Here is a 114,478-nt window from a genome sequence, read left to right as displayed (position 1 = left end):
CATGCTGGAACACCAGCGTGAACGGCGAAACGCCGATGTCTGCCACGTCGTTCTTCAGCAGGCTCGGGTCGGTATACGGAATCAGCACGCCGATCAGGAAGATCGCCAGCACGTAGAACAGCAGGATGCGCCAGAACACCTGTTTCACAGCGCGCGGGATGTTTCGGCGCGGGTTTTCCGACTCGCCGGCAGCCACGCCGATCAGCTCGGTCCCCTGAAACGAGAAACCGGCAATCATCGCCACGCCGAGCATGGCCGGAAAACCGCCCACAAATGGCGCATCACCGGTGGTGAAGTTGCCGAAACTCTGCTGCGCTCCGCCCTTGAGGATGCCGAAAATCATCGCCAGCCCCACGCCGATGAACACCAGCACGGTGACCACCTTGATCAGCGCAAACCAGTACTCGGCTTCACCGAAGCCTTTCACCGAGATGTAGTTGAGCAGGAACATCAACCCGAGAAACAGCGCGCTCCAGTAGATCCCCGGCACATCCGGAAACCAGTAGTGCATCACGAGCTGCGCCGCGGCCAGCTCGACCGCGATCGTCACTGCCCAGTTGTACCAGTAGTTCCAGCCCAGCGCGAAGCCGAAGCCCTCGTCGACATACTTGGCCCCGTAAGTCGAGAACGAGCCGGCCACCGGCATGTACGCCGCCAGCTCGCCCAGACTGGTCATCAGGAAGTAAACCATCAGGCCGATCAGTGCATACGCGGCAATCGCACCACCCGGGCCGGCCTGCGACACCGTAGCGCCCGACGCGACGAACAGCCCGGTGCCGATCGAGCCGCCAATGGCGATCATCGTCAGGTGACGCGCCTTGAGGCTGCGCCGCAAAGTCGGCGCGCCGCCATCGGCGGCATGAGTTTGATGTTCTTGCATATGGGGTTCTATTAGAGATTGAACACGCCCGGCGGAGCCGCCGGACCATCATGACCATCTTCAAAGCAAACCCGGCAGGGTAACAAACCGACCCGAGCGGCGAAACGGCGGTTTTCCACAATGCAGGTGAAACAGTCATCGTCTGGACAATTTTATTTCATACGATATAAATTCAAAATTAACCACAAAAGAGGCCGAGCATGGAATTCGAAGCCCGTATCGAACACATCTGCGCCGCCAATGCCGACGCCCCCCGCGATGCCATCATCGCATCACGCCGGCTGTTTCGCGCGGCCCACCTGCTCGAACGCCGGATCAACGCCGCCCTCGCCCCGCACGGGCTCGAGATGCGGGAGTACATCGTGCTGACGCTGCTGGCCCACAATGCCGAGGCACCGATGCGCCCGACCGAACTGAGCGTCACCCTCGACGCCACCCGCACGCAGATTACGCGCCTGCTCGATGCACTGGAAAAACGCAGTTTGCTGGGACGCATGCCATCGGCCACCGACCGTCGCGGCTTCGAGCTGGAGATCACCGATCAGGGCAGAGCACTGCAGCAGCAAGCGGTGCCCTCAGTCTATGCCGCCTATGAAGCCTGCTGGGCGCTGGTTGCGCCCGAACTGCGGCCGGCACTGATTTCGGCACTCGGCAGCATAGACCAGGGGCTGTCGCAGGCATGACCACCGGGCTCCGCCTGCATGCGCGCTATCGCGCCAGCAAGAAGCGCTTGCTGATGGCGTTGCTCGGCCTGATCACCGGCGTCGAGTTCCTCGAGAACGTCATGTTCGTTTTCGCGGCCAGCCACATCATGGGCGGCATCGGTGCCGCGCCACGCGAGTTTGCCCAAGCACAGGCCGCGTATGCGGTCGGCAGCCTGCTGATGATCGTCAAGCAGCAATGGTCGGTCCGGCAGTTCGGCTACCGCCGCTATCTCTGCGTTGCCTTGACGCTGTTCATCATCGGCACCCTCGGCTGCTCGCAAAGCGGCAGCCTGGGCAGCCTGACGCTGTTCCGCTTCATCCAGGGCATCGGCGGCGGCGCCTTCTTCACCAGTTCACGCGTGCTGATTCCGCTGATGTTCAAGGGCCCCGAGCGCGCGCTGGCGGTGAAATACTTCATGTACGGCATTTTCAGCGCCTCGTGCATCGGCCCGCTGCTCGCGGCCACGCTTGTCGATAGCGGCAGCTGGCATCTGGTGTTCTACGGCGCATTGCCGCCAGCACTGCTGGCGCTGCTCGGCGCATGGTTCCTGCTGCCCGACGCCGAGTCCGGCGTGGAACGAGAGCCGCTGGCGATCGGCGGCCTGCTGCTGTTCGGCGCGGCCGTGCTGTGTCTGCAACTGATGCTCAGCGATACCCGCTACGACGTGTTTGCCCATCCCTTCCGGCTGATGCTGCTGGCTGGCGGCGGGCTGGCGTTGCTGATCGGCTTTCTGGTTCACCAGTGGCGCCACCCGCAACCCATCCTGCACCTGCGGGTACTGGCCAATCCGGTTTATCTGACCGGGCTGGGGCTTTACTTCCTTTACTACGCCATCAAGAACTTCAGCGGTTACCTGTTTCCGATCTATGCCGAACGCGGCCTTGGCCTGCCGTTGATTGCGGTCGGCTGGCTCGACAGCTTCGCCGGTGTCGCCACCTTCGTCGCCGTATATGCCTACATCCGCTTCAGTCGCAAACTGCCGAACAAGAAGCCGATGATGCTGGCCGGCACACTGATCATGGCCGGCGTCTGCTGGTGGTATTCGCTGATGCCGCCCGGTGTCGATACCCACTGGCTGATGTACGGACTCGCCTTCCAGGGGCTGTTCTCGGTCATGGTCGTTCTGCCCGTCGCAGGCCTCACCTACAGCGAGCTCGGCGACGCCTATTTCGGTCACGGCTATCAGGGCAAGAACCTGATGCGCCAACTGGCGACCTCGACGTCCAGCGCGCTGGCCGCCGTCCTGTTGCAGGACCGGCAGTTCGCAGTCCACGACAACCTTGCCGCGACGGTCCACGCCGGCAACCCGCAGATCGACAGCTGGCTCGCGCAGCTGGCCGAGGTCTTCCGCCACAACGGCTTCAGCGATGTACAGGCACTCGCCGGCGCCAAGGCCGAACTCGCCCGGCAGGTTGCCCAGCAAGCGCAGCTGCTCGCCTGTCAGGACATGTACCGCTACCTTGCCGCGTTTGCCGTTTTCACCGGCCTGATCATTGCCGTTCAGCGCAAGCTGCGCTGAACACCGATCGTCGGCCCTACCCGATGCATGGCCGGAGCAGCAAACCGGCCGGCCTATTCTGAAAAGATCATCAGGGAGGCACCGGCCGCACGCGGCCCGGGGAGGCCGTCATGCCGGGAACCTTCGTCAAATCCCTGTTGGCGGGGCTGATTGTCAGCCTCTGCGCGAATCTGGGCGCCGCCCCGCCGGCCTCAGCCCCTGCCTCGGCGCCAGCGCGCATTTACGGCGAGCTGCCTTATGCCAATCCGGTCTACACCGGCGATCTCGACGGCATGATCAAGCGCCGGGTCATCCGGGTGCTGGTGGTGTACTCCAAGACCCACTACTGGGTCGAGAACGGCCAGCAACGTGGCGCCAGCTACGAGGCGCTCAAGGCCTACGAAGACGAACTCAACAAGCGGCTGAAAACCGGCAACGTCAAGGTTTTCGTCCTCTTCGTGCCGACAAGGCGGGACCAGATCATTCCGGCGCTGCTCGCAGGACGTGGCGACATCGCTGCCGCCGGCCTGACCATCACCCCCGAGCGGCTCAAGCAGGTGGACTTCACCACCCCGACATTCACCAACATCAACGAAGTCGTCGTAACCGGTCCGAACTCGCCCAAACTGACCAAACTGGAAGATCTGGGCGGCCAGTCGCTGTACGTCCGCAAGTCATCGAGCTACTGGACGCACTTGCAGCAGCTCAACCAGCGCCTCGCCAGGGAAAAGCGCCCGCAGATCAAGCTGGAGGCTGCAGCCGAAGAGCTGCAGGACGAAGACCTGCTGGAAATGGTCAATAGCGGCCTGCTCAAGGCGGCCGTGGTTGACGATTACAAGGCAAAGCTCTGGGCCAAGGTGCTGACCAAACTGCAGGTCCGCACCGATCTGGTCGTGAACGCCAACGGCCAGCTCGCGATGATGATGCGCAAGAACAGTCCGCAACTGAAGGCCGATCTGGATGCCTTCATCAAGAGTCACGGCCAGGGCACGTCGTTCGGCAACACCGTGCTCAAGCGCTATCTGGGCGAGCAGAACTTCGTCAAGAACGCACTGCAGACCACCGACCTGCAACGCTTCGAATCGACCAAGGCCATATTCCAGCGCTACGGCAAGCAGTACCAGATGGATTATCTGCTGATGATGGCGCAGGGCTATCAGGAGTCGCGGCTGGACCAGCAGGCGCGCAGCCACGTGGGCGCCATCGGCGTGATGCAGCTGATGCCCGCGACCGGCAAGGAAATGAAGGTCGGCGACGTGCGCCAGGTCGAGCCGAACATCCACGCCGGCGTGAAGTACATCCGCTTCATGATCGACCAGTACTACGCCAAGGAACCGATGAATACGATGAACAAGGGCCTGTTTGCCTTTGCCTCGTACAACGCCGGCGCCGGCCGGATCAGCCAGCTTCGCAAGGAGGCAGCCAAACGCGGACTGGATCCGAACAAGTGGTTCAACAACGTCGAGGTCGTCGCAGCCGAAAAAATCGGCCCGGAAACGGTCACCTACGTCAGCAGCATCTTCAAGTACTACATCGCCTACACGCTGTTGATGAAGAGCGAACAGGAACGCGAGGCCGCGAAGCAGCGCATGAAGGCACCCAAGGGTTGAATTTTGCGCATCGCCCGCACCGGTATCGGCTGCTAGACTGGACCGCCCTCCATCCGACCCGATGCCATGCTGATCGCCGACTGGCTTCCCTCCTTCATCGACCGCGCCTTCATCCGCGACGCGACCGTCTCGCTGGTGTTCGTCACCGCACTGCTGCTGGTGCGCATGCTGGTCCACCGCGCGATCCTCAAGCGCCACGACCTGAGCCCGGAGTTGCGGCGCCGCTGGCTGGTGACCTTGCGCAATACGGTGCTGGTGCTGTTCGTGCTCGCGATGGCACTGATCTGGGCCAACGAGATCGAAACACTGGCCGTATCGCTGGTCGCCATCGCGGCCGCCATCGTGCTGGCCACCAAGGAAATGATCCTTTGCGGCATGGGCTCGATCTACCGGACAAGCAGCAATGCTTACACCGTCGGCGACCGGATCGAGATCAACGGTCTGCGCGGCCTTGTCATCGACACCAACCTGCTGTGCACGACGCTGCACGAATCGAGCCAGGTCCAGACGCACAAGGGCACCGTCGGCCGCTCGGTCACTTTCCCGAACAGCCTGCTGCTGTCGCAGCCATTGTTCAACGAAACGGCGCTGGGGCAGTACGTGATCCAGACGATCCACATCGCCATCGACCGCGAAGCCGACTGGCAACGCGCCGAAACCCTGTTGCTTGCAAGTGCCAATGCCATCGTCGCCGACTATGCCGACGACCTGAAGCACCACGCGCGCCAGCTGGAGCGCAGCTATGCGGTCGAAACACCGACCCTGGAGCCGCGCCTGCGCATGTCGCTCGAGGACCGCGAGGACATCTCGCTGCATCTGCAGTTGCCGGCTCCGCTGGGCAAACGCGCCGCCATCGAGCAGCGCATCCTGCGAGAACTGCTCACCGGCCTTTACAGGGCGCCGGAAAAAACCGACGTGAAATCATAACGTTGTTGCCCTGCGCCAAATTATCTGGCATAGTACGCAACAGATCGACGGCCCGCGCTTGACGCGGGCTCGTTTTTTGCATTGCCCCTGACCTTTCATCCGGTTCCTTCGCGTTCGCGGTTCATTCTGGTTAGCGGCATGTTTCAACGCCGTGACCAGGCCAATGGACTCGAATCGCCCGCCCGCTTTCCAGCGGGCCTGGGTTTCGTCGTCTTGTCTGCCCAAGAACGGCTTCACCCTGCAAGGAAGTCGCAATGAACACCCAAGAACAAAACATCTCCGCCCTCGACAGCATCGTTGAAGCGGTGATTGACGCGCCTATCGAAGCGCCCGCTACCGACGCCGCATCGTCCGATTCGTTTGAATCCCTCGGCCTGTCCATCGACCTCGTCCGTGATCTGGCCAACAACGGTCTGACCGCGCCGACCGCGATCCAGGCACAAGCCATCCCCCAAATCCTCGCCGGTCACGACCTGCTGGCCTCGGCACAGACCGGTACCGGCAAGACCGCAGCCTTCCTGCTGCCGGCCATCCACATGCTGGGCATGGCGCCGAAGCACCACAGCCGCGGCCCGCGCGTGCTGGTCCTGACCCCGACCCGCGAACTGGCCGAACAGGTTGCCAAGGTGGCAACGCAGTTCACCCGCCGCATTCCGCGCTGCAAGGTCGTCAGCATCGTTGGCGGCACACCGTATCCGGTCCAGCACAAGCAGCTGTCGCAGCCGGTTGAAGTCGTCGTTGCGACCCCGGGTCGCCTGATGGACCTGATGAACAGCGGCCGCATCGACTTCCGTCGCCTCGAACTGCTGGTGCTGGACGAAGCTGACCGCATGCTCGACATGGGCTTCATCGACGACATCGAAACCATCGTGTCGCAGCTGCCGGCCGAACGCCAGACCGCACTGTTCTCGGCTACGCTGTCGGACACCGTCCAGCGCTTTGCCGCACCGATGATGAAGGACCCGGTTCGTGTCGAACTCGCACCGACGGGCACGCCGACCGCCAACATCGCCCAGGCCATCCACTACGCCGACGGCTACGACCACAAGCTCAAGCTGACCGCCGCCATGATCAATGGCGCCGGCACCACCCAGAGCATCGTCTTCACCGCCACCAAGGTGGACGCTGACAGCGTCGCCGACTGGCTGCGCATGGAAAGCATCCGTGCCGACGCGCTGCATGGCGACCTGCCGCAACGCATGCGTCGCAAGGTGCTGGACAAGCTGCGCCGCGGTGAAATCGACGTCATCGTCGCCACCGACGTTGCCGCACGCGGCATCGACGTCGCCGGCATCGGCCTGGTACTGAACTTCGACCTGCCGAAGTTTGCCGAAGACTACGTTCACCGCATCGGCCGTACCGGCCGCGCCGGTCGCGAAGGTCGCGCCGTCTCGCTGGTCGGCAAGAACGACTTCCACCTGCTGACCAAGATCCGTCGCCGTTACGAAATCGAAGTCGAAACCATGGCCATGGAAGGCCTGGAAGCCAACTTCAACCCGGCCAACCGTGGCGCGCCGCGCGGCGACAGCCGTGGCCGTCCGCAAGGTGGCCGTGGTGGTTACGGCGGCAACCGCGATGGCGGCAGCTTCCGCCGCGAAGGCGGCTACGGCCAGCGCGACCGCAGCTTCAGCAGCGATCGTGGCGAGCGCAGCTTTGCCGACCGCGCCCCGCGTGAAGATCGTCCATCCTTCGGCGACGCACCGCGTCAGGAACGCAGCTTCGGTGGCGAACGCAGCTTCAGCAAGCCGCAAGGCGAGCGCAGCTACGGCGACCGCAACGACCGCGCTCCGCGTCGTGACTTCGGCGGCGCACCGCAAGAACGTCGCAGCTATGGCGACCGTCAGGACCGCGCTCCGCGTGGCGAGTTCGGTGGTGCTCCGCGCCAGGAACGCAGCTACGGCGATCGTCAGGATCGTGCACCGCGTGGCGAATTCGGTGGCGCTCCGCGCCAGGAACGCAGCTACGGTGATCGTCAGGACCGCGCACCGCGCGGCGAGTTCGGCGCACCGCAAGAGCGCCGCAGCTATGGCGACCGTCAAGACCGCGCTCCGCGTGGCGAATTCGGTGGCGCCCCGCGCCAGGAACGCAGCCACGGCGACCGCAGCGAGCGCCAGTTCAGCGATCGCGGCTTTGGCGGTGAAAAGCCGGTCGGCAAGCCGCGCGGTGAACGCCCGGCAGGCAAGTCGTTCGATCGCCCGCGTCGCCCGGAATAATCCGTTCGACAAAAAAAACGCCCGGTTCACCGGGCGTTTTTTCGTTCCTGCCCCGGGACCACCAGCGCGTTATGCCCCGGCAGTCGGGCAAATCATCCTGTGCCACGATCGGCGATGCCCACAGCCAATCCCTCAATGGTGCGCCCGAGCAGCGTCTCCCCGGCAATGGCTGCGCGGATGCACACGGTCCAGCCAGAGCAGGCGCACCGCACACCGAACCACTCAGCCCCCGAACAAGCGACCCTGCCAGGTCTGGCGCTCCGCCAGTCTGGCGGCGATGCGCGGCTGCAAGGCAGACAGCGGAATCGCGTCGTCCGGTGCCAGCCGCAGCCGTGCCGGCACTTCACTGCCGATGCGCTGGATGGCAATCGTGGGCGACAGTCGCTCGAGAAAATCGACAACCAGCTCGACGTAGTCGGCAATGCCGAGTAGCGGCAGCGATGCCGGATTGCGGCGCCAGTCGCGCGCCATCGCCGTCCCGCGAATGATCTGCAGCTGGTGCAGCTTGAGCGACGCCAGCGGCAGCCGTGACAGCGTGGTGGCGGCTTCGAGCTGTGATTCGCGCGTTTCACCCGGCAGGCCGAACAGCAGATGCCCGGTCACTGGCAAGCCACGCACTGCCACCCGCCGGATTGCGTCGACGCTTGCGGCAAAGTCGTGACCGCGCTTGACCCGCCGCAAGGCAGCGTCATTGCACGACTCGATGCCGATCTCGATTTCCACCGGTACGCGCTGGCCCAGCTCGCCGAAATAATCGAGCAGCGAATCGGGCAGGCAGTCCGGCCGGGTGCCGATCACCAGCCCGCCGACTTCCGGATGCGCCAGCGCAGCCTCGTATTGCGCCTTGAGTGATTCGAGTTCGCCGTAGGTGTTGGTGTACGCCTGGAAGTAGGCAAAGAAATGACGGGTATTCGGGTAACGGACCCGCAGCCGTGCAACCCCTTCGTCGAGCTGCTGCTGAACACCGCGCAAACGGTGCAGGTACGCCGGCGTGAATCCGGCGTTGTTGCAGAAGGTGCACCCCCGCCGTCCCAGCGTGCCATCGCGGTTCGGGCAGGTGAAGCCTGCGTTGAGCGACACCTTCTGTACACGACCGCCGTACTGCTCGGCCTGCAGATCGTGGTAGCGAAGATAGCGGTGGTTGCCGAAGCGGTGAGGGACGTCATGGTTCATCGGCCGACTTTAGGCCGAACGTGCCGCTACCGCCTTGATGCGTGGCAAGCCAGCCTCACGTGTACGGCCATTGCAGCCTGATAATTCAGTCCACCGGCAGCGGCGGCAACCCGTGCCGCGCCCGCGCCCGGTTGCAGGCATCGGAGAACACCCCAAGCTCGGCCATCGGCGCGAACTCCCGGCAGGGGTTGGGCCGCTCGCGATACAGACCGCAATGCACCGCCTTGCCGATCTCGCCGACCAGCGCCACGCAACGCGGGCTGGCATAGTCCGTACCGCGCAGACGGTACAGCTCGGTGGTCTCGGCGTCCGCCAGCGCATCCGGCACGCAACCGCCCTCGCTCTCCAGCTCGGAACAATGAAAGGTCACGCGGAAAGCGGCGCAGCAGGCACCGCAAGACAGGCAGGGATTCATCTGGAGGAACGGCAAAGCCGGTAGTTTAACGCGTTGCCGCCAGCGCCCCCAGCCGTTACCCTCGACCGGAACCCGCAACAGGCCTTACCGATGTCTACGCTGCAACTCCAAACGATCACCCCGGACACGCTCGATCAGGTACTCGACATCCAGGCCGTCTGCTACCCGGCGCATTATCACGAACCCCGTTCGGTCTTTGCCCGCAAGCTGGCGCTCTCTCCGGACTCGCACTGGCTTGCGTGGCGCGACAATGAAGCGCTCGGCTACTTCTTTACCCACCCCTGGCGTGGCCTGACACCGCCCCCGCTGGCCACCGAACTGGCCGGGCTGCCGCCTGATCCCGACTGCCACTTTCTGCACGATCTGGCCATTCATCCGCGCGCCCGAGGCAGCGGCGTCGCGCAGGCTCTGATCGAACACGCCCTCGCCTGGGGCCGGCAGCAGCAAATGACGAAGGCGCTGCTCGTGGCCGTGCAAGGCGCAGCGCCGTTCTGGGCCCGGCACGGCTTTCGTGAACTTGGCGCCGCGCCCGGCTATGGCGACAGCGCCATCCTGATGCATCGCCAATGACGCCGCGCCTGGCAGGCCGAATCCGGTAAAATGGCCTATTGGCAACAAGAAGGAGTCTGAAGGCATGTTGAAGCGTTACCGCCCCTCCCGGCGAGGGCGTTCCCCGGCCGACGCAGCCGATCTGCTGCGCCTCGCCGACGGTCTGGCCCACGCCACCAGCCGCCTTGAAGATGTCTTCTGGGAAAAGCAGCTGACCGAACGGCTCGAACAGCTGATCGCCAACGGCGAAGAAGACGCGCTGAACCAGGCACTCGACGCCGCCAGCGAAACCGATCAGGGCGAAACCTACAACGTCCTCGCCGACGCTGTGGAAGCAGCCTGCGAAAGCCTGCGTATCGAGCGCGACGGCGTCGGCTGGGATGTCCTGCTGTTCGCAGCGCCGGTTCTGGCCTGGTCGCGCTGGCAGATCGGCGCCGGCCATCTGGCCGACGCCCAGCTGCAGGATCTTCGCGTCCAGCTCGGCGCCCACGTGTTCTCGCGCATCGCCAAGATTGCGCTGACCGACTACCTGTTCAGCCCCGACCAGCTCCCCCGCGGCTACGTGCCAACGGCAGAGCTGGCACAGGCGCTCGGTGAAGCTGCCTTCAACCGCGAACCCTTGCGCCTCGACACCAGCCAGTTGCCGGATACCAAGCAGTTCCTCTCCGACACCCGCTACCTGCTCGGTGCCGTCGTCGTCCCGTCGGGCGCGGCCATTTTCCGGTGGCAGGAAGAGGATGGCGATCGCGAGGAAGCGCTGAAGCAATGGCAACAGCAGGGCGGCGCAGCATTGCAGCCAGTGCTGGCCGGCGCGGCCTATGACCTGCTGCTTCCGGGCGCCTACCATACCGCCTGGCGCAACGCCGACCATGCCTCGCGCGCGTATTCATTGCGCGCCACGCTCGCCTATCTCGTCCTGACGCTGAACCTCGAGCCCAAACACTTCCAGGCCAGCATCGCCCCCTTCAGCGGTCGGCAGCTCGAGGAATACCGGGTTGGCTTCAGCAAGCTGGGCGACGATCAGGTATTGCACGGCATCATCTGGCCGCTACTGGATGGCGAGGACGAAACTACCGATTGCGCCAGTGAGATCGAAGCCTTGCTCAAGGAAATCGGCATCGGCGACATCCGCATACACGAGCATGATTTCCCGCTTGATTACTGCGACGATTGCGGCACCCCGCTTTACCCGAATGCCGATGGCGAGCTATTGCATCCCGAAGTCCCCGAGGAGGCAGGCAATGACGATGGCGCGCCACGGCAACTGCACTAACCGGCTCCGCCGGGCGTTTGCCCTCATTGCCCTGCTGGCGATGGCCGGCTGTGCCGGCACGAGCAGCATGGAAACAACGGTCTCGGGGAATGTCGACGTCGGGGTTGGCATTCAGCGATAAAACGCCAAGCAGAAACCACAACGCCCCTGTCGCCGATCAGCGACAGGGGCGTTGTGCCATTCGAGAGTCCGCTTAAACGCTTGCCTTTGCCAGCACGGTACGTGGCGATGACAGATACGCCACCACCGTCCTCACCCGGTCGCGCCCCAGCAGCGCCGAGGCCACTCGCTCAATCAAAGAATGCTGATCCTGTGCCTCGCACGGCTCGGCCGCAGCCCCGACCCAGCACTCGCAGCCGCTCACCTGCCCGCTCGGCGCCACGGTCACGACATTCGCACCCAACTTGCACCAGCCCACGCTGTCCGCCACGCGAATATGGTCGACATCACGCAGGTTCGACGTCATTTCCCCGCCGCCGATGCGATAAAAATCGTGCTCGCCGTCCCACGCCTCAACCGAAGCCGTACTCTGATTGATCACACGGCCGTTGAACGGCCACGCCGTATACGCCGCACGAGCCTGAGCCGCACCGAACAGGCAGAACAAGGTAAAGAGCGAGGCGGCCAGTCTGGTTTTCATGGATATCGACACCGTAGGTTGTATGCAGTCCGGTGCATACAAAGCAAACAAGGTGCCAGAACATAAAAAACCATGTGTATCAATGAGATACAGAACAAACTCGCAGTCGGATCCAGCACCCTTGGGGTTAAGGTCTTCGACCTAGTCGCCATATGGCGACAAACCGGCCGCAACTGGGCGTCGAGCCACCCACAAGGCATCCAGCCATGTCGCCGATCAGCGACAAGAAAACGGGCGCCGCGTGCAACTCAGGTTACTGCCCATGCCGCTTTTCCACCTTGCACTCGTAACTGAGTACCGTCCTTCCGGTTTCGTCGACGCTATCGAGCTTGACCGAAAAGCCCCACAGCCGGGCAATGTGCTTGAGGACTTCGTGCACGCTATTGGCCAGCGGCCGCCGCTGAAACTGATAGTGTCGCAGGGTCAGCGAACGGTCTCCCCGGGTGTTGACGTCAAACACCTGGATGTCCGGCTCACGGCTGGCGAGGTTGTATTGCTCGGCCAGCGACTGGCGAATGTAACGGTAACCTTCGTCATCGTGAATGGCCGACACCTTCAGGCGCGGCTGGTAATCATCATCGAGAATGGCAAACAGCCGGAAATCGCGGATCAGTTTCGGGGACAGGTACTGGGCAATGAAACTCTCGTCCTTGAAGTTGCGCATCGCGAAATCGAGGGATTGGCGCCAATCGCTCCCGACCAGCTCGGGAAACCAACGGACATCCTCCTCGGTCGGATCAGTGCAAATCCGCTGAATGTCGCGATACATGGCAAAACCCAGCGCGTAAGGATTGATGCCATTGAAGTACGGACTATCGATACCGGGTTGCAACACCACATTGGTATGGCTGTGCAGGAACTCGAGCATGGCCGCCTCGGTGATCGAACCCTCGTCATACAGGCGGTTCATCAGCGTGTAGTGCCAGAACGTCGCCCAGCCTTCATTCATCACCTGGGTTTGCCGCTGCGGGTAAAAGTACTGGGCCACTTTGCGGATGATGCGGACGATTTCGCGCTGCCAAGGCTCCAGCAGTGGCGCAAACTTTTCGATGAAATAGAGTAGATTTTCCTGCGGCTCCGCCGGGAAGCGCCGCGGGGCATCAACCCGCTCGACCTCGGGGCGTTGCGGCATGGTCCGCCACAGGTCGTTGATCTGGCTTTGCTGATAGCGCTCACGCTCGGCCTGTCTGGCCTGCTCTTTTTCCAGCGACAGCTTTTGTGGCCGCTTGTAGCGATCAACGCCGTAATTCATCAAGGCATGGCATGAATCGAGCAGCTCCTCGACCCTGTCTTCCCCATGTTTTTCTTCGCACTCTGCGATGAATTTCTTGGCGAAAACCAGGTAATCGATGATTGCAGCAGCATCGGTCCAGGTGCGGAACAGGTAATTGCCCTTGAAGAAGGAATTGTGCCCAAAGCTCGCGTGCGCAATGACGAGTGCCTGCATCGTCATCGTATTCTCTTCCATCAGATAGGCAATGCAGGGATTCGAATTGATGACGATTTCATACGCCAACCCCATCGCACCACGCTCGTAGTTTTTCTGCGTGGACAGAAAATGCTTCCCGAAACTCCAATGGTTGTACATCACCGGCATCCCGACCGACGCATAGGCATCCATCATTTGCTCGGCAGAAATCACTTCGAGCTGATTCGGATACGTATCCAGGCCAAACTCGGCTGCGATCCGGGCAATTTCGTCGTAATACCGGTTGATCAGCTCGAAAGTCCATTCAGACCCGGTTGAAATGGGGGCTTTTCGCGTCTTGCGACGCGGCTTGGTCGCGGTATTCATTCAGCCTCCCGCATGCATTGGCGTTTTCTTGAACAAATCATGGAAGACCGGCCAGATTTCAGCCGCCGTCTTGATGCGACGCATGGCAAACTGCGCATGACGCTGCGCGACCATTTCATACTCGAACCACAGGTTTTGCGGCTCACCCTCGGTAATTTCAACGTAGGCGTAATACTGCACCAGAGGCAGCAACTCCTCCCCAAGAATCGTACGGCACTGGGGAGAGTCCGAGTCCCAGTTGTCGCCGTCCGAGGCTTGCGCGACATAAATATTCCAGTCTGCCGAGCTGTAGCGCTGTTCGATCGTTTTCTTGACCAGTTTCAATGCCGACGACACGACCGTCCCGCCGGTGTCCCTAGCGTGGAAAAACTCGTCCTCGTTCACCTCGAATGCCTGCGTATGGTGACGAATGAAGACAACTTCAATACGCTCGTAAACACGCAACAGGAACAAGTACAGCAGGATGAAGAACCGCTTGGCGACATCCTTTTTGTATTCGTCCATCGAGCCGCTGACGTCCATGACGCAAAACATCACCGCCTGCGTAGTCGGACTCGGCACACGGACGCGATTGGTATATCGCAAGTCGAACGGATCGATGAACGGAATGTTCATCAAGCGATTTTTCAGCAACCGTATCTGCGACTGCAACGAATGCACCTCCGGCGAATGTTCGTCCTCGCTTTCAAGCAGTTCGTCCAGGTGCTCCTGTGCCGCATTCAGCTCATCCAGCGGTGTCGCCGACAACGCGATTCGCCGCCCCAAGGCCGATCGCAAGCTGCGCAGCACATGGATGTTCGTCGGCGTGCCGTCGCTGGTGAATCCAGCACGGACCGGCTTCATCACGACTGTCTGTTGAAGCTGGGTCTTCACGAGGTTGGGCAGCTCGAGATCATCAAAGAAGAAGTTGAGAAACTCCTCCTTGGTCAGCTCGAAAACGAAATCATCCTCGCCCTCTCCGCCCTGTCCGGCGCCGCCACTCCCACCGGCGCCACCACCATCCGGGCGCTCGATTTCGTCACCCTTGATGTACTCATGATTGCCGGGAAACACGCGCTCCCATACGCCACCGTGTGCATGGCCCAAAGTAGGTTCGCCGGTATCCCGGACCGGAATCGACACCTTTTCACCGTGTTCGATATCGGTAATCGAGCGATCCTTGACTGCCCGAGCCACCGCCCCCTTGATTTGTGACTTGAAACGCCGCAAGAAACGGTCGCGGTTAACCGCCGATTTGTTCTTGCCGTTCAAACGCCGATCGATCAACTGAAACATGGCAATCCCCAGTGAGGCGCGAGGGTGAGGCGAAGGTGTCTGGCGGGTAGTCCTCCCGGCGGTACAACCCGGAAGGCTGCTCCCCGGCTGGCGGGGGATTGATAGCCCTACACCTCATGTCCGACCCTCACTGGTTCACGATGACTTCCTGACACGCAGATACCACTCGCACAACAAGCGTACCTGTTTGGGTGTATAGCCCTTGGTCACCATCCGGTTGACAAAATCCTCGTGCTTGCGATGCTCTTCGGCACTGGCTTTGGCATTGAACGAAATCACCGGCAACAACTCCTCGGTATTCGAGAACATTTTCTTTTCGATTACCGTGCGCAGCTTCTCGTAACTGGTCCAGGCCGGATTTTTCCCCGCATTGTTTGCCCTTGCCCGCAACACGAAGTTGACGATTTCATTGCGGAAATCCTTGGGATTGGATATTCCGGCCGGTTTTTCTATCTTCTCCAGCTCGTTATTGAGTGAGTTCCGGTCAAACGACTCACCGGTATCCGGGTCGCGATACTCCTGATCCTGAATCCAGTAATCCGCAAAGGTGACATATCGATCGAAGATGTTCTGCCCGTATTCCGAGTAGCTTTCAAGGTAGGCGGTTTGAATTTCCTTGCCGATGAACTCGACATACTTGGGGGCAAGAAACTCCTTGATATAGGAAATGTACTTTTGCTCGATTTCCTGCGAAAACTGCTCACGCTCGATTTGCTGCTCCAGCACATACAGCAGATGCACAGGATTGGCGGCCACTTCCTGGTGATCGAAATTGAATACCTTGGAGAGAATCTTGAAGGCAAACCGTGTCGACAATCCGTTCATGCCCTCGTCGACACCGGCAAAGTCGCGGTACTCCTGCATCGACTTGGCCTTAGGATCGATATCCTTGAGATTCTCGCCATCGTAAACCAGCATTTTGGAGAACGAACTCGAGTTTTCCGGCTCCTTCAAGCGCGACAGGACCGAGAACTGCGACATCATCTTCAACGTTCCCGGCGCGCATGGTGCATGCGCCAACGACGAGTTGCGCAGCAATTTGTCGTAAATTTGTGTTTCTTCGGACACCCGCAGGCAATACGGGACCTTGACGATGTAGATCCGGTCCAGGAACGCTTCGTTGTTGCGGTTATTCTTGAACTGCTTCCATTCGGACTCGTTCGAGTGCGCCAGAATGATGCCCTCGAATGGAATGGCACCAAAACCTTCGGTCCCCTTGAAATTGCCTTCCTGTGTTGCGGTCAGCAACGGATGCAGCACCTTGATCGGCGCCTTGAACATTTCAACGAACTCGAGCAAGCCCTGATTGGCCAGGCACAGGCCACCGGAATAGCTGTACGCATCCGGGTCGTCTTGCGCATATTTTTCGAGCTTGCGAATATCGACCTTGCCGACGAGCGAAGAAATGTCCTGATTGTTTTCGTCGCCAGGCTCGGTCTTGGCAATGGCAACCTGTTTCAGCACCGAGGGATAGCGCTTGACGACACGAAACTGGTTGATGTCGCCGTTGAACTCATGCAGTCGCTTGACGGCCCACGGGCTGGGAATCGCCTTGAAATAGCGGCGCGGAATGCCGTACTCCTCTTCCAGTATCTGTCCGTCCTCATCACTATTGAACAGCCCCAGAGGCGACTCATGCAAAGGGCTGCCCTTGATGGCGTAGAACGGCACCTTTTCCATCAGCTCCTTGAGCTTTTCAGCGATCGAGCTTTTGCCGCCACCGACCGGCCCCAGCAGATAAAGGATCTGCTTCTTCTCCTCCAGCCCTTGCGCGGCATGGCGGAAGTAGGCAACGACCTGTTCGATCACCTCCTCCATGCCATAAAACTCGCGGAATGCCGGGTAAAGGCGGATCACCTTGTTCTGGAAAATGCGCGACAAGCGGGAGTCGAGCCGCGTGTCGATCATTTCCGGCTCGCCGATCGCCATCAGCATCCGCTCGGACGCGGTAGCGTAAGCAGACTTGTCCTGTTTGCACAGCTCCAGGTAATCCCTAAGGCTGAGCTCTTCCTCGCGGGTGCGCTCGTAACGGGATGAAAAATTGTCGAATACGTCCATGACACACCTCCGCGGGTGAGTTTCGGAATGGCCCTGGGGGTGAGAACTGCCTGGCGGGTCGGGCCTGCTTCCGTTATAGACGTCGCCCTTCACTTCGCAGTGAAGCGCATGCTTGCCAGCTGCTGCGGAGACAAGAAAAACGACAATAAATTCCTGATAAATCAGCAATCTATAGAAAATAATTTTACTGATGCATGCAAGCGACGCTCAGCGCCACAACGACGTCAGCTGCCACACTGCCCAAGCGATGAAGGCAGTGCCAATCAGCCCTCGTACCTGGCGATGACGAAACAGTTGTTGCAGCCGTTGCGCCATCGATCCGATCAGCATGAGATTCGGCAGAGTCCCCAAGCCGAAGGCCAGCATTGCAAGCATTCCTTTCAAGGGCGAGGCACTGGCCAGTGCGGTAATGCTGGCGGTATAGACCAGCCCGCAGGGCAGCCACCCCCACAGCAAGCCGACCCACAGCGTTTGTGGCCAATGACGGATCGGCAACGCCCGGCGCAACAACGGCTGCACCTGGCGCCATACAGGCACGCCCAACCGCTCGATCCGGGTCAGCCAGTTGGCCCATCCCGCAAGGTAAACGCCAAGGGCGATCATCAGTAGCTGGGCGACAACGAAAAGGATGGCCTTCAGCGACTGCAGCTGCAACAGCGCGCTGAACGAGCCCAAGCCGCCAAGCAGTGCACCGATCAGCGCGTACCCCCCGATCCGGCCCACATTGAAGCCAAAGTGGTAAGGCCAGCGCGCGCCAGCAGGCAACTGCAGGCTGAACGCCGTCACGACGCCACTGCACATGCCCAGACAATGGCCACCGCCAAGCAGCCCGGCGAGAAACAGGGCCAGCAGGTTGTATTCGGGCATGCGCCCCCGGGGAAATCAGATCAGTTTGGAATAACGCGCCGATGTGGCAGCCACGCCAAGATAGCGGTCGAACACCATCGCGACCGAGCGCACCAGCAGCCGCCCCTTGGCCGTGACCGTGATCCGGTCGTCATCCACCTCGACCAGGCCATCGGCCTCCAGCTCACGGAGCCGGCGCAATTCTTCCGCGAAATAACTGGAAAAATCAACCAGGTAAGCGATTTCGAACGGCTGGAACACGAGTTCGAACTGGCACATCAGCGACTGGATCACCGCCCGGCGCATCAGATCATCCGGTTTCAGCACGATGCCGCGTGTCACCGGCAGCGTACCTGCATCCAGAGTGGCGTAGTACTCGTCCACGGTGCGATGGTTCTGGACGTAAGCCGCCCCCACCTTGCCGATCGCCGAAGCACCGAAAGCCATCAGATCGCAGTCGGCGTGCGTCGAGTAGCCCTGAAAATTGCGATGCAAGCGGCCGTGACGCTGGGCAATCGCCAGTTCATCCGTGGGCAAGGCAAAATGATCCATGCCGATATAGACATAGCCGGCGGCCAGCAGCTGATCGATGCTGGCCTGCAGGATGTCGAGCTTGGCTTCCGGCGAGGGCAAGGCCTGCTCGTCGATACGCCGCTGTGGCGGAAAGCGTTCGGGCAGATGCGCGTAGTTGTAGAGCGCGACCCGTTCCGGCCGGATATCGATCACGCGCGCCAGCGTATCGCGCACCCGTTCCGGCGTCTGCAGGGGCAGACCATAGATCAGGTCGAGATTGATCGAACGGAAACCGGCGGCACGTGCCGCATCGATCACCGCACGGGTCTCGGCCTCGCTTTGTACCCGGTTCACCGCCCGCTGCACGTCGGGATCGAAATCCTGCACGCCGACACTCATCCGGTTCAGACCCAGGCGAGCCAGCAATTCGACCGTTGCGACCGACACTTTGCGCGGATCGATCTCGATCGAGAACTCGCCGTCCGGAGCAAGCTCGAACCGTTGACGAATCGCCGCCATCAGCCGTTCGAACTGCGCGTCGGACAGGAACGTCGGCGTGCCGCCGCCAAAATGGAGCTGCTTGACGACGGCCTTGCCTTCCAGGGCCTCGCATTGCAGATCCATTTCCCGCTCGAGGTAGTCGAGATAGCGCTCGGCGCGGCTGCGATCCTTGGTAATGACCTTGTTACAGGCGCAGTAGTAACAAATGGTGTCACAGAACGGAATGTGGAAGTACAGCGAGAGCGGCTGGCAAACGGCACCGACTTGCCGCTGCGACAGCCGTCCTAGATAATCCTCCGGCGCCATCGCGCCGAAACGGTCTGCCGTCGGGTAGGACGTGTAACGCGGGCCCTTGCCGTCGTAGCGCTGGATCAGCGCGCGGTCGAACTCAATTTGCTGTTGATTCATCGTGATCGCCAAGTGGTATTTTGATTAGTTGTACTCAAGTACGAGCTTGCCGATAATCAACCTACGCAATCTTGATGGTGATCAAAGCCCGATTATCCGCACAACGGTAATTGGTCCGTTCCCATATTGCCCAATCCACGTAGAGCGCCGCCATGCAAACCGCCCTTCAACCGCGTGACATCACTTTCAAGCAGCTCCGCCAAGCCTGCTCCAACTGCAGCCTGCGCGAACTCTGCCTGCCCAATGAGCTGAGTCTGGACGAAATGAAGCAGGTCGACGAACTGATCGGCCAAGGCCGCCCGATCAAGCGTGGCGAAGCCCTGTACCGTGCCGGCGAACCGTTCCGCGCGCTGTACGCCGTGCGGGTCGGCTTTTTCAAGACCAGCGTCGTCTCCGAAGATGGCCGCGAACAGGTCACCGGCTTCCACATGAGCGGCGAGCTGATGGGCATGGATGCAATCAGTGCCGATCATTACACCTGCGATGCCGTCGCGCTCGAAGACAGCGAAGTCTGTGAACTGCCGTTCGAGGAAATGGAATCGCTGTCGCGCAAGATTCCCGTGCTGCAGCGCCATTTCTATCGCGTGATGAGCCGGGAAATCGTCCGAGACCACGGTGTGATGCTGCTGCTCGGCAATATGAAAGCCGAGGAACGCATCGCCGCCTTCCTGCTGAACCTGTCGCAGCGCTTCCAGGTTCGCGGTTACTCGTCGATGAGCTTCCACCTGCGCATGACGCGCGAGGAAATCGGCAGCTATCTCGGCCTCAAGCTTGAAACCGTCAGCCGTACACTCTCCAAGTTCCAGGATCAGGGCCTCATCAAGGTCCAGAATCGCCTGATCGAACTCCTGGACGTCGACGGGCTCAAGCAGCTGGTCAACAGCTGCCAAGGCTGAGCATGCCCCAAGCGGCGCCACCCATTCAGTTGCTGGCGCCGCCAACCTTGTTGGTACCGCTGCAAGCCCGCACCGCCCACCACAAAGAGATAGAACTCATCTGGCTCCCGCTCGGCCAGGACATTGCCGATACCCTCGATCCGGCACTCCCGGTTGTGCTGATCAACGGCACGCTCGATGAACTGCAGGGCTTGACTCATCCGACACTGCACGTCATTGATGTCGTTGCCTACGGAGACGTGATTCAGGCGCCATTGCATGGCTGGATCATTGGCGCGGGCGGCGACAAGGTCGCGCTTGCCCGTGTCGCCCCCCTACTGGACTCACTCGCCCCACCGGCCCAAAACGCTTGGCTGCACCTTGGAAATACAGGATCCGCAGCTTTCGTCGCATCACTTCTGCAACACTGGCAAGCGCAAACGCTGGCCATTCTTGGCTGGCTCGGCGGTACAACTCGCGCCCAGTGGGCGTACGACCCCGCAATCTGGCAGCAAATCACGCAAGCGACATTGCATCAGGCACGGCACGACGCACTCCGCTACCTGCAAATGACCGCAGATCAGCCCTTCGAACCACTGCGCACCTTGCCGGCCGCGCTACAGCAAAGCCTGTCGAACCAGCCCCAGACCGGCGCCATTGCCCCCGCTACACTGCTGGCCCAACTCCTGCTCAGCATTCCGGCAATTCCAAATACCGCGCTTTGAGCCGGCGGCCCGAAATGCAAACAGCCACCCCTTAGGGTGGCTGTTTGTTTGAACAAGCGACGCCCGTCAGGCATCGCAGGTATCGTGCTTAGACCGCAGCCTTGCGCGAAGCCGCCTTCACGGTTTGCTCGACGCCAGAGGTGGTCGCCTCGACAAACTCGCTGGCCAGCTTTTGCGTGGTCTTGGCCACTGCGTCGTAGGCGTTGCTGGCCGTTTCAACGGCGCTGCGCAGCGCGCTGACCGCAGCACCGGTACCAGCCGGTGCATTTTGAATCGCGCTATCCAGCGTACCGACCAGGTTCTTGTTGAACGACAGGACTTGCTCTTCGATCAGCGCGGTCAGTTCGTGATGCGTCGCGCTTGCAGCGTCGAACACGGTACGTGCAACACCGAGGGTCTTTTCAACCGACGGCTGTGCCAGTTGGCGCTGCAGGTTCACCAGACCCTGAACATCCTTGACCTCGGCCAGCGACTTGGCGGTTTCGACATTCTCGGCCAGCAGATCGCGGGCAATGCCGAGCTGCAGCTGGATGAGACGCTCAACACCGCCCAGCGCGATCTGGCTCAGGCGCAGCGACTTTTCGAGGTTGGCTTGATTGATTTCGGCAAACTGATTGAAGCTGGACATGCTGTGTTTCTCCTTTGTGCACTGCAACATTGTGGTGTCATTCTCATCAACACCCACCCCCGCGTCAAGCGCTATTTTGTGCATTGCACAATCACAACATGCCAACGCCTGCTGGACTGCGTGTCCACGGCACATTTCCCACCACGCAAACCGCCCGGCAAACGGCAAACCGTGGTCAGCGAGATGCTAGAATGTCGCGATGAATCAGCCTGCCTTTATCCATCTTCGCCTGCACTCCGAGTTCTCCGTCACCGACGGCATCGTCCGCATCGATGACGCGGTCAAACACGCAAAAAAGCTCGGCATGCCCGCGCTTGGCGTTTCCGACCTGATGAATTTGTTCGGCCTGGTCAAGCATTACAAGGCCTGCCGTAGCGCGGGGATCAAGCCCATCATCGGCCTGGATGCCTGGATCGAGAACGAGGCGGATCGCGACAAGCCCTTTCGCGTCCTGTTGCTGGCGAGCGATCGCGACGGTTACGGCAGGCTCTGCGAACTGCTGACGCGCGCGTACCGTGACAATCAGTACCGCGACCGCGCCGAACTGCGCAAGGACTGGATTGCCGACGGCGACAACAGTCATCTGCTGTGCTTGTCTGGTGGTCATTTGGGCGAGATCGGCCAGGCACTGCTTTCGGGCAACTATGACAGTGCCAAGGCTGTCACGCAGTGGTGGAGCACGCAATTTCCGGGCAACTTCTACCTGGAGCTGCAACGCAGCGGCCAGCCGGAATGCGAGCCTTGCGTACAAGGGCAGCTCGACCTTGCATCCGATTTCGAGCTGCCGGTCGTCGCCACGCATCCGATCCAGTTCATGGCGGCGGATGACTTCAAGGCACACGAAGCCCGCGTCTGCATTGCCGAAGGCTATATGGTCGCCGACAAGCGACGACCCAAGCTGTTTACCGATGACCAGTATTTCAAGACACCGGCCGAAATGGCCGAGCTGTTCGCCGACCTGCCCGAAGCACTGGCCAACTCGGTCGCGATCGCGCAGCGCTGCAACCTGACCGTTACGCTGGGCAAGAACTACCTGCCGGACTTCCCGACGCCGGACGGCATGACGCTGGACGACTATCTCGTCCACCTGGCCAAGGAAGGTCTTGAAGCCCGCCTCGCCCAGCTGTATCCGGACGAGGCCGCGCGCGACGCCGAACGGCCTCGCTACCTCGATCGGCTCAAGTTCGAGACCGACACCATCATCCAGATGGGCTTCCCCGGCTACTTCCTGATCGTGGCCGACTTCATCGTCTGGGCCAAGCACAATGGCTGCCCGGTGGGCCCGGGCCGGGGCTCCGGTGCCGGCTCGCTGGTCGCGTACTCGCTCGGCATCACCGATATCGATCCGACTGCATACGCACTGCTGTTCGAGCGCTTCCTGAACCCGGAACGGGTCTCGATGCCCGACTTCGACATCGACTTCTGCCAGGACAACCGCTGGCGCGTGATCGAGTACGTGCGCGAGAAGTACGGTGCCGAGGCGGTCAGCCAGATCGCCACCTTCGGCACCATGGCCGCCAAGGCGGTCGTGCGCGACGTCGGCCGCGTTCTCGACCTGCCGTACATGTTCTGCGACGGCCTGTCGAAGATGATCCCGGCCGCACCGGGCAAGCATTTCAGCCTCGACGACGCGGTCGAGATGGTGCCCGAACTGGCCGAGCGCGTCCGCAACGAGGACGAGGTCAAGGAACTGTGGGAGCTGGCGCTCAAGCTCGAAGGCATGACCCGCAACATCGGCATGCACGCCGGTGGCGTCTTGATCGCGCCGGGCCAGATCACCGATTTCTGCCCGGTCTATCAGGCCAGTGGCGCCGATGCGTCACCAGTGTCGATGCTCGACAAGGACGACGTCGAATCGATCGGTCTGGTGAAGTTCGACTTTCTGGGTCTGCGCAACCTGACGATTATCGAGCTGGCACTGCAGTACATCAAAGAGCAGACCGGCGAATACCTCGACCTGATGAGCCTCGGCTTCGAGGATCAGGCCGCGTACCAAGTGTTCCGCGACGCCAACACCACCGCCGTTTTTCAGGTCGAGTCGGACGGCATGAAGCGGCTGCTGGAAAAACTGCAACCCGACCGTTTCGAAGACATCATCGCCGTGCTGGCACTGTACCGGCCGGGTCCGCTCGGCTCGGGCATGGTCGACACCTTCATCAACCGGAAAAAAGGACTGGAAGTCCCCGACTACTTCCACCCCGATCTGGAGAAGTGTCTCGAACCGACCTACGGCGTGATCGTGTATCAGGAACAGGTGATGCAGATCTCGCAGATCATCGGCGGCTACACGCTCGGCGGCGCCGACATGCTGCGCCGGGCCATGGGCAAGAAGAAGCCCGAGGAAATGGCCAAGCACCGGGAGATGATCGCCGACGGCGCCAAGACCAAGGGCTACGACCCGGCGCTGGCCGAAATGCTGTTCGACCTGATGGCCAAGTTCGCCGAGTACGGCTTCAACAAGTCGCACACCGCGGCCTACGCGGTGGTGTCGTACCACACCGCCTGGCTGAAAGCACACCACACCGCCGCCTTCATGGCCGCGACGATGAGCTCGGAACTCGACAACACCGACCAGCTGAAGGTGTTTTACGACGACTGCATCGAAAAAAACCGGCTGGAGATACTGCCGCCGGACATCAACGAAAGCGTTTACCGTTTCGTTCCGGTCGGCAAGCGGCAGATCCGCTACGCGCTCGGCGCCATCAAGGGCGTCGGTCAGGGCGCGGTCGAACAGATCGTTTCCGAGCGCAAGGCCAACGGCCCGTTCAAGGATCTGTACGATTTCTGCCGCCGAACCGACAAGAAGGAAGTCAACAAGCGCGTGCTCGAGGCGCTGATTCGCGGCGGCGCGTTCGACGCGATCGACGATCATCGCGCGCGGTTGATGGCCAACGTCGAGCAGGCAATGAAGCTGGCCGAGGCCGAGGCCGCCAACGCCAACCAGAATTCACTGTTCGACATGTTCGAGCCGTCGGCGGTACCGACCGTCGAGCCGATCGAGGTGCCGCGCTGGGACGACAAGGTCAAGCTGGCCGAGGAAAAAACCGCGCTGGGTCATTACCTCTCGGGCCACCCGTTCGATGCCCATGCGAAGGACCTGAAGGGCCTGATCAAGACCCGGCTCGACCGGCTCGAACCCAAGCGTGAACTGCAGTACCTTGCCGGCATCGTCGGCGGCTTGCGGGTCAAGAACGGCGATCGCGGCCGGATGGCGTTCCTGCAGCTCGACGACGGCAACGCCAAGATCGAAGTTGCCTTGTATTCGGAGGTGTTCGAAGCGCACCGGACCAAACTCAAGGACGACACGCTGCTCGTCGTTGCCGGCAAGGTCAGCGAGGACCGCTTCAGTGGCGGCCTGCGCGTGATCGCCGATGCGGTCATGGACGTGCCGGAAGCGCGCAGTCATTTTGCGCGGTCGCTCAACCTGCAGATCAACGGCAATGCCGATGCGGCAAGACTGTCCTCGCTGCTGGCCGCCCATGGTGGCGGCGCCTGCCCGATCGAGATCGACTACCGGACGCAAGGTGCACGCTGTGCCTTGCGGCTGGGGCTCGACTGGCGGGTAACGCTGCACGACGCGCTGATCGCCGAGCTGCAAACGTGGCTGGGGAACGATGCGGTGAAAATCCGTTTCTAACGCCGACGGGCCGGACTGCAGAGTCTGGCCCGTGTCGTTTCATCGACAGCAAAAACAACACCACTAAGGAATACGCGTATCCCGCATCCGGCAAAACCCTAGCTTGTAAACAAATGTAGTCGCGCCCAGCATCACAACATCGCTCACTGCATCAAACAGACCGGAACGACAACGTATCCGGCACAACGGAGAACCACATGGACGAAGAACTCAAACGAAAGGCCCTCGACTATCACCGCTATCCGCGTCCCGGCAAGATCCAGGTCGCACCGACCAAGGGGTTGTCGAGCCAGCGCGAACTGGCACTCGCCTACTCGCCGGGCGTCGCCTACGCCTGCATGGCCATCGTTGAGGACGAAGCCGAAGCGCGCAACATGACCGCGCGCGGCAACCTGGTCGCGGTGATCACCAACGGCACCGCCGTGCTGGGTCTGGGCGACATCGGTCCGCTGGCCGGCAAACCGGTGATGGAAGGCAAGGGCGTGCTGTTCAAGAAGTTCGCCGGAATCGACGTCTTCGACATTGAAATCGACGAAAAAGACCCGGAAAAACTGGTCGAGATCATTGCCTCGCTCGAACCGACTTTCGGTGGCATCAACCTTGAGGACATCAAGGCACCTGAGTGCTTCTACGTCGAGCAGAAGTTGCGCGAACGGATGAACATCCCGGTCTTCCACGACGACCAGCACGGCACGGCCATCATCGTCGGCGCGGCCGTCAAGAACGGTCTCAAGCTGATCGGCAAGAAAATCGAAGAAGTGAAGCTGGTTGCCTCGGGCGCCGGTGCAGCCGCGATTGCCTGCCTCGACCTGCTGGTCTCCCTGGGCGTGAAGCGCGAAAACGTCATCGTTTGCGACTCCAAGGGCGTGATCCATACCGGCCGGACCAACCTCGACGAAACCAAGCAGCGCTACGCCCGCGAGACTGAAGCGCGCACGCTGCAGGATGCCATCGGCGGCGCCGACATCTTCCTCGGCCTGTCCGGCCCCGGCGTAATGTCGCAGGACATGGCCAAGAGCATGGCCGATCACCCGCTGATTCTGGCGCTGTCGAACCCCGACCCGGAAATCTCGCCGCCTGACGTCAAGGCCGTGCGCTCGGATGCCATCGTGTGCACCGGCCGTTCGGACTATCCGAACCAGGTCAACAACGTGCTGTGCTTTCCGTTCATGTTCCGTGGCGCGCTCGACGTCGGCGCGACGGCCATCACCGAAAGCATGAAGCACGCTGCCGTCAACGCCATCGCCGAACTGGCACTGGCCGAGCAGTCCGATGTTGTCGCCGACACCTACGCCAACGAGAACCTGACCTTCGGCGCCGAATACCTGATTCCGAAACCGTTCGATCCGCGCCTGATCATCAAGATTGCCCCGGCCGTTGCCCGCGCGGCGATGGAAGCCGGCGTCGCCACGCGACCGATCGAGGACTTCGGCGTCTACACCGAAGAACTGACCCAGTTCGTCTACAAGTCCAACCTGTTCATGCGGCCGGTGTTCGCCGCCGCGCGCAAGGCCAAGAAGCGCGTGGTGTTCTGCGAAGGCGAAGACCAGCGCGTGCTGCACGCGGTGCAGGAAGTCATCGACCTCGGCCTGTGCTTCCCGATCGTCATCGGTCGTCCAAGCGTCATCGAAAGCCGGATCGAGAAACTCGGCCTGCGCATCCGTCCGGGCGTCGATTTCGAGTTGTGCAACCAGGAAAACGACCCGCGCTACCGCGAATACTGGACGCTGTATCACTCGCTGATGCTGCGCAAGGGCGTATCCGAGGAGCTGGCGCAAGCCGAAGTTCGCAGCAAGACGACGCTGATCGGTGCGCTGATGGTCAAGCGTGGCGAAGCCGACGCGATGATCTGCGGCACGCACGGTCAGTACCATCGCCATCACTGGTATCTGGAGAACGTACTGGGCCTGCAGGACGGTGCGACCACGACCGCAGCGATGAATGCACTGCTACTGCCGACCGGCAACATCTTCATCACCGACACCTACGTGAATCAGGATCCGAGCGCCGGGCAACTGGCCGAAATCACCCGGCTTGCCGCCGATACCGTGCGCGCGTTCGGCATCCAGCCACAGGTGGCCCTGCTGTCGCACTCGAGCTTCGGCACGCTGAGCGATCCTTCGGCACTGAAGATGCGCAGCACCCTCGAGCTGCTGCGCGAACAGGCGCCCGATCTGGATGTCGACGGTGAAATGCACGGCGACGCCGCTCTGTCGGCCGAGATCCGTCAGCAGGTGTTCCCGCAATCGACGCTCAAGGGCGATGCCAACCTGTTGATCATGCCGAATCTCGATGCAGCGAACATTTCGTTCAACCTGCTGAAGATGACCGCCGGTGACGGCGTGACCATCGGCCCGATCCTGCTGGGCATTTCGGCACCGGCCCACATCCTCACGCCGACCGCATCGGTACGCCGCCTCGTGAATATGGCCGCACTTGCTGCGGTACAGGCCGCCGCAAAGGTCTAAAATCGGAAGCGGCCCCACGCCGTGGGGTCGCACCGCTTCCCGCTGTGCCCGCCGTTCCTTCCGGAGCCCGCCATGAGCGAATCCCCGCAAGACCCGTTCGGCTTCTTTACGCAATTCCTGAAGCCGGGTACGCCCAACCCCTTCATGCCGCCACTGACTGAAGAAGAAATCGACCGCAAGATCGTCGAGATGCGCACGATCGAGCAATGGTTGACGATGCAGGTCGGCATGCTGCAGATGACCGTGAAGACGCTGGAAATGCAGAAAGCCGGGCTGCAGGCGTTCAAGAAGGGCATCGACCCCAACCCTGACTCCCCCTGATGATCCAGATTTCGCATTTAGTACGTCGCGTTGCCGGCGTCACCGCCGCGCTCGTTCTCGCCGCCTGCGCCACCCCGCCCGCCCCTCATCAGCCGCCAACACAATCCGCGCCCCCTGTCACCCCCACTCCCGCAACGCAGGTGCCAAGCACAGAAATGGCACCGTACCAGGCCGTGGACTGGTCAGCGCTGCCAGCAACAAGTGATGCCGACTGGCTTGCCGGTTTCAACACCTGGCAACGCGGTTGCCCGCGGCTGCAGAAGCAGGCCCGCTGGGCCGCGCTGTGCGCTGACGCTGCGCAACTGCCGAAAACGGCAGGCAGCGCACGTGCCTTCCTCACCAGCCGCTTCACCCCACTGACGCTGCGTAACGCCGATGGCAGCGACCAGGGCCTGATCACCGGCTATTACGAACCGGTCTATGCAGGCAGCCTGAGCCGGACCAGCCGGAACACCATTCCGGTTTACGGACCGCCGAACGACATGATCACGGTCCAGCTCGACAGCATTTATCCGGAGCTGAAAGGCAAGCGCCTGCGCGGCCGCCTCGATGGCAAGGCGCTCAAGCCCTATGCCGACGCAGACGAAATCGCCCGACTGGCCCGCAACAACCGGCTCAATGCACCGGTACTTGCCTGGCTGCCCGACCCGATGGACCTGCAGTTCCTGCAGGTGCAGGGGTCGGGCCGGATCAAGCTTGCCGACGGTCGCGAGCTGCGGCTCGGCTACGCAGACCAGAACGGCTGGCCCTATCGTGCGATTGGCAAATGGCTGATCGAGCAAGACGAACTCAAGGCGGCCGATGTCAGCATGCAGAGCATTCGCGCCTGGGCACGCGCCAATCCGGCCAAGGTGGACCAGCTGGTTGCCAGCAATCCGAGCTATGTCTTCTTCCGCACGCTGCCGGACAGCAACGAAGGGCCGATCGGTTCGTTCGGCGTTCCGCTGACGGCCGGTTACAGCCTGGCCGTCGACACCAAGCACGTCCCCGCCGGTGCGCCGATGCTGATCGATACCACCCGGCCGGACGGTTCGCCGCTGACGCGGATCGCCGCAGCACAGGACACTGGCGGCGCCATTCGTGGCCAGGTACGCGCCGACTTCTTCTGGGGCAAGGGCGACGCGGCCGGTGAACTCGCAGGGAAAATGAAGCAGCCCGGCCGGCTCTGGCTGCTCTGGCCCAAGGGCGAGCCGCTTCCGGACGCCAACTGAGGCCAGCCGGACGCGATATGGGGTCAGCCGCCGCTGCGCGGTTGACCCCTGTCGCCGCATTGGGCAAGATACAAGACATCCCCTATGCACTTCTCCGATACCTGATCATGGCGTTCCACTCCAACGAAATCTGGCTCGAATGGCGATGGCGTCGCTAGTAAGCGCCCACCGTTACCTGGCCCTTTCCTGAATTTCGTCTGGAGTTGTCATGATCACGCGCGATGAATTCGCTGCTTTGGCTCGCCAAGGCTACAACCGTATTCCCGTCATCCTCGAGCTGTACGCCGACCTCGATACACCGCTCTCGGTCTATCTGAAGCTGGCCAATCGTCCGTACTCCTATTTTCTTGAATCTGTCGTCGGCGGAGAACGCTTCGGCCGCTACTCGTTCATCGGCCTGCCCGCGCGGACCCGTATCACGGTCACCGGCCAGCACACCGAAGTCATTCACGACGACCGCGTGATCGAAACCCACGACGGCAACCCGCTCGACTTCATCGCCGAATACCAGAAACAGTTCAACGCTGCGGCACCTACCGGCATGCCGCGCTTCATGGGCGGGCTGGTCGGCTACTTCGGCTACGACACGATCCGCTACGTCGAAAAGAAACTCGCCCACTGTACGAAACCCGACCCGCTCGGCTTGCCGGACATCCAGCTGCTGCTGTCGGAAGAACTGGCCGTCGTCGACAACCTGTCGGGCAAGCTTTTCCTCGTCGTCTACGCCAATACCGAAGACCCGGAAGCCTACGACCGCGCCGAAGCCAGGCTGGCCGAACTGCGGATCAAGCTGCGCGAACCGGCCAAATTGCCACTGTCTGGCCCGGCAAAATCCCTGACCACGGCGCAATCCGAGTTCGGCGAGGCCGCCTTCAAGGAAGCCGTACTAAAGGCCAAGGACTACATCGCCGACGGCGACGTGATGCAGGTCGTGCTGTCGCAACGGATGACGATGCCGTTCGATCAGGACCCGCTGGCGCTGTATCGCGCGCTGCGATCGATCAATCCGTCGCCGTACATGTTCTTCTACCATTTCGGCGACATGCACATCGTCGGCGCCTCGCCGGAGATTCTGGCGCGGCTCGAAGGCGACACGATCACGGTACGCCCGATCGCCGGCACCCGGCCGCGCGGCAAGACCCGTGAACTCGACGAGGCACTCGCAGAAGAACTGCTGGCCGACGAGAAGGAAATCGCCGAGCACGTGATGCTGATCGACCTCGGCCGCAACGACACCGGCCGCGTCGCCGAAACCGGCTCGGTCAAACTGGTCGACCGGATGACGATCGAGCGCTACTCGCACGTGATGCACATCGTCTCGAGCGTTGAAGGCAAGCTCAAGGCCGGCCTCAGCAATATCGACGTCCTCAAGGCGACCTTCCCCGCCGGTACCGTCTCCGGCGCACCGAAAGTCCGGGCGCTGGAAATCATCGACGAGTTCGAGCCGAGCAAGCGCGGCATCTATTCGGGCGCCGTCGGCTACCTCGGCTTCAACGGCGACATGGACGTTGCGATTGCGCTGCGCACCGCCGTGGTCAAGAACGAAACGCTCTACATGCAGGCCGGTGCCGGCATCGTCGCCGATTCGGTACCCGAGAGCGAATGGCAGGAAACGCTGAACAAGGCCCGCGCCGTACTGCGCGCCGCCGAACTCGTTCAAGCCGGCCTCGACGCCTGAAACCGACCCACGTCGTCGCCCGCTCCGCGTACAGATTCAAAGGAATGCCGCCATGCTCTTGATGATCGACAACTTCGACTCGTTTACCTACAACATCGTCCAGTACTTCGGCGAACTCGGTCAGGACGTTCACGTCTACCGCAACGACGAAATCTCGATCGAACAGATCGAAGCGCTGAAGCCCAAGTACCTCGTCATCTCGCCGGGGCCCTGTTCGCCCAAGGAAGCCGGCATCTCGGTCGAAGCCATCCGCCACTTTGCCGGCAAGCTACCGATCCTCGGCGTCTGTCTCGGCCATCAGGCGATCGGCGAAGCCTTCGGTGGCAACATCATCCACGCCAAGACGCTGATGCACGGCAAGGTCTCGCCGATCGAACACACCGGTGTCGGCGTGTTCAGCAAGCTGCCCTCGCCGTTCACCGTCACCCGCTATCACTCGCTGGCCATCGAACGCGAAACGCTGCCCGATTGCCTTGACGTCACCGCATGGACCGCCGACGGCGAAATCATGGGCGTGCGTCACAAGACGCTGGCGATCGAAGGCGTGCAGTTCCACCCCGAGTCGATCCTGACCGAGCACGGCCACCAGATGCTCGACAACTTCCTCAAGGAATGGGCGTGATCCGGCGTTTCGCCGTCACCCTGCTCCTGACCGCCGGCACTGCGCTGGCGCAACCGTCGCCACCAGCCATTAGCGAGTGCGACCAGCACAGCGCCGACCAGGCCGAGCTGACCCGGTGCCTGAACCGGCTTGAGACCGGCGCAACGCAGGACCGGCTGAACGCCGAAACCGCAGCACGTGCGGCGATGCGGCGGCTGGAGGACACGAGCCCCGCCAGTCATGCACTCGGCCTGTTCGAAACCGACGTTGCCGCCTATCTCGCTTATCGCGACGCCCGTTGCGACTGGGCAGGTGCACCGTTCCACAGCGGTTCGGTCGCCGACGTGGCCATGCAGACCTGCCGGATCGACATGGACCGGCACCGCGCCGACGAGCTGTCGCGCTTCTACGTGAACTGATTTCGGGAAAATCATCATGATCACCATCCAGGCCGCACTGAGTCGGCTGATCTACAGCAACGAATTGTTCTTCGACGAAATGGTCTACCTGATGCGGCAGATCATGACCGGCGAGCTGACCCCGGTGCAGACCTCCGCACTCCTGATGGGTCTGCGCACCAAGGTGGAAAGCGTGTCGGAAATCGCCGCTGCAGCGACCGTCATGCGCGAATTCGCCAGCCAAGTGGCCGTAAAGGATCGCCGCCATCTGGTCGACACCTGCGGCACCGGTGGCGACGGTGCGCACACCTTCAACATTTCGACGTGCTCGGCCTTCGTCGCCGCGGCAGCGGGCGTCAAGGTCGCCAAGCATGGCGGGCGCTCGGTGAGTTCGAGCAGCGGTTCTGCCGACGTTCTGGAAACCCTGGGCGTCAAACTGAACCTGACACCGGAACAGGTCGGCCAGTGCATTGACGAGGTCGGCCTCGGCTTCATGTTCGCACCGAACCATCACCCGGCAATGAAGTACGTTGCGCCGATCCGTCGCGAACTCGGCGTACGGACCATCTTCAACATTCTCGGCCCGCTGACCAACCCGGCCAGTGCCGACAACCAGTTGATGGGCGTATTCCATCCCGATCTCGTGGGCATCCAGGCACGCGTGCTCAAACAGCTCGGCTCGAAGCACGTGATGATCGTGCACGGCTGCGACGGTCTCGACGAAATCACGCTGTCCGGCAACACCTCGGTCGCCGAACTCAAGGATGGCGAGATCATCGAGTACCAGCTGGACCCGCGCAATTTCGGCTTCGAACTGTGCGACCTCCAGGCGCTGCATGCCGGCGACGCGCAGCAATCCGCCGACATCATCCGTCGCGTGCTGGCCAACGAAGCCGGCCCGGCACGTGACATCGTGCTCCTCAACGCCGGCGCGGCGATTTACACCGCCAACATTGCGGTCACGCTCGAGGACGGCATCAATGCCGCGCACGAAGTGCTCGCCAACGGCGCCGCGAGCGCCAAGCTCGACGCACTGGTCAGCGCGACCAGCCGCCTTGCCAACTAATCCGCAGAGCGAACCATGTCCGACATCCTGAAGAAAATCTGGGCCACCAAGCACGACGAAGTCGCTGCGGCCCGCAAGGCCATCCCGTTTGCCGAAATCCGGGCACAGGCCGAAGCCAACGCCGACCGCCGCGACTTTGTCGCCGCCCTGCGCGCCAAACACGCGGCCGACCAGCCCGGCATCATCGCCGAGATCAAGAAAGCCAGCCCGTCCAAGGGCGTGATCCGCGCCGATTTCCAGCCGGCCGAACATGCCGCCGACTATGCCGACAACGGCGCCGCCTGCCTGTCGGTCCTGACGGATCGCAACTACTTCCAGGGGCACGAGGACTACCTGAAGGCCGCGCGCGCCGCCTGCACGCTACCGGCCTTGCGCAAGGACTTCATGGTCGACGAGTACCAGCTGTTCGAAGCCCGCGCCTGGAGTGCCGACTGCATCCTGCTGATCGCCGCCGAACTGTCGCTGCCGCAGATGAAGGACTTCGAAGCCATCGCTCACGCACTTGGCATGTCCGTACTGGTCGAAGTACACAACGGCGAAGAGCTGGATGCCGCACTCGAGCTGACAACGCCGCTGGTCGGCATCAACAACCGCAACCTGCGTACTTTCGAGGTCAGCCTCGACACGACGCTAGGTTTGTTGCAAAACATCCCGTCCGATCGCATCGTCGTGACCGAAAGCGGTATTCTCGCCACAACAGATGTATCACTTATGCAACAAAACAACGTCAACACTTTCCTGGTCGGCGAAGCCTTCATGCGCCAGCCATCGCCCGGAAAGGCGCTTCACAGCTTGTTTTTCGGCTGAAGTACACACTCTCCAACGCGGATCAATCAGGGCGATTTGTAATGTGAAATACATAATCGCCTCGTAGACTCCACTGTACTGAAACGGCATAGAAAACGAACACGCGGCGTAAGCCTCAAGACGTTCACCGCCGAATTCCCGATCGCCCTGCCTGCGCCGACTCCCGGAGACGCCTGGCGGGGCAACAGTACAGGCCAGCTACACAAGGCCTCTTTTCCGCAACAGGAGAGTGAAGTAATGAAGAAGACCCTGATCGTCGCCGCCCTCGGCGCCGCTTTCGTGGCCCAGTTTGCTGCAGCTGAAGTCACCGTCTACGGCTCGATCCGCGAGTCGCTCGAATACGATCAACTGAAGGACGCCGGTGGCAAGGACTACAAGGGCGAAGTCCAACTGATCGACCAGTCGTCCCGCTTCGGCTTCAAGGGCTCGGACGCCCTCGACATCGGCGGCAAGGTAATCTGGCAGATCGAATCGGCGATCAAGACTTCGGGCAACGGCGGTACCGGCAACACCACCTGGGGCGGCCGCAACACCTTCGGCGGCTGGCAAGGCGACTGGGGTACCGTGCGCTTCGGCAACTACGACAGCGCCTACAAGACCCTGCTGACCTCGTCGGACCTGTCGAGCCTGTTCGACAACTTCGCCGATACTGCCGACTACAAGGGTAAGGGCGCCGTGTTCGCCCAGCTGAACAGCCGTCTGCAGAACTCGGTCAGCTACGACTCGCCGAAGTTCGGCGGCTTCCAGGTCCGCGGTTCGTGGGGCCTCGACCAGAACGCGCAGGAAGGCAACAATTCGCCGATCTACGCCGCTTCGGCCCTGTACAGCGGCTACGGCTTCGTCGGCGGTCTGGGTTACTACTACTCGGACAACCGCACCTTCGCACAGACCACCGGCCTGAGCAGCGCCGACCACATCAACGCCGACAACTCGGTGACCCCGGCCGTGAAGGCCAACACCACCAGCGGCGCGTCGACCTGGGCGACCAACCTGGCACTGGGCTACAAGTTCGACTTCGGTCTGCAACTGGGCGGCGGCTGGGAACACATCGACAGCGATGACGGCAAGGCCGGCAGCGACTGGGACAACTACGCCGTGGTCGGCAACTACAAGTTCGGCCAGTTCGAAGTCCAGGGCGTGTACGCCTGGTCGAAGGACCAGCTGGGCGTGAGCGACAACAGCGGTGCGCAAGCGTCGCTGGGTCTGGTGTACTACGCGACCAAGCAGACCCGCTTCTACACCTACCTGGTGAACTTGGATAACGATTCGAAGGGCAAGTTCAAGAACAACTCGGGCTCGCTGACGCCGGATTACGTCGATCAGGACGGCTTCGCGTTCTCGTTGGGCCTGCGTACCGACTTCTAAGCCGTGCCACCGTCTTCCTAGACTTCAAACCGGGCACGCTGTGCCCGGTTTTTTTACATGGTGCGGTCGATAAAAAACCGGGGGCCAGCCCCGGTTTTTCATTTTTCAGCGCTTGATTTTGACCCCTGCCAGCGCCGATGCCATCGCGCCGGACAATGGCGCAGCCTCGCGCTTGGGTGCTTTTCGCCCATCCTGCGCCGCGGCAACACCGGCGACCGAGGGTTTGGGCGCCTCGTCGCCAAGGCGCATGGTCAGGGCAATGCGTCGCCGCCTGATGTCGACTTCCAGCACCTTGACCTTGACGAGATCACCCGCCTTGACCACCTCGCGCGGATCCTTGACGAACCGGTTGGTCAGCGCCGAAATGTGCACCAGACCGTCCTGGTGCACACCCACATCGACGAAGGCACCGAAATTGGTCACATTGGTCACCACCCCTTCGAGCACCATGTCCGGCCGCAAGTCCTTGATGTCTTCGACGCCATCGGCAAACTTGACCGCCTTGAACTCCGGACGGGGGTCACGCCCCGGTTTTTCCAGCTCGGCGAGGATATCGCGCACCGTCGGCACACCGAATCGCACATCGGTGAAATCGCCGGGGTTCAACCCTCGCAATGTCGCCGTGTCACCAATCAGCGTCTTCACGTCCCGTTGCACGCGCGCGACGATTTTCTCGACGAGCGCATAGGACTCCGGGTGCACCGCGGAGGCATCCAGCGGATTCCTGCCGTTCATGACGCGCAGAAAGCCCGCGGCCTGCTCGAAGGTCTTGTCACCGAGTCGCGGCACCTTGAGCAAGGCCTTGCGATCGGCAAACGCGCCGTGTGCGTCGCGGTATTCGACGATATTCGATGCGAGTACCGGGCTCAGACCCGACACGCGAACAAGCAGCGACGCCGACGCGGTATTCACGTCGACCCCGACCGCGTTGACGCAATCCTCGATCACGACCTCCAGCGAACGCGCCAGCCCGGCCTGATTGACGTCATGCTGGTACTGCCCGACGCCGATCGCCTTCGGGTCGATCTTGACCAGCTCGGCCAGCGGATCCTGCAAACGGCGTGCAATCGACACCGCGCCGCGCAGGCTCACATCCAGCGCCGGAAACTCCTTCGCAGCCAGCTCGGACGCCGAGTAGACCGATGCACCGGCTTCGGACACGACGAGCTTGGTCAGCCCGGGGCTTTCCTGCATCAGTTCGGCGGCGAGCTTGTCGGTTTCGCGGCTGGCGGTGCCGTTGCCGATCGCGATCAGTTCGACCCGATGCTTCTGCGCCAGTGCATTCAGTGTATTCAATGCCCCGCGCCAGTCCCGACGCGGCTCGTGCGGGTAGATCGTTGCGGTATCCAGCAATTTGCCGGTCGCATCGACGACAGCGACCTTCACACCGGTGCGCAGACCCGGATCGAGCCCCATCGTTGCACGCGGCCCGGCCGGCGCCGCCAGCAGCAAATCCTTGAGGTTGCTGGCGAATACCTTGATCGCATCCGCCTCGGCCCGGTCGCGCAGTTCGCCGACCAGCTCGGTTTCCAGACTCGGGAACACCTTGGCCCGCCACGTCAGCCTGACCGTGTCGGCCAGCCATTTGTCGGCGGCGCGTCCCTGATTGGCGATGCCGAAGCGCTTGGCAATGCGCAACTCGCACACGCCCGGTGACGACGCATCGTCCGGCAAGGCCAGCGCGAAACCGAGCACGCCCTCGGCGTGGCCGCGCAGCACTGCGAGGACGCGATGCGACGGCATCTTGGCCAGCGCCTCTTCGTACTCGAAGTAATCGGCGAACTTCGCGCCTTCGTCCTGCTTGCCGTCGACCACGGCCGTTCTGACCACTCCGTGGGTTTTGAGATAGTCACGCAAGCCGCCAATCAGCTCGGCATCCTCTGCGAACTGCTCGATCAGGATTGCCCGTGCACCGTCGAGCGCAGCCTTGATATCGGCAACGTCCGTGTTGAGGTAAGCCTGCGCCTCCTGCTCCGGACCCCGGTTCGGATCCGCGAGCAAGGCCGCCGCCAGCGGTGCCAGCCCGGCTTCGCGCGCCATCTGCGCCTTGGTACGGCGCTTGGGCTTGTACGGCAGATAAAGGTCTTCCAGCCTTTGCTTGTTGTCGGCGTTCTGCAGTTGCGCCAGCAACGCCGGCGTCATCTTGCCCTGCTCGTCGACGCTGCCGATCACGCTGCGTCGCCGCTCTTCCAGCTCGCGCAGATAGCGCAGCCGCTCATCCAGCGAACGCAACTGGGTGTCGTCCAGCCCGCCAGTGACTTCCTTGCGGTAGCGCGCGACGAAAGGCACGGTTGCGCCTTCGTCGAACAGCTGGATCGCGGCGTCAACCTGTGCCGGACGGCAGGCCAGCTCGGCGGCGATGCGATGCGAGATCGGTGGCAGCATGGTGTTTACTCTTTGGCCGCGATCAGCGTCAGCAACTGCAGCACCGCCAGTGCCGGCAGGCGGGTATTGTCGGCCACGCTCCACAGCGTCACACCGCGGCCATCGGCAGCAAAGCGCAAGCGGCTGACCCAGACCTTGTCACCACCGACCGCGTCCTGACTGGCGACAATGCCGGCCTCTCCGGCCACCTGCAGCAGGAAAACGCGCTCGCCGGCCTTGAGCGCGGCAATCACGGCTTCCTGCTCGACCGGCGCCGAGTAGCGTACGGTCACGCTGGCGCCGTGACCGAAGAAATGCGGCGTGCGCACGCACGTCACGTCGATCGTGCAATCACCGGGCAGCTGCTTCTTCAGCAGCGCCAGCGCGGCGTTCTCCTCGGCAGTGGCGCCGCCGTCATCCGGCACACCGAAACCGCCCAGCACGTTGTAGGCAATCCGCTTCGGATACACCGCCGTTTCGTGTTCGGTCTGCGCGAACAGCGCGCGCGTCTGCCCCGACAGCGCATCGATACCGGCTTGGCCTTCGGTCGAGACCGAAAGCAAACCGGTCGCCGTCACTTGCGTGACTTCGCCCAGTTCGGCCAGCGGCGCAATCAGCGTCGCCAGTTGCTGCGCGAACGGGTCCGGCAGCGACAGGACCTGGCCCTTGGCCAGCTTGCCGCCGGGCGGATTCGCGCCGGTCAGATCGATGACGATGACCCCGGCCTGCGCAGCTTCGGCCAGCACTGCATTGACGTCCGGCACCGTATTGACGAGCACGCGCAGCTGCGTCCACTCGAAATCCTCGACGTTGAACTCCGGGTGGTCTTCGCCACGGAACTCGACCAGACCTTCGTCGTCGCTCATCGTCAGCGGATACAGCGCCGCCAGCCGCAGCGGGCTGTCGGTAATCACGTCGAGCAGCGCCTGTCCGAGCGCGGAAGTGGCGCCGAGCACGCCAAGGGAAAGATGAGCCATGAAACCTCCGGAATGGGAAAAGGGCGCCTGCGCGCCCTTTGGGGATGGGCCTATTGTAATTCAGTTGCGCCGATTCACCCATGGTCGCCTCCCCCAACCCGACTTTGCCTGCCTTGGTGAATGCTGCTGCAGCGCTGTGCATCGTCTTGCCCTTGTCCCGCTCCAGGCCGGACACTAGCCCGCACTTGCCGCCATGCTCATTCGACGCATCAGCGGTCCGCCAGTTCGCGGCCCTTCATCCAGCCCGGGAGTTGCATGCATCTGCTTACCAAGACCGAATACCACATCGCGCAACCGCTGTTCGAGGCATGCGCCGACATCCATCTCTCGGTTGCTGCGGTACTCGCCGCCGCAGCCCCCGGCGACATCTGGGTCGACGACCTGCAACAGCCGAACATTGCCCTGCTCGACGGCCCCGAAAGCTGGTATCTGGCCGGCAACCCCGACGATGCTGTCGACCTCCCTTCGCTTGGCCGGCTGATTCCGCCGACGGCCTACCTGATCTACACGCCGGATCACTGGGAAACGCACTTCCCCGCCCTGCTGAGCAACCAGTTCGCCCGGCGCCACGAGCGCATCGCGGCACGGCAGACGCTGGTGCCGGACGACAAGCCTGTCATAACCGACGCACGCTACCGCTTGCTTGAGTTGCAGGCCTCGGGACCTCATCACTTGTCGGCGACGGATCGCGACTTGCTCGACGACTGGTTCGCGTCGAACCGCGACAGCGATCTCGCAACCGCAGTTGCCAGCAATGCCGGCCATGCCATGCTCGCCGCCGACGCCGTTGTCGCACTGTGTCTCAGCGACGTGATCGCCGGCGACCGCGGTGAACTCGGCGTCTGGGTTGCGCCAGAGTATCGGCGCCAGGGGCTGGCGCGGCAGGTGGTGCAGGCGACACTCGCACTGCTGGCCGCCCGGGGCGTAACCAGCGTCGGCTGGCACTGTCTTGCCAACAACCGGGAATCCCGCGCGCTCGCACTTGCAACCGGCTTCGTCGAAGTAGCGAGCTACCGCGCCTTCAGTGCTTCGTTGCCAGCCGAATCCGCAAAAGCAATGAGCCCCGACGAGTTCGGTGACTGGGCCGTGCATTACGAACGGGGACGGGACATCGACCCTTGGTTTTCGCTGCTGGCTGCCGAAGCCTGGGCGCTTGCCGGGCGCAGCGATGCCGCGTTTGCCAACCTGCAGCACCTGATCGGTAACGGCGACGAATGGGCGGAGCAGCTCCCGCAGCGCTGGCGCCTCGCATCGCTGCATCCGGACCCGCGCTTTCCCGAACTGATCGCCGCCTTGCAGCGGCAAACACACGGATAGCCGCATCAGGCCATCCACGCCGAATAGTGCTTCAACTACCGGTCGTGAATCCGTCGACACCCCGTCTGCCAGCCTCCCCGTAGCTCACTCGAAGACGGAGCGAACCGGCTGTCCAGCAGCCCTTTCATAACCCTTTTATTTGAATCAGCCAGATATAAGCTGGAACTCCGATATGCCGAAAGCACCATGCAATCATGGCTCGGCGCCGTTCACACCACCGGAGTTCCTGCATGTCGATCGATCGCTATTACACCCTGGGCCGCAGCGGCCTGCGCGTCAGCCGCCTGTCCCTGGGGACCATGACCTTTGGCACCGAATGGGGCTGGGGGGCCGACAAGGATGCGGCCCGCCAGGTATTCGACCTGTATCTGGACGCCGGCGGCAACTTCATCGATACCGCCGACGCCTACACCAACGGCACCAGCGAAGCCTGGCTGGGCGAGTTCATCGCTGCGCGTCAGGCGCGCGATCAGGTCGTGCTCGCCAGCAAATTCGGCTTCAATCTGGGCAACCGCAATGCCAACGGCGGCGGCAATGGCCGCAAGCACGTCCTGAAGGCTGTCGAAGGCTCGCTGCGCCGCCTTGGCACCGACTATCTCGACGTACTTTACCTGCATGTCTGGGACCAGATCACCTCGGCCGATGAAGTCATCCGCACGCTGAACGATCTGGTCCGCGACGGCAAAGTCCGCCATCTCGGGCTGTCCGACGTGCCGGCGTGGTACGCCGCACGGATCCAGACGCTGGCCGAATGGCGCGGCCTCGAACCGATCAGCGCATTGCAACTGCAGTACTCGCTGGTTGAACGCAACCTCGAACACGAGTACACCCGGCTGGCCATCGAGCTGGGCATGGGGCTGGCGGTCTGGAGCCCGCTGGCCAGCGGGCTGCTGTCGGGCAAGTACCGCAAGGGCGACGCCACCAGCGGCCGGCTGGCAACGATGCAGGGCAGCGGCAATCCGGCTTTCCAGCACCTGAGCGAGCGGAACTGGCAGATCGTCGCGGCACTGGAGGACGTCGCCCGGCAGCTCGACCGGCCGATGAACCAGGTGGCGCTGAACTGGGTTGCCCATCGTCCGGCGGTGAGCAGCGTCACCGTCGGCGCCAGCCGCCCGGAGCAGCTCAAGTCCAACCTGCAGGCACTGGATTTCGAGCTGCCCGTCGAACTGCGCCAGCGCCTTGACGAGGCCAGCGCGCCGCCCCAGCCCTTCCCTTACTACTTTTTCACCAACACCATGCAGGGCATGCTCTATGGCGGCGCAACCGTCGGCGACAAGCCCGACGGCTACCACGCCAACGTACTGGTCAGCGGCAGCGGCAGTGGCGTGAGCTAGTCGCCGACACCGGAAACAAAAAGGCACCGGATCCGGTGCCTTTGTCATTGCCCAACGACGGTGTTTACAGCGCAGCAACGACCGCATCGCCCATCTGCGAGCAGCTGACCTTGGTCGTCCCGGCTTCGTAGATGTCCGCGGTGCGCAGGCCCTGGGCGAGCACGGCCTTGACCGCGTTCTCGACCCGAACGGCAGCCGCTTCATTGTTCAGGCTGTAGCGCAGCATCATCGCGGCCGAGAGGATGGTCGCCAGCGGGTTGGCGATGTCCTTGCCGGCAATGTCCGGTGCCGAACCGTGGCTCGGCTCGTACAGGCCCTTGCCGTTCTGGTCGAGCGAAGCCGACGGCAGCATGCCGATCGAGCCGGTCAGCATCGATGCCTGATCAGACAGGATGTCGCCGAAGATGTTGCCGGTCACCATCACGTCGAACTGCTTCGGCGCGCGCACCAACTGCATCGCGGCATTGTCGACATACATGTGGCTGAGTTCGACGTCCGGGTACTCCTTGGCGACGTCGGTCATGATTTCCTTCCAAAACTCGGTCGTCTCGAGCACGTTGGCCTTGTCGACCGAACACAGCTTCTTGCCACGCTTCTGCGCTGCACGGAACGCGACGTGGGCGATCCGGCGCACTTCGCTTTCCGAATACAGCATCGTATTGAAGCCTTCGCGCTCGCCGGCTTCGTTGACACGGATGCCGCGCGGCTGGCCGAAGTAGATGTCGCCGGTCAGCTCACGGACGATCAGGATGTCGAGGCCGCTGACGACTTCCGGCTTCAGCGTCGACGCATTCGCCAGTTCGGGGTACAGGATCGCCGGGCGCAGGTTCGCGAACAGGTTCAGGTCCTTGCGGATGCCCAGCAGGCCGCGCTCTGGGCGCAGCGGCCGGTCGAGCTGGTCGTATTGCGGGCCGCCGACCGCGCCAAGCAGGATCGCATCGGCTTCGCGAGCCAGCTTCTGGGTGAACTCCGGATACGGTGCGCCGTAGGCGTCGTAGGCTGCGCCCCCCAGTGGTGCTTCGGACAGCTCGATGTCCAGACCATCCTTCTGCAGTGCGTTCAGGACTTTCTTTGCCTGCGCAACAATTTCGGGACCAATGCCATCACCAGGCAGAACCAGAACTTTCATTTGCTCACTCCTAACAGGGATACGCGCCGCGATGGCGCCAATCGGAACATTTAATCGGCCAGGACGACGTCACAGCTGTAGCGCGTGCCCACCGAATTGGTCATCTGCGACTTGGCCGAGGTGACGATGCCGCGCTGGCGGTCGATCGTGACCGAGAGCGACATCCGGATCGGGTCCTTCTGATTGCTGCGGCTGCTGACGGCCTGCTCGTCGCCTTCGATCGCCAGGCGGACCAGCGCACCATCTTCTTCGAGCCTGGTGTACTTGTACCAGGTCGGCGCCTCGTTGCCACCCGCGCTGAAAACCTTGCGTTTGTAGGTTTTCTCGCCGACACCGCTGGTTGCCTCGTCGAGCAGACGCTGCGCATCGAAGACGCCGCTGCCCTGCGAAATGTCGGTAATGCCACCCAGCAGGCAGTTGTGCCGATCGATGTACGATTCGACGCTCACCCAGGCCTTGCCGTCGTAGCGCAGCGTCAGTGGTTGCGCCCGTCCACCACGCACGCTGACCCGATACTGCAGCTGCGGCGATGGCGCTACAGGCTGGTAATTCGGCACCGGGGTCGGCAGGGTCGTCGCCGGCTTGGGCTTGACCTGCGCAACGGCAGGCGAGGCCTGCGGCGCCGGCACCTGCTTCAGCTTGGCGAGTTTGATTTCCGCAAGCTTGGCAAATACCCCGTTCGGATACTGGTCCAGGTAGGCCTGAAATTCGGCGGGATCCTTGCTGTCCTTGATGCTGCTCCAGAACAGTAATTGCGCCTCTTCGGAACCACTCGTTTTCGCCTGCGGCAGTGCGGCAACGGCAACGCCCGCGGTCAACGCGGTCGGCAGCGAAAGGAAAACGGCGGTCCAGAGTCCGGCACGCGTCTTTCTCGTCAAAGCCATGCTCAAATCCAGTGAAATCATTGTTTTTATTGGAAAACCGGTGAAAAAAGGCAAACAAAAAGCGGGATCACTCCCGCTTTTTGTCGGTGCATCCGATTACGAGTGCGAAACCTTGTAGGTCACATCGCAGTCGGTCATCACGATCACGCGCGGGTGCGTTTGCAGCAACGATGCCGGCACTTGCGTGGTGATCGGGCCGTTCAGGGTGCGGTCGAGGATTTCGGCCTTTTCCTGGCCCTTCACGACCAGCAGAATCGCCTTGGCATGCAGGATCGAACCCATGCCCATGGTGATTGCGTGGGTCGGGACTTCGTCGATCGAGTTGAAGAAGCGCTTGTTGGCTTCGCGCGTGCTTTCCTTCAGCGTGACCTTGTGGGTGAAGCGCGACAGCTCGTCATCCGGCTCGTTGAAGCCGATGTGGCCGTTGCCGCCGATACCCAGCAGCTGCATGTCGACCGAACCCTGCTGGTAGATTGCCTCGTCATAGCGGCGACCTTCACCGTCGATGTCGTCGGCGTTGCCATTCGGCACGTGGGTGTTTTCCGGCGCGATATCGATATGGTCGAACAGGTTGCGCTGCATGAAGCTGCGATACGACTCCGGGTGGCTGACCGGCAGACCGACGTATTCATCGAGGTTGAACGTCGTGACTTCCTTGAAGCTGACCAGACCCTGCTTGTAGGTCTTGACGATTTCTTGATACAGACCGACCGGTGTGCCACCGGTGGCCATGCCCAGCACCGCATTGGGCTTGGAACGGACAACGGAGATGAAGAGGTCGGCAGCAGCGCGGTCGAGATCGGCTTGATTTTTGAATTTATGCAGGATCATGGTCGTGATTCTTTCCGGGTCAACAAGAAAACGCCTAACTATACGGCATTAGGTGGAGGCCGTATTGACCTCCCCCAACCTTCAGCCGGACGAAGCGCTCAAACGAACAGCCAGGGCTTGGATTCGCGGTGCTTGGCTTCGAAAGCGCGAATGTCGTCAGCATGCGCCAGCGTGAGCCCGATTTCATCCAGGCCGTTGAGCAGGCAATGCTTGCGATGCGCCGTCACCTCGAACCCGAACGATTCACCCGTTGGCGTCGTCACCGTTTGCTTGCTCAGATCGACGTCCAGTCGATAGCCTTCCTGCGCCTCGCACTCCTTGAACAAACGCTCGACGACATCGGACGGCAACACGATCGGCAGCAAGCCGTTCTTGTAGCAGTTGTTGAAGAAGATATCGGCGAAACTCGGCGCAATCACGACACGGAAGCCGTAGTCGTCGATCGCCCACGGTGCGTGCTCCCGGCTCGAACCGCAACCGAAGTTGTCGCGCGCCAGCAGCACCTGCGCACCGGCGTAGCGCGGAAAATTGAGCACGAACTCCGGATTGACCGGACGGGTGCTGTTGTCCATGCCCGGCTCGCCATGGTCGAGGTAACGCCATTCGTCGAACAGGTTCGGGCCGAAGCCCGAGCGCTTGATCGACTTGAGGAACTGCTTCGGGATGATCGCGTCGGTATCGACGTTGGCACGGTCGAGCGGGCACACCACGCCATTCAACTGGGTAAAGGCTTTCATTGCGGATTCCTCGCGGCCACGGCGCCGATCCCGGCGCCCGTGGCGGTCGAATTATTTGCTGCCGGCGTTCTCGATCTTGCCACCGACTTTCTGCACGTCCTGACCGAACCCCTTCATGGTGTTACAGCCGGACAGGGTCAAAGCAGCGACAACGGCGAGCAGGAAAATCGATTTCATGAATGCACACTCCAGCAGATCAAAAAATGTTTAGAGCGTCAGGTCACGCAAAAGTGCGCACATCGACGAAATGGCCGGCAATCGCCGCAGCTGCGGCCATTTCCGGACTGACGAGGTGGGTACGCCCCCCCTGCCCCTGGCGCCCTTCGAAATTGCGGTTGCTTGTCGACGCGCAACGCTCGCCCGGCTCGAGCCGGTCGGCATTCATCGCCAGGCACATCGAACAGCCCGGCTCGCGCCACTCGAAACCGGCCTCAAGAAAGACCTTGTCGAGCCCTTCGGCTTCGGCCTGCGCCTTCACCAGACCCGAGCCCGGTACGATCATCACCAGCTTGACCGAATCGGCCTTCTTCTTGCCCTTGACCACCGACGCCGCGGCGCGCAGGTCTTCGATCCGCGAATTGGTGCACGAACCGATGAACACCTTGTCGACCGGAATCTCGGTGATCGGCGTATTGGCGCTCAAGCCCATGTATTGCAAGGCACGCTCGTAACTGCCCTTCTTCACCGCATCGCTTTCCGCGGCAGGATCGGGCACGCGGCCGTTGACCGACAGCACCTGCTCGGGCGACGTACCCCAGGTCACTTGCGGCTCGATGTCTTCGGCTTTGAGTTCGACCACGGCGTCGAACACGGCACCGTCGTCGGACACCAGCGTGCGCCAGTTGGCGACCGCGGCATCCCATTGTTCTGCATTCGGCGCGAACGGACGGCCTTTCACGTAGTCGATCGTCGTCTGGTCGACGGCGACCATGCCGGCACGGGCACCCGCCTCGATCGCCATATTGCACAAGGTCATCCGGCCTTCCATCGACAGGCCGCGGATCGCGCTGCCACCGAATTCGATCGCATAGCCGGTGCCGCCTGCGGTGCCGATCTTGCCGATGATCGCCAGTGCTACGTCCTTGGCGGTCACGCCACGGCCGAGCTGGCCATCGACGCGTACCAGCATCGCCTTGGACTTCTTGGCCACCAGACATTGCGTCGCAAGTACGTGCTCGACTTCCGAGGTCCCGATGCCATGCGCCAGTGCGCCAAAGGCGCCGTGCGTCGACGTGTGGCTGTCACCACAGACGACGGTCATTCCCGGCAGGGTCGCACCGCTTTCCGGACCGACCACGTGCAGGATGCCCTGATGCTTGTCCTTGAACGGGTAGTAAACGAGCGCGCCGAATTCCTTGATGTTGGCGTCGAGCGTCTCGACCTGCTGGCGCGAAATCGGGTCCTTGATGCCCTCGTCCCAGTGATCGGTCGGGGTATTGTGGTCCGGCGTCGACACCACCGAATTCGCGCGCCACAGCGTGCGACCGGCGAGTTTGAGTCCCTCGAACGCCTGCGGGCTGGTCACTTCGTGAACCAGATGGCGATCGATATAAAGCAGACAGGTCCCATCGGCTTCCTCGCTGACGATGTGCGAGTGCCAGAGTTTGTCGTAAAGCGTCTGTGCGGCCATATTCGTTCCAGGGAAGAACCGTGTTTCCACGGTGAGATCATACCGCGCTGCCGGCGCGACGGCGTGAGCTGGATCACGCGACGGCAACCACCGCAGGTGGGGGAAAACAGCTGTCTTGCCACCCGATGCAGGCAAGATTAGAAGGGTTTGGATACTGGAACAAGTTTAGCACTTATACTGGTATCAACAGTAACAGCCAGGGCCTGCCGTGTCCGCCAGCGCATCGATCCGCCGCAAGGAACTCGGCGACTTCCTCATGAACCTGCGCCAGCAGTGCGAACCCGCCGCCTTCGGCTTTCCGGCCGGCGCCCGGCGGCGCACCGCCGGCCTGCGCCGCGAGGAAGTCGCGCAGCTCTGCGACATCAGCCCGACCTGGTATACCTGGATCGAACAGGGGCGAGACATCAGTGTCTCGGCCGACGCACTCAACCGGTTGGCGGTCGCGCTGCGCATGGACCGGTCCCAGCGCGCCTACCTGTTCGAGCTTGCGGGCCGGCACGACCCGCAACAGCCGCGCGCCGAACACGACGTGTCGCCCGGTGTCATCGAGGCTGCGGTACACGGCTATGCCGGCCCGGCCTACGTACTCGGACGACGCTGGGACGTACTCACGTGGAATGCCGCGGCGGCAAGGCTGTTCGGCCCGTGGATGGCCGCCGACGCCGCCCCCAACCTGCTCAACTTCGTCTTCCTCGACCCGGCCGCGAGAACGCTGGTGGTCGATTGGGAAGTACGAGCCCGCCGGCTGGCGGCCGAATTCCGCGCCGACACGCGTGCCAGTGTCGATGATGCCGATCTGATCGAACTGGTCAGCCAGTTGTCGCAGGCCAGCCCGGATTTCGCTGAATACTGGCGTCGCCATGACGTGCTTGAACGGCAAGGGGGCGAGCGCGCCTTCGCCCACGCCGTCGACGGCCTGCTCGTCTATCATCAACTGTCGTTCAAGCTCGTCGACCACGAAGCACTGAAACTGGTGCTGCTGACCCCGCTCGATGCCCGCTGATCCATCACCGGACCCGCCATGCGCCTTCCCTTGCTCGGCTTGCTACTGACCCTGACCGTGCCCGCGTTCGCCGCGCTCCCGCGCTGCGACGACGTCGCCGCAACCCTTGCCACCTCGCAAAAACTCGATCGCAGCGAACTCGCAACGGCACTCGACACGCTGGCGCGCAACGGGCGCCTGCCCGAGCGCTACGTCACCAAGCGCGATGCACAGACCGCGGGCTGGCAACCGGGCCGCGACCTCTGGCAGGTCTTACCCGGGCATTCGATCGGTGGCGACCGCTTCGGCAACCGGGAGCAACGGCTTCCGCAAGGCCAGTACCGCGAAGCCGATCTTGACTATCGCGGTGGCAAACGCGGCGCCAAGCGCCTCGTGTTCGAGCCACGTGGCCGGCGCTTCGTCACGGTCGACCACTACCGGACTTTTACCGAACTGCCCGCCTGCCAGCCGTAAGGACCCAAAATGACCACGCATTGCAACGTGCTGCTGCACGACATCCGCAATATGGACGACGTTTATGATCAACTGGGCCGGCAATTGCCGCTACCTGCCCATTTCGGCCGCAACCTCGATGCCCTGTTCGACTTCCTGACCGTTGATGCGGCAGGACCGCTCACACTGAACTGGCCCGATGCCGCCGACGCACGTACCCACCTTGGCACCGAACGCCATGCCGCCCTGCTGGCCACCTTGCGTGACGCCGCCGACGAACGTAGCGATCTGCAGCTCAGAATCGGCTGATGGCAACCTCAAATCTGAGCGACCTGCACCATCAAACCAGCTTGATCGACTCGATCAGTTCAAGCTCTTCTTCAGTGAATCCGGCTGCACGACGCGCCGGATAGTTCAGCTTGCCACGCGGCAACACCGCATCGTAATCGCGCAGCAGACCGACAAAGGTCGGTACCGGATCAAGCCCGCGCTGCGTGCAACACCAGTGAAACCAGCGGTTGCCGATCTGCACATGACCGACTTCATCGCGCAGGATGATGTCGAGAATCTCGCACGCACGGTGATCGCCACTTTGCTTCAGCTTCTCGCGGATGCCCGGGGTTACATCCAGCCCGCGCGCCTCCAGGATTCTGGGCACCAAGGCCATGCGTGCCATCACGTCGTCGTCGGTTCTGACCGCCATTTCCCACAAGCCGTTGTGCGCGGGAAAGTCGCCGTAGGCGTAACCAAGGCTGACAAGATGCTCGCTGAGCAGCGTGAAATGCAGCGACTCCTCACGCGCCACCTGCAACCAATCACGATAGTAAGCTTCGGGCATGCCATCGAATCGGCACACCGCATCCAGCGCCAGATTGATGGCGTTAAACTCGATGTGAGCAATCGCATGCAACAGCGCGGCGCGCCCCTCCAAAGTATGGATGGACCGGTTGGCAAGCGCGGTTGGCGCCACCAGAACCGGTCGCGCCGGGCGGCCGGGAACCGCAATGCGACCGATATTCATCCCCCCGGATCCGACCTGTAAATCATTATTAAAATCATTAACTTGCCCCACCTTTCGCGTCGGATCCTCTTCCATGAGCGCGCGGAAGGCAGAACGTTGCTTATCAATACAATCAATTTCAGAATCAAGCGACATATAGTTGCGTTACTAAATCACATGTTCATAAGGAAATACTTACGTGTATGCAAATGGCCCTCGTCTTTATGATGGCGTCAAGGTTTAAGCCGTCATGCCGCCGTACTAAGAGGAGTCCGCCAAATGAAAGAAACCACCCCGAACCCGCGCGAAGTTCGCCGCCGTCTTGGTCTGAATCAACAGGAATTCTGGAGCAAGATCGGTGTGACGCAAAGCGGTGGTTCCCGCTATGAAAGCGGTCGCAATATGCCGCGCCCGGTGCGGGAACTGCTCCGTGTCGTCCACATCGAAGAAGTCGACCTCGGCAAGATCAACCGCGAGGACTACCTGATTCTCGAGTACCTCAAGGAAATGAAGCCGGAGCTGTACGAAACGCTGCGCCTCGCCGCCACGCGCGACCGCGAGCCGATTCACCTGCAGTCGGCCCAGGCCGGCGCACGCTGAAGCGCCCGCCATCCGGCCACGAAAAGCCCCGCTCTCGCGGGGCTTTGTCATGCTCAGAGGCTCAAGCGTACGCTCAGTCCCAGACCCTCGATCCGCGCGGCCAGTGCCTGCATCCATTCGCCCGGTGCCGCCGATAAACGTGGCGCCTCGATCTGCATGGACGGGCGCGCCAGGCCGTACAGCAGGACGCCCTGCAGCGTCACGCCCGAAGCGCAAAGCGACGCCAGATAGTCCAGATAGGCATCCTGCACGGCCTTATCCGGCAAGGCGCCGTCGATTGCGAACATACAGGTCTGCAACCACGTCGGACAACGGCTTGACGCGGCGGCCAGATGTTCGCGCACCGCCGAAGCCTTGAGCTGGACCTGATTGACGGCGCTGAATCCGTCCTGCGGCGCACGATCGAGCTTGTACCAGACCTCGCCGCCCAAACCGGCCATTGCTGCAATGGCTTGCTGCACGGCGGGCTTGTACAACTGGCTGCCATTGGTAATCAGCACCAGTTTGATTTTTCCGGTCAATCCGAAGCGGGCCATCACGCGCCCGACCAGCGCCACCGCCTCCGGAAACGCCGCACTCATCGTCGGCTCGCCATTGCCCGAAAAAGCAATATCGTTCAGCCGACGCGCGCCCTCCGACACCCGCTCGCGCATGAAATCGCCGTGGACGACATCGTCGAGCATCGCGACCAGCTCTGTTTCGAGCTGGCGGAGATCGATCGGCGGCGGACCGCCGCGCTGCAGGTCCGGAACCTGGCAATAGACGCAACGCCAGTTGCAGGCGTTGTTCGGATTCAGGTTGATGCCCACCGACACACCGCCGGCACGCCGGGACACCACGGGATAGACGTAGGTCAGGCCAGCCGTGTCGCGCGCGTGATCGTCGACACGCAATCGGCCGTCTTGCAGTTTCATTCCGCTTTGGCCCTGACCAGCAGTACCGGCACCGGCGTGATGTGAATGACGCCCTCGGCAACGCTGCCGAGCAGCATGTGCGTCAGGCCACCGTAGCCGTGGGTACCCATCACGATCAGCTGGGCCTGCCACTTGTCGGCTTCTTCGACGATGGCCCGTGCCAGATTCCCGCCCCAGGCTTCGAGCAGTTCTACTTCGACCTCGACGCCTGCCGCCGTGAGGACCTCGCCCTGCTGATCCAGCACTCGCTGCCCCGCGCGGCGCAAGGCCTCCTGCAATTGCGGCACGTCGAGAAACTCGTTCGCGCTCCAGGCAAATTGGGCCAGATCGATCACATGCACGATCTTCACCTTGGCACGCTGGTTGCACGCGACCTTCACTGCCTCGCGCAACGCGGCAGCGCTGGTTTCACTATCGTCCACCGGTACCAGAATACGGTCGTACATGGTCTTCCCCAATCGGATGAGCTTACTTCAAGTTTAGCAGAACACCCCCCATTGCGGCCCCATGGGGGCACGCATACACTGGAACGCCCATACCAATAAAAGCATTGCCACACCAATGCCCCGCCTCAAACTCACCCTGCCTGCACAAGCGGATTTCCACTGCGCGCTGGCGGTCCGTGTGACCGACCTGAACTATGGCGGCCATCTTGGCAATCAGGCGCTGCTCGGGCTGCTGCACGAAGCGCGTCTGCAATATCTGCTGGCACTCGGATTCGACGAGCTTGGCACCGATGCGTGCCCGGGCCTGATTCAGTGCGACGCTCTCGTTTCGTTTCGTGGCGAGGCCTTTCTGGGCGACTTGCTGACCATAAAACTTACAGCGACAGACTTCGAACGCACCCACTTCGATCTGTATTACGAAGTACGCACCAATGACAGATTGATTGCCCAAGCCAAGACCAATCTGGCATTTTTCGACTACCGCACGCGAAAAACAGCAGCCATCCCCGAGACCTTCCTCGCGGCACTGGCCTTACAAAGGACGAAAAATGAAGAAATACGCGAACAATAGCCCGGAGGCGATGGCACGCCTGCTCGTACTGCAAATGATGTGCGATGGCAATTTCGACCCGGAAGAGCTCGACCAGCTCGAACACCTGCGCGTGTATGAAGTACTGGGGATCAGCCGCAAGCGCTTCATCGAAGTCGTCCACGACTACTGTAACGACTTGTCGGACGAAGCCGACGAAGCCGGCACGATCAAACTGATCGACCGCGAGCGTATCGACGATCTGCTCGACACCATCGACGATCCGAAAAAGCGCGTCCTTGTCGCCGCGATCGCCCTCGACATCGCCAAGGCCGACGACGATTTCAGCGCAGTGGAACTCGCCGTCTTCCGCCACATGCTGCAGCGCTGGCACCTGTCGCTCGAGCACCTGCAGGCCGCGCTGTCCGCCTGATCCTTCGGCCCGATTAAAGTTTGCGCTGATCGGGCCGAAGTAAAAGCAATAACCATAAGAAAACAGCCACAGCTACACACATTTACGCCCAAGGCGTAATGCTCGGGGAGATCGAGAAAATGAGCGCTCACGGCTTTCATACAGCGCTGGAACGCCACGTCCTGCCGACGCTGGCTCGCAAGTTCGCCTTTCTGTACCTGTTCGCACTGGTACCCGTCATTACACTGCTCGCGGTCTATACCGCCGAAAGCCAGCTGGCCGAAGCGGCTGCCGGCTTGCGTCTCGATGCGGCAGCAAGCAGCGCGCTGATCGCACCGCTCGGTTCGGTCCGCGTCGTTTGCTGGACGATGCTGGTGCTGATGCTGGTGCTGGTCACCGTCCAGTACCTGTACTTCAACTTCTGGATTACCCGGCCGATTCAGCGCATCACCACCGTGTTCACCGAAGTCTCCAGCGGCGAAGGCGATCTGTCGGTCGACGTGCCGGTGATCACCTGTGACGAGATCGGCAAGCTGGCCGGCACGTGCAACCGTTTTCTCGCGCGGCAGCGCGATACGATCGCCAGCGTCCAGTCGATGACCGTCGGCATTGCCCTCGAAGCGGCCAAGTCGATGAAGAACATCAAGGACTCGGCAACGTCGACCAAGCAGCAGGATCAGCTGGCGCAAGGGGTCGTCGAAGCCAGCAATGCCACCACCACCGGCATCAACCAGGTCTCGCAGCGCACGCAGGCGATCTCGGAAACCACCGGGCAGAATCTGGAACTCGCGCACGCATCGTATGCCGAGCTGCAGGACGTGACCGAGCGGATCAACGCGATCACCACCAAGATCGAAAACTTCAACAGTACCGTCGACGGCCTGAACCAGCGCTCGGCCAGCATCAAGACCATCGTTGATCTGATCAAGGAAATCTCGGGGCAGACCAATCTGCTGGCACTGAATGCCGCGATCGAAGCGGCGCGCGCCGGGGAAGCAGGCCGCGGTTTTGCCGTCGTCGCCGATGAAGTGCGCAAGCTGGCCGAGAAAGTGCACGTCGCCACCGACAACATCTCGCACGACATCGACAGCATGCTGGGCCAGGTTGCCGAAACGCAGACCGAAACGGTGCAGATCACCCACGACGCCAAGCTGACCCACGAAGTGGTGGCCAAGGCCTCGGGTCAGTTCGCCAAGATGATGAGCGATTTCGAGAACACCAGCGAAGCCCTGACCGGCATCGCTGCGACGCTGAAAGAGTTCACCGAAGCCAACAACACGGTCAACGCCAACGTGTCGGAAATCCACCAGCTCTCGCTGGCTGTCAACGAGCGGATGACACGCTCCGCCCAATCGTCGCAGGACCTGTCGAGCGCGACCGAGAAGGTTCAGGAAATGATCGGCCGCTTCATCGTCGGCCAGGGCGAACTCGACGCCGCCATTCAGCGTGCCGGACGTTATCGCGACCGGATCGTCGACAAGCTCGCGGAATTCAGCCAGCGCGGCATCGACATCTTCGACCAACGCTACCAGCCGATTGCCGGCACCACGCCGCCCAAGTTCCGCACCGGTTATGACGGCCTGTTCGAAAAGGAAATCCAGCCGCTTTACGACGCCTTGGTGCGCGAAACCAGCGGCGGCAAGTTCTCGCTGGCGACCGACACCAACGGCTACGGTGCAACCCATAACAGCTGGTACTCCAAGCCGGCGACCGGCGATCCGGCCGTCGACCTGCTCAACAGTCGCGACAAGCGGATATTCAACGATCCGGCCGGCCTGCGCGCAGCCCGCAATACCCAGCGCTTCCTGTTGCAGACCTATGTACGCGATACCGGTGAAATTATGACCGAGCTCGACTTGCCGATCCATGTCAGCGGCAGACATTGGGGCGGTCTGCGGCTGGGCTTTGACGCCAGCGAACTGATCAAGGCCTGAGCATCATTCGAAGCGCGGCATCATCACCGACCTCTGTCCTGCGCCAATGGCGTACAAAAAAAAGCCACCCGAACAAGGTGGCTTTTTTCATGGGGTGCTGGTTCAGCGGAACAGATAGCTGTAACGTTGTTCAAGCATTGCTTGGGCTTTGCGTTCGATTTTCTTCAGCAACTTGCGCATGGTTTTACTCCTGAATGTTTGGTAGTTTTGTTACCTGAATTATCGACAAAAATAAGAATGTAAACTACATAACTATTCACACGTCTTGTCACCCGGCACCACCTCATCATGCTGAAAACCGGCCTCGCCCCCGTCATTGACAGCCGAACGCGGCTACTGATTCTCGGCAGCCTGCCCGGCGATGCCTCGCTGGCAGCGCAAGCGTATTACGCCCACCCCCGCAACGCCTTCTGGCCGATCATCAGCGAACTGACCGGGACTGAACTGCTCGCGCAACCGTACGAAACACGGCTCGCACGTCTGCTCGACCTCAGGATCGGTCTCTGGGACGTGATCGGTCGGGCCACGCGGCAAGGCAGCCTAGATCAGGCGCTGCGTGATGTCGAAACCAACCCGCTCATCGCCCTGATTGCCCGCATGCCCGAACTCCGCGCCGTGGCCTTCAACGGCCAGGCGGCCTATCGGCTCGGCCACCGGCAGATTCCGTCCACGCTGGCCTGCATCGCCCTGCCCTCGACCAGCCCGGCCCACACCATGCCGTTGCAAGCCAAGATCGATGCCTGGCTGTGCTTGCGCACCTGTCTTGCATCGTGAGTCATCAACTCGAACGAATGCGATACCATTGGTAGAAACATGGCGAAAGCACGGATGGTTTTCCATCCGTGTTTCGACTAGATTGCTACCGATTGAATTCATTTACCGCATGGAGTTGAAATGAGTATTCGCTTTACATCCGCGACCGTCGCCGCGGCCGTTCTGGCCCTGTCGGGCTGTGCCCAGATGGACACCAACGCGCTGCTGCAATCAGGCAGCTCTGCCGCTCAGGCGGCCATGCTGACCGACGCCGATGTTCAGAAACTGTCGGTCCAGTCGTGCCAGCAGCAGGACGCCCAGTCCAAGATCGCGCCGGCGAACAGCACTTACGCCAAGCGCCTGAACAACGTGATGAAGGGACTGCCGACCAGCGTCAATGGTGCCCCGCTGAACTTCAAGGTCTACCAGACCAAGGACGTGAACGCATGGGCAATGGCCAACGGTTGCGTACGTGTCTACAGCGGCCTGATGGACCTGATGACCGACGATGAAGTCCGTGCGGTACTCGGCCACGAAATCGGCCACGTCGCACTGGGCCACACCAAGAAGGCCGCGCAGGTCGCCTACGGTGTTGCCGCCGCACGCGGCGCGGTCGGTGCCGTCGGTGGTGCCACGGTCAACGCCCTGAGCAAATCCCAACTGGCCGATCTGGCAGAGCAACTGGTCAACGCCCAGTTCTCGCAGAGCCAGGAAAGCGCCGCTGATGATTATTCGTTCGACCTGCTGAAGAGCAAGGGCTACAACCCGCAGGCGCTGGTGACCAGCTTCCAGAAGCTGGCCAAGCTCGATGGCGGCAACAGCAGCATCATGAGCTCGCATCCGGCATCCGCCGACCGCGCCAAGCACATCCAGGACCGGATCAACAGCGGCAAGTAAACCGGCACTCCCGGCCGCTCTCCTGCACAAACAAAAACGCCACCCGAAGGTGGCGTTTTCTTTTCACGCTTTAGCGTGATCAGATCATGTTCTTGCTTTTCAGCAGTTCGAACATGGTCTTGCCGAGTTCGGCCGGGCTGCGGGTGTAGGCGATGCCTGCACGCTCGAACGCGGCGAACTTCTCTTCTGCCGTACCCTTGCCGCCGGAGATGATCGCACCGGCGTGGCCCATGCGCTTGCCCTTCGGCGCGGTGACGCCGGCAATGTAGCCGACAACCGGCTTGGTCACGTAGGACTTGGCGAACTCGGCTGCTTCTTCCTCGGCCGAGCCACCGATTTCGCCGATCATGATGATCGCGTCGGTATCCGGATCGTCCTGGAACAGCTTCAGCGCGTCGATGTGGCTGGTGCCCGGGATCGGGTCGCCGCCGATGCCGATGCAGGTCGACTGACCCAGACCCAGCGCGGTGGTTTGCGCCACGGCTTCGTACGTCAGCGTGCCCGAACGCGACACGATGCCGATGCGACCCGGCTGGTGGATGTGCCACGGCATGATGCCGATCTTGCACTCGCCCGGGGTGATGATGCCGGGGCAGTTCGGGCCGATCAGGCGGATGCCGGCTTCGTCGACGGCCTTCTTCACGTACAGCATGTCGAGGGTCGGCACGCCTTCGGTGATGCAGACGATCAGCTTCACGCCGCTGTCGATCGCTTCGAGGATCGAGTCCTTGGCAAACGGTGCCGGCACGTAGATCACCGAAGCATCAGCCTGGGTCTGGCGCACGGCGTCCTTCATGGTGTTGAACACCGGCAGGCCGAGGTGCTCTGCACCGCCCTTGCCCGGGGTCACGCCACCGACGACCTTGGTGCCGACCTTCAGCGCCTGCTCGGCGTGGAAGGTACCGTTCTTGCCGGTGAAGCCTTGCACCAGCACTTTCGTATCTTTGTTGACCAAAACGCTCATTGGTTTATTCCTTATCCGTATGCAGGTGATCAGGCCAGCGCGGCGACGATCTTCTCGGCCGCGTCGTTCAGGCCCTGGGCCGAAGTCAGCTTCAGGCCCGATTCGTCGAGCAGCTTGGCGCCGAGTTCGGCGTTGTTGCCTTCCAGACGAACCACGACCGGCACGGTCACGTTCACTTCCTTGACGGCGGCGATGATCGCTTCGGCGATCATGTCGCAACGGACGATGCCGCCAAAGATGTTGATCAGCACGCCCTTGACCGATTCGTCGGCCAGGATCAGCTTGAACGCTTCGATCACGCGCTCCTTGGTTGCGCCACCGCCGACATCGAGGAAGTTGGCCGGCTGGCCGCCTTTGAGCTTGATGATGTCCATCGTGGCCATGGCCAGACCGGCGCCGTTCACCATGCAGCCGATGTTGCCTTCCAGCGCCACGTAGTTCAGTTCGAACTCCGACGCCTTCACTTCACGCTCGTTTTCCTGCGACTTGTCGCGTTGCGCCAGCAGTTCCGGGTGACGGTACAGGGCGTTGGAGTCGAGGTTGATCTTGCCGTCGACGCAAGCCAGTTCGCCGTTTTCACGCAGCGCCAGCGGGTTCACTTCGAACAGCGCGAAGTCGTTCTCGATGAAGGCCTTGGCCGCACCGAGGAACAGCTTGGTGAATGCAGCGATTTGCGGGCCTTGCAGACCGAGCGCGAACGCAGCGTCGCGGCCCTGGAACGGCTGAGCGCCGACCAGCGGATCGATCTCGATCTTGATGATCTTTTCCGGGGTTTCTTCGGCAACCTTCTCGATCTCGACGCCACCTTCGGTCGACACCATGAACACGACGCGCTGGCTCGAACGATCGACCACGGCGCCCAGATACAGCTCGCGCTGCACCGGGTACATGTCTTCACACACCAGCACCGAGTGCACCGGCTGGCCGGCTGCGTCGGTCTGGTAGGTCACCAGATTGGTGCCGATCAGCGACTTGGCCACTTCGGCAGCTTCTTCGCGGCTCTTCACCACCTTGACGCCACCGGCCTTGCCGCGGCCACCGGCGTGAACCTGGGCCTTCACCACGGCGAACTTGCCGCCGAGGGTGTCGTAAGCGGCAGCAGCTTCTTCAGCGCTGTTCGCCAGAATGCCCTTCTGTACCGGCAGGCCGTACTGGGCCAGCAGTTCCTTGGCTTGATACTCGTGGAGATTCATCTCTTTAAATCCTTTGTGAGGAGAGGTGTTGGGTGCGGGCGGCCCCTGGCAGCCCGCAAAAAAATCAGCTGTGCAGACCGCGCTTGTCGCAACCCAGCGCCGCTTCGTGCATGGCTTCGGACAGCGACGGATGAGCGTGGACGATGCGCGCGATGTCTTCGGACGAGGCCTGGAATTCCATGGCAACGACCGCTTCGGTGATCAGCTCGGACGCATGTGCGCCAATGATGTGCACACCGAGGATACGGTCGGTCTTGGCATCGGCGAGCATCTTGACGAAGCCCTTGGAGTCGCCCAGCGCCAGTGCGCGACCGTTGGCCGAGAACAGGAACTGACCCTTCTTGTACTCGACGCCTTCGGCCTTCAGCTGCTGCTCGGTCTTGCCGACCCATGCGATTTCCGGGTTCGTGTAAATCACCCAAGGAATTACGCCGAAATCGACGTGCGGGTGCTGACCGGCGATGCGCTCGGCCACGGCCACACCCTCTTCGGACGACTTGTGCGCCAGCATCGGGCCACGCACCACGTCACCGACCGCCCAGACGTTCGGCAGGTTGGCACGGCACTCGTCATCGACTTCGACCTGGCCACGCTCGTTGATCTTGAGACCAACCGCTTCGGCGCCCAGATTGTCGGTGTTCGGCACGCGGCCGATGGCGACGATGAGCTTGTCGAAGACGTTCTTCTGTTCCGCGCCGCTGGCGTCGGTCCAGTTCACGCTCACGTCTTTCTTGCCGACCTTGATGTCGCCAAGCTTGATGCCGGTATGGATATCCAGACCGGTGTCCTTGGTGAAGAGCTTGAAGGCTTCCTTGGCCACCTGTTCGTCGGCAGCACCGAGGAAAGTCGGCGCAGCTTCGAGCACGGTCACTTCCGCACCGAGGCGCTTCCACACCGAGCCCATTTCCAGACCGATGACGCCGCCACCGATCACGCCCAGCTTCTTCGGCACTGCCGGAATTGCCAGCGCGCCTTCGTTATCGAGCACCAGCTGGTTGTCGACCGGTACGCCCGGCAGCTGCCGGACCTTGGAACCGGTTGCAATGATGACGTGCGTCGCCTCGATCAGGTCGACCTTGTCGCCGTCCTTGATCTCGATCTGGTAGCGATCGCCAACGCGTGCCTTGAAGCTGCCGTAGCCAAGGAACGAGGTCACCTTGTTCTTGCGGAACAGGAAGGTGATGCCGCCGGTGTTCTTGTTGACGATGTCCTGCTTGCGCGCCAGCATTTTGGCGACGTCGAACTTGACCGAACCGGCCGTGATGCCGTGCTCGGCAAAGCCGTGCAGCGTGTTGTGATAGTTCTCGGACGATTGCAGCAGCGCCTTGGACGGAATGCAGCCGACGTTCAGGCAGGTGCCGCCCAGGCTGGCCTTGCCGTCGGCGTTCTTGGTCGCGTCGATGCACGCCGTACTGAAGCCAAGCTGTGCCGCACGGATCGCCGCCACGTAGCCGCCGGGGCCGCCGCCGATGACGACGACGTCGAATTGTTGAGCCATGTTGTTTTCCTAAGCTGATGCGAGCCGTGCTCGCGCGTGTCGGGCGGGCTTCCCCCCGCCCGTTCCGGAATTACAGGTCCAGCAGCAGACGGGCCGGGTCTTCGATCGCTTCCTTGATCGCGACCAGCGACAGCACGGCTTCGCGGCCGTCGATGATCCGGTGGTCGTACGATTGCGCCAGATACATCATCGGCCGGGCGACGATTTCACCGTTTTCGACCACGGCACGTTCCTTGGTGGCGTGCATGCCGAGGATCGCCGATTGCGGCGGGTTGATGATCGGGGTCGACATCATCGAACCGAACGTACCGCCGTTCGAGATCGTGTAGGTGCCACCGGTCAGCTCTTCGATACCGAGCTTGCCTTCCTGCGCGCGCTTGCCGAAGTCGGCGATGGTCTTCTCGATGTCGGCCAGGCTCAGCTGGTCGGCGTTGCGGATCACCGGCACGACGAGGCCGCGCGGCGAACCGACGGCAACACCGATGTCGAAGTAGCCGTGGTAAACGATGTCGTTACCGTCGACCGACGCGTTGACGATCGGATACTTCTTCAGCGCGTGCACGGCCGCCTTGACGAAGAAACCCATGAAGCCGAGCTTCACGCCGTGTTCCTTCTCGAAACGGTCCTTGTACTTGTTGCGCAGGTCCATCAACGGCTTCATGTTGACTTCGTTGAAGGTCGTCAGGATGGCGTTGGTCTGTTGCGACTGCAGCAGGCGCTCGGCAACACGCTGGCGCAGGCGGCTCATCGGCACGCGCTGTTCGGCGCGCTCGCCAGCGGCAACCGGTGCGGCCGCGGCAGCAGCCGGTGCTGCCGGCTTGGCCAGCGCGTTCTGCACGTCTTCTTTCAGTACGCGACCACCACGGCCCGTACCCTCGACCTTCGACGCATCGAGGCCTGCGTCGGCGGCGAGCTTTTTCGCTGCCGGCATCACTGCCGAGCCAAAACCCAGTGCCGAGGCCGGGATGCCGGCCGAAGCGGCAACCGCTTCGAGCCGCTGTTGCTGCTCGACGATTTCGGCGCTTGGCTGCGACACGGCCGGCGCAGCTGCGGCAACCTGCGCTTCGGTATCGATGGTGGCGATCAGGTCGTTGCTGCCCACGGTCGCGCCTTCTTCCAGCACGATGGACACCAGCACACCGGCTTGCGGTGCCGGAATTTCCAGCACGACCTTGTCGGTTTCGATGTCGATCAGGTTTTCGTCACGCGCAACGGCTTCGCCGACTTTCTTCTTCCAGGTCAGCAGCGTGGCTTCGGCCACGGATTCCGGCAGCTGCGGCACTTTGACTTCGATGATCATTACGATTTCTCCAATTGGTTCCGGCTTGCGGCAGATCGGGACGGCAACGCCGTCCCGCGGAAATTAAAATGTCAGCGCTTCGTCGACGAAGGCCTTGAGCTGGGCGTTGTGCTTGCTCATGTAGCCCACGGCCGGCGATGCCGACGACGGACGACCCGCGTACTTGAGTTCCTGCTTCGGCAAGGTGCAGCCTTCGAGCCGGTGGCGGATCTGGTGCCAGGCACCCTGATTGCGCGGCTCCTCCTGGACCCAGACCACTTCGCGGGCGTTCGGATACTTCTCGAACTCGGCCTGCAGTTCTTCGGTCGGGAACGGATACAGCTGCTCGACGCGGATGATGGCGATGTCCTTGATCTCGCGCTCGGCACGTGCCGTGGCGAGGTCGTAGTACACCTGACCGGCGCAAACGAGGATGCGCTTGACCTTCTTGGCATCGAGTTCGGCGGTATCGCCGATCACGCTGCGGAACGCACCGCTGCTGAACTGTTCGATCGGGCTGGCGGCAAACTTCGCCTTCAGCAGCCGCTTGCTCATGATGATGATCAGCGGCTTGCGGACCGGACGCAGCATCTGGCGACGCAGCACGTGGAAGATCTGGCTGGCTTCGGACGGCTGCACGACCTGGACGTTGTGCTCGGCACACAGCTGCAGATAGCGCTCGACGCGCGCCGAGCTGTGCTCCGGGCCCTGGCCGTCATAGCCGTGCGGCAGCATCATCGTCAGACCGCACAGACGGCCCCACTTGGTTTCGCCCGAGGTGATGAACTGGTCGATCACGACCTGCGCGCCGTTGGCGAAGTCACCGAACTGCGCTTCCCAGATCACCAGCTCTTCCGGCGCCGACGAGGCATAGCCGTATTCGAACGCCAGCACCGCTTCTTCGTTCAGGATCGAGTCGATGACGGTGAAGTGCGCCTGGCTGTCCGACAGGTGCTGCAGCGGAATGTAGGCGCCCTGGTCCCACTTCTCGCGGTTCTGGTCGTGCACGACCGCATGGCGATGGTTGAAGGTGCCGCGACCCGAGTCTTCACCCGAAATCCGCACGGCATAACCTTCGGTCACCAGCGTGGCGTAGGCAAGCGACTCGGCCATGCCGAAGTCGACCGGCGCATTGCCGGCGACCATCTCGCCGCGTTCGCGCAGGATCTTCTCGACGTTGGCGCGCAGCTTGAAGTTCTCCGGCACGGCGTTGAATTTTTCAGCCAGACGCTGCAGACCGCCCAGACGCACCGCGGTGTCGACCGGATGGCGCCAGTGGTTGCCCATGTACTTGCCGAAATCGATGGCGAAGTTGCGCTTGTAGTCGGTCAGCGTGGTTTGCTCGACGTGTTCGCCGCGGTCCAGCGCCGCGCGATACGCGTCGATCATTTCGCTGGCTTCGGCTTCGGACACGATGCCTTCGGCCACCAGACGGTCGGCGTACTTCTTGCGCACGCCCGGGTGCTGGCCGATCTTCTTGTACATCATCGGCTGCGTGACGAACGGATCGTCCGCCTCGTTGTGGCCCCAGCGACGGAAGCAGACGATGTCGATGACCACGTCCTTGCGGAAGGTCTTGCGGTACTCCATCGCGGCCTCGATCACCAGACACACGGCCTCCGGATCGTCGCCGTTGACGTGGAATACCGGTGCTTCGACCATCTTGGCGATGTCGGTACAGTACAAGGTCGAGCGGTTGTCGCGGACGTCCGAGGTGGTGAAGCCGACCTGGTTGTTGACGACGATGTGCACGGTACCGCCGGTACCGTAACCGCGCGTCTGCGACAGGTTGAACGTGCCCTGATTGGTGCCCAGACCGATGAAGGCCGAGTCGCCGTGGATCAGGACCGGCAGGACCTGCTCGCCGGTCTTGTCGTTGCGGCGCTGCTGACGTGCGCGCACCGAGCCGACGACGACCGGGTTGACGATTTCAAGGTGGGACGGGTTGAACGCGAGGCTCAGGTGCACCGGGCCGTTGGCGGTCGGAATGTCGCTCGAGAAGCCCATGTGGTACTTCACGTCGCCCGACGCCAGCTGCGTGGTGTAACGGCCTTCGAATTCGCTGAACAAGTCACGCGGCTGCTTGCCGAGGATGTTCACCAGCATGTTCAGACGGCCACGGTGGGCCATGCCGATCACGATTTCCTGCACGCCGCTGGCACCGGACAACTGGGTCAGGTAGTCCATCGCCGGAATCAGCGAGTCGCCGCCTTCGAGCGAGAAGCGCTTCTGGCCAACGTACTTCTTGTGCAGGTACTGCTCGAGCGTTTCCGCAGCGGTGACCTGCTTGAGAATGCGCTTTTTCTGACCGGCATTGTATTGCGACGTCGAACGACGCGACTCGAACCATTGCTGGACCCAGTGCTTTTCGTCCGAACGGGTGATGTGCATGTACTCGAGGCCGATGCTGCCGCAGTACGTCTGCTTCAGGAAGGACAGTACCTCGGCGAGCGAGGCCTTTTCCATACCGGCGATGTTGGTACCGAACACCTTGGCCTGGTCGGCATCCGAGAAGCCGTGATGCTTAGGATCGAGCTCGGCCACGTAGGCCTGGTCCATCCGGCGCAGCGGGTCGAGCGCTGCGTTGCGGCTACCGAGTACGCGGTAGGCGGAAATCAGTCGCAGCAGGTTGATCTGCTGGCGCACCGCCTTCTCGTCGGCAGCACCCGCGGCAGCGACGATGCGCGGCTTGCGGGCCATCTGGCGGAATGACTCCTCGATCGGCGCACGCGGCACATCGCGCTCGATCGCACCGGCCGTTTGCTGCAGCCGGTCGAAATACTCGCGCCATTTGCCGTCCACCGACGTCGGATCGGCGAGGTACTGTTCGTACAGTTCCTCGATAAACGGTGCATTCCCGCCGAAGAGGTGAGAATTAACCTGATACTCGGTCATCATTGTGGTTCTGTCCTGTCTATCTAGCCAGACGCAGCGGGTCTTGCGCCCTGCTGCTATGGTATTGCGCCGCCCTGTTGGGGCGGCGCATCCACGCGGTTAACCGCGATTTTTGATATCTACGTAGTCGCGACGCGGCGAGCCGGTGTACAGCTGGCGCGGACGGCCGATCTTCATTGCCGGATCCGAAATCATTTCGTTCCAGTGGCTGATCCAGCCGACGGTACGGGCCAGCGCGAAGATCACCGTGAACATCGACACCGGAATGCCGAGCGCGGTCAGCACGATGCCCGAGTAGAAGTCGACGTTCGGGTACAGCTTGCGCTCGATGAAGTACGGGTCTTCCAGCGCGATCTTTTCCAGCGCCATCGCCAGCTTGAACTTCGGATCGTTTTCGAGGCCGAGTTCCTTCAGCACTTCGTCGCAGGTCTCTTTCATGATCGCTGCGCGCGGGTCCATGTTCTTGTAGACGCGGTGACCGAAGCCCATCAGCTTGTGGGTCTTGTTCTTCACGCCTTCCATGAAGGCCGGAACGTTCTCGACCGAACCGATCTCGTCGAGCATCTTCAGTACGGCTTCGTTGGCGCCGCCGTGCGACGGGCCCCACAGGCAGGCGATACCGGCGGCGATACATGCGAACGGGTTGGCACCCGACGAACCGGCCAGACGCACGGTCGAGGTCGACGCGTTCTGCTCGTGGTCGGCATGCAGGATCAGGATGCGATCAAGCGCCTTCACCAGCACCGGGTTCGGCTCGTACGGCTCGCACGGCGTCGAGAACATCATGTGCAGGAAGTTGGCGGTATAGCCGAGGTCGTTGCGCGGGTATTCGAACGGCAGACCCTGGTTGTAGCGGTAGCACATCGCGGCGATCGTCGGAATCTTCGAGATCAGGCGGTAGATCGCCACGCGGCGGTGTTCCGGATCGGCGATGTCGAGGCTGTCCTGGTAGAACGCCGACAGCGCGCCAACGACACCGACCATCATCGCCATCGGGTGCGCGTCACGGCGGAAGCCCTGGAAGAAGCGGGTCATCTGGTCGTGCACCATGGTGTGCTTGGTCACGACGCGGACGAAGTCTTCCTTCTGCTGCTTGGTCGGCAGTTCGCCGTAGATCAGCAGGTAGCACGATTCGAGGTAGTCCGAATGCTCGGCCAGCTGCTCGATCGGGTAACCGCGGTAGTAGAGTTGGCCAAGGTCACCGTCGATGTAGGTGATCTGCGACTCGCACGCCGAGGTAGCGAGGAAACCCGGGTCGAAGGTGAACATGCCGGTCTTCGAAAAGGCACGGATATCGACCACGCTCGGACCGAGCGTTGCCGGCAGCACCGGCAGATCGATCGACTGTTCACCGTTCTTGTACGTCAGGGTGACCTTGTTTTCCATCTCTATAGGCTCCAGGTTGGGTGCGGGATCGGGCCCGCTACCGTTATCGTTGTGCTGCGCGGATGCGCTCGATCATCGGCTCGAGTCGCGCATCGGGACACGCGCTCGCACCGTTCACGTAGGCCAGGAAATCCTGGTCGGGAAGCAGGAGCACGTCACCGTACAGCGCCAGCTCGGTGTCCGACAGCGTCGGCAGCACCTCGGCAACGAAACGCTCCAGCTGCAGGTCCAGCTCCAGCAGGCCGCGACGCGAGCGCCACAGGATGCGTTTCAGTTCGACTTCGTCCATCGCTTGCTTTCCTGTTGCACGCCCGTTCAGGCGATGCGCTTGACCATCAGGTCCTTGATCTTGCCGATTGCCTTGGTCGGATTGAGTTCCTTCGGGCAAACGTCGACGCAGTTCATGATCGAATGGCAACGGAACAGCCGGTAAGGGTCTTCCAGATTATCCAGACGCTCGTTGGTCGCCGTATCGCGGGTATCCGCAATGAAGCGATAGGCGGCGAGCAGGCCGGCCGGGCCGACGAACTTGTCCGGGTTCCACCAGAAAGAAGGACAGGACGTCGAGCAGCACGCGCACAGGATGCATTCGTACAGGCCGTTCAGCTCTTCACGGTCTTCCGGCGATTGCAGGCGCTCGCGATCCGGCGCCGGCGTGTCGTTGATCACGTACGGCTTGATCGAGTGGTACTGCTTGAAGAACTGCGTCATGTCGACGATCAGGTCGCGCACCACCGGCAGACCCGGCAGCGGACGGATCTGGATCGGCTGCTTGAGCGTGTCGATGTCGGTCACGCAAGCCAGGCCGTTCTTGCCGTTGATGTTCATCGCGTCCGAACCGCAGACGCCTTCGCGGCACGAGCGGCGGAACGAGATCGCGTCGTCGACGACCTTGAGCTTGACCAGTGCGTCGAGCAGCTTGCGGTCGGTCGAATCGAGTTCGACGGTGTAGTCCTTCATGTACGGCTTCGCGTCCTTTTCCGGATCGAAGCGGTAGATGCTGAATTTGACGGTACGGGTAGTCATTGATGCATTCCCCTCAGTAGGAGCGGGTCTTCAGGGCGATCGTATCGACCGACAGCGGCTTCATGGTCACCGGCTTGTACTTCAGCTGGTTGCCATCGCGGTGCCACAGCGTGTGCTTGAGCCAGTTGGCATCGTCACGGCCGTTCGGGCGTTCCGGGGTATCTTCTGCGTCGTCACGGACGTGGGCACCGCGCGATTCGGTGCGGGCATCGGCCGAAATCATCGTCGCCTTGGCGACTTCGATCAGGTTTTCGAGCTCCAGCGCTTCGAGACGGGCGGTGTTGAAGGTCTTGGACTTGTCGGCGATCTCGATGGTCTTGACCATCTTTTCGACTTCCAGAATCTTCGCCACGCCTTCGGCAAGCATGTCCTTGAAGCGGAACACGCCGCAGTGCTTCTGCATCGTTGCCTGCATTGCGGCACGGGCATCGTTGACCTGCGTACCGTTGCTCTGCTGGTTCAGACGCTCGACGCGGGCGAGCGAACGCTCGACATCGGCCATCGCCAGCACCGGCAGATCCTTCGGCGCCGTCTTGATGAAGTCGATCATCGAGTTGCCCGAGCTCTTGCCGAACACCAGCAGGTCGAGCAGCGAGTTGGTGCCGAGGCGGTTGGCGCCGTGCACCGAGGCGCAAGCGACTTCGCCGGCGGCGTAGAAACCGGTCACCGGCTTCTCGTCGACGATGACTTCGCCCTTGTAGTTGGTCGGAATACCGCCCATCTGGTAGTGGCAGGTCGGCACGACCGGGATCGGCGCCTTGATCGGGTCAACGTTGGCGAACTTGATCGAGATTTCGCGGATGCCCGGCAGCTTGGACTTGATGACTTCCGGGTCCAGGTGGGTAATGTCGAGCAGCACGTGATCCTTGTTCGGACCGCAACCGCGGCCTTCGTTGATCTCGGTAACCATGGCGCGCGATACGACGTCACGCGAGGCCAGATCCTTGGCGTTCGGTGCGTAACGCTCCATGAAACGCTCGCCAGCCGAGTTACGCAAGATGCCGCCTTCGCCGCGAACGCCTTCGGTAATCAGTACACCGGCACCGGCAACACCGGTCGGGTGGAACTGCCAGAATTCCATGTCTTCGAGCGGAATGCCCGCACGGGCCGCCATGCCGAGGCCGTCACCGGTGTTGATAAAGGCATTGGTCGACGAGGCGAAGATGCGCCCGGCGCCACCGGTCGCGAACAGCGTGGCCTTGGCCTGGAATACGTAGACTTCCGACGTTTCCATTTCCATGGCGACGACGCCCTGGACATTGCCCTGCTCGTCGCGCACCAGATCCAGCGCCATCCATTCGACGAAGAACTGGGTGTTGGCACGCACGTTGCGCTGGTACAGCGCATGCAGCATGGCGTGGCCGGTACGGTCAGCGGCCGCACAGGCGCGACGGACCGGCTTCTCGCCGAAGTTCGACATGTGACCGCCGAACGGGCGCTGATAGATCGAGCCATCGGCATTGCGGTCGAACGGCATGCCGAAGTGCTCGAGCTCGACGACGACATTCGGCGCTTCGCGGCACATGAACTCGATCGCGTCCTGGTCGCCGAGCCAGTCGGAACCCTTGACGGTGTCATACATGTGCCAGTGCCAGTGATCGGGCTCGGAATTGCCGAGCGACGCCGATACGCCACCTTGCGCCGCAACGGTGTGCGACCGGGTCGGGAACACCTTGGACAGAACGGCGGTCTTCAGACCCGCCTCGGACAATTGCAGCGCTGCGCGCAGGCCCGCGCCGCCGGCACCGACGATGACTGCATCGAACTTACGAACCGGAACCGACATTACGCACCCCACACGACTTTAACCGAGTAAACAAAGCTGGCAACGAGCCAGAGGATCGTCAGCACATGCAGCGTCAGACGCACGCCGGTGTGATAGGCGTAATCCATCCAGATGTCGCGGGTACCGACCCAGGCATGCCACAACAGCGCGACAACGGTCACGGTGGTCAGCACCTTGACCCAGGTACAGGCAAACAGCGCTTGCCAGGCTTCGAACGACGCGCCCGAAGCGAACAGCACGAATGCGGCAACGGCGATACCGTAAACCAGCATGATGACGGCAGTCACACGCTGCACCAGCCAGTCGCGCAAACCGTAATGCGCACCGACAACCTTGCGATTTACCATGCCACCACCCCGATTACGACAGTAAGAGTCAGGCTGACCGCCATGACGAGCTTGGCGCTGAAACGCGCCGTCGGCAGATCGACACCCTTATGAATATCCATCAGCAGGAAGCGGGTACCGGCACAGGCGTGGTGCAACAAGCCCCAAAGCACGACCAGCAGACCGAGCTTGACGACGGGATTGCCGATACAGGACTTGAAGGCGGCAAAGCGCTCGGCGGAGGACAATGAACCTTCCAGCGCGTACAGAATGAAAGGAATCGAAAGAACCAGCAGCGCACCACTGATGCGGTGCAGACCGGACACGATGGCAGGCAGGGGAAACCTGATCTGCCTTAGGTCCAAATGCTTGGGACGAGTTTTTTTCATTCGCGCTTATCCTCTCCGTGCGTTGAAGCCGGCTTTCGCCAGCACCTTGTATAAAACCGCCGCCGTAACGGCAGACGACATTCTGTCAAACCCGGACCGGGCGCACACTGCGGCTTTCCCGACCCTTCCCAAAACCGTACAGCCTCACGCCTGCAGCAGGGCCGGTGGTTCGAACGCCCAGCGTTCGGTCTTCATCCACACCACGCTCCACATCTGCGGCCGGCCTTCGTAATCCTTCGCCAGTCGCACCACCTGCAGCAGCGCTTCGTTCAACTCGCAGTGCAGCAGCCTTGCTTCGGCCTGCGATGCAGGCATGGCCTTGTATCGCACTTCGGCGTCTTTCAGACGAACGCCAAAATCCCGCCAGCACAACTCGCGCACATCGCCCCGCAACTCGCGGATGCGCCGCACATCCAGCTCCGGAAAACCCGCCTCCGGCAGCAGCATTTCCTCGATCCCGACCAGCTCGCCGGCTACACGTACATGCCGCCGGATCTGCCACAGCGCCGCGCCGCGGCGAAGACCGAGAATTTCGGCCAGTTGCTCGCCGGCATGGATCTTCACGCAACCCAGCAATTCGAACCTCGGCACCTCGGCACCTTCGCCCGACAGGCCGGTGAAGCGCCCGCGCGCGAGAAAATCGTTCACGCCCTCGACAAAGGTACCCACCCCTTGCCGCCGGTACAGCAAGCCATCGGCCACCAGCGCATCAAGCGCCTTGCGGACCGTGCCTTGGCTGACGCCGAAACGCTCGCCCAGCTCGATTTCACTCGGCAACGCCTCGTCCTCGCGCCAAGCGCCCGCCTCGACCGAGGTCAGCACTTCTCGCATTACTTGCCGGTAGAGGGGTTGAACTGTGAGCTTGCGCATAAGTATGTGGAACGCTTTTTATCATGTTGTCGCCAGGGAGTCTACTACAGTCTTATATAAGACAACAGATAAGCGACGTTTTGTCGGCCAGAAAGCCGCAGCCTGCACACAGCCTGAGATCGCGTGATAAACTGGCCCGGCTTTGGGCAGACCCCTTTTCATGTACGCAATGCCGTTTTGTGATGCATTGCCGTAGTCAGTAAACGGCGGACAACCGCCGAGTTTCGGAGTGAACCAATGAAAAAACCCGTACGCGTTGCCGTAACCGGCGCAGCCGGCCAGATCGGCTACAGCCTGCTGTTCCGCATTGCTTCCGGCGCCATGCTCGGCCCGGATCAGCCGGTCATCCTGCAACTGCTGGACATCACCCCCAGCCTGCCGGCGCTGAACGGCGTCGTCATGGAACTGGACGACTGTGCATTCCCGCTGCTGCAAGGCATCATCCAGAGCGACGATCCGAAGGTTGCCTTCAAGGACGCCGACATCGCCCTGCTGGTTGGCGCACGTCCGCGCGGCCCGGGCATGGAACGCAAGGACCTGCTCGAAGCCAACGGCGCCATCTTCACCACGCAAGGTCGTGCACTGAACGAAGTCGCCAGCCGTGACGTGAAGGTGCTCGTGGTCGGCAACCCGGCCAACACCAACGCCTACATCGCCATGAAGAACGCACCGGACCTGAACCCGGCCAACTTCACCGCGATGATGCGCCTCGACCACAACCGCGCACTGACACAAATCGGCCAGAAGACCGGCAACGCGGTCACCGACGTCAAGAAGATGATCATCTGGGGCAACCACTCGGCCACCCAGTACCCGGACATCTTCCACGCCGAAGTGAAGGGCCAGAACGCTGCCAGCCTGATCAACGACCAGAAATGGCTCGAAGGCGAGTTCATCCCGACCGTGCAACAGCGCGGCGCGGCGATCATCAAGGCGCGCGGCCTGTCGTCCGCTGCTTCGGCTGCCAACGCCGCCATCGACCACATCCGCAACTGGGTGCTGGGCACGCCGGAAGGCGACTGGGTCACCATGGGCGTACCGGCCAACGGCGAGTACGGCTACAGCGACCTGATCTACGGCTACCCGGTCACCTGCAAGGATGGCAAGTACACCATCGTCGAAGGTCTGGAAATCAGCGAATTCAGCCGCGCCCGCATGGACGCGACCGCGAAGGAGCTGTCGGAAGAGCGTGACGCGATCAAGCACCTGCTGGGCTGATCCGCTTCACCACAAAAACGGGCCTTGCGGTCCGTTTTTTTCGTTCAGAGCTTGTACGCATCCGCCTCAACCAGGCCGACAGCAATAAAAAAACCCCGGCCTGAACCGGGGTTTTTTTATTGTGCCACCCGAAGGTGGCAGCAACCGCTTACTTGGCTTTCAGCGTGTACAGCTTGGTCTGACCGGCAACAACCGAACCGGTCGCAACGTTGGCGACACCAGCGAACTGGTCGACGTTGCTGACGATCACCGGGCTGATGACCGACTGGGCATTCTGCTCGAGATAAGCCAGATCGAGTTCCAGCACCGGATCGCCTGCGTTGACACGCGCACCCTGCTCGGCCAGACGCTTGAAGCCCTGACCACCCAGTTTCACGGTATCGACACCGATATGCACGATCAGCTCGGCACCGTTGTCGGCCAGCAACGCAAACGCGTGGTTGCTGTTGAAGATCTTGACGATCGTACCCGCCACCGGCGCAACAACGAGCTTGCCCGTCGGACGAACCGCAACACCCTCACCCACAGCCTTGCTGGCAAACGCCGGATCCGGCACTTCTTCCAGCGGCACGACATCACCGGTAATCGGCGACACCAGTACCAGATCACCAGCGGCAGCCTTCGGCGCAGCAGCAGCGGCAACCGGCGCGGCAACTGCGGCAGCAGCCACCGGCGCAGCAGCAACGCCGCCTTTCAGGCCACGCATCGCGTCAGCCACCAGTTCGGCCTTCGGTCCGATGATGATCTGGACGTTTTCCTTGTTCAGGCGAACCACACCCGACGCACCCAGACGCTTCGCCGCAGCTTCGTCCACCAGCGCCGAATCCTTCACGCCCAGACGCAGACGGGTGATGCATGCGTCGATCGATGCGAGGTTGGCGTTACCGCCGATGGCCTGCAGGTAACCGGCTGCCAGCGACGCGTTGTCCGACGCAACCGGCGCAGCAGCGGGAGCAGCAGCGTCACCGCCGACTTCGTCGTCTTCGCGGCCCGGGGTCTTCAGGTTGAAGGCACCGATTGCGGCACGGAAGGTCACGTAGTAGATCACGAAGAACACGATGCCTTGCGCGATCAGCATGTACCAGTCACGGGCCAGCGGGTTACGCGACGACAGCACCATGTCGACCAGACCGGCACTGAAACCGAAACCGGCAATCCACTGCATCGAAGCAGCGATGTACACCGAAATACCGGTCAGGAATGCGTGCAGCAGGTACAGCGGCGGCGCAACGAACATGAACGAGAATTCGAGCGGCTCGGTCACACCGGTGAAGAACGCAGCGAATGCAGCGGCAATCATCAGCGACGCAACGCGCGCCTTGTTCGCCGGCTTGGCAGCGTGGTAGATCGCCAGAGCAGCGCCCGGCAGACCGAACATCATGATCGGGAAGAAACCGGCCTGATAACGGCCAGTGATACCGAGCACGGCCTTGCCTTCAGCCAGCGACTTCGCGCCACCGAGGAAGTTCGGGATGTCGTTGATGCCGGCGACGTCGAACCAGAACACCGAGTTCAGCGCGTGATGCAGACCGACCGGAATCAGCAGGCGGTTGAAGAACGCATAAATACCGGCGCCGACGCTGCCCATACCCTGGATCGTCTCACCGAAATGGACGAGGCCGTCATAGATCACCGGCCAGATGATCATCATTGCGAATGCAACAAAAATCATCACGAACGATGTCACGATCGGAACCAGACGCTTGCCGCTGAAGAACGCCAGCGCCTTGTGCAGTTCGACATGGCTGAAGCGGTTGTAGAGCTCAGCGGTGATCACACCTGTCAGGATACCGACGAACTGGTTGTTGATCTTGCCAAAGGCTGCCGGAACGGCCTTGGGGTCGATCCCCTGGATCATCGCAACTGCGCCCGGAGAACACAGTTTGGTCAGCACGTAGAAGCCGACCAGACCGGCCAGCGCAGCAGCGCCGTCCTTGTCCTTGGACATGCCGTAAGCCACACCGACCGCAAACAGGATCGGCATGTTGTCGATGATCGCGGCGCCAGCCGTAATCAGGAAGGCGGCAACCGCACTGTTGCCACCCCAACCCGTCGGGTCGATCCAATAACCGATACCCATCAGGATCGCGGCAGCCGGCAGCGTTGCCACCGGCACCATCAGCGCGCGGCCGATTTTCTGTAAATACCCTAGAACGTTCACACCCTACCCCCTTTATCGCGTTCACAGCAGGACGCCACCGAGTGACCCCACTTCACCTAGACAATCCCGTTATCTGACGAAAACGGCATCAACTACAGTGTTTACTACTTCCCCGGGCTTTTTTCTGCCCGCTTGCCTTGCCCATTCCGCCTCTTGTCTGACTTCATGTCAAATAAAATGACATGAGAACCAAAGGCTAACGTAAATAAATTAGTACTTCTGGCTAGGCGCGGCCGATTTTTCCATTTGTAACCGGACTCTGGCAATCCATCCCGACTTATTCGACAGGGGAAATCTCCTATCCTGATGAATACACGGATGAATTCCACACACTGATTTTGGCGCGCCGCTGCCCTCCATTCACGCAGCCCGGAGCACGACCATGGAAGCCCCGTCTTCGCCCCCGCCAAAGAAGTCAGTTGCGCTCTCCGGCATTGCAGCGGGCGAGACGGCCATATGCACCGTCGGGCGGAATGGTGACAACTTACACTACCGGGGCTACCCGATTCTTGAGTTGGCGCAAGGCTGTGCTTTCGAGGAAGTCGGCCATCTGCTGATCCATGGCCGACTCCCGGACGAAGCTGCGCTTTCGCAATACCGGCAACGACTGGTCGAGGCCCGCGGGCTCCCTCACGAAGTACTCGTCACGCTCGAGCACATCCCTGCCGCAACCCACCCGATGGACGCCTTGCGCAGCGGTGTTTCAACGCTCGGCTGCGTCCTGCCGGAAAAGGACGAACACGGTACGGCGGGCGCCCGCGACATCGCTGATCGCCTGCTTGCGGCACTGCCTTCACTCCTGCTGTACTGGTATCACTTCAGTCACCACGGTCGGCGCATCGACACCGCCACCAGCGATGCCAGCATCGCCGGTCAGTTTCTTCACCTGCTGCGGGGACAACCCGCCTCGCCCGAGCACATCCGGGCACTGGATCAGTCGTTGATCCTGTATGCGGAGCACGAATTCAACGCATCGACTTTCGCCAACCGCGTAGTCGCCAGCACCGGCGCCGATCTGTACAGCTGCATCTGCGCCGGTATCGGCGCCCTCAAGGGGCCCAAGCACGGCGGCGCCAACGAGGTTGCGATGGACGTCATCGCCCGCTACGACACGGCGGATCAGGCGGAAAACGACATCGTCCGCCGGCTTGGCGAGCACGAAGTCGTCATCGGCTTCGGCCATCCGGTTTATACCCGCGTCGACCCGCGCAGTGCGGTCATCAAGACCATCGCCCAGCGACTCGGCCAGACCGGTGGCAACCCGCGCCTGTTCGAAATCGCAGAGCGTCTCGAATCCGTCATGCTGCGTGAAAAAGGGCTGTTCCCCAATCTGGACTGGTACGCAGCACCGGCCTATCACATGCTCGGCATCCCCACCGCGCTGTTTACGCCACTTTTCGTCATTGCCCGTACCGCAGGCTGGGCCGCACATGCGATCGAGCAGCGTGGCAGCGGCAAGATCATTCGCCCCACTGCCGTCTACACCGGCCCGGACGAACGCCACGTCCCGGCCATCGAGGAGCGCAGTGCATGACCTTACCATCGAGCCATGCCGACGCCATCCTGCAGACCATCGCCGACTATGTCTGCCAGCCGTTCGAACCCAGCGAGGAGGCCATCGCAACCGCACGGCTCTGCCTGCTCGACAGCATCGGCTGCGCGGTTGCCGCGCTCGACCACCCTGCCTGCACCCGCCTGCTGGGCCCCACGCTCCCGGGTACCCGTGTCCCCAAGGGCGCGCGCGTCATCGGTAGCGGCGAACTGCTCGACCCGGTCAAGGCGGCTTTTGATGCCACCACACTGATCCGCTGGCTCGACTACAACGACACCTGGCTGGCGGCGGAGTGGGCCCATCCATCCGACAATCTGGGCGCGCTCCTTGCAATTGCCGACTGGCGCTGCCGCAACGGCCACGTGGTCACGCTCGGGCAATTGCTGAACGCGATGATCCAGAGCTATGAAATCCAGGGTGTGCTCGCACTGGGCAACGCCTTCAACCGCGTCGGGCTCGATCACGTGTTGCTGGTCAAGGTTGCCAGCTGCGCCGTGGTCATGCGGATGCTCGGCGGCAGCCGCGACGACGTGATCAACGCGGTATCCCACGCCTGGCTCGATGGCACGCCACTGCGTGTTTACCGGCACGCACCGAATGCCGGACCACGGAAATCGTGGGCGGCCGGCGATGCAGCCAGTCGCGCGGTCTGGCTGGCGCTGCTGACGCACAAGGGCGAGCTGGGCTACCCGACCTCGATCACCACGCCGATCTGGGGATTTCAGGACACACTCTTCCGGGGCCAGAGCGTCGTCCTTGCCCAGCCCCTCGGCAGCTACGTCATGGAACACATTCTGTTCAAGGTTGCGCACCCTGCCGAATTTCACGGCCAGACCGCCGTCGAAGCCGCGATCGAGCTGCACCCGCAATTGATCGGCCGGTTCGACTGCATCGACCACATCGACATCAGCACCACCGAAGCAGCGCTGCGCATCATCGCCCGTGACGGGCCGCTGACCAATCCGGCAGCACGGGATCACTGCCTGCAATACATGACCGCAGTGGCCCTGCTGCGCGGGAACCTGACCGCGGCCGATTACGAGGACGACGTCGGTAACGATCCGCGCATCGAACGCTTGCGCGCGAGGATCTCCACAGCCGAACACCCGCAATGGAGCCGGGACTATCTCGACCCGCAGCGACGCAGCATTGCCAACGGCATCCGCATCCGCTTCAACGACGGCAGCCCCGATATTGCCGCCACGGTTGAATTCCCGCTCGGCCACCGGCTGCGTCGCGCCGAGGCCCGTCCGCACCTGATCGACAAGTTCGTCCGCAACAGCGCCCAGCACCTCGGCGCTGCGAGGCAACAGGCGCTGGTCGAACAGATACTCGACCCGAACAACAGCACCAGCCCCGTTTCCGAACTGGTCGATCAAACCGTCGGCTGACGCCTGCAGCGGTGAACCGTCTGGCTGAGCAGGCCGCAGAACGATTAGAATGCGGCGCTGCCCCGTTCACCCAGGATTCAGGCCGATGAAACTCCGCCCCCGCACGCTCCTGATTGCCGTACTGGCCGTCATCGGCGCAGGTGTACTCATCGCGGCCAACACGCATCGCCCCGCCACAACGCCCACTGTGGCAAACAAGAGCGCAGCCGTCGAGCTGGCGCCCGAAGACATCGTCCGTGTCACGCAGGGGGATGTCACGCATACGCTGGCCATCACCGGCACCCTGCAGGCAGAGCAGCAAACAACGATCACCGCGCAAGTGGAAGGCCAGGTCTCCTCGGTCGACGTCCGCCCCGGCCAGCACGTCCGTCGCGGTCAGGTTCTGGCCCGCCTCGACGCCAACGACCTCCAGCGCCAGTTCGCCGTCGCGCAAGCCCAGCTCGCCAAAAGCCGAGACTTGCTGGCTTACAACCGGAAACTGAGCGAGCGCAATCAGGACTTGCTGAAGCAGAACTTCATTTCAAAGAACGCGTTCGACACCACGCAGAACCAGCTTCAATCGGCCATCGCCGACACCCGGGCCGCCGAGGCACAGCTCGGCCTCGCACAGCAGGCACTGGCCAAGGCCGTCATCGCCGCGCCATTCGACGGCATGGTGGCCGATCGTTTTGTCGATCCGGGCCAGCATGTCGGCATCAACGGCAAGCTGCTGACCGTGGTCGATCTGGGCAGTCTGGAGCTCGTCGCCAACGTACCGGCACGCCGCATCGGCGAAATCGCACCCGACCAGCAGGTCCGCTTCACCATCGACGGCTTCCCCGACCGGTTCAGCGGCCATATTGCGCGCATCAACCCCAGCGTCAGCGAAACCTCCAAAGCAGTGCCGGTCTACATCCGCATCGATCAGCAGCACGAGGCCTTGCGCAGCGGGCTTTTCGCACAAGGTTTGATCGAGATTGCCACGCATGCCCGTGTAGCGAACCTCCCACTACCCGCAGTACGCGACGAAAACGGCGAGCAATACGTGCTTGCCATCGAGTCCGGCAAACTGGTCCGCAAGGTCGTAACAACCGGAGCCAGGGACGAAGCGCGCGCCCGGATCGAAATCACCGGAGGCATCAAGCCCGGCGCCATCGTACTGGCAAGCAACGTCTCGCTCAGCGCGGGCACCCAGGTCAAGCTGCCCGCCGCGCAGCCATCCAGATAAACGTCTTTCCGAGCGCGAAGCAGCGACTCGAGCAGGACCAGGAGCCCGCCGATGTGGTTCACCCGTATCAGCATCCAGAACCCCGTATTCGCGACAATGATGATGTTGTCGCTACTGGTACTGGGGCTGTTCTCGATCAAGCGCCTGCCGGTTGAAGAGCTGCCGGACGTCAAGTTTCCGGTCGTCGTCGTCAGCACCTCGTATCCCGGCGCATCGCCCGAAATCGTCGAGTCGGACGTCACCAGGAAAATCGAGGAGTCGCTCAACACCGTCAACGGCCTCGACGAGCTGTTTTCGTTCTCGTACCAGGGCTTGTCGGTCGTCGTTGCCCAGTTCGATCTCTCGGTCGACCCCGAGGCTGCCGTTCAGGATGTGCGCGAGAAAGTCGCCGCCGTCACGCCCGGCTTCCGCGACGAGGTCAAGACACCGACGATCAGCCGCTACAGTCCGGACGACCTGCCCATCGCCTCGCTGGTCCTGCGCTCGGACCGGCTCAGCCCGCGGGAACTGACCAGCCGGGCCCAGCAGGTCTTCAAAAAGCGTTTCGAGACCATCCAGGGGGTCGGCCAGGCCGAACTGGTCGGCGCGATCTCGCGACAGATCGAAGTCGTGCTGCGGCCGGAAAAACTGGCCGAGCTGAAAGTCGGCGTCAACGACGTCATGAGCGCACTGCGGGCGCAGAACGCCGAAGTCCCCGTTGGCACGATCCAGTCGCGCGGTCGCGAAGAAGTCGTACAGATCAAGGGCCGACTGACAACGCCGGCCGAATTCGCCAAGATCATCGTTGCCTGGCGCAACGGCGCACCGGCTTACCTCGGCGACATTGCTACCGTCCGTGACGGCCAGGCCGAGGAGGACAGTCTGGCGCTGGTCAACGGCCAGCGCGCCATCTCGATCGACATCAAGAAGGTCAACGGCGCCAATACGGTCGAAGTCAGCGACCGGATCCGCGCCGAGATGGACAAGCTCAACAAGGAATACGCCGGCGAAGGCATTCAGCTGTCCGTCCTCAGCGACAACGCCGAAGGCATCCGCGCCTCGCTGGCCGACGTCAAGACGACGATGATCGAAGGCGCTCTGCTGACGATCGCTATCGTCTTCGTCTTCCTCGGCTCATGGCGCAGCACGGTCATCACCGGCCTGACGCTGCCGGTGGCGCTGATCGGCACCTTTTTCGCGCTCTATATTGCCGGCTTCACGATCAACGTGATGACGATGATGGCGCTGTCCCTGTGCATCGGGTTGCTGATCGACGATGCCATCGTCGTGCGCGAGAACATCGTCCGCCATGCGGCACTCGGCAAGGACCATTACAACGCAGCCATCGACGGCACGCGCGAAATCGGGCTCGCCGTACTGGCAACGACATCGACCATCGTCGCGGTCTTCCTGCCGGTCGGCTTCATGGGCGGCATCATCGGCAAGTTCTTCCACCAGTTCGGCCTGACCGTCTGCGCGGCGGTGCTGATCTCGATGTTCGTCTCGTTCACGCTCGACCCGATGCTGTCGTCGATCTGGGCCGACCCGCACGTCCATGGCGGCAAACGCCCGCTCGGCAAGCTGCTCGACGCCTTCGAAAACGGGATGGACTGGCTGGCGACGCGCTACAGCGCGCTGATCCGCTGGAGTCTGGCGCACCGGCTTGCGGTGATCGGCATTGCCGTTGCCAGCCTCGTCGCCGCCTTCATGCTGGCGCGCTTCATCGGTGCGGAATTCGTCCCCAAGCCCGATCTGTCCAAGGTGTCGCTGCAGTTCGAAACACCGGTCGGCTCGTCGCTCGACTACACGACCGCCAAAACCCGGCAGATCGAAGCCGCCCTCAAAACCTTCCCGGAAGTCCGCGAGACGTATACCGCGATCAACACCGGCGGCGCACAGGGCAAAAACAGTGCGCGCATGGTGATCATGCTGACGCCGAAGAAAACCCGCCACCGCAGCCAGAACGAGCTGATCACGGCGTTCCGCGCCCGGATCACCACGATTGCCGGCGTGTCGATCCGCTCGCTGATGCCGCTGGGTGGTGGTGGCCCCGAAGGCAAGGCCATCCAGATTTCGCTTCAGGGCACCGATCTGGTTCGGCTTGGTACGCTCAGCCGCGAGTTCACGCAACGATTGAACGCCATTCCGGGTCTCGTCGACGTCGAATCGAGCATGAAGGCCGCACGCCCGGCGCTCGATATCGACATCAACCGCGATCGCGCCGCCAGCCTTGGCCTCGATCTGACCCAGGTCGGCAATGCATTGCGTCCGCTGATCGCCGGCGAGGAAAGCGGCACCTGGCTGGCGCCCGATGGCGAGAGCTACGACGTCAATGTCCGCCTCGCCGCCGCCGAGCGCGCCAACCGCGCCAGCCTCGAAAGCATCTATTTCACCAGCACGCTGCGCGATGGCAACGGACTGCCGATTCTCGTGCCTCTGACTGAAATCGCCACGGTCAAATCCGCCGAAAGCCCGGTACAGATCAACCGGCGCAACCTGTTCCGCGAGGCCAACATCACCGCCAACGTCGCCGGCCGCACCACTGGCGAAGTCCAGCGTGACATCGACAAGCTGCAAGCCGAATTCAAGCTGCCGCCCGGCTACCGCTTCGTCGCCGGCGGCGACACCAAGAGCATGCAGGAGTCGGCCGGCTACGCGGTGGCGGCACTGCTGCTCGGCATCATTTTCATCTACATGATCCTTGCCTCGCAGTTCGGCCACTTCCTGCAGCCCTTCGCGATCATGACCTCGCTGCCGCTGTCGCTCGTCGGCGTGCTGCTGGCGCTGCTTATGTGGCGAAGCACGCTGAACATTTTCTCGATCATCGGCGTGATCATGCTGATGGGTCTGGTAACGAAGAACGCCATTCTTCTCGTCGATTTCGTCAACCATCTTCGCCGCGAAGGCATGGCCCGCGTTGACGCCATTGCCGAAGCGGGACGCGTGCGGCTGCGGCCGATCCTGATGACAACGGCGGCGATGATCGTCGGCATGTTGCCGCTGGCATTTGCCTTGGGTGAAGGCTCGGAACAGCGTGCACCGATGGCGCATGCGATCATCGGCGGCGTCATCACGTCGACGCTGCTGACGCTGATCGTCGTCCCGGTCGTGTTCACCTGGCTCGACGACCTCGGCGCGTGGCTGATCAGGCGGCTTGGCGGGCGGCGTAAATGACCCATTTGCGGGTTCCCGCCCGCGCCAGCACCGGTTAGAATGCCGGCTGATCGTTTAATGACCAGAACGGGTAAACGGGCATGTTGACAGGTAGTTTGGTGGCACTGGCCACCCCGATGTTTGAAGACGGCAGCCTCGATTTTGCGAGCTTGCGCAAGCTCGTCGACTGGCATATCGCCGAAGGCACCAACGGCCTCGTCGCCGTCGGCACGACCGGCGAATCGCCGACCGTCAGTGTCGAAGAACATATCGAAATCATCCGCGTTGTCGTCGAGCAAGCCGCAGGCCGCGTCCCGGTGATTGCCGGCACCGGCGCCAACTCGACCCGCGAAGCCATCCACCTGTCCAAACGCGCCAAGGAAGTCGGCGCCGACTTTGGCCTGTCGGTTGTTCCTTACTACAACAAGCCGACCCAGGAAGGCCTGTACCTGCATTTCCGCGCCATCGCCGAGGAAAGCGGCTTGCCGACCCTGCTGTACAACGTGCCGGGCCGGACCATCACCGACATGTCCAACGACACCGTGCTGCGGCTCGCCGAAATTCCCGGCATCGTTGGCGTCAAGGATGCGACTGCCGATCAGGAGCGCGCTGCCGACCTGATCCGGCGTGCGCCGAAAGGCTTCGCCATTCTCAGCGGTGATGACGGCTCGACCCTCGCCTTCATCCTGCAAGGTGGCCATGGCGTGATCTCGGTCACGGCCAATGTCGCCCCCCGCATCATGGCGCAAATGTGCAAAGCCGCACGTGCAGGCGACATTGCCGGTGCGCGCGAACTCAACAACCAACTGCAGGGTCTACACAAGCAACTGTTCGTCGAAGCCAACCCGATTCCGGTGAAATGGGCACTCGAACAGATGGGGCTGATCCCGACCGGCATCCGCCTTCCGCTGACCCGACTGTCCGAGGGCGCTCATGCCACGGTCCGTCAAGCCATGCAAGCTGCCGGCGCGCTCTGAGCCGCGTCCAACCTTAGCGAAGAACCTGATGAAACCGCTTTTCCGCCTGATCCCGATCGCCATCGCCATCAGCCTCGCCGGCTGCTCGAGCGATCAGCTGATGCTGCAACGCAAGGTCGACTACCGTTCGGGTAGCGACAACATGTCGAACAATACGCTGGAAGTCCCGCCGGACCTGACCGCACCGAGCGCCGGTACCGGCTACACCATTCCGGAACGTGGCAACAGCGCCTCGGCACTGAGCGGCCAGCCGGCCGCCACCAACGCCTCGGCGCCTGCGGTCGGCGTCAAGGCCGTCGGCGGCGAAGTCATCCTGAACGACAGCAGCAAGGCCAAGATGGTCGAAGCCGGCGGACAGCGCTGGCTGGTGGTCAAGGGTGACCCGAAGAAACTCTGGCCCGAGATCCACCAGTTCTGGCTCGACAACGGCTTCCTGCTGAAGATCGACAATCCGCAACTGGGCATCATGGAAACCGACTGGCTGGAAAACCGCGCCAACCTGCCGGCAGACTGGGTCACCAAGCTGCTGCGCAAGGTTGCGGACAGCTTCATCTCGACCGGTGAGCTCGACAAATTCCGTACCCGTGTCGAAGCAGGCGCCCAGCCGGGCACGACCGAGATTTACCTCTCGCATCGCGGCATGCAGGAGGTCTACAAGGACACCGGCGACACCGACACCAGCCGCCTTGGCAGCAACACCTCGGACAACAAGACGATCTGGGTGCCGCGCAAGGCCGACCCGGAACTCGAAGCCGAAATGCTGGCACTGATGCTGCAACGCTTCGGCATGACCGAAGAGCAGGCAGTGACCGTCGTGAAGAAACCGGTCAACACCCCGGTCTTTGCATCGCTGAGCGACGACGCCACCTCGCTGAAGATCAACGACAACTTTGATCGCGCATGGCGCCGCGTCGGTCTGGCGCTGGACCGCATCGGCTTCGTCGTTGCCGACCGCGACCGCAGCAAGGGCGTGTACTACGTCCACCGTGCAGCCGAGGACATCGGCAAGGAAGAGAGCAACAGCTTCTTCTCGTCGCTGGCCTTCTGGCAGAAGGACGACAAGGGCAACAAGACGCCGGTACCGAAGGACTACGAAGTCCGGCTGCAGGAAGGCGTCAACCAGACGACGCTGACCGTGACCGGCAAGGACGGTGCAGCCGTCGATGCCGACACGCGCAACAAGCTGCTGTCTGCCCTGCTCGGCCAGCTGCGTTAAACCGGCTCAGCCCCAAAAAAATGCGCCCTTTCGAGGGCGCTTTTTTTTTCGCTGCATGCATGGGGCCAAACGATTCAGTACCGCAGCAGGCTCGGCCAGAAGTGCATGAGGCCCAGCAAGACGGCGATGGCGTACAAAGCGGCAACCAGATCATCGAACATCACGCCGAAGCCACCGGGGACATGGGCATCGAGCGCCCGGATCGGCCAGGGCTTGAGAATGTCGAAAAACCGGAACACGGCAAACGCAGCCAGCCAGCCGCTGCCGGAATGCGGAACAATCGTCAGTACCAGCCAGATTGCGACGATTTCATCGATCACGATACCGCCGTGGTCGTGCACCCCGAGCGCCTTGCCCGTGACGTCGGCCGCCCACACCCCCAGCGCGAACACCGGCAGGCAAAACCAGGCAATCTGGACCGGTGTCAGCCAGAACAGCAGCAGCGCATAACAGGGCAACCCGGCCAGCGTCCCCCACGTACCCGGGGCCTGACGGGCCAGACCGCTGCCGAAGCCGAGCGCGATGAAATGGGCAGGATGGCGCAACAGAAAACGCCAGTCAGGATGCAGGATCGATGGAGCTGAAGAGTGGGACGAAGTCATGGAGATGAAAAGTGATCAAAGCTGCGGCCGGTTTCCACCGGACAGCCATTGATGTCGCGGAGGGTAACCCCGGCTCCGGGGCGCATGACGCCGATCCGGGTCAGCGGCAGGCCCAGAGACAAGGACAGTACCTCGATCGCCTGCCGCTCCTTGGGGTTGGCGGTAAAGCACAGTTCATAGTCGTCGCCCCCCGACAGCGCGGCCAGCCGGCGCTGAGCCTCGGGAATCCCCTGTAACGCAGGGTCGACCGGGATGCACTCCCAGTCCAGATCGGCGCCAAGCCCGGACTGCTCGCAGATATGCACCAAGTCACCGACGAGCCCGTCGGAGACATCCAGCGCTGCACTCGCATGCCGCCTAAGATGCGCCCCGAGCGCCAATCTTGGCATCGGCCAGTCAAGGCGGCCGGCACAATGCGCCAGCACCTCGTCGGGCAATACGACGTCACCACTGCGATGACGCACGGCCATGGCCGCTGCACCAAGACTACCGGATACCCAGACGTCGTCACCGGCCTTGGCACCGGAACGCCGCAACGCGCCCTCGGCCGGCACATGCCCGGCCACCTGGATCGAAAGCGTAAGCGGGCCGCGCGTGGTATCGCCGCCAACCAGCTCGATGTCGGCCGCATCCGCCAGCGCGAACAGACCAGACGAAAACTCGGCCAGCCACGCTTCGTCAACCCGCGGCAATGCCAAGGCCAGCGTGAACCAGGCCGGCTTTGCGCCCATCGCGGCCAGATCCGACAGATTGACCGCCAGAGCCTTGTGACCGAGCGAGCGCGGGTCGGTGCCGGAGAAGAAATGCCGCCCCTCGACCAGCATGTCGACTGAAATCGCCAGAACTTCGTCTGTCGGCGGCGCCAGCAAGGCGCAATCGTCGCCCACTCCCAGCAGCGCCTTGCGTGCCGGGCGAGCGAAGTACGCACCGATCAGTCCAAACTCGTTCACCCGGTCATGCCCGCCCGTTCAGCCGCGACGCTTTGCGCGGATGGCTTCGACTTCGTCGGCACGCACCGCAGCCGCGAGCTTGTCGAGTACGCCGTTGACGAAACGGTGACCGTCGGTACCGCCAAACGTCTTCGCCAGCTCGATCGCTTCGTTGATGATGACCGGATACGGCGTTTCCGGCATGTGGACGATTTCGAATGCGCCTGCGAGAATCACTGCGGCCTCGACCGGGCTCACCTCTTCGAGCGGCCGATCGACGTGCGGCGTGATCAGCTTGATCAGGTCGCTCGACTCCTTGATTGCGCCATACATCACCGCACGGAACAAGGCCTCATCGGCACGCGAGAATTGCGGACTGCTTTCGCGCAGGAATTTCTCGATGTTGTTGACCGTGTCCCCGGTCAGATTCCACTGGTACAACCCCTGAACCGCGAATTCGCGGGCGCGGCGACGGGCCGATTTCGGCTTGGCCGGCGGGGTGTTTGCTTGCTGTTCGTGTTCGCTCATGCTGTTAACGCTTTCTGAAGTTGGGCCATTTCTACGGCGACGCGGGCGGCATCGATGCCCTTGTCGGTCTTGCGCACCTCGGCCTGCTCATCGTTTTCGACGGTGAGAATGGCGTTGGCAATCGGGATCGCGGCATCGAGGCCGACCCGGGTCACCCCGGCGCCGGACTCGTTGGCGACGAGCTCGAAGTGATAGGTTTCGCCGCGAATGATGCAGCCGAGTGTCACCAGCGCGTCGTAGCGACCGGTTTTCGCCAGCAGTTGCAATGCCAGCGGCGCTTCGAGCGCGCCGGGCACGGCAAATTCGTCGATGGCGTTTTCGGCGACACCGAGGCGGACCAGCTCGCCGACGCAGGCATTGCGCAGCGCAGTGGTGATGTTTTCGTTGAAGCGGCAGGTCACGATGCCGACACGCAGGCCACGGCCATCGAGCGGCGGCAGGGTCTGGTCACGATTCGGGACAAAGCTCATGGTGTATTCCTGGGAAATGGGCTGCAGATTCAGGGGGTTTCAAAACCGGTGACTTCGAGTCCGAAGCCGGCCATGCTCGGCATCTTGCGTTCCGGGCTCAGCAGACGCATCTTGCCGACGCCGAGCGCACGCAGCATCTGTGCGCCGATGCCGTAGGTACGCAAATCCCAGCGTCTGACCTTGTTCAGACCCAGCTCGGGCAGCGCCCGGGCCAGCAGGTCTTCGCCCGACTCGGTCCGGTGCAGCAGCACCATCACGCCACAACCGGCACGGTTGATCGCTTCGAGCGAAGCGCGGACGTCCCACGAGTGGTTGCCGGCGCCAAAGTCGATCCAGTCGACCACCGACAACGGCTCGTGCACCCGCACCAGGGCTTCGGTACCCGGCTTGGGCTGGCCTTTCACCAGCGCCAGGTGCGTCGCCGTCGACAACTTGTCACGGAACACCACCAACTCGAACGGCCCGGCTGCGGTTTCGATATTGCGCCGACCGGCGATTTCGATCAGCGACTCTGTCTGACTGCGGTAGTGGATCAGGTCGGTGATCGTGCCGACCTTGAGGCCATGCTCGGCCGCGAACTCGAGCAGCTGCGGCAGGCGCGCCATCGTGCCGTCGTCGTTCATGATCTCGCAGATCACCGACGCCGGCTGCAGCCCGGCCAGTTGCGAAAGATCACAGCCGGCCTCGGTATGGCCTGCGCGCACCAGCACGCCGCCCGGCTGTGCCAGCAGTGGAAACACATGCCCCGGCGACACCAGATCGCTCGGCTTGGCGTCGAAAGCCACCGCCTTCTTGATCGTCAGTGCCCGGTCGTAGGCCGAAATGCCCGTGGTCACCCCTTCAGCCGCTTCGATCGACACGGTGAAGTTGGTGCCGTGGCCCGAACCGTTCTGGCTGACCATCAGGGGCAGATTCAGCTGCTTGCCACGCTCTGCCGACAAGGTCAGACAGATCAGGCCACGACCGAACTTGGCCATGAAGTTGATCGCTTCCGGCGTGACGAACTCGGCCGCCATCACCAGATCGCCTTCGTTTTCGCGGTCTTCCTCGTCAACGAGGATGACCATCTTGCCGGCACGAATGTCGGCAATGATGTCCTGCACGGCAGAAATCGCGCTCATCATCGGTGCTCCGTACTCAGCATGCGTTCGACGTAACGGGCGATCAGGTCGATCTCGAGATTGACCTGCGAACCCGCGGCCAACTGGCCGAGTGTCGTGACCGCCAATGTGTGCGGAATCAGGTTGATCGAAAACACGCAGCCGTCCTCGGCGTCGCGGACCGAATTGGTCGTCAGCGACACGCCATTGACGACCACCGAGCCCTTGGCCGCCAGATACTTGGCCATCGCTTTCGGCGCGAGAACCACCAGCTCGCGGTTTTCGCCGACCGGGTCGAACGACAGCACGTCACCGACCCCGTCGACATGGCCGGAGACCAGATGACCACCGAGCATGTCGCCCAGGCGCATCGCTTTTTCCAGGTTGACGCGGCCACCCTCGGCAACAAGGCCGACGGTACAGCGCAGCGATTCGTCCGACACGTCGATCAGGTAACGGTGCGGATCAAGCTGTTCGATCACGGTCATGCATGCACCGTTGTGCGAGATGCTGTCGCCCAGCGACACATCACCCATTTCCAGCTCGGGCGCATGAACGGTCAGTTTGACCCCACCGGCGAACGGTTCGACGCGTTCGATCGTGCCGATCGCCTGGACAATTCCGGTAAACATTCAGTCTTGCTCCTTGTCGGCCACCGCTTTGCGGCTGGCATTCGCTTCAAGCACCCGCTGCGACGACTTGAGTTCATTGCAGTGATTGCAGAAATAACTGGTCGCACCACAGGCTTTGAGGATTTCGATCGGCTTGCCGCAGTCCGGGCAGACCAGCGCCGTTGCTTGTTCGCTCATCACACATCCCTCATGGTTCAGGCCCTGAAAGCTTGGGCCGGATCGGTAAAACGCAAGGTCCAGCGCAGGTCGTCGCCAACACTGCGGCGCTCGATCACCCGCGGCGCATAACGCTGGACCAGGTCCGTCAGCGCAAAGTCCGCCATCGCCCGCCCCTGTCCGATCAGCACCGGCGCCTGATACAGCAACAGCTCGTCGGCCAGTCCCGCCTGCAACAGGCCCCCGGCCAGCACGCCACCGGCTTCGACAGTCAGCTCGTTGATGCCCCTGCTACCAAGCAGGTCAAGCAGGGCCATCAGATCGACCCGAGCGTCGGCGCCCGGCAACAGCACGACCTCGGCACCTGTAGCCTCGAGCGCAGCCCGCTGCGGCCCGTCGACTGCGGCCGCGATCAGCACACCCTTGGTCTGCAACAGCGCGGCATCGGCCGGCGTACGCAGCCGGCTATCGACCACCACCCGCAGCGGTTGGCGTTCGACCGCAAAATCGCGCACCGTCAGCCGCGCATCATCTGCCAGCACGGTCTCCGCACTCGTCAGCATCGCGCAGGAACGCGCACGCCAGCGCTGGACATCGGCACGCGCAGCGCTGCCGGTAATCCACTTCGATTGTCCGTCGTTCAGCGCAATCCGGCCATCCAGACTTGCGGCAAGTTTGATCCGCGTCCAAGGCCGACCTCGCAGCATCCGGCTGATGAAGCCGACGTTCAGCTCGCGCGCCTCGGCCTCGAGGATGCCGGAGGCTGTCTCGATACCTGCAGCGGCAAGTCTGGCCAGACCGCGACCGGCGACCTGCGGGTTCGGGTCGGTCATCGCCGCGACCACGCGGGCGACGCCCGCCTGCACAAGTGCATCGGCACACGGTGGCGTACGGCCATGATGGCTGCACGGTTCGAGTGTCACATACGCAGTTGCGCCGTGTGCCGCGTCGCCGGCCATGCGCAAGGCATGCACTTCGGCATGCGGTTCGCCCGCACGCACATGCCAACCCTCGCCGATAACTGCACCGTCCTTGACGATGACGCAGCCGACCCGCGGATTCGGTGTGGTCGTGTAAAGGCCTTTGGCTGCAAGCCGCAAGGCCTGCTGCATGAAAACGTAGTCCGGGCTGGTAAACGTGCTCACAGTGAATCCAGCCACTCGCCGACGCACAGCGCCGCCTGCGCACGCAGACGCGTGCCCTCTGCGGCCGTTTGCGCACGCAGCACGCCGAAACCGATGCCGGCGGCATCAAGCTCGTCGCAATGACCGATCAGCCACTGCTCGAAGCGTCCCGCGTCGATCTCCGGATGGCACTGGAACGCCAGTACGCGTGCGCCAACCCGATAGGCCTGATGCGGATACATGCCGGTGGACGCCAGCAGCTCGGCGTTCGCTGGCAGATCGAAGGTGTCGCCATGCCAGTGCAGCATCGACGTCAGCGCACCGTCCAGATGCCGTAGCGGCGAAGCCTTGCCGGCATCGTTCAATGTCAGCGGCGACCAGCCGATTTCCTTGCCGTGCCCGGGATAGACACGCGCACCCAGCGCAGCAGCAATCAGCTGGGCGCCAAGACAAATGCCGAGCGCAGCGCGGCCGCTGTCGAGCCAGCCGGCAATCGCAACCGTTTCGGTCAGCAGCCACGGATAGCGGTCGGTCTGGTAGACGCCGATCGGCCCGCCCAGCACGACAAGCAGGTCGTCGACACCGGCATCGGCCAGCACGTCGAACGCGTCGACACCCGCCTCGAGGTAACGCAGCGTGTAACCACGCGCCGAAACGGACTCGCCCAGCGTGCCAAGGTCTTCGAACGCCAGGTGACGGATGATCCAGGCAGTACGCGACATGGCTATTCCTTCCGGGTGACTTCGCGGATGGCGTCGCGGAAATCGTCGACGTCCGAGAACGAACGGTAGACCGAGGCGAAGCGGATGTAGGCCACCTTGTCGAGCTTGGCGAGTTCGGTCATCACCATCTCGCCGATCTGGCGCGACAGGATTTCGCGATCACCGATGCTGAGCACTTTCTGGATGATGCGCGCAATGGCTTCGTCCATCAGTTGCGTCGACACCGGGCGCTTGTGCAGCGCGCGCTGGAAGCTGATGCGGATCTTGTCGCGGTCGAACTCGGTACGCTGACCATTCTGCTTGACGACCTGCGGCATGCGTACGTCGGCGGTCTCGTAGGTGGTAAAGCGCTTGTCGCACACGTTGCAACGGCGACGGCGACGGACAGCATCGCCTTCGTCGGACACGCGCGAGTCGACCACCTGAGTATCGGGGGAACCGCAGAACGGACATTTCATCGACAGGCCCTCGTGGCCAGATAGGAATAAAGATCAATAAAGAACGGGCGCGCGAAAATGGCAAAGGGTGGCGCCTCTCGGCACCACCCTTTTCATGCACTCGGAACGCTTAAGCGACGTAAACCGGGAACTTCGCGGTCAGCGCCTTCACCTTCTCGGCGACGGTTGCGAGGTTGGCTTCGTCGGCCGGATTGTCGAGCACGTCGGCAATCAGGTGAGCAACCTGCACCGCTTCGGCTTCCTTGAAACCGCGCGTCGTGATGGCCGGGGCGCCGATACGGATACCCGAGGTCACGAACGGGCTTTCCGGATCGTTCGGGATCGCGTTCTTGTTGACGGTGATGTGTGCCTTGCCCAGCGCCGCATCGGCAGCCTTGCCGGTCAGGTTCTTCGGACGCAGGTCGACGAGGAACACGTGCGATTCGGTACGGCCCGAGATGATGCGCAGACCGCGCTCGGCCAGCGTCGCCGCCATCGTTTGCGCGTTCTTGATCACTTGTTCCTGATACGCCTTGAATTCCGGCGTTGCGGCTTCCTTGAACGCGACGGCCTTGCCGGCGATCACGTGCATCAGCGGGCCGCCCTGCAGCGTCGGGAACACGTTGGAGTTGATCGACTTCTCGAACTCGGCCTTGGCAAGGATGATGCCGCCGCGCGGACCGCGCAGCGTCTTGTGCGTGGTCGAGGTCACGAAGTGGGCGTGCGGCACCGGGTTCGGGTAGACGCCCGCAGCGATCAGACCGGCGTAGTGCGCCATGTCGACCATGAAGTAGGCACCGACCTTGTCGGCGATTTCGCGCATCCGTGCCCAGTCGAAGCGCAGTGCGTAGGCCGAGGCACCGCCGATCAGCAGCTTCGGCTTGGTTTCAAGCGCGACACGCTCCATGTCGTCGTAGTCGATTTCTTCGTTTTCGTTCAGGCCGTAGGCAACGATGTTGAACAGCTTGCCCGACAGGTTGGCCGGCGAACCGTGCGTCAGGTGACCACCGTGACCGAGGTTCATGCCCATCACCGTGTCACCCGGCTTCAGGATCGAGAAGTACACGGCCTGGTTGGCTTGCGAGCCCGAATGCGGCTGCACGTTGGCGTACTCGGCGCCGAACAGTGCCTTGACGCGATCGATCGCAAGCTGCTCGATCACGTCGACGTGTTCACAGCCACCGTAGAAACGCTTGCCCGGATAACCTTCGGCGTACTTGTTGGTCAGTTGTGAACCCTGCGCTTCCATGACGGCCGGGCTGGTGTAGTTTTCCGACGCGATCAGCTCGATGTGCTCGTGCTGGCGCACCACTTCGCCCTGCAGGGCGGCGGCGAGGTCGGGATCGTATTGTGCGAGGGTGACAGACTTGGAGAACATGAGTTCGCTTTCCATTGTCGATTGAGATGGGAATGGCCCGGATTCTACCACGAGCGGCGCCGGTCTTTCCGGCAATCCTGATGCGCAGCAGGATGAGCGAAATTCATGCCCCGCTCAGCTCCGCCTGCGTCGCCAGATGTGGATGAACGCGGCCAGCCGCCCCCGCCAGTCGGTCCGCTGATCGGCCATGCGCTCGATGAACTCGGACAACGGCCTCGCCTTCATCAGCGTGTACAGCGTCAGGCCCAGCGCCGGCAGCAGAACCAGCAGGAAGTAACCCACCTTGGCCGCCGTGCTCTCGTGCGTGAGATCGAAAAGGTTCATGCCGAGAAAGCCGGTTACCGTGGAGCCCACCAGACTGAGGATGGTCACCACCGTCAGCTTGACCACGGTGTCCGCCTGCCGGCGCAGATCATCGTTCTCGAGATACTGGCTCATGCTCTTCACCGAATCCTGCACTTCCTGATACAGCTCGGCGGTTCCGAGGTGCCGCCGCAGCATGTCGAACAACTGTGCGGCGACCGCCTGGTTGGAGACCTCCCGGAACCAGTAGCGCTGGGTAAAGCGCAGGAAGACCTCCAGCTGGATCCGGATATCGCGCTTGAACGTCCGCACCGAGTGCACGTCCGCGATGTTCAGCCGCGCAAGCGCCACCGCCATCCGGTCCGAGAACGTCAGCAATGCCGCCTTGTGGAAGTGGGCAATCAGCGCCAGCAGGAACTGCTGATGACGAAACTGCCCGAGCACACCGGTTTGCGCATCACAGAAGAAGGGATGGCGGCGATCGCCGACGACGACCAGTGCCTGACCGTTGCACATGATCCGGGTCGAGGCACTGGGCACGCCCTGCTCCGGCGACCAGTAGCGGTCGTAACAGCTTTGCGCGATGAAATCCCTGACCAGCCGCCCCGGCAAGGCCTCGCCATCATCCGGTCGCGTCACCATGCCGAGACGGTAGAAATCGGCCTCGGACAGCGACAGCGGATCATCGAGCGCCAGATAGGCCAGCAACGGCATGCGGTGATACTCGACCTGACGGTAGCGAACGCCGCCGCTGGCGCTCGAATGGTGCGGCACCATCGGCTCGAGCAGCCAGGCCCAGTGACTGGCAAGCCGGGGGGAGCGGTACTCGGCCAGATGACCCAGATAGGCACCGCGATCGCCGTAATCGGACACCGCCAGCACCCGCCCCTGTGCGTCGCACCAGGCCACACCGGCCAGGCAACTGGCCGGACCGCCCTCCTCGTCCCACTGGGCCGGAAACGAGCGGCCGAAACGGAACAGGATGTCCTGCACGCGCGGCAACGGCAGGTTGTCGCCCATGACCTCAAGCGCGAGGATGACGACGTCGATATCGAAAAAGAAATACAGGTCGATGTGCGCGATGGCGAGGTCGACCTCGGCCCCGTCGCGGAACGTCAGCCGCACCGATTTGACATCGTCACGGCGGAACACGTGCAACGGCGACTTGCCGTAACTGGCCACATCGCTCGCCTCGGTCTGGCCTTCGCCGTAGAGGAAGCGCTGCACATAGGGCAAAAAGGTGATGAACTCGCGGTAATGGCGTTCCTGGAACGCCCCGGGCTCGAACTCGCTGGGCCGCAGCCGCCACGGCGAGCCTTGCTCCACAGCCGACAGCATCAGCCGCCACTGCTGGCCCAGCACGCCACTCTCGTCGAGCGGCATCAGCTGCAAGGGCCAGATCAGGATTTGGCGGAAGTGACGAACTTGCTGATTGTCAGTCATTCGCCCTCCGCCCTGTGCGTGCTACAGACCCTTGACCGCGTAGATGGCCAGGGTGTTGCGCCAGTAGCCCTGATAATCCATGCCGCAACCGAACAGGAAACGATCGTCGACCTTGAGGCCGACAAAATCGGCCTTGATGCCTTCGGCCTTGCGGTTGTGCAGCTTGTCGACCAGCACCGCAACGTGGATGTCCTTCACGCCCTGCGCCTTGATGTATTCGACGATGGCGGCCAGTGTGTGGCCTTCGTCGAGAATGTCGTCGACGATCACCACGGTCCGCCCCTTGAGGTCGTCGTGCGGCTTGACCTTCCAGTCCAATACGCCGCCGCTGGTTTCGTTGCGGTAGCGCGTCGCGTGCAGGTAGGACATCTCGAGCGGGAACTTCAGCCGCGGCAGCAGGTTGCCGGCAACGATCAAACCGCCGTTCAGCACGGTGTAAACGATCGGATTGGCATCCTTGAGCGCGACGGTCATCTGGCTGGCCATCCGGTCGATCGCGGCCAGCACTTCGGCTTCCGAGTGCAGCAGGTCGGCGTTATCGATGATCGTCAGCGCTTCGGGCAATTCCATGGTCACGGTAAAACTCCTGAATCTACGGGTGCGGCCTCAATGGCCGGCAAAATCACAAATCGTGTACAGCGGGATGCCCTGCTCGATGACGAGTTTCGAGCCCCCCAGTTCGGGCAGATCGACAATCGCCGCCGCCTCGACCACGGTCGCGCCAATGCGCGTCAGCAGCTTGGCCGCAGCGATCATGGTGCCACCGGTCGCGACGAGATCATCGATCAGCAGCACGCGGTCGCCGGCATGGCAGGCATCGCAGTGGATTTCCACCGTTGCCGAACCGTACTCCAGCTCGTATTCCTCGGCCACCGTCGCAAACGGCAATTTGCCCTTCTTGCGGATAGGCACGAAGCCGAGGTTGAGCTCATACGCCACGACCGCGCCAAGGATGAAACCGCGCGCATCGACGCCAGCAACGACGTCGAGCTTCTGGTCCATGTAGCGATGGACAAAGGTATCGACGAGAACGCGGAAGGTCTTCGGGTCCTGCAGCAGCGGCGTGATGTCGCGGAACTGCACACCGGGCTGCGGCCAGTCCGGCACCGTACGGATGCGGGCCTTGATGTAATCCTCGTTGCGCGGTTCCATCTACCTCTTCCTCAGCCGAACAGGGCGAATTTGACGATCCACAGCGCGGTGATGATCAGCACCGCCGGGCTCAGATCCTTGAAGCGACCGGCCAGCAGTTTGATCGCAGCATAGCTGATGAAGCCGAACGCGATGCCGTCGGCGATCGAATAGGTGAAAGGCATGCCGACCGCGGTGATCACTGCCGGCGCGGCTTCGGTGATGTCGTCCCAGTCGATCTCGGCCAGACCGCGGGCCATCAGCACCGCGACGTAGCACAACGCCGGTGCGGTTGCGAAGGCAGGCACGGTGCCGGCCAGCGGCGCAAAGAACAGCGCCACCAGGAACAGCAGCGAGACGACCAGCGTCGTCAGACCGGTACGGCCACCTTCGGCGACGCCGGCTGCCGATTCGACATATGCGGTGACGCTCGATGTACCGAGTGCCGCGCCGGCGATGATCGCGGTCGAGTCGGCCAGCAATGCCTTCTTGATACGCGGCAGCTTGCCGTCCTTGTCGAGCAGGCCCGAGCGGTGCGAGACGCCGATCAGCGTGCCGGTGGTGTCGAACAGATCGACGAAGAAGAAGATGAACACGACGCCGATCAGGCCTGCATTCAGCGCCCCGTGGATGTCGAGCTGCATGAAGGTCGGTTCGATCGACGGCGGCATTGCAAACACGCCCTTGAACGGCGTCACTTCCAGCAGCACCGACAGCACGGTCACCGCAAGCACGCCGATGATGATAGAGCCCTTGACCTTGCGATACTCAAGCGCCACGATCAGCACGAAGCCCAGCGCGGCCAGCAGGGCCGACGGCGCATGGATGTCGCCGAGCTTGACCAGCGTTGCTTCGCTGCCGGTGATGATGCCGGCGCTCTTGAGGCCGATGATGGCGAGGAACAGGCCGACACCGGCCGAAATGGCCAGCTTGAGCGAACGCGGGATCGCGTTGACCAGAATCTCGCGGATCTTGAACGACGACACCAGCACGAAAATGATGCCCGAAATGAACACGGCGCCCAACGCGGTCTGCCAAGGCACACCCATGCCCTGGACCACGGCAAAGGTGAAGTAGGCATTGAGACCCATACCCGGCGCCAAGGCGATCGGGTAGTTGGCAAACAGCGCCATCACCGCCGTCCCGAACGCGGCGGCGAGGCAGGTCGCCACGAACACCGCGTTGAAGTCCATGCCCGTCAGATGCAGGATGGCCGGGTTGACGAAGATGATGTAGGCCATCGTCAGGAAGGTGGTGAAGCCGGCGATCACCTCGGTCCGGACGTCGGTCCCGTGCTCCTTCAGCTTGAAAAATGCGTCGAGCATCATTTCCCCGTTTTAAGTCTGTTTGATTGAATCTAGTTATGGCCGTCAGCTGCCCACGCCGGCAAGTGCAAGCACACCCATCAGCGCGAACACGGCAGCGGCAACAAAACGCACGTAGCGCAGCAAGTGCATCCGCTGCGAAATCCAGTTGCCTACAAATACGGCGGGCACGTCGGCGATCATCATGCCGACGGTCGTTCCGGCGATCACCATCCACAGCGGCTGGTAATGCACCGCCAGCGCCACGGTGGCAATTTGCGTTTTGTCGCCCATTTCGGCAAGGAAAAAGGTCAGCGCAGTCGCGAGGAAAGCGCCATACGCTTTGACCGGCGCCTCGTCATCGTCCATTTTGTCCGGAAACAGCGTCCAGACGGCAATCGCCAGGAAGCCGAAGCCGATCACCCAGCGCAGGGTAGACGGCGCCATCAGGCTGGCCAGCCATTGGCCGAGCCAGCCGGCGGCAAAGTGGTTCAGGATGGTGGCAGCGAATATGCCGAGCACGATCGGCACGGGACGGCGAAACCGCGCAGCAAGCAGCAGCGCCAGCAATTGCGTTTTGTCGCCGATCTCAGCGAGGGCAACAACACCGGTCGAGACGAAGAAAGCGTCCATTCAGATATGTACTCCAGGGTGGGCAGACGTGAGGACTGCAGACCGTTGCCCACCCGGGTGTACGGTTTACAGACCTCAGGTCTTGTCAAGCACGCGCCGCAAGCAGCAACGGGCCGGATACGCCATGAGTCAAGGACTCAAGTATGTTGACGTACCCCCTGCGCGTACGCAGGCGACTACTCCCCTGAAGACCAAAGAGCGCGATCTTACCGATTCGCGCGAAGACCGGCAACGCGTGGCGAACCCGAATTTTGCCGTTTCTGCGCCAGGTCAAACAGCCGGCTGCGCGCCTCGGCGGGCCAGTTCGCTGCGCACGTGATCCATCAGGCCAGCACAACCGTCCTCGACCAGATCAAGCACGTGCTCGAAACCGCCCGCACCGCCGTAGTACGGATCGGGCACCTCGCGCTCGCGCGCCGCCGTTGCAAATTCGAGGAAGAGCTTGATTTTGGCTTGGTACTGCGGCGGCGCCTGACGCTCGAGCTGACGCAGATGACCGGCATCCATCGCCAGAATCAGATCGAAACGCGAATAATCCTGCGGCGACACCTGCCGCGCACGCAGCGGTGACAGGTCGTAGCCGCGCTTCTTTGCGTGCGCCTGCGCCCGGCGATCCGGCGCCTCACCAACGTGATAGTCCTGCGTTCCCGCCGAATCGACGAGCACCCGTCCATCCAGCCCCGCATCGGCAACCAGCTTGCGCAGTACGCCATCCGCGGTCGGGCTTCTGCAGATGTTGCCGGTGCAGACCATCAGAACCGAATAATTTTGCATTGCGGCGCCCCTTTTTAACTTATCGAAATCCGGCCCCGATTATCTCACGAAGCCCGCGCCAGCAATCCTGACTACGAATCCGCCGTCGTGGCGCCGATGCCCGTCACTCGCGCGGCACCGGTTGCCGCCGGCACCGCGTCGACCGGCCGATCGCTCGCCTACACACTCTCTCCCAGAGCCAACTCGGTAGCGCTCAACCGGCAGGCGGTGAATGCGGCTTCGATCTCCTGGCGGTCCATTGTCGCGCCGATGAATACCACCTCGTTGATCCGGTCGCCCCACGGCTCGCACCAGCTGGCATCGATGCTGGCGCGTTCGGACGTGCCGGACTGCGGCCAGTGGGCTTTGGGTGCTGCGGCCCACCATTCGCCGACGGGGTCGAGCGTTGCGGTATTACCGGCACGCGAATACGACAAGGCCAGTTCGGGCCGGTCAGCCAGCCAGACATAACCCTTGGCCCGCAGCAGCCCGGGAAACGGCCGCTCGATGAACGCGGCGAAACGTGCCGGATGCAACGGCTCGCGAAAGCCCAGTACAAAGCTGCCGATCCCGTACGCCTCGGTTTCCGGCGTGTGCTCGCCGGCCAGCGCCTGCATCCAGCCGGCCATATTGCTGGCGCGCTCCAGATCGAAACGGCCCGTACCGATGATCCTGCCCAGCGGCACCCTGCCGTGTTCGGCAAACACCAGGTCGGCCGACGGATTCAGCGCACGGATCAGCGTGACCACTGCATCCCGCCGCGCCGAATCGACCAGATCGCACTTGCTGATCACGATCACGTCGGCAAACTCGACCTGCTCGGTCAACAGGCTGGCCAGCGTGCGCTCGTCCTCGTCACCGGCAGTCATTCCGCGCTGGGCGAGCAGATCCTCGCTGGAAAAATCGGTCAGCAGGTTCACGGCATCGACCACCGTCACCATCGTGTCGATCCGTGCCAGATCGCCGAGCGAGGCACCCAGCTCGTCGCGAAAGTCGAACGTCGCTGCCACCGGCATCGGCTCGCCGATCCCGGTCGATTCGATCAGCAGGTAATCAAACCGGCCCTCGCTGGCAAGCTGGCGCACTTCGGCCAGCAGATCTTTGCGCAAGGTGCAGCAGATACAGCCATTGCTCATTTCAACGAGCTTTTCCTCGGTGCGCGACAGCTCAGCGCCCCGGGCGACAAGCGAGGCATCGATGTTCACCTCGCTCATGTCATTGACGATGACGGCAACGCGCAGGCCCTCGCGATTGGCGAGCACGTGATTGAGCAGCGTGGTCTTGCCCGCCCCCAGAAAACCGGACAACACCGTCACCGGCAAACGTCGATCGACCATTTCCATTGCCACCCCATGCAGCGCACCACCACCCCACGGCAGTCAAATGCAACCAAGTTGCAATACTAGCCCCGTGAAACCATCAAATGCAACTTAGTTGCACAAAATGACCGAGTGACACGTGAGACACGCAGTTGCCACATGCAATCAACCACAAATGCCAACTATTTACACTTGTACCAAAACCGAATCATGTGCAGCATCATCGAACTGATCTGATTGAGCACGCTCTCACGATTGTTTCCCAAAGCAGTACTCCAAGCGAGTCGTTCGACTCCCAAGAAAGTTCTTCTCAAGAACAAGTGCTCCTCCTTCAGCGCCCTGCCATCCGGCTTGGATGGCTCGTTCAGCAAAGGAGCCAAATTGATGGCAAACCAAAACTACTACGACTTCAACGTTGAAGTCCGCCCGACCCCGATCGGCACCGGCCTGGATGGCTGGTACCAGATCGTCCGTTGCACCCGTGACGCCCGCCAGCCGGTAACCGCATGGCAGCGCGCACCGCAAACCCGCAGCAATTCGGTTCACGAATCGCTGCGCAATGCAGCCAACTGGGCCAAGGCGCAAATCCCGCACCAGTTCGCGTCGTAACACCCGTACCGCATTGCGGTACACCCTGAAAAAGCCGCTTTCGAGCGGCTTTTTTCATGGCGACTCCCAATTCTGCCCGACAGTTTATTTGCCGGAAACGGGAACCTGTCACTGCCCGGCAGCGTCCGCATGAGTTAGTCTTCCAGAGACTTTCCGATTGCGTTACAAGGACCGCGATGCCCCACGCCACACCGCTGATCACCACCATCGTCGGCGGCCTCGTGCTCGCTTTCATCCTCGGCACCCTTGCCAACAAGCTGAAACTGCCGCCGCTGATCGGCTATCTGTGTGCCGGCATCCTTGCCGGCCCCTTCACGCCCGGCTTCGTCGCCGACCCGAAACTAGCGCCCGAACTGGCCGAACTCGGCGTCATTCTGCTGATGTTCGGCGTCGGCCTGCATTTCTCGATGAAGGACCTGCTGGCGGTGAAGAACATCGCCATCCCCGGCGCCGTGGTACAGATCGGCATCGCCACGCTGATGGGCATGGGGCTGGCGTGGCTGTTCGACTGGACCTTCGGTGCCGGCTTCGTCTTCGGTCTGGCCCTGTCGGTCGCCAGTACCGTGGTGCTGCTGAAAGCACTGGAAGAGCGGGACCTGCTGGAAACGCCCGAAGGCCGGATCGCCGTCGGCTGGCTGATCGTCGAGGATCTGGCCATGGTGCTGGCACTGGTACTGCTGCCCGCGCTGGCGGGACTGCTCGGCGGCAAGGGTGGCGACCTGGACGCCTCGGCCCTCGGCCTGACCTTGCTGATCACGCTGGGCAAGGTCGTAGCCTTTGTCGCCTTCATGCTGATCATCGGTCGCCGCTTCATCCCGTGGATGCTCGAACGCATCGTCTGGACCGGCAGCCGAGAGCTGTTCCGGCTTGGCGTACTCGCCACTGCACTTGGCGTTGCGTTCGGTGCCTCGCAGCTCTTCGGTGTGTCGTTCGCACTCGGCGCCTTCTTTGCAGGCATGGTGCTGGCGGAGTCCGAGTTCAGCCAGCGCGCAGCCGAGGAATCGTTACCGCTACGCGATGCGTTTGCCGTGCTGTTCTTCGTCTCGGTCGGCATGTTGCTGGATCCGCGCATCCTGATCGAGCATCCGCTGGCCGTCCTTGGCACGGTTGCGGTCATCGTCGTCGGCAAGTCACTGGCTGCGCTCGGCATCGTCATGGCCTTCCGGCACGACCTCAAGACTGCGCTAACCATTTCGGCGAGCCTGGCGCAGATCGGCGAATTTTCGTTCATTCTGGCCGGCCTCGGCGTCGCACTTGGCCTGCTGCCACCACTCGGACACGCACTGGTCATCGCCGGCGCCATCCTCTCCATCCTGCTCAATCCGCTGGTGTTCTCGCTGCTGGACCGGTACCGCCCGGCCGAACCGGCCTGACCGGCAGAACGTTCGAACCCAAGGGCCGCAATCGCGGCCCTTCTTCATGCCAGCAGCCGGCTTCGAAAGTTCGTCTTGCATTATACCCCCCAGGGGCATAATATACCCCCATACCCTATATGGAGGTGCGATGATGAACACCGAAGTCAGCCTGCCGATCAGCGGAATGAGCTGCGCGGCCTGCGCCACGCGGATCGAGAAAGTCCTCAACCGCCTTGACGGCGTCGACGCCAGTGTCAATTTCGCTACCGAGACCGCCCAGGTCCGGCTCGCCGGTGCGGCAGGTGTGCCCGATGTCGTCGGCGCCATCGCCAAAGCCGGCTATACGGTGCCGGAGGAAACGCTGACGCTCGCCATCTCCGGCATGACCTGCGCCGCCTGCGCGCTGCGAATCGAAAAGGTGCTGAACCGTGCCGAGGGCGTCAGCGCCAGCGTCAATTTCGCCACCGAAACTGCGACGCTGCGCTACCCCGGTGGCCAGTACGGCGCCGACGTGGCAATCGCCGCAGTCCGCAAGGCCGGTTACGACGCGCGCCTGCAGCAGCAGGATACCCCCCAGGCCCATGACGAGGGTGCACTGCGCCGCAGCTGGTTGGCCTTCGGCGTGGCCGCTGTCCTGACGCTGCCGCTGATGTTCGAGATGGGCGCGATGCTGCAGGGCAGCCATGAAGTCGTGCCGCGGATGTGGCAGCTGGCGCTGGCCTCGCTGGTACAGTTCACTGTCGGCCTGCGCTTCTATCGCGGCGCCTGGCATGCACTGCGTGGCGGCAGTGCCAATATGGATGTGCTGATCGCGCTGGGTACCACCATGGCCTGGGGTTACAGCGCCGCGGTCACACTGGCCGGCTGGCACGATGCGCACATTTATTTCGAGGCCAGTGCCGCCATCATCACCCTGGTGCTGCTCGGCAAGCTGCTCGAAGCCCGCGCCAAAGGCCGTACCGCCGGCGCGATTGCCGAGCTACTGGCGCTGCAGCCCAAAACCGCCCGCGTCGAGCGCGACGGCCAGCTGGTCGACATCGCCATCGGCGATCTGGTCGTCGGCGATATCGTCATCGTCCGTCAGGGCGAGCCGCTGCCGGTCGACGGCCGGGTCGAGGACGGCAATGCCGCCATCGACGAAGCGATGCTGTCCGGCGAATCGGCCCCGGTGTCCAAGGCCGCCGGCGACAGCGTCTATGCCGGCACCCGCAACCTCGAGGGCATGCTACGCATCCGCGCCAGTGCCACCGGCGGTGCCACGCAACTCGCCGATATCGTCCGGCTGGTGGCGCAAGCGCAGGGCTCGAAGGCGCCGATCCAGCAACTGGCCGACAAAATATCTGCCGTCTTCGTCCCTGTCGTCGTCGCCATTGCCGTCGTTACCTTCTTTGCCACCGCGTGGTGGACCGGCAGCTGGGTGACCGCGCTGATGCATGCCGTTGCGGTACTGGTGATTGCCTGCCCGTGCGCCCTCGGCCTCGCCACGCCGACCGCGGTGATGGTCGGTGTCGGTCTCGGCGCCAAGCGCGGCATCCTGTTCCGCAACGCCGAGGCGCTGCAGCGGGCACGTGAAGTTAACCTGCTCGTCGTCGACAAGACCGGCACGCTGACCGAGGGCAAGCCGGCCGTGACCGAGGTGGTCCCGCAGAACGGCTTCGACCTGAATACCGTGATGCAGCTCGCCGCCAGCGCCGAAGCCGGCTCCGAGCACCCGCTGGCCCGCGCCGTACTGACGCACGGCGAAGCACTTGGTCTAAGCCGCCTGCCGGTCGAAGACTTTGTCGCCGCGCCGGGTCATGGCGTCAGTGCGAAGATCGACGGCCGCGCCGTACGCATCGGTGTCCCGCACTGGGCATTACCGGGTGGTGACCTGACCGAAGCAGAACGACTGCAACAACGCGGCCAGACCGTGATCGCCATGACCGTCGACGACGTTCCGGCCGGGCTGATCGGTATCGTCGATACGGTGCGGCCGACATCGAAGGCCGCCGTCGCCCAGTTGCAGCAGGCCGGCGTCGAAGTGGTGATGCTGTCCGGCGACAACGAAGCCGTCGCCGCCAGCGTGGCTGCCTCGCTCGGCATCCGGCGCTATCGCGCCGGCGTAAAGCCGGCCGACAAGGCCGACGCGGTGCAGGCCTTCCGTGCCGAGGGCAAGGTTGTCGCCATGGCCGGCGACGGCGTCAACGATGCACCGGCGCTGGCCGCCGCCGACGTCAGCTTTGCCATGCGCACCGGTGCCGACGCGGCGATCGAGGCCGCCGACATCACGCTGATGCACAACGACCTGGCCCACATTGCCGACGCGCTGAGCCTGTCGCGCGCGACGATGCGCAAGATCCGCCAGAACCTGTTCTTTGCCTTTGCCTACAACGTACTCGGCATCCCGCTCGCGGCCTTCGGCCTGCTGAGTCCGGTGATCGCCGGCGCGGCGATGGCGGCCAGTTCGGTATCGGTGGTCAGCAATGCGCTGCTGCTCAAGCGCTGGCACCGCTAGGCGGCTGCGCCTTCGCATCTCGCATCCGCACGATGCTCGAAATCCTCATGTACCTGAACGTACATTCCGGTTTCTGCGCTTCGGTCGGGCACGACCTGCATCGGCTCGCTCGCCTATCGGCACCTTGTAGAGTTTAATCACGTCCCAACAGGAGAAAGCATCATGGAACACATCGAAATCCGTATCGACGGCATGAGCTGCGGCGGTTGCGTCGCATCGGTCACCCGCGCACTGCAGGCCGTTGAAGGCGTCAAGACCGTCAGCGTCACGCTGGACCCGCCGCTGGCCCGGGTCGACTTCGACGGCGCCGACACCGACGCGGCCGAAATCGAACGCAGCATCGAGGATGCCGGCTATGACGTCATCCGCTGACTGCTGCGCCGACGACCACGGCCCGGGCGACAGCCGCCGGGTCGGGCGCGACAACAAGGATGCCCTGGTCAAGCGGCTGAACCGGATCGAGGGTCAGGTCCGCGGGATCAACAAGATGGTGCAGGAGGACCGTTACTGCATCGACATCCTGACCCAGATCGCCGCGGCCAAATCGGCGCTGGACAGCCTCGGCATGCAGTTGCTCGAGGCACACGCTCGCGGTTGCGTCGCCGGGGCAATCCGCGATGGCGACGGCAACGCCGCCATCGACGAGTTGATGACGGTGCTGCGCAAGCTGGGCTGATACCCCGCCGGGTATCAGTCGGCGTTCAGCAGCTGCGCCAGACGTGCGATACCCTGTTCGATCTGCTCAGGGCTGGCGTGGCTGAAGTTGAGACGCAGATAGCTGGCATCGGCGCCGTTCGGGAAGAACGGCTCGCCCGGCATCACGGCGATGCCGGCATCAAGTGCACGCCGCATCAGTGCCATCGTGTCGCACGACCGGGCCAGCTTCAGCCAGAAGAACAGCCCGCCGGCAGGCAGCTGCCAGTGCGCGTGTCCGCCCAGATGGCGCTGCAGCGCCGTCGCCATCGCATCGCGCCGCTCGCGGTACAGCGGCAACACCGAGGCGACATGCTGCTCGAGTTCGCCCTTGGCCAGCAGATCGGCAATGATGGTCTGGCTGACGCGGTTACTGTGCAGGTCGGCGGCCTGCTTGAGCCGGGTCAGCGGTGTGATCAGGTCCGGATGGACGATGAGAAAACCGAGCCGCAGTCCCGGCGCCAGTGTCTTCGAAAACGAGCCCTGATAGACCCAGCGCGCCGACTTCAGCCGGCCGGCGATCGGCTGCGGCGCTTCGCCGTCGTAGGACAATGCACGGTACGGGTCGTCCTCGAACAACAGCGCGTCGTGACGGTCAAGTGCGGCGGCCACCGCATCGCGCTCGGCATCGCTATAGCAATAGCCGGACGGATTCTGGAACGTCGGGGTCAGGTAGGCCATGCGGACATCGGCGAGCGTACGTTCGAAGCCGGCCAGATCCGCACCGTCCGGTCCGACGGACACCGGGCAGAAACGTGCCCCGAACAACTTGAACGACTGCAAGGCCGCCAGATAGGCCGGCGCCTCGGTCAGTACCGGTGTGCCCTCGTCGATCATCAGCTTGCTGACAAGGTCGATGCCCTGTTGCGAGCCGTTGACGATCAGCACTTGCGCCGGTGTGCAGGCAATCCCGAGCTTGTTGCCCAAGCGGGCGATTTCGGCGCGCAAGGCCGGCTCGCCCTCGGTTTCGCCGTACTGCCATGCATTGGCAAGCAAGCCGGCATCCAGTTTGTCGGGACGGTACAGCGCCTCTTCGGCCGGCAGACCGCCGGCAAACGACACCATGCCCGGCCGCTTGGTGGCGGCAAGGATGTCACGAACAAGGGACGAACTGAGCTGATCAATACGGCGGGCAAACATCGGGCGCACTCCTAAACAACGCGGATGGAAAACCGGGCAGTCGCCGGCAGGGGATTGCGTTGCGTGGTACGCGCCGCGGGGCGATACGCTGCACTTGATCGAGTAAATCAAGGCGTTGGTAATGCGCCGCTATATAAGCCAAAATTATTGACCTATTATGGATTTAATCCTGCCCCGTTCAAGCGAGCACGTCAATATGACCGGCCTACCGTTCGACGAAACACAGCTCAACAGCGCCTGGGAGCTGATGTTCTACGGCTTTCGCGCCCTGACCGCCCCACCCGACTCCCTCCTTGCCGCGCGCGGCTGGAGTCGCGTCCACCACCGCATTCTCTACTTTGTCGCCCGCACCCCGGGACAAACCGTTGGCGAACTGTTGCAACGGCTCGGCGTGACCAAGCAGGCGCTGAACGGACCACTGAAGGCCTTGCAGCAGGCCGGGCTCGTTTCCGTGACCGTCTGCAACGACGATCGCCGCGCCCGGCGGCTGCATCTCAGCCCGGACGGCCAGGCGCTTGAGGCCTCGCTCACCGGCGTACAACGGGCGCTGCTGGCCAAGGTATTCGAGCGCGCTGGCGAGTCGGCATTCGAAGGCTGGTGCAAGGTCATGGACGAATTGGCGGCGAGCGAGTCGCGCCAATCTTGATCAAACGCAGGGCATCGACGCGACGATGCCCTAGGATGGAAGTCATTGAATTTCACGATCAATCCGCCATGACTGACCTGACCTGCCTTTTCCTCGGCCAGCCCTTGGCCAACCCGTTGATGAACGCGTCGGGCGTGTGCTGCCGCACCACGACCGAGCTTGATACGCTGGCGTCCAGCGCTGCCGCAGCAATGGTCACCAAAAGCTGCACGCTCGAGCCGCGTACTGGCAACCCCGAACCGCGCTACAGCAGCCTGCCGCTCGGCAGCATCAACTCGATGGGCCTGCCCAACGAGGGCTACCAGTATTACCTCGATTATGCCGAGCGCTTCGATCACGAGCGCAAGCTGCTGTTCCTGTCGATATCGGGCCTGACGCTCGACGACAACGTCGAAATGATTGCGGCAATCCGCGAAGCCGTGAACCCGGCACTGCTCGAAGTCAACCTGTCGTGCCCCAACGTACCGGGCAAGCCGCAGACCGGCTACGACTTCGAGGCGATGGACGAACTGCTCGACGAAGTCAACGACGCCTACAAGCGCCCGTTCGGCGTCAAACTGCCGCCCTATTTCGACATCTCGCATTTCGATGCCGCTGCCGAAGTGCTGAACCGTTACCCGCGGCTTGCCTTCGTTACCTGCATCAACTCGGTCGGCAACGGACTGGTGATCGATCCCGACACCGAGTCGGTAGTGATCAAGCCCAAGGACGGCTTCGGCGGTCTCGGCGGCGCCTATGTGCTGCCGACGGCGCTCGCCAACGTCAATGCCTTCTACCGTCGCTGCCCGGACAAGCAGATCATCGGCTGCGGTGGCGTGCAGAGTGGCACCGAAGCCTTCCTGCACCTGCTTGCCGGCGCCAGCCTGGTCCAGATCGGCACAGCGCTGTACGAGGAAGGCCCGGCGGTATTCGATCGTGTACTGGGCGAACTCACCGCCATCATGGCGAGCAAGGGCTATACCTCGATCGACGCATTCCGCGGCAAGCTCAAGACGCTGTAGGGCCTTCCCCGCCGGGAAAGAAAAAAAAGCCGCGATCGCGGCTTTTTTTCCTGGATGGCACACCTGTACTCAGGCCGCGCGCGGCGCGAACATGATGATCGCCATGCCGGACAGCGACACCGCCACGCCGAGCACATCCCACGGGGATGGCCGGATACCGTCGACCGCCCACAGCCAGCCCAGCGCCACGGTGATGTAGACGCCACCGTACGCCGCATACACACGTCCCGCCGCACTCGGATGCAGGCTCAGCAGCCACGCGAACAGCACCAGACTGGCGGCCCCCAGCGGCAGCCACCACGCCGACAACCCCTGCCGCAACCACAAATACGGGATGTAGCAACCGACGATTTCGGCCAGTGCGGTCAGCACGAACAGGCCGACGGTCTGCAAGACACTCATTTCAATGGCCTCGTCCGGCGGCTAATAACTGACCGGCAACGGCTCGAGCCCGCGCCACATGTACCACGTTGCGACCGAACGCCACGGCGCCCAGCGTTCCGCCAGCGCGCGGACCTCCGCTTTCGGCCGGCGCTCGTCGTCATGGTAGAAACGCGCCACGGCCTTGATCAGGCCGATGTCGTCGAGCGGCAGTACGTCCGGGCGCATCAGGTGGAACATCAGGAACATCTCGGCCGTCCAGCGGCCGATGCCGCGGATCGACGTCAGTTCGGCGATCACGGCCTCGTCGTCCATCGCGTCGAGCCGCTCGGACGCGAGCCGGCCATCGGCATGGTGCTGCGCCAGATCCTTCAGGTACTCGACCTTGCGCTGCGACAGACCGCAAGCACGCAAATCGTCGACCGATGCCGCCAACACGCGCTCGCTGCGCGCCTCGGCCACGCAGGCATCGAAACGACGCCAGATCGAATCCGCGGCCTTGACCGAAATCTGCTGGCCGACGATAGACCGGCACAGCGTCACGAATACGTCACCACGGCCTTCAAGGCTGATGCCGGGATAGGCAAGGATCAGCCGCCCCAGCACCGGGTCGGCGGCTGACAACGCCGCGCAGGCTGTATCCCAGTACGAGGGACGGCCGATGATGTCGGCCATGCTCAATGGCCGGCGACGGTCATCTTGTCGATGAGGATCGACCCCACGCGACGGCTGCTCGACGTTTGCCAATCGTCACCGATGCCGACGATGCCCTTGAAAAGGTCACGCAGGTTGCCTGCAACGGTGATTTCCTCGACCGGGTGGCTGATCTTGCCGTTCTCGACCCAGAAACCGGCCGCGCCGCGCGAATAATCGCCGGTGACGAGATTGATACCGTGGCCGAGCAACTCGGTCACCAACAGGCCGGTGCCCAGCTCCGCCAGCAACTCGTCGAAACTCGCGGTCGCGCTCACCAGCAGGTTGTGCGAGCCGCCGGCATTGCCGGTGCTCTGCATGCCGAGCTTTCGGGCGCTGTAGCTGCCGAGGAAATAGCCGTTCTGCACACCGGCGGTAATCAGTTCACGCCGCGTGGTCGCCACACCCTCGGCATCGAAGGCACCGCTGGCCAGACCACGGATCACGAACGGGTCATCGACGATCTCGACCACAGGCGAAAACACCTGCGTGCCGAGACTGTCGGTCAGGAAGCTGGTCTTGCGGTAGAGGCTCCCGCCGCTCACTGCCGATACCCAATGACCGATCAGCGACGAAGCCACCGGTGCCTCGAACAGCACCGGGTATTCGCCGGTTTTGACCCGACGGCCACCGAGCCGGCGTACCGCTCGCTCGCCCGCCTTGCGGCCGACCGCTTCTGCGGCATCGAGATCCTCGGCGGCGCGTGCGGCGGTATACCAGTAATCGCGCTGCATGCCCGACGCATCCTCGGCAATCAGCGCGGCCGAAATCCCATGCCGGGTCGACTCGCCCACCCCGGAAAAGCCGGCCGAGTTCGCATAGACCCAGCGCGACGCCGCCGTCGACACACTGGCGCCTTCGGAATTGCCGATTCGCGCATCGACCGCACGGCCGGCAGCTTCACAGCGTTGCGCCAGCTCGATCGCCTGTTCGACCGGCAGTGCCCACGGGTGGTAGACGTCGAGGTCGGGGAAGACGGTGGCGAAACGCGCCGGATCAGCCAGACCGGCGCAGGGGTCTTCGGCGGTATAGCGTGCAATCGCCAGAGCAGCCTTGACCGTATCCGCCAGTGCAGCCGGCGAGAAATCGGACGTGCTCGCGTGGCCTTTGCGCTGGCCCAGATAGACAGTGACGCCAACGCCCTTGTCGCGGTTGTATTCGATCGTTTCGACCTCGGCCAGCCGCACCGAGACGTTCTGGCCCAGTCCTTCGGAGGCATCAACTTCGCACGCCGTTGCACCCTGCCGACGCGCTTCGTCGAGCACGGTCGCGGCAAGGTCGCCAAGCTGTTCTGGGCTGAAGCTGAATTCGGACATCGGACATCCTTGAAGTAAGTCTGCAAACGCGGCTGGCAACACCCCGCACAGCGGCGCTGGCAAGGCGTGCAGAACGCAATCGTAAAAAGGTAAAGCAGGCAGGCGCAACGCAGCCAGCGGGATTTTGCTCTCTGTGCCCGGCGGGCGGCACAAGTGTACGCCGGACAACCCCGGTGGGGCTGGTATCATTATGCTTTTGCTCCACGCTCCCCGCCATGGCTCGACACCAAGATCCCCTCCCCCACGACGACGACGTCGAAATCGTCAGCAAGAGCCAGATGAAGCGCGACATGAACGCGCTGCAGGATCTGGGCGAAGCGCTGATTCCCCTCGACCGCAAGCACCTGATCGGCCTCGGGCTGCCGGAAACGCTGTTCAATGCGCTGATCGAAGCCAAGCGGCTGACCGCGCACGGCGCCGTCGCCCGTCACAAGCAGTACATCGGCAAGCTGATGCGTCAGGTCGATCCGGCGCCGATCCAGGCACTGCTCGACTCGCTCGCCGGCAACTCCGACCGCCACAACGCCTGGCTGCACCAGCTCGAACGCCAGCGCGACAAGCTGCTCGCCGACCCCAAATCCGTCGAAGCCCTGATCAACGATCACCCGGGCCTCGACGTCCAGCAACTGCGCCAGCTGATCCGCAATGCGCTGAAAGAGCGCGAGCAGCAGAAACCGCCGAAGGCGTTCCGCGAGCTGTTCCAGTTGCTGAAGACGCTGTATCCGGAACCACCACTGATCGATCCACGCGAGGAAAGATGATGTCGTTGCCTGCCCACCTGCCGAAGCGTTTTGACGCCATTTTCTTTGATATGGACGGCACGCTGATCGATTCGACGCCCTGCGTCGAACGGATCTGGCGCAACTGGGCCGGCGAGCACGGCATCGACGCCGAAGACCTGATCGCCAACATGCACGGTGTGCGCGGTGTCGACGTGATCCGGCGCTTTGCGCCGAATGCCGACCTGCAGACCGAGTTCGAGAAGCTGCTCGGACGCGAGCTGACCGACATGGAAGGCACGATCGCCATCGCGGGCATCGCGGCACGGCTCGCCGAACTCGAGGGCGTGCGTACCGCCATTGTCACCTCCGCGCCGCGCCCGCTGGCGCAGTCCAAGCTGGAATACTGCGGCCTTACCCCGCCGGCCTTCATGGTCTGCGCCGAGGATGTCGCCGACGGCAAACCGTCGCCAGCCCCGTATCTGGCCGGCGCGCGGCACTTTGCGGTCGATCCCGCCCGCGCACTGGCCTTCGAGGATGCACCGAACGGCGTGCGCTCGGCCAAGGCAGCCGGCATGACGGTGATCGCGCTGACCACCTCCCATGCAGCCGACGAACTCGGTGAAGCGGACTTCCTGATCCGGGACTGGCACGACCTGCGTTTCCACGCCGAGGCCGACGGCAGCGTGACGGTCACGGTGGCTGAATGAGCGGCGCACTGAAGATCGGTCTGGTCTCGATCTCGGATCGTGCCTCGACGGGCGTGTACGAGGACAAGGGCGTTCCGGCACTGCGCGACTGGTTGGCCGCCGCGCTGGCGACGCCGTTCGAACTCGTCACACGGCTGATTCCGGACGAACAGCCGCAGATCGAATCGACGCTGTGCGAGCTGGTCGATGCCGCAGGTTGCCATCTGGTGCTGACCACCGGCGGTACCGGCCCGGCGCTGCGTGATGTGACACCCGACGCGACGCTGGCCGTGGCCGACCGGCTGATGCCGGGCTTTGGCGAGCAGATGCGCCAGGTCAGCCTGCACTATGTGCCGACCGCCATTCTCAGCCGTCAGGTTGGCGTCGTGCGCAAGCAGTCGCTGATCCTCAACCTGCCCGGGCAGCCGAAGTCGATCAAGGAAACACTGGAAGGCGTCCGTGATGCCGATGGCAAGGTGATCGTGCACGGCGTGTTTGCCTCGGTACCGTACTGCATCCAGCTGCTCGACGGCCCGTACATCGAAACCCATGCGGCCATCGTCGCAGCCTTCCGGCCGAAATCGGCCATCCAACCCAAGGACGGACAATGAGCGAGCTGCTCCCCTGCGTCGAAATCGAAACCGCGCCCACCCCTCGAGCCACCGTGATCTGGCTGCACGGCCTCGGTGCCGACGGCAACGACTTCGTCCCGGTCGTCCCCGAGCTGGGTTTGCCGGCCGGCCTCGCGGTCCGCTTTCTGTTTCCCCATGCGCCCTACATGCCGATCACTTGCAACAACGGGCACGTGATGCGCGCGTGGTACGACATCGTCTATTTCGACAGCATCGACCGGCATGCCGACCTCGGTGGCGTCCAGGCTTCGGTCGAACACGTCCGCGCGCTGATCGCCAGCGAAAACGCCCGCGGCATTCCGAGCGAACGCATCATCCTTGCCGGCTTCTCGCAAGGCGGCGCCATTGCCTACACTGCCGGTCTGACCCACCCAGAACCGCTGGCAGGCATCGTGGCGTTGTCGACCTATTTGCCCGCGCCACAACTGATCGACGCGGCCAGCACACAGGTCAACCGCAATACACCGGTGTTTGCCGCCCATGGCAGCCATGACCCGGTGGTGCCGGTGGTGCTAGGCGAAACGGCAGCGCAAACCGTCAGCACGCTCGGCAATCCGGTCAGCTGGCAGACCTGGCCCATGCAGCATTCGGTCTGCATGCCTGAGATCCAGGCCATCGGCCAGTTCGTCTCGCAGCGGCTGGGCTAAGCAAAAACAAACGGCGCCCTCGGCGCCGTTTGTTTTCTGAACTCAGGCTGGTTCAGTCTTTCTGCCTGACCACCTGCACATTCGCCCAGACCCAGTCCGTACCCTTTTCGATCACGCTGCCCAGCTTGACCGTAAATCCGCGATCCCGCGCCTTGACGCTGTAAAGCCGGTTACTGGCGTACTCGGACGCGTGCAGCATCAAGGTGTTGACGCTGTTGCTGCCCTGCAGATGCGGAATGTACAAGCCGACGCGCAGCATCGGGAACTCGGTATTGAAGATCGACACATCTGACAGATTGATCTGCGTATTTTCGTCGTCATCGGCCTTGACGCTGACCGCCACCGGCGTCGCGGAAAGAATCTGGATTCCGGCAGACAGTTGTTCGTCACGCAGACGATTAAGGCGCCGGACAATGCAAACGCGCCAGTTATCGTTCTCGCCCGTCCGCATGCCCACCAGCGCACCAGGGCGGATCCACTCGTTCTCGGCTGCGTGCAGCACCGCGCCGAAGCCCCCCTCGGACTCGTTCTCGATCACCCAGGTCGTGGTACTAACCTGCTGCTTGGTCTTGGGGAGGACCGTGGCCGGATTGGCCGACTGCTTCGACCTTGTCCGTTCCGAGACGAAACCGTACAGCCGCATGTCCATGATTTCGTCGTAATCGACCTCGGTTTTGCTCTCGACCGGCTGGCGACTGAACTTGTCGTTGTCGTTGCGGACCATCGCGCACAATTTGCTCAGACCCTGTACGACTTCAGCAGTCTTGCTCACGGTCTGGCGCGCACTGCGGTTGATCTGCGTGTTGCGCAGCGTCGATGACCAGGCCGCTTCGATCTGGCGCAGCAAGTCACCGCAGGCAGGCTGGCGGCAGTCTTCGCCGAGGCCGAGCGAGACCACGGACGCACCCTGCTCGAGCTTGCGCTGCGTTTCCTGAAGTTCGTGGATCAGGTCGAACAGCCCCCAGTAGCGGAACGGCTCTTCGGTCTGGTCTTCCTTCACCCGCCGCGGTCCTGCATCTTCCTGCAGGTTGACGCAAAGGTGATGCCGGTCCGCATAAAACTTGCGCGACAGCTGAATCAGCTTGCTCCAGCGGTCCAGCCACTGATCGGCCCAATCGAGCTGTCGTACCGTCAGGTTGTGGCTCGACAGCGTCGCCAGCATCAGCAGTTGCAGATACTCGTCGGCACAGGATGTGACCTCGTCGGAATGTCCCGGATACAGCGGAAACGGGTTGCTGTCGAAACCGTCGATTTCCGACAGTCGATACAACTGGTTTGCCTGCGTCCACAGCTTCGACGGCAAGCGCTCATAGCGGAAGTGATGCCATTTGGCCTGAATGCCGAGGTAGTGCAGGCTGCGCGCCAGCACCCGCGGCATCAATGTCTCGATTCGTGCCTTGTCCTCGGGATCGGGATCGGCTTTGACGAAACGCTGGTGCAAATCCACCATGGCCTGCGCATACTCGACCACCTCCTTCCACAGCTGGCGCTCCAGCTCCTTGGGCATGCGCGGATTGGCAACGTACTGGCAGCACAAGGCTTCGTAGCTCGGCTGTGCGGCGGCATCGATAAGCAAGGCAGCTTCAAGCGCATCGGCCGTCGGCGGTTTGCGATCGGCCAGAAAACCCTGCGCCAGCGCGAGCACCTTGGCACGCTGCGCCGCCGGCGTATCATGCTCGAGTTCGCGGCACCATGCGGTGGCAAGCTTGGCACCGGCAAAGGGCGACTTATCCCGTTTCAGAAGTCGGTTCAGTAATTCGCGCATAGACACGTCTGCTGGCTAACGGGGGTCATTCAGTCTCGGCTTTGAACGTCGTCAGTTCGAGCCAGGCTCTGGCTTCGTCGATATCGTCGAACACCTCCACCTCGGCATCGGAGAGGAGATTGTTGACCCACGCCGACCACGTCACCCATTGATCGTTGGAGACGATGGCCACCCGACCGAAATCCCGCCGGTGCTTGCGCACGAAGCGGACCTCTTCGACGGCCATGTCGATGGTGTAACCGAGCATGCCGGAGAGGTCGAACAGCAGATTGGCCGAACCGTGAAAACGCAGCTCGTACAGCACACTGTCTTCGAACTCCTTGAAGTCCTGAACAGTGAACTCGTTCAGTACGGCTACGTAGATGTAGTGGGCTTCGTGCGAGATGGTGATCATGTCTGCTCCTGACTCCAGCGTTCACTTACAAGCATAGCGCATCCGACCTTGGCAACCGGTGTCAGGGTCTGGCCGGCGACACACTGGTTGCGCCGATCCGACAGGCCCCGGCGCAATACATCATTGAATGCTGATACAGATGCCGTTACACCACAAGCACCGGTTTCCCTTACAGCGATACCAAACGAAGCAGTACCACTCAGCGACGTGCTGCAACCATCAGGGCCTTCATCTCGCGCACGGCTTCCTTCAGGCCCACGAAGACCGCGTGGCCGATGATGGCATGGCCGATGTTCAACTCGCGGATCTGCGGAATCGCGGCGATGGCCTGGACGTTATGGTAGTGCAAGCCATGCCCGGCGTTGACGATCAAACCCAGCGATGCGGCATACTCGGCAGCTTCGCGCACCCGGGCCAGCTCCGCATCGCGCGCAACCGGCGTATGGGCGTCGGCGTAACGCCCGGTGTGGATTTCGATCACCGGTGCCCCCAGATCGTGCGCCAGCTTGATCTGTTCAAGATCCGGGTCGATGAAGATCGAGACACGCATGCCGGCCTCGGAAAGGGTGCGCGTGTAATCGCCGGTTTGCTTGGCGAAACGTTTGACGTCCAGCCCGCCCTCGGTCGTCACCTCTTCGCGCCGCTCCGGTACCAGGCAAATGTCCTGCGGCGCAATTGCCAGCGCATGCTCGAGCATTTCCGTAGTCAGCGCCATTTCCAGATTCATTTTGGTCTGGATGACGGCACGGATCAGCTTCACGTCCTCGTCGCGGATATGGCGACGATCTTCCCGCATGTGCAGCGTGATCAGGTCGGCGCCGGCCTGTTCGCACAGTTGCGCGGCGAGTACCGGGCTCGGGTAGGTCGTACCGCGCGCATTGCGCAGCGTTGCGACGTGATCGATGTTCACGCCCAGCTGGAGATCGACTGCCATCTATGGTTCCCGTTCACGCCGGCAGCACGCCGGCAAAAAACGCAAAGTGTAGCGGCTATAGCGTCTGCAGGTCGATGAGCAATTGCCGGGTATGCAACGGCGCATCGGCAAGCAAGGGGGCGAACGCCAGCCGCATCAGCAGCTTCGCCTGCGCCAGCACACGTTCGTCGGCAAAGTTTCCCGCCTCGATCGCCAACAACGCTGCAGCATCGAACTGCGTCGCACCGTCCCGCGCCGGCACCACGCCCAGACTGGGTTCGAAACCGTAACGCCACGTCGGCTGGAGCGGGGTGCTGTCCGCAAGACAGCCCAGCGCCGGCGCATAGCCCAACACCCGCAGCAAGCTCAGCTCGAACGTGCGCAGCACCGGTTCGACCGCAGCCTTGTCGTTGCCGGCGTGACCCAGCTGTCGGATCGCGTCGAAATACGCGCCGAACAGCGCCGGATGCGCATCCTCGCGCGGCATCAGCTTCATCAGCAGTTCGTTCAGGTAGAAACCGCACAGCAGCGGCAGGCCGCTCAGCTGTGGCAGCCCGCCCTGCCATTCGGCTGCGTGCAGGGTCTTGACTTCACCGGCACCGAACCACGCCAGCAGGATCGGCTGGAAGGCCAGCAGGCTGCCGCGCAACTGAGAACCCGGCCGCTGCACGCCACGCGCCACGATCATCACCCGCCCATGATCGCGACTGAAGACGTCAAGCAAGCGGCTGGTTTCCCGGTAGGCGTACTGATGCAGGATGAACGCCGGCTGTGCGTCGATGCGCGGCACCTCGCCGGCCGGCTTGCGCCGCGGCTTGCGGGCAGGCTTGTCAGCCATGAGGCGATTTACTCGAAACCGTACTGACGCAGCAATCGGGTATCGTCGGCCCAGCCGCTCTTGACCTTGACCCAGACTTCCAGATAAACCTTGCCGTCGAACAGCTTTTCCATGTCCTGACGCGCTTCGGTACCGATGCGCTTGAGCCGCTCGCCGTTCTTGCCGATCAGCATCGCCTTCTGGCTGTCTCGATCGACCAGTACCGCTGCGTAAATGCGCTTGAGCGTGCGGCCGTCCTTCATTTCTTCTTCGTCGAATTTTTCGATTTCGACGGTGATCGCATACGGCAGCTCGTCGCCCATCATCCGGAAGATTTTTTCGCGGATGATTTCGGCAGCCAGGAAACGCTCGCTGCGGTCGGTCACCTGATCTTCGTCGTACATCGGCGCCGAATGCGGCAACAGCGGCTCGATGGCCTGCAGCAGCACGTCGAGCTTTTGCTTCTTCTGCGCCGAAATCGGCACGATGGCCGTGAAATCGTGCTTCTGCGCAACCGACTCGATGAAGGGCAGCAGCGAAGCCTTGTCCTCGATCTCGTCGACCTTGTTGACGACCAGCAACACCGCCTGATCCTTCGGCAGCAGCTTCAGCACATCCTCGTCCTGCTGCGTGAAACGGCCGGCCTCGACGACGAACAGGATCGCGTCGACGTCAGCCAGCGTCGTCGTCACGCTGCGATTCATCGCCTGGTTCAGTGCATTGCGGTAACGCGTCTGGAAACCCGGGGTGTCGACGAACACGAACTGGGCGGACTCGTTGGTCAGCACGCCGGTAATCCGGTGGCGCGTCGTTTGCGCCTTGCGCGAGGTGATGCTCACCTTCATGCCGATCAGATGGTTCATCAGCGTCGACTTGCCGACATTCGGCCTGCCAATAATGGCGACAAAACCGCAGCGATAATCTTCGGCCGCCGATTCTTGCGGCAGCATCAATTCTTCAGT

Annotated in this window: 109 protein-coding genes and 1 riboswitch (2 of these 110 running past the window's edge); of the genes, 48 read left to right on the top strand and 61 right to left on the bottom strand. The window is 62.4% G+C overall.

All coding sequences use genetic code 11. The annotated features are described in order from the left end of the window. Positions 1-880 carry the 5' portion of an amino acid permease gene (locus tag JMJ54_RS07290; RefSeq protein WP_203537298.1) on the bottom strand. 608 nt of this gene lie to the left of the window's left edge, so 880 of the gene's 1,488 nt are visible here — the first part of the coding sequence; the start codon lies at positions 878-880; its stop codon lies off the left edge, out of view. A gap of 200 nt (positions 881-1,080) precedes the next feature. On the opposite strand from JMJ54_RS07290, the gene JMJ54_RS07285 reads away from it, so the two are divergent. The 5 genes from JMJ54_RS07285 to JMJ54_RS07265 all read left to right on the top strand — a co-directional run bounded on the left by JMJ54_RS07285 (position 1,081) and on the right by JMJ54_RS07265 (position 7,833). After that, positions 1,081-1,563, top strand: coding sequence for a MarR family winged helix-turn-helix transcriptional regulator (locus JMJ54_RS07285; RefSeq protein ID WP_203537296.1), 483 nt, complete (start codon positions 1,081-1,083; stop codon positions 1,561-1,563). Continuing rightward, on the top strand, positions 1,560-3,104 hold the full coding sequence (locus JMJ54_RS07280; protein WP_203537293.1) for an MFS transporter: 1,545 nt from the start codon (positions 1,560-1,562) through the stop codon (positions 3,102-3,104). Before JMJ54_RS07285 ends, JMJ54_RS07280 begins: the two co-directional genes overlap by 4 nt. 110 nt (positions 3,105-3,214) lie before the next feature. After that, positions 3,215-4,693, top strand: a complete 1,479-nt coding sequence (locus JMJ54_RS07275) for an MltF family protein (RefSeq protein WP_203537291.1) — start codon at positions 3,215-3,217, stop codon at positions 4,691-4,693. A gap of 66 nt (positions 4,694-4,759) precedes the next feature. After that, positions 4,760-5,620 carry a mechanosensitive ion channel family protein gene (locus JMJ54_RS07270; protein WP_203537289.1) on the top strand — a complete coding sequence of 287 codons (861 nt, stop codon included), beginning with the start codon at positions 4,760-4,762 and terminating at the stop codon, positions 5,618-5,620. A 254-nt stretch (positions 5,621-5,874) separates the two neighbouring features. Beyond that, positions 5,875-7,833, top strand: a complete 1,959-nt coding sequence (locus JMJ54_RS07265; RefSeq protein WP_203537287.1) for a DEAD/DEAH box helicase — start codon at positions 5,875-5,877, stop codon at positions 7,831-7,833. Between the two features lie 222 nt (positions 7,834-8,055). Here JMJ54_RS07265 and mnmL read toward each other — a convergent pair whose 3' ends face one another. Next, entirely contained in the window at positions 8,056-9,006 is a 951-nt protein-coding gene (gene mnmL / locus JMJ54_RS07260) for a tRNA modification radical SAM protein MnmL/YtqA (RefSeq protein ID WP_203537285.1), read from the bottom strand. Between the two features lie 85 nt (positions 9,007-9,091). Beyond that, a complete protein-coding gene (locus JMJ54_RS07255) occupies positions 9,092-9,421 on the bottom strand; it encodes a YkgJ family cysteine cluster protein (RefSeq protein ID WP_203537283.1) in 330 nt (109 codons plus the stop codon). A gap of 90 nt (positions 9,422-9,511) precedes the next feature. Here JMJ54_RS07255 and JMJ54_RS07250 point away from each other — a divergent pair, with 90 nt between their 5' ends. Both JMJ54_RS07250 and JMJ54_RS07245 read left to right on the top strand, forming a co-directional pair. Next, entirely contained in the window at positions 9,512-9,991 is a 480-nt protein-coding gene (locus JMJ54_RS07250; protein WP_203537281.1) for a GNAT family N-acetyltransferase, read from the top strand. A 64-nt stretch (positions 9,992-10,055) separates the two neighbouring features. Further along, positions 10,056-11,243, top strand: coding sequence for a DUF2863 family protein (locus JMJ54_RS07245; protein WP_203537279.1), 1,188 nt, complete (start codon positions 10,056-10,058; stop codon positions 11,241-11,243). Positions 11,244-11,436: 193 nt separating this feature from the next. Here JMJ54_RS07245 and JMJ54_RS07240 read toward each other — a convergent pair whose 3' ends face one another. The 6 genes from JMJ54_RS07240 to hemN form a co-directional block, all read right to left on the bottom strand. Beyond that, entirely contained in the window at positions 11,437-11,883 is a 447-nt protein-coding gene (locus tag JMJ54_RS07240; protein WP_203537277.1) for a hypothetical protein, read from the bottom strand. 253 nt (positions 11,884-12,136) lie between these two features. Next, complete coding sequence (locus JMJ54_RS07235; RefSeq protein WP_203537275.1) at positions 12,137-13,678, bottom strand: SpoVR family protein; 1,542 nt, start codon at positions 13,676-13,678, stop codon at positions 12,137-12,139. Continuing rightward, positions 13,679-14,953 (bottom strand): YeaH/YhbH family protein, encoded by a 1,275-nt coding sequence (locus JMJ54_RS07230; RefSeq protein WP_203537269.1) that lies wholly within the window; start codon positions 14,951-14,953, stop codon positions 13,679-13,681. A 135-nt stretch (positions 14,954-15,088) separates the two neighbouring features. Further along, complete coding sequence (locus tag JMJ54_RS07225) at positions 15,089-17,011, bottom strand: PrkA family serine protein kinase (protein WP_203537268.1); 1,923 nt, start codon at positions 17,009-17,011, stop codon at positions 15,089-15,091. A 207-nt stretch (positions 17,012-17,218) separates the two neighbouring features. Continuing rightward, positions 17,219-17,878 (bottom strand): sulfite exporter TauE/SafE family protein, encoded by a 660-nt coding sequence (locus JMJ54_RS07220; protein WP_203537267.1) that lies wholly within the window; start codon positions 17,876-17,878, stop codon positions 17,219-17,221. Positions 17,879-17,893: 15 nt separating this feature from the next. Continuing rightward, entirely contained in the window at positions 17,894-19,279 is a 1,386-nt protein-coding gene (hemN, locus tag JMJ54_RS07215) for an oxygen-independent coproporphyrinogen III oxidase (RefSeq protein WP_203537266.1), read from the bottom strand. A 152-nt stretch (positions 19,280-19,431) separates the two neighbouring features. On the opposite strand from hemN, the gene fnr reads away from it, so the two are divergent. Together fnr and JMJ54_RS07205 are read left to right on the top strand one after the other, a co-directional pair. Next, positions 19,432-20,175, top strand: a complete 744-nt coding sequence (gene fnr / locus JMJ54_RS07210) for a fumarate/nitrate reduction transcriptional regulator Fnr (RefSeq protein ID WP_203537265.1) — start codon at positions 19,432-19,434, stop codon at positions 20,173-20,175. Positions 20,176-20,177: 2 nt separating this feature from the next. Further along, on the top strand, positions 20,178-20,879 hold the full coding sequence (locus tag JMJ54_RS07205) for a hypothetical protein (RefSeq protein WP_203537264.1): 702 nt from the start codon (positions 20,178-20,180) through the stop codon (positions 20,877-20,879). 88 nt (positions 20,880-20,967) lie between these two features. Here JMJ54_RS07205 and JMJ54_RS07200 read toward each other — a convergent pair whose 3' ends face one another. Next, positions 20,968-21,507 (bottom strand): phasin family protein, encoded by a 540-nt coding sequence (locus JMJ54_RS07200; protein WP_203537263.1) that lies wholly within the window; start codon positions 21,505-21,507, stop codon positions 20,968-20,970. A gap of 199 nt (positions 21,508-21,706) precedes the next feature. Here JMJ54_RS07200 and dnaE point away from each other — a divergent pair, with 199 nt between their 5' ends. From dnaE to JMJ54_RS07150, 10 genes are all read left to right on the top strand, one after another. Continuing rightward, positions 21,707-25,144, top strand: a complete 3,438-nt coding sequence (gene dnaE / locus JMJ54_RS07195; protein ID WP_203537262.1) for a DNA polymerase III subunit alpha — start codon at positions 21,707-21,709, stop codon at positions 25,142-25,144. Between the two features lie 197 nt (positions 25,145-25,341). Then, positions 25,342-27,612 carry an NADP-dependent malic enzyme gene (locus JMJ54_RS07190; RefSeq protein WP_203537261.1) on the top strand — a complete coding sequence of 757 codons (2,271 nt, stop codon included), beginning with the start codon at positions 25,342-25,344 and terminating at the stop codon, positions 27,610-27,612. 72 nt (positions 27,613-27,684) lie between these two features. After that, positions 27,685-27,933, top strand: coding sequence for a PhaM family polyhydroxyalkanoate granule multifunctional regulatory protein (locus JMJ54_RS07185; RefSeq protein WP_203537260.1), 249 nt, complete (start codon positions 27,685-27,687; stop codon positions 27,931-27,933). Positions 27,934-28,088: 155 nt separating this feature from the next. After that, positions 28,089-29,144, top strand: coding sequence for a murein transglycosylase A (mltA, locus tag JMJ54_RS07180; protein WP_238999934.1), 1,056 nt, complete (start codon positions 28,089-28,091; stop codon positions 29,142-29,144). 208 nt (positions 29,145-29,352) lie between these two features. After that, entirely contained in the window at positions 29,353-30,822 is a 1,470-nt protein-coding gene (gene trpE, locus JMJ54_RS07175) for an anthranilate synthase component I (protein WP_203537258.1), read from the top strand. A gap of 52 nt (positions 30,823-30,874) precedes the next feature. Further along, positions 30,875-31,444: an aminodeoxychorismate/anthranilate synthase component II gene (locus tag JMJ54_RS07170; RefSeq protein ID WP_203537257.1), complete on the top strand. Its 570-nt coding sequence runs from the start codon at positions 30,875-30,877 to the stop codon at positions 31,442-31,444. Further along, positions 31,441-31,842: a lysozyme inhibitor LprI family protein gene (locus JMJ54_RS07165; protein ID WP_203537256.1), complete on the top strand. Its 402-nt coding sequence runs from the start codon at positions 31,441-31,443 to the stop codon at positions 31,840-31,842. Before JMJ54_RS07170 ends, JMJ54_RS07165 begins: the two co-directional genes overlap by 4 nt. A gap of 16 nt (positions 31,843-31,858) precedes the next feature. After that, positions 31,859-32,887, top strand: a complete 1,029-nt coding sequence (gene trpD / locus JMJ54_RS07160; protein WP_203537255.1) for an anthranilate phosphoribosyltransferase — start codon at positions 31,859-31,861, stop codon at positions 32,885-32,887. 15 nt (positions 32,888-32,902) lie between these two features. Continuing rightward, entirely contained in the window at positions 32,903-33,694 is a 792-nt protein-coding gene (gene trpC, locus JMJ54_RS07155; protein WP_203537254.1) for an indole-3-glycerol phosphate synthase TrpC, read from the top strand. 237 nt (positions 33,695-33,931) lie between these two features. Further along, positions 33,932-35,059 (top strand): porin, encoded by a 1,128-nt coding sequence (locus JMJ54_RS07150; protein ID WP_203537253.1) that lies wholly within the window; start codon positions 33,932-33,934, stop codon positions 35,057-35,059. A gap of 105 nt (positions 35,060-35,164) precedes the next feature. On the opposite strand, the gene JMJ54_RS07145 is transcribed toward JMJ54_RS07150, so the two are convergent. Next, entirely contained in the window at positions 35,165-37,444 is a 2,280-nt protein-coding gene (locus JMJ54_RS07145) for a Tex family protein (RefSeq protein ID WP_203537252.1), read from the bottom strand. A gap of 5 nt (positions 37,445-37,449) precedes the next feature. Next, positions 37,450-38,400: an Asd/ArgC dimerization domain-containing protein gene (locus tag JMJ54_RS07140; protein ID WP_203537251.1), complete on the bottom strand. Its 951-nt coding sequence runs from the start codon at positions 38,398-38,400 to the stop codon at positions 37,450-37,452. A gap of 255 nt (positions 38,401-38,655) precedes the next feature. Between JMJ54_RS07140 and JMJ54_RS07135 the strand changes: the two genes are divergently transcribed. Then, positions 38,656-39,717, top strand: coding sequence for a GNAT family N-acetyltransferase (locus tag JMJ54_RS07135; RefSeq protein WP_203537250.1), 1,062 nt, complete (start codon positions 38,656-38,658; stop codon positions 39,715-39,717). A gap of 230 nt (positions 39,718-39,947) precedes the next feature. Further along, a complete protein-coding gene (locus tag JMJ54_RS07130; protein WP_203537249.1) occupies positions 39,948-41,051 on the top strand; it encodes an aldo/keto reductase in 1,104 nt (367 codons plus the stop codon). Positions 41,052-41,115: 64 nt separating this feature from the next. On the opposite strand, the gene leuB is transcribed toward JMJ54_RS07130, so the two are convergent. The 6 genes from leuB to leuC form a co-directional block, all read right to left on the bottom strand. After that, a complete protein-coding gene (gene leuB, locus JMJ54_RS07125; protein ID WP_203537248.1) occupies positions 41,116-42,180 on the bottom strand; it encodes a 3-isopropylmalate dehydrogenase in 1,065 nt (354 codons plus the stop codon). Positions 42,181-42,230: 50 nt separating this feature from the next. Beyond that, on the bottom strand, positions 42,231-43,064 hold the full coding sequence (locus JMJ54_RS07120; RefSeq protein WP_203537247.1) for a hypothetical protein: 834 nt from the start codon (positions 43,062-43,064) through the stop codon (positions 42,231-42,233). A 96-nt stretch (positions 43,065-43,160) separates the two neighbouring features. Further along, positions 43,161-43,895, bottom strand: a complete 735-nt coding sequence (gene nagB / locus JMJ54_RS07115) for a glucosamine-6-phosphate deaminase (RefSeq protein WP_203537246.1) — start codon at positions 43,893-43,895, stop codon at positions 43,161-43,163. Positions 43,896-43,993: 98 nt separating this feature from the next. Beyond that, positions 43,994-44,632 (bottom strand): 3-isopropylmalate dehydratase small subunit, encoded by a 639-nt coding sequence (gene leuD, locus JMJ54_RS07110; protein WP_203537245.1) that lies wholly within the window; start codon positions 44,630-44,632, stop codon positions 43,994-43,996. A 51-nt stretch (positions 44,633-44,683) separates the two neighbouring features. Next, positions 44,684-44,809, bottom strand: coding sequence for an entericidin A/B family lipoprotein (locus JMJ54_RS07105; protein ID WP_189459046.1), 126 nt, complete (start codon positions 44,807-44,809; stop codon positions 44,684-44,686). Positions 44,810-44,852: 43 nt separating this feature from the next. Continuing rightward, positions 44,853-46,262 carry a 3-isopropylmalate dehydratase large subunit gene (leuC, locus tag JMJ54_RS07100; RefSeq protein WP_203537244.1) on the bottom strand — a complete coding sequence of 470 codons (1,410 nt, stop codon included), beginning with the start codon at positions 46,260-46,262 and terminating at the stop codon, positions 44,853-44,855. 208 nt (positions 46,263-46,470) lie between these two features. Here leuC and JMJ54_RS07095 point away from each other — a divergent pair, with 208 nt between their 5' ends. The 3 genes from JMJ54_RS07095 to JMJ54_RS07085 are packed head-to-tail and all read left to right on the top strand — an operon-like array spanning position 46,471 to position 48,006. After that, positions 46,471-47,265, top strand: a complete 795-nt coding sequence (locus JMJ54_RS07095) for a helix-turn-helix transcriptional regulator (RefSeq protein WP_308437984.1) — start codon at positions 46,471-46,473, stop codon at positions 47,263-47,265. Positions 47,266-47,283: 18 nt separating this feature from the next. After that, positions 47,284-47,718, top strand: a complete 435-nt coding sequence (locus JMJ54_RS07090; RefSeq protein WP_203537243.1) for a ribonuclease domain-containing protein — start codon at positions 47,284-47,286, stop codon at positions 47,716-47,718. 9 nt (positions 47,719-47,727) lie between these two features. Further along, positions 47,728-48,006 (top strand): barstar family protein, encoded by a 279-nt coding sequence (locus JMJ54_RS07085; RefSeq protein ID WP_203537242.1) that lies wholly within the window; start codon positions 47,728-47,730, stop codon positions 48,004-48,006. 31 nt (positions 48,007-48,037) lie between these two features. Here JMJ54_RS07085 and JMJ54_RS07080 read toward each other — a convergent pair whose 3' ends face one another. Beyond that, positions 48,038-48,853 (bottom strand): ferritin-like domain-containing protein, encoded by an 816-nt coding sequence (locus tag JMJ54_RS07080; protein WP_203537241.1) that lies wholly within the window; start codon positions 48,851-48,853, stop codon positions 48,038-48,040. A 123-nt stretch (positions 48,854-48,976) separates the two neighbouring features. Here JMJ54_RS07080 and JMJ54_RS07075 point away from each other — a divergent pair, with 123 nt between their 5' ends. After that, positions 48,977-49,297: a helix-turn-helix domain-containing protein gene (locus JMJ54_RS07075; protein ID WP_203537240.1), complete on the top strand. Its 321-nt coding sequence runs from the start codon at positions 48,977-48,979 to the stop codon at positions 49,295-49,297. 53 nt (positions 49,298-49,350) lie between these two features. Here JMJ54_RS07075 and JMJ54_RS07070 read toward each other — a convergent pair whose 3' ends face one another. Next, on the bottom strand, positions 49,351-50,211 hold the full coding sequence (locus tag JMJ54_RS07070; RefSeq protein WP_203537239.1) for a radical SAM protein: 861 nt from the start codon (positions 50,209-50,211) through the stop codon (positions 49,351-49,353). After that, positions 50,208-50,657 (bottom strand): universal stress protein, encoded by a 450-nt coding sequence (locus tag JMJ54_RS07065; RefSeq protein WP_203537238.1) that lies wholly within the window; start codon positions 50,655-50,657, stop codon positions 50,208-50,210. The genes JMJ54_RS07070 and JMJ54_RS07065 overlap by 4 nt, the downstream gene beginning before the upstream one ends. Before the next feature lie 115 nt (positions 50,658-50,772). On the opposite strand from JMJ54_RS07065, the gene JMJ54_RS07060 reads away from it, so the two are divergent. The 5 genes from JMJ54_RS07060 (at position 50,773) to loiP (ending at position 55,182) form a co-directional block, all read left to right on the top strand. Continuing rightward, positions 50,773-51,228, top strand: coding sequence for an acyl-CoA thioesterase (locus JMJ54_RS07060; RefSeq protein ID WP_203537237.1), 456 nt, complete (start codon positions 50,773-50,775; stop codon positions 51,226-51,228). Then, entirely contained in the window at positions 51,206-51,619 is a 414-nt protein-coding gene (locus JMJ54_RS07055; protein WP_203537236.1) for a TerB family tellurite resistance protein, read from the top strand. The genes JMJ54_RS07060 and JMJ54_RS07055 overlap by 23 nt, the downstream gene beginning before the upstream one ends. 119 nt (positions 51,620-51,738) lie before the next feature. Further along, positions 51,739-53,532, top strand: a complete 1,794-nt coding sequence (locus tag JMJ54_RS07050) for a methyl-accepting chemotaxis protein (protein WP_203537235.1) — start codon at positions 51,739-51,741, stop codon at positions 53,530-53,532. 288 nt (positions 53,533-53,820) lie between these two features. Further along, positions 53,821-54,306 (top strand): DNA-deoxyinosine glycosylase, encoded by a 486-nt coding sequence (locus JMJ54_RS07045; RefSeq protein ID WP_203537234.1) that lies wholly within the window; start codon positions 53,821-53,823, stop codon positions 54,304-54,306. A gap of 120 nt (positions 54,307-54,426) precedes the next feature. Beyond that, positions 54,427-55,182, top strand: a complete 756-nt coding sequence (gene loiP, locus JMJ54_RS07040; protein ID WP_203537233.1) for a metalloprotease LoiP — start codon at positions 54,427-54,429, stop codon at positions 55,180-55,182. A gap of 79 nt (positions 55,183-55,261) precedes the next feature. Here the strand turns inward: loiP and sucD are convergent, their stop codons facing one another. The 12 genes from sucD to JMJ54_RS06980 all read right to left on the bottom strand — a co-directional run bounded on the left by sucD (position 55,262) and on the right by JMJ54_RS06980 (position 68,794). Continuing rightward, positions 55,262-56,146, bottom strand: a complete 885-nt coding sequence (gene sucD / locus JMJ54_RS07035) for a succinate--CoA ligase subunit alpha (protein WP_203537232.1) — start codon at positions 56,144-56,146, stop codon at positions 55,262-55,264. Between the two features lie 29 nt (positions 56,147-56,175). After that, a complete protein-coding gene (gene sucC / locus JMJ54_RS07030) occupies positions 56,176-57,339 on the bottom strand; it encodes an ADP-forming succinate--CoA ligase subunit beta (RefSeq protein ID WP_203537231.1) in 1,164 nt (387 codons plus the stop codon). Between the two features lie 64 nt (positions 57,340-57,403). Continuing rightward, the gene (gene lpdA, locus JMJ54_RS07025; RefSeq protein WP_203537230.1) at positions 57,404-58,837 is read right to left on the bottom strand and encodes a dihydrolipoyl dehydrogenase; all 1,434 of its coding nucleotides are present in this window, start codon (positions 58,835-58,837) and stop codon (positions 57,404-57,406) included. A gap of 70 nt (positions 58,838-58,907) precedes the next feature. Continuing rightward, the gene (gene odhB / locus JMJ54_RS07020; protein WP_203537229.1) at positions 58,908-60,137 is read right to left on the bottom strand and encodes a 2-oxoglutarate dehydrogenase complex dihydrolipoyllysine-residue succinyltransferase; all 1,230 of its coding nucleotides are present in this window, start codon (positions 60,135-60,137) and stop codon (positions 58,908-58,910) included. A 63-nt stretch (positions 60,138-60,200) separates the two neighbouring features. Beyond that, positions 60,201-63,014 carry a 2-oxoglutarate dehydrogenase E1 component gene (locus JMJ54_RS07015; RefSeq protein WP_203537228.1) on the bottom strand — a complete coding sequence of 938 codons (2,814 nt, stop codon included), beginning with the start codon at positions 63,012-63,014 and terminating at the stop codon, positions 60,201-60,203. Between the two features lie 96 nt (positions 63,015-63,110). Continuing rightward, a complete protein-coding gene (gene gltA / locus JMJ54_RS07010) occupies positions 63,111-64,397 on the bottom strand; it encodes a citrate synthase (RefSeq protein WP_203537227.1) in 1,287 nt (428 codons plus the stop codon). A gap of 43 nt (positions 64,398-64,440) precedes the next feature. Next, entirely contained in the window at positions 64,441-64,686 is a 246-nt protein-coding gene (locus JMJ54_RS07005) for an FAD assembly factor SdhE (RefSeq protein ID WP_203537226.1), read from the bottom strand. Positions 64,687-64,712: 26 nt separating this feature from the next. Continuing rightward, a complete protein-coding gene (locus JMJ54_RS07000; RefSeq protein WP_070525598.1) occupies positions 64,713-65,423 on the bottom strand; it encodes a succinate dehydrogenase iron-sulfur subunit in 711 nt (236 codons plus the stop codon). 13 nt (positions 65,424-65,436) lie between these two features. Beyond that, positions 65,437-67,209, bottom strand: a complete 1,773-nt coding sequence (gene sdhA / locus JMJ54_RS06995) for a succinate dehydrogenase flavoprotein subunit (RefSeq protein ID WP_203537225.1) — start codon at positions 67,207-67,209, stop codon at positions 65,437-65,439. Then, positions 67,209-67,556, bottom strand: a complete 348-nt coding sequence (gene sdhD, locus JMJ54_RS06990) for a succinate dehydrogenase, hydrophobic membrane anchor protein (protein ID WP_203537224.1) — start codon at positions 67,554-67,556, stop codon at positions 67,209-67,211. The genes sdhA and sdhD overlap by 1 nt, the downstream gene beginning before the upstream one ends. Beyond that, positions 67,550-67,924: a succinate dehydrogenase, cytochrome b556 subunit gene (gene sdhC / locus JMJ54_RS06985; protein WP_203537223.1), complete on the bottom strand. Its 375-nt coding sequence runs from the start codon at positions 67,922-67,924 to the stop codon at positions 67,550-67,552. Before sdhC ends, sdhD begins: the two co-directional genes overlap by 7 nt. Before the next feature lie 144 nt (positions 67,925-68,068). Continuing rightward, entirely contained in the window at positions 68,069-68,794 is a 726-nt protein-coding gene (locus JMJ54_RS06980) for a GntR family transcriptional regulator (protein ID WP_275411068.1), read from the bottom strand. Between the two features lie 237 nt (positions 68,795-69,031). Here JMJ54_RS06980 and JMJ54_RS06975 point away from each other — a divergent pair, with 237 nt between their 5' ends. Continuing rightward, complete coding sequence (locus JMJ54_RS06975; protein ID WP_203537221.1) at positions 69,032-70,012, top strand: malate dehydrogenase; 981 nt, start codon at positions 69,032-69,034, stop codon at positions 70,010-70,012. Between the two features lie 148 nt (positions 70,013-70,160). Here the strand turns inward: JMJ54_RS06975 and nagE are convergent, their stop codons facing one another. After that, a complete protein-coding gene (nagE, locus tag JMJ54_RS06970) occupies positions 70,161-72,173 on the bottom strand; it encodes an N-acetylglucosamine-specific PTS transporter subunit IIBC (RefSeq protein ID WP_203537220.1) in 2,013 nt (670 codons plus the stop codon). Positions 72,174-72,555: 382 nt separating this feature from the next. Here nagE and prpC point away from each other — a divergent pair, with 382 nt between their 5' ends. The 6 genes from prpC (at position 72,556) to bamC (ending at position 81,648) form a co-directional block, all read left to right on the top strand. Continuing rightward, the gene (gene prpC / locus JMJ54_RS06965) at positions 72,556-73,707 is read left to right on the top strand and encodes a bifunctional 2-methylcitrate synthase/citrate synthase (protein ID WP_203537219.1); all 1,152 of its coding nucleotides are present in this window, start codon (positions 72,556-72,558) and stop codon (positions 73,705-73,707) included. After that, positions 73,704-75,116 carry a bifunctional 2-methylcitrate dehydratase/aconitate hydratase gene (locus tag JMJ54_RS06960; protein ID WP_203537218.1) on the top strand — a complete coding sequence of 471 codons (1,413 nt, stop codon included), beginning with the start codon at positions 73,704-73,706 and terminating at the stop codon, positions 75,114-75,116. Before prpC ends, JMJ54_RS06960 begins: the two co-directional genes overlap by 4 nt. An 85-nt stretch (positions 75,117-75,201) precedes the next feature. Further along, positions 75,202-76,323, top strand: a complete 1,122-nt coding sequence (locus JMJ54_RS06955; RefSeq protein ID WP_203537217.1) for an efflux RND transporter periplasmic adaptor subunit — start codon at positions 75,202-75,204, stop codon at positions 76,321-76,323. A 51-nt stretch (positions 76,324-76,374) separates the two neighbouring features. After that, a complete protein-coding gene (locus JMJ54_RS06950) occupies positions 76,375-79,476 on the top strand; it encodes an efflux RND transporter permease subunit (RefSeq protein ID WP_203537216.1) in 3,102 nt (1,033 codons plus the stop codon). An 80-nt stretch (positions 79,477-79,556) separates the two neighbouring features. Then, positions 79,557-80,432, top strand: coding sequence for a 4-hydroxy-tetrahydrodipicolinate synthase (dapA, locus tag JMJ54_RS06945; RefSeq protein ID WP_203537215.1), 876 nt, complete (start codon positions 79,557-79,559; stop codon positions 80,430-80,432). 28 nt (positions 80,433-80,460) lie between these two features. Then, a complete protein-coding gene (gene bamC / locus JMJ54_RS06940; protein WP_203537214.1) occupies positions 80,461-81,648 on the top strand; it encodes an NlpB/DapX family lipoprotein in 1,188 nt (395 codons plus the stop codon). Between the two features lie 74 nt (positions 81,649-81,722). Here bamC and JMJ54_RS06935 read toward each other — a convergent pair whose 3' ends face one another. From JMJ54_RS06935 to JMJ54_RS06850, 18 genes are all read right to left on the bottom strand, one after another. Next, positions 81,723-82,193 carry a phosphatidylglycerophosphatase A family protein gene (locus JMJ54_RS06935; RefSeq protein ID WP_308437983.1) on the bottom strand — a complete coding sequence of 157 codons (471 nt, stop codon included), beginning with the start codon at positions 82,191-82,193 and terminating at the stop codon, positions 81,723-81,725. A 53-nt stretch (positions 82,194-82,246) separates the two neighbouring features. Then, the gene (thiL, locus tag JMJ54_RS06930; protein WP_203537212.1) at positions 82,247-83,200 is read right to left on the bottom strand and encodes a thiamine-phosphate kinase; all 954 of its coding nucleotides are present in this window, start codon (positions 83,198-83,200) and stop codon (positions 82,247-82,249) included. Positions 83,201-83,218: 18 nt separating this feature from the next. Beyond that, on the bottom strand, positions 83,219-83,707 hold the full coding sequence (nusB, locus tag JMJ54_RS06925) for a transcription antitermination factor NusB (RefSeq protein ID WP_203537211.1): 489 nt from the start codon (positions 83,705-83,707) through the stop codon (positions 83,219-83,221). Then, a complete protein-coding gene (ribH, locus tag JMJ54_RS06920) occupies positions 83,704-84,177 on the bottom strand; it encodes a 6,7-dimethyl-8-ribityllumazine synthase (protein WP_203537210.1) in 474 nt (157 codons plus the stop codon). The genes nusB and ribH overlap by 4 nt, the downstream gene beginning before the upstream one ends. Positions 84,178-84,206: 29 nt before the next feature. Beyond that, on the bottom strand, positions 84,207-85,301 hold the full coding sequence (gene ribBA, locus JMJ54_RS06915) for a bifunctional 3,4-dihydroxy-2-butanone-4-phosphate synthase/GTP cyclohydrolase II (RefSeq protein WP_373310136.1): 1,095 nt from the start codon (positions 85,299-85,301) through the stop codon (positions 84,207-84,209). After that, positions 85,298-85,909: a riboflavin synthase gene (locus tag JMJ54_RS06910; RefSeq protein ID WP_203537208.1), complete on the bottom strand. Its 612-nt coding sequence runs from the start codon at positions 85,907-85,909 to the stop codon at positions 85,298-85,300. Before JMJ54_RS06910 ends, ribBA begins: the two co-directional genes overlap by 4 nt. Further along, the gene (locus JMJ54_RS06905; RefSeq protein ID WP_203537207.1) at positions 85,910-86,086 is read right to left on the bottom strand and encodes a YfgJ family double zinc ribbon protein; all 177 of its coding nucleotides are present in this window, start codon (positions 86,084-86,086) and stop codon (positions 85,910-85,912) included. 17 nt (positions 86,087-86,103) lie between these two features. Then, positions 86,104-87,177 (bottom strand): bifunctional diaminohydroxyphosphoribosylaminopyrimidine deaminase/5-amino-6-(5-phosphoribosylamino)uracil reductase RibD, encoded by a 1,074-nt coding sequence (gene ribD / locus JMJ54_RS06900; RefSeq protein ID WP_203537495.1) that lies wholly within the window; start codon positions 87,175-87,177, stop codon positions 86,104-86,106. 29 nt (positions 87,178-87,206) lie between these two features. Beyond that, on the bottom strand, positions 87,207-87,911 hold the full coding sequence (locus JMJ54_RS06895) for a glutamine amidotransferase (protein WP_203537206.1): 705 nt from the start codon (positions 87,909-87,911) through the stop codon (positions 87,207-87,209). Positions 87,912-87,913: 2 nt separating this feature from the next. Then, positions 87,914-88,369 carry a transcriptional regulator NrdR gene (nrdR, locus tag JMJ54_RS06890; protein WP_203537205.1) on the bottom strand — a complete coding sequence of 152 codons (456 nt, stop codon included), beginning with the start codon at positions 88,367-88,369 and terminating at the stop codon, positions 87,914-87,916. 109 nt (positions 88,370-88,478) lie between these two features. Continuing rightward, positions 88,479-89,726 (bottom strand): serine hydroxymethyltransferase, encoded by a 1,248-nt coding sequence (gene glyA / locus JMJ54_RS06885; RefSeq protein ID WP_203537204.1) that lies wholly within the window; start codon positions 89,724-89,726, stop codon positions 88,479-88,481. A 114-nt stretch (positions 89,727-89,840) separates the two neighbouring features. Then, positions 89,841-91,472: a hypothetical protein gene (locus JMJ54_RS06880; RefSeq protein WP_203537203.1), complete on the bottom strand. Its 1,632-nt coding sequence runs from the start codon at positions 91,470-91,472 to the stop codon at positions 89,841-89,843. A 21-nt stretch (positions 91,473-91,493) separates the two neighbouring features. Beyond that, positions 91,494-92,042: a hypoxanthine-guanine phosphoribosyltransferase gene (locus JMJ54_RS06875; RefSeq protein ID WP_203537493.1), complete on the bottom strand. Its 549-nt coding sequence runs from the start codon at positions 92,040-92,042 to the stop codon at positions 91,494-91,496. Positions 92,043-92,078: 36 nt separating this feature from the next. Beyond that, positions 92,079-92,624, bottom strand: coding sequence for an adenine phosphoribosyltransferase (locus tag JMJ54_RS06870; protein WP_203537202.1), 546 nt, complete (start codon positions 92,622-92,624; stop codon positions 92,079-92,081). A gap of 11 nt (positions 92,625-92,635) precedes the next feature. Beyond that, a complete protein-coding gene (locus JMJ54_RS06865; protein WP_203537201.1) occupies positions 92,636-93,928 on the bottom strand; it encodes an NCS2 family permease in 1,293 nt (430 codons plus the stop codon). A 45-nt stretch (positions 93,929-93,973) separates the two neighbouring features. Then, on the bottom strand, positions 93,974-94,540 hold the full coding sequence (locus JMJ54_RS06860) for a TMEM165/GDT1 family protein (RefSeq protein WP_203537200.1): 567 nt from the start codon (positions 94,538-94,540) through the stop codon (positions 93,974-93,976). Positions 94,541-94,627: 87 nt separating this feature from the next. Then, positions 94,628-94,738: riboswitch (yybP-ykoY riboswitch) on the bottom strand. 72 nt (positions 94,739-94,810) lie between these two features. After that, positions 94,811-95,314, bottom strand: coding sequence for a low molecular weight protein-tyrosine-phosphatase (locus tag JMJ54_RS06855; protein WP_238999931.1), 504 nt, complete (start codon positions 95,312-95,314; stop codon positions 94,811-94,813). Between the two features lie 158 nt (positions 95,315-95,472). Then, positions 95,473-96,636 (bottom strand): GTP-binding protein, encoded by a 1,164-nt coding sequence (locus tag JMJ54_RS06850; protein ID WP_203537199.1) that lies wholly within the window; start codon positions 96,634-96,636, stop codon positions 95,473-95,475. A 360-nt stretch (positions 96,637-96,996) separates the two neighbouring features. Here JMJ54_RS06850 and JMJ54_RS06845 point away from each other — a divergent pair, with 360 nt between their 5' ends. The 5 genes from JMJ54_RS06845 (at position 96,997) to JMJ54_RS06825 (ending at position 101,746) form a co-directional block, all read left to right on the top strand. Further along, the gene (locus tag JMJ54_RS06845; protein ID WP_203537198.1) at positions 96,997-97,221 is read left to right on the top strand and encodes a hypothetical protein; all 225 of its coding nucleotides are present in this window, start codon (positions 96,997-96,999) and stop codon (positions 97,219-97,221) included. A 176-nt stretch (positions 97,222-97,397) separates the two neighbouring features. Further along, positions 97,398-98,594: a monovalent cation:proton antiporter-2 (CPA2) family protein gene (locus JMJ54_RS06840; protein ID WP_203537197.1), complete on the top strand. Its 1,197-nt coding sequence runs from the start codon at positions 97,398-97,400 to the stop codon at positions 98,592-98,594. A gap of 130 nt (positions 98,595-98,724) precedes the next feature. Beyond that, positions 98,725-101,070, top strand: a complete 2,346-nt coding sequence (locus tag JMJ54_RS06835) for a heavy metal translocating P-type ATPase (protein WP_238999930.1) — start codon at positions 98,725-98,727, stop codon at positions 101,068-101,070. A gap of 162 nt (positions 101,071-101,232) precedes the next feature. Beyond that, the gene (locus JMJ54_RS06830; protein ID WP_203537196.1) at positions 101,233-101,442 is read left to right on the top strand and encodes a heavy-metal-associated domain-containing protein; all 210 of its coding nucleotides are present in this window, start codon (positions 101,233-101,235) and stop codon (positions 101,440-101,442) included. Further along, positions 101,426-101,746 carry a metal-sensitive transcriptional regulator gene (locus tag JMJ54_RS06825; RefSeq protein WP_203537195.1) on the top strand — a complete coding sequence of 107 codons (321 nt, stop codon included), beginning with the start codon at positions 101,426-101,428 and terminating at the stop codon, positions 101,744-101,746. The genes JMJ54_RS06830 and JMJ54_RS06825 overlap by 17 nt, the downstream gene beginning before the upstream one ends. A gap of 14 nt (positions 101,747-101,760) precedes the next feature. Here JMJ54_RS06825 and JMJ54_RS06820 read toward each other — a convergent pair whose 3' ends face one another. Further along, complete coding sequence (locus JMJ54_RS06820) at positions 101,761-102,903, bottom strand: aminotransferase-like domain-containing protein (RefSeq protein ID WP_203537194.1); 1,143 nt, start codon at positions 102,901-102,903, stop codon at positions 101,761-101,763. Between the two features lie 196 nt (positions 102,904-103,099). Here JMJ54_RS06820 and JMJ54_RS06815 point away from each other — a divergent pair, with 196 nt between their 5' ends. Both JMJ54_RS06815 and JMJ54_RS06810 read left to right on the top strand, forming a co-directional pair. Beyond that, complete coding sequence (locus JMJ54_RS06815) at positions 103,100-103,549, top strand: MarR family winged helix-turn-helix transcriptional regulator (protein ID WP_203537193.1); 450 nt, start codon at positions 103,100-103,102, stop codon at positions 103,547-103,549. 68 nt (positions 103,550-103,617) lie between these two features. Further along, positions 103,618-104,550 carry a dihydroorotate oxidase gene (locus tag JMJ54_RS06810; RefSeq protein WP_203537192.1) on the top strand — a complete coding sequence of 311 codons (933 nt, stop codon included), beginning with the start codon at positions 103,618-103,620 and terminating at the stop codon, positions 104,548-104,550. Positions 104,551-104,619: 69 nt separating this feature from the next. Here JMJ54_RS06810 and JMJ54_RS06805 read toward each other — a convergent pair whose 3' ends face one another. The 3 genes from JMJ54_RS06805 to pmbA are packed head-to-tail and all read right to left on the bottom strand — an operon-like array spanning position 104,620 to position 106,940. Beyond that, positions 104,620-104,952 (bottom strand): YnfA family protein, encoded by a 333-nt coding sequence (locus JMJ54_RS06805; protein ID WP_203537191.1) that lies wholly within the window; start codon positions 104,950-104,952, stop codon positions 104,620-104,622. Between the two features lie 21 nt (positions 104,953-104,973). Beyond that, entirely contained in the window at positions 104,974-105,606 is a 633-nt protein-coding gene (locus tag JMJ54_RS06800; protein ID WP_203537190.1) for a DNA-3-methyladenine glycosylase family protein, read from the bottom strand. Between the two features lie 2 nt (positions 105,607-105,608). After that, complete coding sequence (gene pmbA, locus JMJ54_RS06795; protein ID WP_203537189.1) at positions 105,609-106,940, bottom strand: metalloprotease PmbA; 1,332 nt, start codon at positions 106,938-106,940, stop codon at positions 105,609-105,611. Positions 106,941-107,155: 215 nt separating this feature from the next. On the opposite strand from pmbA, the gene yjgA reads away from it, so the two are divergent. Genes yjgA through JMJ54_RS06775 form a run of 4 tightly spaced genes read left to right on the top strand, consistent with a single transcriptional unit; the run spans position 107,156 to position 109,627 of the window. Continuing rightward, positions 107,156-107,701 (top strand): ribosome biogenesis factor YjgA, encoded by a 546-nt coding sequence (gene yjgA, locus JMJ54_RS06790; protein ID WP_203537188.1) that lies wholly within the window; start codon positions 107,156-107,158, stop codon positions 107,699-107,701. Continuing rightward, positions 107,701-108,369: an HAD family hydrolase gene (locus tag JMJ54_RS06785; protein WP_203537187.1), complete on the top strand. Its 669-nt coding sequence runs from the start codon at positions 107,701-107,703 to the stop codon at positions 108,367-108,369. Before yjgA ends, JMJ54_RS06785 begins: the two co-directional genes overlap by 1 nt. Then, positions 108,366-108,959, top strand: a complete 594-nt coding sequence (gene mog, locus JMJ54_RS06780; RefSeq protein WP_203537186.1) for a molybdopterin adenylyltransferase — start codon at positions 108,366-108,368, stop codon at positions 108,957-108,959. The genes JMJ54_RS06785 and mog overlap by 4 nt, the downstream gene beginning before the upstream one ends. After that, complete coding sequence (locus JMJ54_RS06775) at positions 108,956-109,627, top strand: alpha/beta hydrolase (protein WP_203537185.1); 672 nt, start codon at positions 108,956-108,958, stop codon at positions 109,625-109,627. The genes mog and JMJ54_RS06775 overlap by 4 nt, the downstream gene beginning before the upstream one ends. 52 nt (positions 109,628-109,679) lie before the next feature. On the opposite strand, the gene JMJ54_RS06770 is transcribed toward JMJ54_RS06775, so the two are convergent. The 5 genes from JMJ54_RS06770 to era form a co-directional block, all read right to left on the bottom strand. Beyond that, entirely contained in the window at positions 109,680-111,392 is a 1,713-nt protein-coding gene (locus JMJ54_RS06770; RefSeq protein ID WP_203537184.1) for a cyclic-di-GMP receptor FimW-related protein, read from the bottom strand. 25 nt (positions 111,393-111,417) lie between these two features. After that, positions 111,418-111,786 (bottom strand): SpoIIAA family protein, encoded by a 369-nt coding sequence (locus JMJ54_RS06765; protein WP_203537183.1) that lies wholly within the window; start codon positions 111,784-111,786, stop codon positions 111,418-111,420. Positions 111,787-111,985: 199 nt separating this feature from the next. Further along, positions 111,986-112,720, bottom strand: coding sequence for a pyridoxine 5'-phosphate synthase (pdxJ, locus tag JMJ54_RS06760; RefSeq protein ID WP_203537182.1), 735 nt, complete (start codon positions 112,718-112,720; stop codon positions 111,986-111,988). Positions 112,721-112,775: 55 nt separating this feature from the next. Next, on the bottom strand, positions 112,776-113,537 hold the full coding sequence (recO, locus tag JMJ54_RS06755) for a DNA repair protein RecO (protein ID WP_203537181.1): 762 nt from the start codon (positions 113,535-113,537) through the stop codon (positions 112,776-112,778). 8 nt (positions 113,538-113,545) lie between these two features. Continuing rightward, a protein-coding gene (era, locus tag JMJ54_RS06750; RefSeq protein WP_203537180.1) for a GTPase Era crosses the window boundary here: on the bottom strand, positions 113,546-114,478 show its 3' portion. The gene runs 3 nt beyond the window's last position; only the last 933 of its 936 coding nucleotides appear in the window; the start codon falls outside the window, past its right edge; it ends in the stop codon at positions 113,546-113,548.

The organism is Jeongeupia naejangsanensis (assembly GCF_016865585.1).
Taxonomy (GTDB): domain Bacteria; phylum Pseudomonadota; class Gammaproteobacteria; order Burkholderiales; family Chitinibacteraceae; genus Jeongeupia; species Jeongeupia naejangsanensis.
The sequence above is the reverse complement of the archived record's forward strand: the minus strand, read 5'-3'. Positions and strand labels throughout refer to the sequence as shown.

Coding starts and splice junctions, on each gene's coding strand:
- JMJ54_RS07285 (WP_203537296.1), top strand. CDS start 1,081: ATGGAATTCGAAGCCCGTATCGAACACATCTGCGCCGCCAATGCCGAC.
- JMJ54_RS07280 (WP_203537293.1), top strand. CDS start 1,560: ATGACCACCGGGCTCCGCCTGCATGCGCGCTATCGCGCCAGCAAGAAG.
- JMJ54_RS07275 (WP_203537291.1), top strand. CDS start 3,215: ATGCCGGGAACCTTCGTCAAATCCCTGTTGGCGGGGCTGATTGTCAGC.
- JMJ54_RS07270 (WP_203537289.1), top strand. CDS start 4,760: ATGCTGATCGCCGACTGGCTTCCCTCCTTCATCGACCGCGCCTTCATC.
- JMJ54_RS07265 (WP_203537287.1), top strand. CDS start 5,875: ATGAACACCCAAGAACAAAACATCTCCGCCCTCGACAGCATCGTTGAA.
- mnmL (WP_203537285.1), bottom strand. CDS start 9,006: ATGAACCATGACGTCCCTCACCGCTTCGGCAACCACCGCTATCTTCGC.
- JMJ54_RS07255 (WP_203537283.1), bottom strand. CDS start 9,421: ATGAATCCCTGCCTGTCTTGCGGTGCCTGCTGCGCCGCTTTCCGCGTG.
- JMJ54_RS07250 (WP_203537281.1), top strand. CDS start 9,512: ATGTCTACGCTGCAACTCCAAACGATCACCCCGGACACGCTCGATCAG.
- JMJ54_RS07245 (WP_203537279.1), top strand. CDS start 10,056: ATGTTGAAGCGTTACCGCCCCTCCCGGCGAGGGCGTTCCCCGGCCGAC.
- JMJ54_RS07240 (WP_203537277.1), bottom strand. CDS start 11,883: ATGAAAACCAGACTGGCCGCCTCGCTCTTTACCTTGTTCTGCCTGTTC.
- JMJ54_RS07235 (WP_203537275.1), bottom strand. CDS start 13,678: ATGAATACCGCGACCAAGCCGCGTCGCAAGACGCGAAAAGCCCCCATT.
- JMJ54_RS07230 (WP_203537269.1), bottom strand. CDS start 14,953: ATGTTTCAGTTGATCGATCGGCGTTTGAACGGCAAGAACAAATCGGCG.
- JMJ54_RS07225 (WP_203537268.1), bottom strand. CDS start 17,011: ATGGACGTATTCGACAATTTTTCATCCCGTTACGAGCGCACCCGCGAG.
- JMJ54_RS07220 (WP_203537267.1), bottom strand. CDS start 17,878: ATGCCCGAATACAACCTGCTGGCCCTGTTTCTCGCCGGGCTGCTTGGC.
- hemN (WP_203537266.1), bottom strand. CDS start 19,279: ATGAATCAACAGCAAATTGAGTTCGACCGCGCGCTGATCCAGCGCTAC.
- fnr (WP_203537265.1), top strand. CDS start 19,432: ATGCAAACCGCCCTTCAACCGCGTGACATCACTTTCAAGCAGCTCCGC.
- JMJ54_RS07205 (WP_203537264.1), top strand. CDS start 20,178: ATGCCCCAAGCGGCGCCACCCATTCAGTTGCTGGCGCCGCCAACCTTG.
- JMJ54_RS07200 (WP_203537263.1), bottom strand. CDS start 21,507: ATGTCCAGCTTCAATCAGTTTGCCGAAATCAATCAAGCCAACCTCGAA.
- dnaE (WP_203537262.1), top strand. CDS start 21,707: ATGAATCAGCCTGCCTTTATCCATCTTCGCCTGCACTCCGAGTTCTCC.
- JMJ54_RS07190 (WP_203537261.1), top strand. CDS start 25,342: ATGGACGAAGAACTCAAACGAAAGGCCCTCGACTATCACCGCTATCCG.
- JMJ54_RS07185 (WP_203537260.1), top strand. CDS start 27,685: ATGAGCGAATCCCCGCAAGACCCGTTCGGCTTCTTTACGCAATTCCTG.
- mltA (WP_238999934.1), top strand. CDS start 28,089: ATGGCACCGTACCAGGCCGTGGACTGGTCAGCGCTGCCAGCAACAAGT.
- trpE (WP_203537258.1), top strand. CDS start 29,353: ATGATCACGCGCGATGAATTCGCTGCTTTGGCTCGCCAAGGCTACAAC.
- JMJ54_RS07170 (WP_203537257.1), top strand. CDS start 30,875: ATGCTCTTGATGATCGACAACTTCGACTCGTTTACCTACAACATCGTC.
- trpD (WP_203537255.1), top strand. CDS start 31,859: ATGATCACCATCCAGGCCGCACTGAGTCGGCTGATCTACAGCAACGAA.
- trpC (WP_203537254.1), top strand. CDS start 32,903: ATGTCCGACATCCTGAAGAAAATCTGGGCCACCAAGCACGACGAAGTC.
- JMJ54_RS07150 (WP_203537253.1), top strand. CDS start 33,932: ATGAAGAAGACCCTGATCGTCGCCGCCCTCGGCGCCGCTTTCGTGGCC.
- JMJ54_RS07145 (WP_203537252.1), bottom strand. CDS start 37,444: ATGCTGCCACCGATCTCGCATCGCATCGCCGCCGAGCTGGCCTGCCGT.
- JMJ54_RS07140 (WP_203537251.1), bottom strand. CDS start 38,400: ATGGCTCATCTTTCCCTTGGCGTGCTCGGCGCCACTTCCGCGCTCGGA.
- JMJ54_RS07135 (WP_203537250.1), top strand. CDS start 38,656: ATGCATCTGCTTACCAAGACCGAATACCACATCGCGCAACCGCTGTTC.
- JMJ54_RS07130 (WP_203537249.1), top strand. CDS start 39,948: ATGTCGATCGATCGCTATTACACCCTGGGCCGCAGCGGCCTGCGCGTC.
- leuB (WP_203537248.1), bottom strand. CDS start 42,180: ATGAAAGTTCTGGTTCTGCCTGGTGATGGCATTGGTCCCGAAATTGTT.
- JMJ54_RS07120 (WP_203537247.1), bottom strand. CDS start 43,064: ATGGCTTTGACGAGAAAGACGCGTGCCGGACTCTGGACCGCCGTTTTC.
- nagB (WP_203537246.1), bottom strand. CDS start 43,895: ATGATCCTGCATAAATTCAAAAATCAAGCCGATCTCGACCGCGCTGCT.
- leuD (WP_203537245.1), bottom strand. CDS start 44,632: ATGAAAGCCTTTACCCAGTTGAATGGCGTGGTGTGCCCGCTCGACCGT.
- JMJ54_RS07105 (WP_189459046.1), bottom strand. CDS start 44,809: ATGAAATCGATTTTCCTGCTCGCCGTTGTCGCTGCTTTGACCCTGTCC.
- leuC (WP_203537244.1), bottom strand. CDS start 46,262: ATGGCCGCACAGACGCTTTACGACAAACTCTGGCACTCGCACATCGTC.
- JMJ54_RS07090 (WP_203537243.1), top strand. CDS start 47,284: ATGCGCCTTCCCTTGCTCGGCTTGCTACTGACCCTGACCGTGCCCGCG.
- JMJ54_RS07085 (WP_203537242.1), top strand. CDS start 47,728: ATGACCACGCATTGCAACGTGCTGCTGCACGACATCCGCAATATGGAC.
- JMJ54_RS07080 (WP_203537241.1), bottom strand. CDS start 48,853: ATGTCGCTTGATTCTGAAATTGATTGTATTGATAAGCAACGTTCTGCC.
- JMJ54_RS07075 (WP_203537240.1), top strand. CDS start 48,977: ATGAAAGAAACCACCCCGAACCCGCGCGAAGTTCGCCGCCGTCTTGGT.
- JMJ54_RS07070 (WP_203537239.1), bottom strand. CDS start 50,211: ATGAAACTGCAAGACGGCCGATTGCGTGTCGACGATCACGCGCGCGAC.
- JMJ54_RS07065 (WP_203537238.1), bottom strand. CDS start 50,657: ATGTACGACCGTATTCTGGTACCGGTGGACGATAGTGAAACCAGCGCT.
- JMJ54_RS07060 (WP_203537237.1), top strand. CDS start 50,773: ATGCCCCGCCTCAAACTCACCCTGCCTGCACAAGCGGATTTCCACTGC.
- JMJ54_RS07055 (WP_203537236.1), top strand. CDS start 51,206: ATGAAGAAATACGCGAACAATAGCCCGGAGGCGATGGCACGCCTGCTC.
- JMJ54_RS07050 (WP_203537235.1), top strand. CDS start 51,739: ATGAGCGCTCACGGCTTTCATACAGCGCTGGAACGCCACGTCCTGCCG.
- JMJ54_RS07045 (WP_203537234.1), top strand. CDS start 53,821: ATGCTGAAAACCGGCCTCGCCCCCGTCATTGACAGCCGAACGCGGCTA.
- loiP (WP_203537233.1), top strand. CDS start 54,427: ATGAGTATTCGCTTTACATCCGCGACCGTCGCCGCGGCCGTTCTGGCC.
- sucD (WP_203537232.1), bottom strand. CDS start 56,146: ATGAGCGTTTTGGTCAACAAAGATACGAAAGTGCTGGTGCAAGGCTTC.
- sucC (WP_203537231.1), bottom strand. CDS start 57,339: ATGAATCTCCACGAGTATCAAGCCAAGGAACTGCTGGCCCAGTACGGC.
- lpdA (WP_203537230.1), bottom strand. CDS start 58,837: ATGGCTCAACAATTCGACGTCGTCGTCATCGGCGGCGGCCCCGGCGGC.
- odhB (WP_203537229.1), bottom strand. CDS start 60,137: ATGATCATCGAAGTCAAAGTGCCGCAGCTGCCGGAATCCGTGGCCGAA.
- JMJ54_RS07015 (WP_203537228.1), bottom strand. CDS start 63,014: ATGATGACCGAGTATCAGGTTAATTCTCACCTCTTCGGCGGGAATGCA.
- gltA (WP_203537227.1), bottom strand. CDS start 64,397: ATGGAAAACAAGGTCACCCTGACGTACAAGAACGGTGAACAGTCGATC.
- JMJ54_RS07005 (WP_203537226.1), bottom strand. CDS start 64,686: ATGGACGAAGTCGAACTGAAACGCATCCTGTGGCGCTCGCGTCGCGGC.
- JMJ54_RS07000 (WP_070525598.1), bottom strand. CDS start 65,423: ATGACTACCCGTACCGTCAAATTCAGCATCTACCGCTTCGATCCGGAA.
- sdhA (WP_203537225.1), bottom strand. CDS start 67,209: ATGTCGGTTCCGGTTCGTAAGTTCGATGCAGTCATCGTCGGTGCCGGC.
- sdhD (WP_203537224.1), bottom strand. CDS start 67,556: ATGGTAAATCGCAAGGTTGTCGGTGCGCATTACGGTTTGCGCGACTGG.
- sdhC (WP_203537223.1), bottom strand. CDS start 67,924: ATGAAAAAAACTCGTCCCAAGCATTTGGACCTAAGGCAGATCAGGTTT.
- JMJ54_RS06980 (WP_275411068.1), bottom strand. CDS start 68,794: ATGCGCAAGCTCACAGTTCAACCCCTCTACCGGCAAGTAATGCGAGAA.
- JMJ54_RS06975 (WP_203537221.1), top strand. CDS start 69,032: ATGAAAAAACCCGTACGCGTTGCCGTAACCGGCGCAGCCGGCCAGATC.
- prpC (WP_203537219.1), top strand. CDS start 72,556: ATGGAAGCCCCGTCTTCGCCCCCGCCAAAGAAGTCAGTTGCGCTCTCC.
- JMJ54_RS06960 (WP_203537218.1), top strand. CDS start 73,704: ATGACCTTACCATCGAGCCATGCCGACGCCATCCTGCAGACCATCGCC.
- JMJ54_RS06955 (WP_203537217.1), top strand. CDS start 75,202: ATGAAACTCCGCCCCCGCACGCTCCTGATTGCCGTACTGGCCGTCATC.
- JMJ54_RS06950 (WP_203537216.1), top strand. CDS start 76,375: ATGTGGTTCACCCGTATCAGCATCCAGAACCCCGTATTCGCGACAATG.
- dapA (WP_203537215.1), top strand. CDS start 79,557: ATGTTGACAGGTAGTTTGGTGGCACTGGCCACCCCGATGTTTGAAGAC.
- bamC (WP_203537214.1), top strand. CDS start 80,461: ATGAAACCGCTTTTCCGCCTGATCCCGATCGCCATCGCCATCAGCCTC.
- nusB (WP_203537211.1), bottom strand. CDS start 83,707: ATGAGCGAACACGAACAGCAAGCAAACACCCCGCCGGCCAAGCCGAAA.
- ribH (WP_203537210.1), bottom strand. CDS start 84,177: ATGAGCTTTGTCCCGAATCGTGACCAGACCCTGCCGCCGCTCGATGGC.
- ribBA (WP_373310136.1), bottom strand. CDS start 85,301: ATGATGAGCGCGATTTCTGCCGTGCAGGACATCATTGCCGACATTCGT.
- JMJ54_RS06910 (WP_203537208.1), bottom strand. CDS start 85,909: ATGTTTACCGGAATTGTCCAGGCGATCGGCACGATCGAACGCGTCGAA.
- JMJ54_RS06905 (WP_203537207.1), bottom strand. CDS start 86,086: ATGAGCGAACAAGCAACGGCGCTGGTCTGCCCGGACTGCGGCAAGCCG.
- ribD (WP_203537495.1), bottom strand. CDS start 87,177: ATGCAGCAGGCCTTGCGGCTTGCAGCCAAAGGCCTTTACACGACCACA.
- JMJ54_RS06895 (WP_203537206.1), bottom strand. CDS start 87,911: ATGTCGCGTACTGCCTGGATCATCCGTCACCTGGCGTTCGAAGACCTT.
- nrdR (WP_203537205.1), bottom strand. CDS start 88,369: ATGAAATGTCCGTTCTGCGGTTCCCCCGATACTCAGGTGGTCGACTCG.
- glyA (WP_203537204.1), bottom strand. CDS start 89,726: ATGTTCTCCAAGTCTGTCACCCTCGCACAATACGATCCCGACCTCGCC.
- JMJ54_RS06880 (WP_203537203.1), bottom strand. CDS start 91,472: ATGACTGACAATCAGCAAGTTCGTCACTTCCGCCAAATCCTGATCTGG.
- JMJ54_RS06875 (WP_203537493.1), bottom strand. CDS start 92,042: ATGGAATTGCCCGAAGCGCTGACGATCATCGATAACGCCGACCTGCTG.
- JMJ54_RS06870 (WP_203537202.1), bottom strand. CDS start 92,624: ATGGAACCGCGCAACGAGGATTACATCAAGGCCCGCATCCGTACGGTG.
- JMJ54_RS06865 (WP_203537201.1), bottom strand. CDS start 93,928: ATGCTCGACGCATTTTTCAAGCTGAAGGAGCACGGGACCGACGTCCGG.
- JMJ54_RS06860 (WP_203537200.1), bottom strand. CDS start 94,540: ATGGACGCTTTCTTCGTCTCGACCGGTGTTGTTGCCCTCGCTGAGATC.
- JMJ54_RS06855 (WP_238999931.1), bottom strand. CDS start 95,314: ATGCAAAATTATTCGGTTCTGATGGTCTGCACCGGCAACATCTGCAGA.
- JMJ54_RS06850 (WP_203537199.1), bottom strand. CDS start 96,636: ATGGAAATGGTCGATCGACGTTTGCCGGTGACGGTGTTGTCCGGTTTT.
- JMJ54_RS06845 (WP_203537198.1), top strand. CDS start 96,997: ATGGCAAACCAAAACTACTACGACTTCAACGTTGAAGTCCGCCCGACC.
- JMJ54_RS06840 (WP_203537197.1), top strand. CDS start 97,398: ATGCCCCACGCCACACCGCTGATCACCACCATCGTCGGCGGCCTCGTG.
- JMJ54_RS06835 (WP_238999930.1), top strand. CDS start 98,725: ATGATGAACACCGAAGTCAGCCTGCCGATCAGCGGAATGAGCTGCGCG.
- JMJ54_RS06830 (WP_203537196.1), top strand. CDS start 101,233: ATGGAACACATCGAAATCCGTATCGACGGCATGAGCTGCGGCGGTTGC.
- JMJ54_RS06825 (WP_203537195.1), top strand. CDS start 101,426: ATGACGTCATCCGCTGACTGCTGCGCCGACGACCACGGCCCGGGCGAC.
- JMJ54_RS06820 (WP_203537194.1), bottom strand. CDS start 102,903: ATGTTTGCCCGCCGTATTGATCAGCTCAGTTCGTCCCTTGTTCGTGAC.
- JMJ54_RS06815 (WP_203537193.1), top strand. CDS start 103,100: ATGACCGGCCTACCGTTCGACGAAACACAGCTCAACAGCGCCTGGGAG.
- JMJ54_RS06810 (WP_203537192.1), top strand. CDS start 103,618: ATGACTGACCTGACCTGCCTTTTCCTCGGCCAGCCCTTGGCCAACCCG.
- JMJ54_RS06805 (WP_203537191.1), bottom strand. CDS start 104,952: ATGAGTGTCTTGCAGACCGTCGGCCTGTTCGTGCTGACCGCACTGGCC.
- JMJ54_RS06800 (WP_203537190.1), bottom strand. CDS start 105,606: ATGGCCGACATCATCGGCCGTCCCTCGTACTGGGATACAGCCTGCGCG.
- pmbA (WP_203537189.1), bottom strand. CDS start 106,940: ATGTCCGAATTCAGCTTCAGCCCAGAACAGCTTGGCGACCTTGCCGCG.
- yjgA (WP_203537188.1), top strand. CDS start 107,156: ATGGCTCGACACCAAGATCCCCTCCCCCACGACGACGACGTCGAAATC.
- JMJ54_RS06785 (WP_203537187.1), top strand. CDS start 107,701: ATGTCGTTGCCTGCCCACCTGCCGAAGCGTTTTGACGCCATTTTCTTT.
- mog (WP_203537186.1), top strand. CDS start 108,366: ATGAGCGGCGCACTGAAGATCGGTCTGGTCTCGATCTCGGATCGTGCC.
- JMJ54_RS06775 (WP_203537185.1), top strand. CDS start 108,956: ATGAGCGAGCTGCTCCCCTGCGTCGAAATCGAAACCGCGCCCACCCCT.
- JMJ54_RS06770 (WP_203537184.1), bottom strand. CDS start 111,392: ATGCGCGAATTACTGAACCGACTTCTGAAACGGGATAAGTCGCCCTTT.
- JMJ54_RS06765 (WP_203537183.1), bottom strand. CDS start 111,786: ATGATCACCATCTCGCACGAAGCCCACTACATCTACGTAGCCGTACTG.
- pdxJ (WP_203537182.1), bottom strand. CDS start 112,720: ATGGCAGTCGATCTCCAGCTGGGCGTGAACATCGATCACGTCGCAACG.
- recO (WP_203537181.1), bottom strand. CDS start 113,537: ATGGCTGACAAGCCTGCCCGCAAGCCGCGGCGCAAGCCGGCCGGCGAG.